The organism is Streptomyces sp. NPDC030021 (genome assembly GCF_055574035.1).
This window is the reverse complement of record NZ_JBVIAH010000004.1, coordinates 56,273-168,968: the sequence shown is the minus strand read 5'-3', so window position 1 is coordinate 168,968 and position 112,696 is coordinate 56,273. Positions and strand designations below refer to the sequence as shown.

Below are 112,696 nucleotides of genomic sequence, written 5' to 3'. Positions count from 1 at the left end.
GGTGGTGCCCGACCTGATCCGCGTCACCCGCGCCGAAACCGAATGGCGGGGCGTGCGCTACCCGGCCGGCACCTCGGTGCTGGTGCCCGCCGCGTTCCATCAGCGCGACCCCGAACGGGTACCGGCCGCGCACGTGTTCGTGCCCGGCCGGTGGAAGAACCCGGGCGCGGACCAGGACATCCGGATGGCGCCGTTCAGTCACGGCGGCGGCCGCTGCCCGGGCGACCAGCTCGGCCTGATGGCCACCGCCGCGCTCTGCGCCGAGGTGCTGCGCGGCCATCGGGTCACAGGCACCCGGCCGGTGCTGGACCCGGTGGGACCGCTGCCGGCCACGCTCGATCCGCAGGGCATCCGGCTCAGGCTCACCCGCCGCTGAGGGCGCCCCGGCGCCCGGCCCGGCGAGGTCCCCGTTGGCACCCGGCCTTGTCCGACTCCGACTCCGACTCCGACCCTGACCTTGTCCGACTCCGATCTGTCCCCGCCCGACCCCGCCCGACCCCGCCCGTCCCCGCCCGACCCGGTCCGACCCGGCCCGTCCCCGCCCGACCCCGTCCGTCACCGAGCCCGTGCCGAACCCCACGAGGATCACATGCCCGACGCCGCGACCTCCGCGTCCACCGCCCCGGACATCGACCTGCTCGACGCCCCGTGCCGCGCCCTCGCCGAGGCCGCCGACGCGGTCGGTGAGGCCGCCCGCTACGCCTCCGGCCTGGCGTTCGGCGCCCGGCTGCCCGCGGCCGCCCTCGCTCGGGGCGGCCGTATCCGGCTCGGCTGGCGCACCCTGCTGCGTACGCTCACCGACCCGACGGGCCTCGGCTGGGCCCCGCGCGGCCGGGGGATGGCCCGCGCCGGGCGGCTCGCCGGAATCCTGGCGGGCCGGGAGAGCCTCGCGATCAGCATCGCCGTCTGCGGGCTGAAGGCCCGGATCCGGGCCGCGAGCACGGGCCGCCCCGAACTCTTCGACGACCCCGGCGCGGCCGCGGTCCTGGGCGCCGTCGGAGCGGGCCGCCAGGGCGAGGCCGTCCGGCTGTTCCGCGCCATCATGCGCGAGCGCGGCGCCGAGCACGCCTTCGCGCTGCTGGCCCCGTCCTTCGCCGACATCCTCGCCTGGCACGCACTGACGGACGCGAACCCCTTCAACGACCACGCCGGCTGGCAGGTCGCCACCGGCCGGGCCGAGGCCGCCGAACCGGTCCTCGGGCTCGGCGCCGCCTTCTGGGCCTTCTGCGACCGAGGTCCGGCCCAGCCCGAAGGGCCGGCCACGGCGGGAGCCGCGCCCACCCCCGGCCCGGCCCGACGCCGGGTCACGGTCCGGCCGCCCCGTCCGGCGCCGCTGCCGCCGGACGGCAGCCTCAGCGGCCACGCGGCCGCGCTGCGCACGCACGCGGTCCGGCTGCGGCTCGCGGCCATGGCGCCGGGGTGGCAAGGCCAGGAGACCGAGGCCCTGCGGGCCGAGGTCACCAGGCTCGCGGCGCGTTGCGCCACGGCGGCGGGCGGGCTCGCGCTGGCCGCCGCCCAGCTACAGGACCAGTGACAGCAGCAGCACGAGGCCCAGGCCGACCACCGAGATGATGGTCTCCATCACCGACCACGTCTTCAGGGTCTGACCGACGGTCATCCCGAAGTACTCCTTGACGAGCCAGAAGCCGGCGTCGTTGACATGGCTGAAGAACAGCGAGCCGGCCCCGATGGCCAGGACCAGCAGTGCGGTCCCGGTGGTGGACATGTCCGCCGCGAGCGGGGCCACCAGCCCGGCCGCCGAAATGGTGGCCACCGTCGCCGACCCGGTGGCCAGACGGATGGCCACGGCGATCAGCCAGGCCAGCAACAGGGTCGGCACGGCCCAGTTCTCGGACACGTCCAGGATCATCTGACCCACCCCGACGTCGATCAGCGTCTGCTTGAAGCCACCGCCCGCGCCTACGATCAGCAGGATGCCCGCGATCGGGGCCAGGGACCTGTCCACCGTGGCCGAGATCCGGTCCCGGGTGAAGCCGGCCGCCCGGCCGAGCGTGAACATGCCCACCAGGACGGCGGCGAGCAGCGCGATCATCGGGGATCCCGCGACATCGGTCACGCGCTGCACCGGGTCGGCGGGGTCGTCGACAACGATGCCGACGAGGGCCTTGACGAGCATCAGCGCCACCGGGAGCAGCACGGTGAACACCGTGGCCCCGAACCGGGGGCGGTGTTCCGACTCGGCCGAGGGGCGCTCCGTGACCATGTGCTCCGGCGCCGGGATGTCCACCCACCGCGCCGCGTAACGGGAGAACAGCGGCCCGGCGATGATCACCGTCGGGACCGCCACGAGCACCCCGAGCCCAAGGGTGACCCCGAGGTTCGCGTGGAGCGCGTCGATGGCGACGAGGGGTCCGGGGTGCGGCGGGACCAGCCCGTGCATCACCGACAGGCCGGCCAGCGCCGGGATGCCGATCCGCATCAGGGAGTAGTTTCCCCGCTTGGCGACCAGCAGCACCACCGGGATCAGCAGCACGATGCCGACCTCGAAGAAGAGCGGCAGCCCGATCACCGAGGCGATCAGCACCATCGCCCACGGCATGGCCCGGCCCTTGGCGCGGGCGAGGAACGTGTCCACGATCTCGTCCGCGCCGCCCGAGTCCGCCAGCAGTTTGCCGAGGATCGCGCCGAGCGCGATCAGTACGCCCACGCCCGCGACCGTGGCGCCGAGTCCGGCGGTGAAGGCGGCGATCGTCTTGGCCAACGGTGCGCCGGCGAAGACCCCGAGGACCAGCGAGCCGATCGTCAGGGCCAGAAAGGCGTGCAGTTTGAAGCGGGTGATGAGCAGGACTATGACGGCTATGCCCGCGAGGACGGCTATCCCCAGCTGGGTGTTCCCGGCCGAGGTGATCGGTCCGGTGGCGGCCGCTGCCAGAGTCTCGACGCTGAGACCGGTCACGGTGGGGATTCCTCAGTTCTCGTGTGCGGGGAGCTGACGCAGGGCGGCCAGCGCCCGCTCGGTGATGTCTTCCGGAGACCCGGACACGTCGACGACGACGCCGAGTTCGCCGTCCTGGAGCGGCTCCAGCGTGGCGAACTGCGAGTCCAGCAGGGCGGTGGGCATGAAATGGCCCTTGCGCTCCGCCATGCGCTTCTCGATCAGCGGACGCTCACCGGCGAGGTGGACGAAGACGGCCCCCAGGGCAGCGGCGCGCAGCCGGTCGCGGTAGGCGCGCTTGAGGCAGGAGGCGGCGATCACACCGCCGCGCAGGCCGGCGCGGTTGCGGATCCACTCGCCGATGGCGTCCAGCCACGGCCACCGGTCCGCGTCGTCCAGCGGGATGCCGGCCGACATCTTGGCGACGTTGGCCGCCGGGTGGAAGGCGTCGCCCTCCGCGTACGGAATACCGAAGGCCTCGGCGAGCAGTTGCCCCACGGTCGTCTTGCCCGTACCGGCCACGCCCATCACCACAATGACGCGCTGGGTGCTCACGCCTACCTCGCTGTCCTCGTCGACCTCGGTTCGTGTGGCACCACTGAAGCGTATTAAGTACTACGTATTCAAGCTTCAGGTTGGAAACGTCACATCTTTTGTCGTTGGAAGCGTCACCGTACGCTTACGCCATGACCACCGAAGGCAGTCCCGGCCAGGGGCCCGGGCTCCACACCCACGTGCTGGACACCCTCGGCCTCGCGATCACGGCGGGGGAGCACCTCCCGGGGAGCGTCCTGCGCACCGACGAGATCGCCGAACGCTTCGACGCCTCCCGCACCGTCGTACGGGAGGTCGTCCGCGTCCTGGAGTCGATGCACCTGGTCGAGTCCCGCCGCCGGGTCGGGGTCACCGTGCGCCCCACCGACGAGTGGAACGTCTACGACCCGCGCGTGATCCGCTGGCGGCTGGCCGGCACCGACCGGCCCCGGCAACTGCGGTCCCTCACCGTGCTGCGCTCCGCGATCGAGCCGGTCGCGGCCGGGCTCGCCGCGACGCTGGCCACACCGGAGCAGTGCGCCGAACTCACCGAGGCGGCCCTCGGTATGGTCCGCACCTCGCGCGGCCATCAGCTGGAGGGCTACCTGCGGCACGACGTCGCCTTCCACCGCGTCGTGCTGAACGCCTCCGGCAACGAGATGTTCGCCCGCCTCGGGGATGTGGTCGCCGAGGTCCTGACCGGCCGTACCGAGCACGCGGTGATGTTCCACGACCCCGACCCCGCCGCCGTCACCCTGCACGTCCAGGTCGCCGAAGCGGTCCGCGAGGGCGACGCGGCGCGTGCCGAGGCACTGACCCGCCGGATCGCGGTGGGCGCGCTGGAGGAACTGGACGTCCTCGCGCCCTGAGCGCCGTACCGCGGCCCGGAGGAGGCGGCCGCGGCACGGAGAATCGCTACGGCCGCTTCCGGGAGCCGGGCGGCCGGCCCTCAGACATCGAGCGCGGCGAGTTCGAGCGCGCCGAGACGCTCCGGTTCCGCCACGATGTCGATCTCGGTGATCAGGCCGTCCTCGATCGTGAAACCGAGCACCAGGAACAGGCGTCCCAGCGGGGCCATCGCCAGTCCGACCGTTCCGTCGACCAGGGCCGGCGCCGTGGACCGGGCCCGCTGCATCGCCGCCATCGCACCCGTGGCGACGGTGACGGCGCCGCGGATGAGGAGCGGGGCGGGGGTGGGTCCGACGGCCTTGTCGGCCCGGAGCACCACGTCGGGGTGGAGCAGGGTGACGAGCGCGTCGAAGTTCCCGCCGCGGGTGGCGGCGAGGAAGGCGTCCACGACCCGGCGCTGCAGGGTCAGATCGGCCTCGGGCACCAGCGGGGCCCCCTTGACCCGGCGCCGCGCGCGGCTGGCGAGCTGACGGGTCGCCGCCGGGGATTTCTCGATCATCGGGGCGATCTCGTCGAAGGGCACGGCGAACAGGTCGTGCAGCACGAACGCGAGCCGCTCGGCCGGTGCCAGCTGGTCGAGCACCACCAGCAGCGCCAGCCCGACCGAGTCGGCCAGCAGGGCTTCCTGCTCGGGGTCGACGGTGTCCGCACGGCTGACGGCAGGGTCGGAGGGATACGCCTCCATGGGGTCCTCGCGCCGGGATTCACGCGAGCGCAGCATGTTCAGGCAGACGCGCGACACGACCGTCGTCAGCCAGCCGCCGAGGTTCTCGACATCGCTGACGTCGGACCGGTTCAGGCGCAGCCAGGCCTCCTGGACGGCGTCATCCGCCTCGGCGAGTGAGCCGAGCATGCGGTAGGACACCGCTCGCAGATGAGAGCGGTGCTCTTCGAAGCGTTCTGTCAGCCCTGCGTTCCCGTCCACCGGACCCCCATATCGATTGCTCACACCGGACCATCAACATAGATCACGAGGAAAAGGCCCTGGTGAGGGGGGAGTTGACGGCGGCCCCCGGCCGGGACCGGCCAGGCCGGACGACTGCTGGATAATGGCCCCCGAACAGCAGAAGCGAGTGGAGACGCCGGATCCGCAGTGTGGTCCGGCAGGAGAGGGAGCCCCCGATGGACGTGCAGCACTTCGAGCGGATCACCGCATTCATCGAGGCGCGGCTCACCCCGCTGTTCGACGAGGCGACGGGCAGCGAACACGGATTCGCCATGGACGACACCTCCCGCGCCCTGCGCGCGCTGCGCAACTCCGTCCTGGAGGCCTCCGCCATCAAGGGCCTCATCGAGAAGCGGGAATCCGCCGAACCGGCCATGCGCCGCGTCATCGACCAGTCGGTGGAGCACAACTGGGACGTACTGCGCGGCATCGCCCGCCAGTGGGAGGACCACGCCGACTTCCGCCACGAGTTCAAGCACCACGCGTGGGAGCTCGACCACCACCACGCCGCCGCGGAGGCCTGAGCTCACCGCGCGCGGCGGCGGCCGCGCGCAGGAGCTCTGCCGTGGCGGCCTGCTGGGCCGGTGACGGCGACAGGACCCCGTTCTCGGTCATCAGGGAGTGGAACTGCTGCCGCTCGTACGGAACCCCGGGCGGCAGCGCCGCGATGTGCCAGTGCAGGTGGGCGTTGCCCTGCCGGCTCCCCAGCGCGTACAGGTAGGTCCGCTCGCTGTCGAAGACGTCTTCGACGGCGAGCGCGACCCCCCGTACGACGAGCATCAGCCGTGTGTAGGCCGCCGGGTCCAGATCGCGCACGGCGTGCTCGATGTGCGCCTTGGGCGCCACCAGGACCTTTCCGGGGAGCGTGGGCCAGCGGTCGAGGAAGGCCACGTGGTGTTCGTCCTCGAAGACGGTCTCGTGCGCGTAGTCGGGATGCCCGGCGAGGAAGGCGCAGACGAAGCACGGTCCGCCGCGCGTCCGTTCGACGTAGGCCTCGAGATCCATCGGTTCACGGTCCAGCGGTTCACGGTCCATCGGCATCGGTGTCGGCATCGGCGCATTGTCCCACCCGGCACCCCGCCCGTCACGGAGCGGACGGGAGGTCCCTGAGGCGGCCGGTCACCACCAGGCCGCCGTCCGGGGTGCGCCGTGCGAGGGCGCCGGTGCGGAAGTAGCCCTCGGGGGTGAAGGAACGCGCATTGCGGCCGGGCGCCCGGTAGTAGCCCCGCAGGGTGCGGGGACCGCGGGCGAGGAGCTCGCCGGTCTCCCCGTCGGGCAGGTCCTTGCCGTCGGCGCCGACCACGCGGATCTCGTCGTCGGGCGAGAGCGGTCGGCCCTGCGTGGTGAGTACGGTCTCGTCCGGATCGGCGGGCCGGGTGAGGGTGAACAGCCCCTCGGCCGTGCCGAAGACCTGCTGCAGGCGGCAGCCCAGCCCGGGACCCACCCGTGCGGCGGTCGCCCGGTCCAAGGGCCCGCCGCCGATCTGCACCAGACGAAGACTGCTCGGGTCGGCCCGGACCGAGGGAAGCAGGTCGAGCCAGCGCCGGGCGACGGCAGGCTCCAGCGACGTGACGGTGACCCGCTCGCGCTCGACGGCCGAGAGGCATGCGGCGGCCCCCGGGTCCTCGGCCAGGACGACGGTGCCACCGACCGAAAGGGTGCCGACGATGCCGGGGCAGCCGAACGCGAAGTCGGACCCGGCGGGGAGCGCGGCCAGGTACACGTCGTCCTCGGTGAGCGACACCAGCTCCGCGGCGGCCCGGACCTGGTAGGCGTAGTCGTTGTGGGTACGCGGAACGAGCGCGGGCTCCGCGGTGGCACTGCCGGAGACGAGGAAGAACGCCACCTGGTCCGCGCTCTGGGCGAGCGGCCGCTCGGGCGGGGAGTCGAGGGAGCCCAGGGGGTAGTACTGGCAGCCCGCCGGATCGACGGTGAAGCCGCCGTACGGGGACGATTCGCCCGGCGCCTCGAAGCTGAACACCCGCCGCAGGAAGGGTCCTTGGGCGGCGATGTCCGCGGCCATCGCCGTGAGGTCGAAACCCTGGTGGGCCGGGGGACCGACGTAGCCGACGGCCTGGCCGACCCGCACGAGGTGGGACACCTCGGACGCGCGGTACGTCATCGGGCAGAGCACGGGGACCGCGCCGGTGCGCATCAGCGCGAACACGGTGACGACGAACTCGGGAACGTTCGGCAGCTGGACGACGACCCGCTGCCCGGGCCGCAGGCCGCGCAGCCGGAACCCCGCGGCCATCCGGTCCACGCGCCGGTTCAGGTTCGCGAACGTGACGCGGGTGCCGCCGTGCACGAGCGCGGTCCGCGGTCCGTACTGCCGGGCCCGGTCGCGCAGCAGGTCGTCCAGCGTGTTGCCGCGCCAGTGCCCGGCGGCCCGGTAACGGTCGGCGAACTCGGCGGGCCACGGCGTACAGCCGTCGAGCATGGATGTCATTCGCTTCCCCGGGGAGTCACCTTGCCGTCCTGACCCGGGCCAGCCAAGCCTTCAACAGGCCCGTAGGCAAGGCGCTTTCCCGACCACGGTCGCGCCCTGCCCTCGGCGGAACGTCCAACCGGCGTCACCGGAAGAGACGGTCACAGCACTAGGCGGGGCCCGCCGACTTGCGGGGCGTGGTCTGCTGGACCGCCCAGCCGTTGCCGTCGGGGTCGGAGAAGTAGACGAAGGAGCCCCACGGCAGGTCCTGGATCTCCGTCACCTCCACCCCCCGGCCGCGCAGGTCCTCGTACGTCTCCTCGATGTCGGTGACGACGACCTGCATGTTGTCCAGCGACCCCGGGGTCATCCGGGTCAGCCCCTTGCCGATCGCGATCGAGCAGGCCGAGCCCGGCGGGGTCAGCTGGACGAAGCGGATGTCCTCGCTGACGGTGACGTCGTGGTCGGCGTTGAAGCCGAGCTTCTCGTAGAAGGCCTTGGCCCGGTCCACGTCGGTGACGGGGACGGCGACGAGCTCCAGTTTGATGTCCATCACAGCATCATGCTCCCGACACCGGTGCCTCGCCGCCCGACACCGCGAACTGGGTGCGGTACAGCTCCTCGTACCGCCCGCCCGCCGCCAGCAGCTCGGTGTGCGTGCCCCGTTCCGCGATCCGGCCGTCCTCGACCACCAGGATCAGGTCCGCCGCCTGTACGGTCGACAGCCGGTGCGCGATCACCACCGCCGTCCGGCCCGCCAGGGCCTCGCCCAGGGCCTCCTGCACCGCGGCCTCCGAGGTGGAGTCCAGGTGCGCGGTGGCCTCGTCGAGGATCACCACCCGCTGCCGGGCCAGCAGCAGCCGCGCGATGGTCAGCCGCTGCCGTTCCCCGCCCGAGAGCCGGTAGCCGCGCTCCCCGACCACCGTGTCCAGTCCGTCCGGCAGCGAGGCGACGAGCCCGTCCAGCCGCGAGCGCCGCAGGGCCTCCCAGATGTCCTCCTCGGAGGCCGCCGGGCGGGCCAGCAGCAGGTTGGCGCGTACCGACTCGTGGAAGAGGTGCCCGTCCTGGGTGACCATGCCGAGCGTCTCGCGGATCGAGTCGGCCGTGAGGTCCCGTACGTCGATCCCGCCGAGCCGGACCGCGCCCGCGTCGGCGTCGTACAGCCGCGGCAGCAACTGCGCGATGGTCGACTTGCCGGCGCCGGACGAGCCGACCAGGGCGATCATCTGACCCGGCTCGGCCCGGAAGGACACCTCGTGCAGCACCTGCGTACCGCCCCGGGCATCCAGGGTGGCGACCTCCTCCAGGGAGGCGAGCGAGACCTTGTCGGCGGCCGGGTAGCCGAAGGAGACCCGGTCGAACTCCACGGCCACCGGCCCCTGCGGCACCCGGCGGGCGTCCGGCTTCTGCGCGATGAGCGGCTCCAGGTCGAGGATCTCGAAGACCCGCTCGAAGCTCACCATCGCGCTCATCACCTCGACGCGGGCGCCGGCCAGTGCGGTCAGCGGGGCGTACAGGCGGGTCAGGAGGAGGGCGAGGGCGACGACGGAACCGGCGTCGAGGGAACCGCGCAGGGCGTAGAACCCGCCCAGCCCGTACACGAGCGCGAGGGCCAGCGCCGAGACCAGGGTGAGGGCCGTGATGAAGGCCGACTGGGCCATCGCCGTACGGATCCCGATGTCCCGCACCCGCGCCGCCCGGGCCGCGAACTCCGCGGACTCGTCGGCGGGCCGCCCGAAGAGCTTGACCAGCGTCGCGCCGGGGGCGGAGAACCGCTCGGTCATCTGGGTGCCCATCGCGGCGTTCAGCGCGGAGGCCTCCCGCTGCATCGCCGCCATCCGGGCTCCCATCCGGCGGGCCGGCAGCACGAACACCGGCAGCAGCACGAGCGCCAGCAGGGTGATCTGCCAGGAGATGCTGAGCATCACGGTGAGGGTCAGCACCAGGGTGACGGTATTGGCGACCACCCCCGACAGGGTGTTGCTGAAGGCCCGCTGGGCGCCGATCACATCGTTGTTGAGGCGGCTGACCAGGGCTCCCGTCCGGGTCCGGGTGAAGAAGGCGACCGGCATCCGCTGGACGTGGTCGAAGACCGCCGTCCGCAGATCCAGGATCAGCCCCTCGCCGAGGGTGGCGGAGAGTCTGCGGGTCAGCAGTCCGAGCCCGGCCTCCGCGACCGCGATCAGCGCGATGAGCAGAGCCAGCCGGGTGACCGCGGAGCTGTCGCGGCCGTCCACGATGGCCGTGACGACCCGGCTGGCGAGCACCGGGGTGGCCACCGCGAGCAGTGCGGTCACCACGCTCAGCAGAAGGAAGAGGGTGAGCCCGCGGCGGTGCGGGCGGGCGAAGGAGGCGACGCGGCGCAGACCGGCGCGGGAGAGCGTACGACGGTCCTGCTGGGCGTTGATCGCGCTGTGCAGCGATGTCCAGGCGGTGACTTCCATGTCCATGACCCGAACGCTAGGACCTCAACCAAACCTCAGGTCAAGCATCCGGTCCGGGATCGCCCGCACGGGGCGCCAACTCCCGCCCGCACGAGCGATTTTGCCGACCCCCGTCCGTTGTCGGTGCCCGGTGGCATCATCGGTCCATGACGCAGGGATCCGAGTCCGTACGCTTCGGCAAACGAACCACCGACACCGTCCTGCTCCGCTTCGAGCAGTGGGCCCGGGACACCCCCGGGGCCCGCGCGCTCATCGCCGGCCCGGACGGCCTCACCTACGGGGAACTGGACGCGCGCGCCGACCGGCTGGCGCACCGTCTGCTCGCCTCCGGCCCGCTGCCGCCCGGCGCCCTCGTCGCCGTGGGCACCGCCCGGCAGACCGAACTGGTCGTCGCCCTCCTCGCCGTCCTCAAGGCCGGCGGGTCCTACACCGTCATCGACGTGGAGAGCCCGCGCTCCGGGCGCCGGCAACTGGCCGCGGCCGAGCCCCTCGTCCTGCTCACCGATGCCGCCCAGCACGCCGCCCTCGACAACGGCGGCGGCCCTCGGGTGATCAGGCTCGACGCGGACGCCACGGCGATCGGCTGGCCGCGCACCGAACAGCCGACGGACCGGCCTGCGCACGCGCCCGCAGACCTGCCCGCAGACGCGCCTGCGGATCCGCCCGCGGACCGGCTTCCCGGGGCCGTCACCCCGCCGCCCGGCCGCACCGCCGCGGTCCTGTTCACCGGGTCGGCCGAGCCGCGCGCGGTCCCCGTGAGCCACGGGCTGCTCCTCGCCGCCCAGGAGGCCTGGGCCGAGGTGGCCCGGCCGACCCCGCAGGACCGGCACCTGTTCACGGTCGGTCCGGACGTCACCGCCTTCGCCGCGGGCTGGACCCGGGCCCTGTGCTCGGGCGGCGCCCTCGTGCTCTCCCCGCGTTCCGCCCGGCAGCCCGGGGACATCCGCGCGGCCGTCGGGACCGAGCGCGTCACCGTGCTGCACACCGACCCGGCCGGCGCCGCCCGACTGCTGATCGAGGACGCCGAACAGGCAACCCTCACCCCGGCCGCCCATCTCGGCGCCGACCCGGCCTGCCGGTCCCTGCGGCTGCTCGCCGTCTCGGGCGACCGGCTCTACCTCGACGAGCAGGCGACCCTGCAGATCCGGCTGCGCCCCGGCGCGCGCGTGCTCAACGTCTACGGCCCCGCGGAGTGCGCGGGCATCGGTACTTGGTTCGAACTGCCGCAACTGCCGCACCCGTTGGACGATCCGGAACAGATCTCCCTGCTCGGCACCGCGTTCCCCGGCTTCCGGGCCGAGGTACACGGCGGGGAGATCCGACTCGTCCCGCCGGACGGCGCCGACGCGGTCCCGACCGGCGACCTCGGCCTGCTCCGCGAGGACGGGCTGCTGCAGTACGGCGGCCGGATCCGGGACCGGATCACCCTGCCCGGCGGCCGCATGCTCGACCCGTACCCCGTCGAATCCGCCATCCGCAGCCACGAGGGCATCGGCGCGGTCATCCTGAAGGGGGTCGACGGCTCCCGCGGCCCGCGGCGGCTCGTCGCGTACGTGGCCCCGCCACCCGGCGGACCGAGCGTCCCCGGCAGGGTCTCGCTGCCGGACATCGAGGAGCTGCGCGACCACCTGGCGGGCAAGGTGCTCCGCGAGGAGTCCCCGCGCACCGTCATCCGGCTGCGCACCCTGCCCCGCACCACGGCGGGCCAGGAGGACCGGGACGCCCTGCCGCTGCCCATCCTGCCCGCCGCGGTACGTACCGCAGGAAGCAAGTCCGGCAAGTACGGGGCCGCCGCAGGCAAGAGCGAAACCCCGGCGGGCTGCGCGGCCGGCTGCGGGGGAGTCGGACTGGGCTTCGTCGCCATGATCCTGACGAACTTCCTCTGGCCCGGATCGACCGACCTCACCGGCGTGCCGCAGCCCTGGGCGTTCCTGTTCTCCCTGCTGTACCTGTTCGAGTGCGCCGCCTTCGGCGTCGGGGTGGTGTTCCTCTTCGGCGGCCGTGCCCGGATGCTGCGCCAGCGCCGCAGCCCTTCCCTCACCGTCGCCGCCCATCTGGCCGTGTCCTACCTGCTGTTGTCCTGGTGGCCGCAGGACAACCTCTACCGGCTGGCCGCCAAACAGGACTGGCCGCGCCAGGCCGCCCTCGTCTACGCCTTCAACATCCCGCTGATGATCGCGGGCGTCGTCGTCGCGGCCTACGTCGTCAGCAAGCCGGCCGACCCCTTCGACTTCCACGACCCCGTCGACGACTGGCCGGACCGCTGACGTGAGCTCTGGGGCTCAGGTCAGGCCGCGCGCGCTCGCCCCGGCAGGATCCGGAAGAGAAGGCCGGCCCGTCCACGGCACGGACCCACCGGCTCGATCGGTCAGACCGGCGACGCCGCCACCACGCTCGATCCCCGGCCGTCCGCGATCAGGGGCAAGCCACCCGGACATGAAGATCACGATCTGCGGTCGGAGGACCGAGGCGGGCCGAACATCGCCCCGACCGCCAGGGCCTCGTCCCGCACCAGCGACTCGGCCGCGTCCAGCACCTCCCTGCTGCGCGCGGCCACCAGCACACCCAGCCAGGGAGCCGGTTCGAACGCCCCGGTCGGGATCGCGGGGACGAACACCGCCCCGAGCTCCGCGCAGCCCCGGGCCAGCGCCGCGCACAACTCGTCCAGCTGGGCCTCGGGCAGCCGTGCGCCCAGCTCCACCCGGTCGGCGATCCGTACGAGGTGCCCCGCGCCCCGCAGCGCGTCGAGCCGGGCCGCCACCATGAAGGCGATGGACGGCCCGGTCAGCCGCAGGTTCGTCTCGGTCGGCGCGAGCCGCCCCGTCCCGTCGGCGACGAAGTCCACGTCGAACCAGCCCCGGTAACCGGATTCCGCCAGCTCCCGGCCCACCGCCGTACCGAAGGCGGTGAGGGACTTCTCCGCCCACGCGGGCACCACTCCGGGGCCCACCGTGGCACCCCGGTAGCAGCCGTCCGCCACATCCATCACCGCCCCGCCCACCTCGTGCGCGTGGCCCGCGTCGTCGACGAAGCCGTCGTACGTCAGATCCCGCGGCCCCTCGTCGGCCCCGGACGCCGGACCGCCGCCGACGTACTCCTCCACCAGCAGCGGCCCGCGCGGCAGCCGTCGCAGCACGGCCCGCGCCCCGCCCGCGGCTCGGACCCGCTCGGGGGTGACCACCGTGGTGCCCGAACCCCCGACACCGTGCTCCGATTTCAGAACGGTGCTCTCGCCCGCCCTGGTCCTGGCCGCCAGCATCCGGGCCGCCGCCCACCGCCCGTCGGCCCGCCACTGCCGGGGGAGCACGATCCCGGGATGTCCGCCGTCCGCCAGGATCCGCCCGAAGAGGGCGTGCGCCGCGGACTTCGACTCGTAGCGCAGCTCCCCGGGCCGCCACGGCCGGCCCGACAGCCGCCCGAACGGCCGGGTGCGCCCCCACGGTACGAGGGGCAGCCCGGCCCCGGTGAGCAGCGCGGCCAGCGCCGGCCGGGCGCGTACGGCCTCGGCGAGGCCGGGATCCGCGTCCAGCAGGCCGTCGTACACCTCGACGTCGGTCCACCCCAGTTGGCGGCAGACCAGCTCGGTCCACCCCCGCGGCACCGGCCGCGGCAGTACCAGCGCGGCCGGGTAGGGACTGTAGAAGGCGGCGAGGCACGCGTAGTGGTGTGCGGGCCGCTGCTCCGGGTCCAGGGTGGCGTCGGCGAACTGCGCGTTGAACTCGCCGACATTGCCCAGGTGCACGGCCCGCCCGCCACCGGTCCAGGCCCGCGCCCAGCCGGCGAGCGGGACGGGAGCCGCCTCGAACCGGATCAGGGCCGGACCGTCGGCTTCCGCGTCCGGTGCGGCCGCCGCCACCGCCGCCACCGCCGCCGTCACCGCCGTCACTGCGGCCACCGCCCCCATCGCCCGGTAGAACCCGGCCGCGTGCGGATCGGAGTCGATCACCAGCCGGCGCACCCCCAGGTCCACGGCCCGCCGCAGCACGTCCCGGTACAGCAGCCGGCCCACACCCCGGCCGATGGCGGACGGCTCCACGAAGAGCAGCCCGAGCGCCGCCAGCGGGGGAGTCCCCTCCAGCGAGGCGACCCCGAGCACCTCTCCCTGCCCGTTTTCGGCCACGACGATACGGCGGGCCGCCACGTCGCCGGACCGGATCCGCAGTTCCGGCGCGCACGCGGCCAGGAAGGCGGCGTCGTACCCCCAGTGCGCCTTGGACCGCATCACCAGCCCGGTCAGGTCCTCCGCCTCGGCCGGCCGCGCTGCCCTGACCTTTACCAACTGCTGACCTCCCCATGGTCCGGGTCAAGGCCGTGCGATAGATTCGGCCTCCCCACGGCACATACTTTCCCACCCACGCGGAGACAGGCTTCTCAATGAGCGACATCATCAACGGACTTGGCCGCACCAGCGCCTACGGCGCCCTCGGCCTGGTGCTGCTGATCCTCGGCATCGTCCTCGTGGACGTGCTGACGCCCGGGAAGCTTCCCAAGCAGATCTGGGAGGAGCGCAACCGCAACGCGGCCCTCTTCCTCAGCTCCGCGCTCCTCGGCATCGGCGGCATCGTCTTCACCTCGATCTGGACGACCTACGCGGACTTCGGCAAGGGCCTGCTGTCCACCGCGGCCTTCGGCGTGCTCGGCCTGATCCTGATGGCGGTGGCCTTCCTCGTGCTCGACCTGGTGACCCCCGGCAAGCTCGGCGCCATCGTCGTGGACCCGGAACCCCACCCGGCGGTCTGGGTCTCGGCCGCCTGCAACCTCGCCGTGGCCGCGATCGTCGCCGCCTCGATCGCCTGACGCGGAGCGCCCGTACGTGACGAGAGCGCCGCTCCCCGGAGGGAGCGGCGCTCTCGCCGTCATCGGGATCCGCGATCCGCTCAGGCGAGGCCCAGCGCGAACACCGCGAACCCCGCCGCCAGCAGCCCGGCCAGGGTCCGGCGCAGCGCGCTCGCCCGGCGTCCCTCCCGCGGCGGGACCTCGAACCGCCGCGCGTAGCGGGCGAGAGCGACCAACAGCGCCGCGAACACCGGCATCCACGCCAGCCGTGCCCCGATCCAGCCCAGGCTGTCCGGCGCCGTCGTGAGCCCCGCCAGTTCACCCACGAACGAGCCCGGCACCGCCGCGGCCAGCATCGCCGTCTGGTGCCAGCACAGGATCGTCATCGCGGACAGGTTGATGACGACCACCGGGGCCCACAGGGCGGGCCGCGCCAGCAGCTTCGCCAGCCGGTCGCGCAGCAGCATCGCCGCGCCCGACTGCGCCGAGGCCAGGGCCAGCACCAGCAGCGACGGAGGGTGCGAGTTGGTGCGCGCCGCACCCGGTACACCCACCATCGACGCCGGATAGTGGAAGACCGCCAGCAGCGCGGCGAACAGCAGCGTCCCGCCCGCCAGCAACAGCCAGGCCCCGCGCCGCCCGATCCGCCGCTCGCCCCAGGAGACGCCCAGCTGGTACGCGAACAGCCAGCCCGGCAGGATGTTCACCAGGGCGAGCCACGACGGCACGGAGTCGGCGAGCGGCCCGTACCGCAGGAAGTCCACCACGGCGACGGAACCGAGCAGCGGGGCGGCCGCCCAGCCGCCGAGGCGCCGTGCCGCCCGCACGCAGTACGGGGTCAGCGCGGTGACCACCACGTACACCCCGACGAACCACAGCGGTTGGACCACCAGCGTCGCCCCGGTCCGCAGCGACGCCTCCGGCACCCCGGCCGCGTACAGCACGGGCGCGGCCAGCGCCCACACCGCGGTCACCCCGAGCACCGGCCGCCCCAGCCGGACGACGCGGCCCTTCAGCCAGGCGCCCGCCGACCCGGTGCGGCGCCCGAAGGAGAGCGCCGAGGCATACCCGCCGACGAGGAAGAAGATGCCCAGCATCTGGAGCGCCCAGCTCGCCGGGGCCAGTCCGCCGAACACGGACAGCGGACTGGCGTTGTGCAGGCCGCCGTCGGAGTCGAGGGTGAAGCCGCCGAGCAGCCAGTGGCCGGTGGGTACGGCCAGCAGCGCCAGGGCGCGCAGCCCGTCGACCGCCCGGTCGCGGTGGGCGGGGGTCCGGCCGTCGATCCGCGCGGCGGCCTTGCGCAGCGGGGCCAGGGTGGCGGAGGCGCTCATCGGGCCTCTCCCTTCGCGATGGCGGCGAAGGCCGCCAGGGACTGGGTGCCGGGCATGAAGTAGCCGGTGTGGCCCTGTACGTCGGCCGCCGGCACCCGGCGGGCGCCGAAGGCCGCGGAGGTGGGGTCGGCGCCGTGGCCGATCCCGGCGAACTCGACGTTCGGGATGTCGGCGATCCAGTCGGAGGGACCGCGGGCCGCCCAGACGCGGGCCCCGGTGTGCAGGGCGGCCGCGGTGTCGGCGCGCATTCCGGGGGAGCCGAAGGCCACGAGGTCGGCGGCGTCGGTGTGCCGGACCGCGAGCCCGCACACCACCGAGCCGTAGCTGTGGCAGAACAGCACCGGGTCGGGCGCGCCGACCGCGTCGAGCCCCGCAGTGAAACGGGCCAGCCGGGCCGCTCCGGCCCGGGCGAGGCGGCCGTCGGCCGCGTCCAGGCCGACGCCCACCGGGGTGGTGTAACCGATCCACGCGATGACGGCGGTGGACCCGCCGGCTCCGGTCCCTGTCGCGGTCCCTGTCGCGGTTCCTGGCGCGGTTCCGGTTCCGGTCGCCTCGCGCAGGGCGCGGGCCATTCCGGCCGGGCCGGTGTGGGGCTTGCGCGGGGCGTCGTAGGTGGCGGCGTCGTTGTCCGAACCCGGCACGATCACCGAGACGTGCTCCGCACGCTCCAGATCCCCGAACACCTCGGCCACCTGGCCCCGGCCGCGCGGGTCGAAGGCCAGGATCTGCCGGTCCGGCGCGGCGAGGGAGGCGTAGCGCGCCTCACCCGTGGCGGCCGCGGCGATCCGGTTGGCCTCGTACCGCAGGGGGAGCGGTGCCCCCTCCAGGTTGCCCACCACCAGCGCGTGGGACCGCAGCAGTTCCCGGCGAGCCGCGTCGTCCAGCCCGGCGAAGAAGGCGGCCACCTCGCGCGGCTCGGCGGCCGCCGGATCGGGCAGCGGCCGGCCGGATGCCGTGTCGGCCCGCCAGGCGGCGGTGCCCGGCGGCGGTCCGGTGACCGCTGCCTGGCTGTCGCCCGAGGCCCACCCGGCGGTCCCCCCGACAAGGGCCACCGCCAGCGCGGCCGTGACCATCGTCCTTCCGAAGCGGCGCATGCCCCTTCTCCTCTCCTCGTGACGAGGTGGAAGGTAGGTAGGGGGTACCCGCGCTCACGTCCGACCGTGGAGCCAAGTCGGATGTCATACCCCGGTAGGGGGTGGAGGAGACGGCGCCCTCGTCCGCCCCCGACGGGTCCGCCCGCGCGCCCCGGCGTTGCTCCATGGGTGCGATCCGCGTCAGCCGTCTGCCCGAGCCCGCCCGTGTGTCGGCGTCACCGAGGCCCATGCCCCGACTAGTTATGGCGATAGTCCGACTAATTGCGGCAAAGGGAGTGCAGACGATGCCCCACCGGGAACATCAGCGTGCGGCCGAGCCGGGACAGCGCCCGCGCCGGGTGGCCACCGCCGGCCTCGCCTGCGCCCTGGCCGCCGGATCCGTCGTCCTCCTCGGGACCGGAGACGTCAGCGCACGGGCGGTGACCTGCTTCGGCGTCCCCGCCACCCTCGTCGTCGCCACCCCCGGCGCCACCACCGACGGAACCCCGGGCGACGACGTCATCGTCGGCACTCCCGGCCCGGACACGATCCACGGCCAGGGCGGCAACGACCTGATCTGCGGGCTCGGGGGCGACGACATCCTGATCGGCGGACTCGGAAACGACACCGTCGACGGCTCCGCGGGCGCCGACCAGCTGCGCGGTGACAGCTTCAGCCCCACCGGCAACGCCTCGGGCGGCGGCAACGACCGCCTCCTCGGAGGCGACGGGGACGACCAGTTCACCGGCGACAGCTACGCGCCCGGAGGCAACGCCACGGGCGGCGGAAACGATCAGCTGATCGGCGGCCCCGGCAACGACCGGATGACGGGGGACAGCAGAGGACTGAGCGCGGTGGGCGGCGGAGCCGACCGGATCGACGGCGGCCCCGGCGACGACGCCCTGCTCGGTGACTCCGGCGCCTTCGCCGGCAACGCCACGGGCGCCGGGAGCGACGTACTGCTCGGAGGGCCCGGGGCCGAGACCATGACCGGGGACAGCGAGGCAGCCCAGAACGCCATCGGCAGCGGCGGCAACGACCTGCTGGACCTCGGCGCCGACGGCGGGGTCTCGGCGATCGGCGACCACACCGTCACCAACCCGGCGGGCGGCAGCGCGACCGGCGCAGGGAACGACCGGATCATCGGCGGCGCCTCCGACGAGTTCCTCGTCGGCGACAGCGGCCCGGCCGACGCGCGCCGCACCGCCGCGGGCAACGACACCATCAGCGGTGGCGCCGGGAACGACCGCGTCTTCGGCGACAACGTCGACCTCACCGGTACGGCGAGCGCGGGAACGGCGGGTGGCGCCGATTTCCTCGACGGAGGCGAGGGCATCGACACCCTCGAGGCGGGCCCCGTCGGCGACTTCCTCACCGGGGGCCCGGACGGCCCGGACGGCCCGGACGCCTGCGACGGCGAAGGCGGAACCGACTTCGCCACCGCCTGCGAATCCCTGGCCGGCCTGCCCTAGCCCGTGTCGTCAAAGTGGCGTCGCGGGCCCGACGGGACTTTGACGGCACTCCTCGTGCTGTGGCCGGGAAGGTTTGCCGGGTTGCGGCGTCCGGTGCATGGGGTCTCCCCAGGCCCGCAGGGCCTAGGGGAAGCATCGCAAGACGGAGGGCCGCGGCTCGTACTGGACGTACTTGCGCGGTCCGACAACCTGGGGGTCCCCCCGGACGGAGTCTGGGGGATGAGGTGCCGTGCCGGGCGTCGCAACCCGGTGAACCTTGCCGGTCACAGCACTAGCCGGTGTCCGAGGTGGTGGCCGGTTTGCCCGGGGACCGGCGAACTCAGCCGGAGTCGCCCGGCCGCACCAGCCCCGCCTCGTACGCGAAGATCACGGCCTGAGCCCGGTCCCGCAGGTCCAGCTTGGCCAGCACCCGCCCGATGTGCGTCTTCACCGTCTGCTCCGCCAGCACCAGGTGCCCCGCGATCTCCTGGTTCGACAGCCCGCGCGCGATGAGCTCCAACACCTCGGTCTCGCGCGGGGTGAGCCCCTTCAGCCGCAGCGCGGGGTCCTTGCGCGGAGCCGGGCGCTGCTGGACGAAGTCCGCGATCAGCCGTCGGGTCACCGAGGGCGCCAGCAGCGCCTCGCCCGAGGCGACCACCCGGACCGCCGCGATCAGATCGGCCGGCGGGGCGTCCTTGAGCAGGAACCCGGAGGCTCCCGCGCGCAGCGCCTCGTACACGTAGTCGTCGATGTCGAAGGTGGTCAGCATCAGCACCTTCGGCCGGTGCACCACCCCGGGCGGGGGATCGAGGATCTCCCGGGCGGCCGTGAGCCCGTCCATCTCCGGCATCCGCACGTCCATCAGCACCACATCGGGGTGCGTGGAGCGCGACACCTGCACCCCCTGCCGCCCGTCGGGGGCCTCGCCCACCACGTCGATGTCGGCCTGCGCCGACAGCAGGGCGGCGAACCCGGCCCGCACCATGGCCTGGTCGTCGACGATGATCACGCGGATGGTCACATCGAGTCCTCGGTCGGATCGTTCAAGGGCAGCCGGGCGGCGACCCGGAAACCGCCGTCGGGCAGCGGGCCCGTGTCGAGCGTGCCGCCGGTCAACCGTACGCGCTCGCGCATACCCACCAGACCGTGGCCCGTGCCCGAACTCTCCAGTGCCACCACGGTGTCCCGCGCCGGGCCGTTGACCACGAGCACGAGGACCTCGTCCTCGTCCACCGTCACCGAGACCCGGGTGGGGGCGCCGGGCGCGTGCCGCACCACATTGGCCAGGGCCTCCTGCACGATCCGGTACGCCGACAGGTCCACCGCCGGCGGCGCCGCCCCGGCCGCCCCGGCCGCCCCGGCCGCCAGCGACAGCTCCACCGGCTGCCCGGCCCGTACGGTCGCCTCCACCAGCTGCTGGAGCCGGTCGATCCCCGGCTGTGGGGCCCGCTCGCCGTCGGCGCCGTCCGCCCCGCCCGCGCCGTCGCCGCGCAGCACGGTCAACAGCCGCCGCATCTCGCCCAGCGACTCCCGTGCGCTCGCCGCGATCGCCGCGAACTCCTCCCGTACGGGCTCCGACATGCCCGGAACCCGGTACGGCGCCGAATCGGCCTGCACGGTGATCACCGACATGTGGTGGGCCACCACATCGTGCAACTCACGTGCGATCCGCGCCCGTTCCTCCAGCAGGGTCCGCCGCGACCGCTCCGCCTCGCTGATGCTCTCCTGCTCGGCGACCCGCTGCTGCGCGTCGCCGAGCCCCCGCAGCGCGCCCGTCAGGACCAGCATGACGCCGCTGAGCACGAAGAGCAGGGCGTTGGTGTTCATCACGCCCGCGGGCTCGGAGAAGCCCAGCACCGTACCGACGACGCCGGTCACCAGCCACACCCCGACCAGGGTCCGGACGGACTCGCGCAGTCCCAGGCAGGCCATCAGCACCAGGTAGCCGACGATGGTCATCGGCGGCCACGGCCAGGAATGCCCGGCCACCTTGTCGGCGCCGATCAGCAGCACCGCGGCGACGGTGTCGGCGGTCAGGACGACGATCCAGGCGTGCAGCGGCCGGGTCAGCGCGAGGAGCAGCGGCACGGTCTGCGCCACCGCCAGCGCGCCCGCCCAGCCGCCGCCCGCCCCGTAGTCGTTGGACAGCACCGCGATCGTCACCGGCAGCAGGGTGACGACGAAGATGCCGACGACGACGAACGGCAGCGCCCGCTGCCACCGCCGGGGCGCCTGCCCGAACAAGGGCTGAGCCGCCCCGGCGGGCGTGCGCAGCACCACGGCGAGCCGCGTCAGCGCGCCGGGCACCCGGGTACCGGCCGCCGAGGAGGTACGGATCCGTTCGCGGGTGCGGCTGCGCAGCCGGGTGCGGGGTTCGTCGCTCATGATCGGACCAGCCTATGCTCCGGAAGGACGGGAGGGCTCGGAAGGCTCGGAGGCGGGTGGGGCTAGGCTGCTTGCCTGTCGATCAAGGGGGATGCGGGCATGGGTGGCGCGGCGGCGTTGGAGAAACTGGTGCCGGTGCTGCTGGCGTTCGGCGGCGGGGTGCTGCTCGCCCGCCGGAAGATCGTTCCGGCCGAGGCCTCGAAGGTCTTCTCCGACTACGCCTTCCTCTTCGCCGTCCCCTGCTACCTCTTCGGCAACATCTACGCCAGCGACCTCGGGGCCCTGTTCAACTGGCGGGCCATCGGCGGCTATGCCGGGGCCGCGGCCCTCGCCGTGGTGGCCGTGGCCGTGGCGGCGGTCGCCCACGGCCTGCGCGAGCCCCGCGACGTGGCGCTGCGCGTGATGGCGGGAGTCCAGGTGAACACCGCCTACTTCGCCGTCCCCGTCTTCATCACCGTGTTCGGGACGGCGGCGCCGATCTTCCCGATCCTGCTGTTCCAGGTCTGCGTACTGTCCCTGGTCGTCATCGCCCTCATGGAACTGGGCCGCGTGGGCCCGGCGGCCGGCGGTCCGGGCCGCCGCCTCTCCCGCGCCGTCGGCGCCTCGCTCGCGACCCCGCTGGTCCTCGCCTGCAACGCGGGGATCCTGCTCAACCTGCTCTCTGTACGGGTCCCGGCGGTCGTCCTGGACGGCGCCGCGTTCGTCGGGGACAGCGCCTCCCCGGTGGCCCTGTTCGCCCTCGGCCTCCACCTGGGCGGCGTCGGCCTCGACCTGCGGGGCACCACCCGCGAGGAACTCGCCCTCATAGGCTTCAAGTGCCTGGCGTTCCCGCTGCTGACCTGGGCGGTGTGCGGGCTGCTCTTCGGTGTGCGGGGCGAGTGGCTCGCGTACCTCGTCCTGATCGCGGCGATGCCGACCCCGCAGAACCTGTTCATCTTCGCCCAGCGCTACGACGTCGGCGTCGACCTCTCCGCCTCGATCGTGATCAAGAGTTCGCTCGTGTCGCTCCTGCTGCTGCCCCTGTGGCTGCAGACCGTGGTCGTATGAACGCCCATGCTTCCGGCCCTCGACAGCGCCGAGCGCCGTCACCATAGGGTGGAAGCGGTGGACGGCCGCGAGTTCCCTGCGGGCCACCGACCTCGGCCACGGGCCCAAGGCCCTGCAGCTCTCCGATCCGGCGGCCGAAGCGGCCCCGGCGGCAGGCCCTCGCCCGGTCCGCTTCCTGCGCGGCACCTGCACGGCCGGCAGGCCCACGCCGCAGCCATGGGCGGAGAATGCGGCCGGCCATCTTGACTACCGGGTTTCCGTCGAGACGGGGTCGAGGAAGAAAAGGCACTGGTCCGCGTTGAATTCGCCCACCTCGGCGACGAAGCGGAACGTATCGCCTGCGCCGACGGTGGCGGGGATCTTCTTGCCGGTCAGTTTCAGGTCGAAGATGTTGACGTCCTCGTACTTGAAGGCCGGACCGCCCCCCGTTTTCGGTCCCTTGTCGCCTGGGCCCAGGAGGAAGTCGTAGCGGGTGTCGTAGTCACCGTGGGGCGCCATGTTCACGATCGACCCGTCGAACGCGACCGTCCGACCCTTGTGCCTGGTCGCGAAGTCCAGGTTCGCGTTGTCGCACGAGTCCGGCTTCAGCAGCAGCGCCGCGAACTCCGCGTTGTTCTGAGGCGTGATCACCTCAGTGGCGGCCGACTCGGTCGCAGTCGCAGTCGCAGTCGACGTAGCGGAAGGCTTGTCGCTCGCAAGGGCCGTCGACCTGTCTGACTCGTCCTTCTTCTTGCCCCCGCCGCCGAGTGCAGAGGCGGTACCGATGACGATGGTCAGGATCACGAGGACGGCGGCCACCGTGCCGATCAGGATCCAGGGCTGAGCCTTCTTCGGCCGACGGAAGTCGAGGGTGGAGCGCAGCGCGCCGTGAGCCTGTTCCACGAGCTCCCAGCCGTCCTTCTGCAACTTCGAGATCACCAAGCCGTTGGTGCCGCGAACTGTCTTCACGGTCTTGTACTCGTACTTGATCTCGTCAGCCATGCGGCTCCGTGTCCCCCTCGATGGACTCTTCGTACCAGACGCCTCGCGAGCATAGGGGACTCCGCGAGGTACTCGGCATCACCGATGTCACCCTCGGCCCCGAGCTCGCGATTCCGACCAAGGAGCACTCGGCCGGAGGCAAGCCGTGGGCACGCCGGACCAGGACATCTGCAGCAGCAGAACGCCCCTGGCGGCGATCTCATCGATGGAGGTCATCAGCGACCGCGCGGCCCCGTTCCGGCCCGTGGTCGGGACGGGGTCCGGCTCACGCAGCCGGCCGGTGAGCGGCAGAGGCGGCGGGGCATGAGCATCGCAACGCCCTCGGGCGTCGCCAGGGCCGACGCGGACCCGGATGTCCCGGGCACCGTGGATGCACGACCACTGCGGCCGGTAGAAGCACCAGGACGCCGGCTCCTGGCAGAGAATACTCGGGTCGGTGAACCTCCCGCGCCGGGCCCGCGTCTTCTCTCTCGATCGCCACTACACGCACGGGAGAAGAAGCCGTTGAACGACAAGGACGTTGAGCAGACCGACAGCCGGGGTTACGGCCCAGGGCCCTGGTGGGCGGAACTCGGGACGTGGGGGGCTGTCGGATTGATCGTCTTCGGGGTTCTCGCAGCGGCGTGGGTCTTCCTCCGGCTGCCCGGCACCCCGGAGAACCTGGCGACCGGCTACTACCAGGCCGCCAAGGTCCTCGCCATCGGCCTGGTACTCACAGGCAGCGCCCTGCTGGGCCGTACTCGCCAAGATGCCCGGCGAGCAACGTCAGACGGCGCGGCTTCCTGAATCCCGCATGGCCTCGCACGTCATTGGCCGAACTCCGTTCACCCCGCTTCTTCCTCGGACACTGCATCACCTGTTCCAGGCCTCCGCCGGCCGGTCGAGGCGCTGCGGGTAGCGAGGGCCGGAACGCTGCGGGCCGGGCCGGCCGATCCGGCGGCACGGGCCGACCGCACCGCACCGCACCGCGCGGTCGCGGCCCGCGTTCTGCGCCTCGACCGTGGCGGGCGGCACGTCGGACAAGACCGCCACCATCGGGCGCTGCCAGGAGCGGGCGCGGGCGATCAGGCCGGCCGTGACGTGGCCGTGCGTGTCGGTGGATGCCGGTGGAGTTCCCCGTCACACCGGCGGATCGGCCGGGGGGCAGCGGGTCCGAGTTCAGGTGCTGGACGGGGACGAGCCGTTGGAGTTCAGCAGAGTGACACCGAGATGGGTCAACGTATGAAGGGCAGCCTTTCGCTCCCGGGTGAGGGCGGTCAGCCCGGCGCCGCGCAGCGTGGTGGCGTGCTCGCTCGCGCTGGCCGGTGAAATGCCTGCCCTTTGGGCAAGCTGCGTAGTGGTGCACGCCGGATGGTCGGCTATCGCGCACAACACGATCGCCCTGGTACGGCCGAGGAGCGCGGACAGAACCGGTGGTACAGGAGAACCGATCTGGCGTGAATCGGTGGGGGGAGCCCACAGGCCGGCCGCCTTCACCGGGTTGTTCAGCGCCGGATACACCATGACGACCGTGTCGGACCGGGGGCCGGCGAACAACTGGGGAACCGGACCGCAGAACACCGATGGGGCCAGCACGAGGGGACGACCCGCCAAGTGGAAGTCGGCCTCCGGGTGGACCAGCGGCCGGTAGCCCGGGATCTCCAGCACGGGCGACCTCCACACGGCCATCGGGCGCAGGCTGTCCAGCAAGGCCCCCACCCCGCCCTCCACCATGAGCCGCCCCCGACGAGCCACTTCCCCGACCAGGTGCTGGTGGATTCGCCCCCAGTACGGGGCCACCGCGACGCGGTGGCAGTCCTGCAGCGAGGCGACCAGCCTTCGCACGGCCCGCGGGTCGGCATTCATCGCTTCGGTCAGCCACGGCGCCCGCCACCTGTCCATGCGCGGAAGCACGGCGAACTCCGCGCGCAGCCGACGGTCCGGCGCACTGCTCAGGCGCTCTACCCCCTCGTCCATACAGCCTGTCGCGCCCACCAGAGTGAACAGGTCCACCAGCCCCCCGGCAGGTCGGCTGAGAAACCGCGCCGTGTCCGGCCCATCGCTGGTGACCAGCGGGCCGGTGCGCACACGCCAGCCGCCGAACAGCGCTTTGCCGTCACGCCGCTGCAGGTTCCACAAGCTCAGCTGCGTCTCCGCGAGCGGACCCAGGACAGTGACCCTTACCAGCGCCAGATCCTCTGCAGCGAAGTGAAACCGCAGCACGCCTACCTCCTCGCCTGCCCCTGCAGGCGATGCTCCCCACCACCCTCGTTTCGGGACAGACCGAAACGAGTCGACTCCTCTTCCGGGCCGGGTGAATCCTGCTCAGCAGCGGAGCCCAGCCCAGGGCACCCCGCCTCTCGTTGCCCGAACCCGGAGGGACGAACTATGCAGATCGGCCGACGCTTTGCCACAACCCTGTTCACAGCCGCACTCGTCGGGGGCGCGCTCATGGCCGCGCCGACTGCCCAGGCTCGGATGCCCGAGTCGGCAGCATCATGCTTCGACTCCTCGACCAGCTACTCCAAGCCGGCCGAAGACACGGACCTCCCGGCCGGTCGGCTCTTCTCCACCTCGAACGCCTGCACCGACATCAACATCAGGCCCAACACGAACCGATACGTCAAGGTCTGCTTCGAGACCCAGGGACGGCTGGAGTGCCAGCCGAACTACACGCTCGCCTACGGGGGCCAGTGGAACACGATCGCGACGAACGTACGGGATGGCGCCCTGTTCGCCTTCTCCTTCCGCTCCGACGCGTTGTCCACCGGCCGCTGGGCCGCCTGACCCTCCTGCACCGCACACCCTGCCCCGCGGCTACCGCTCAGATACCGACACGAAATGAGGCTCATCCATGAACAGCAAGCGGGGACCCCGTCGTCAGCGGGTGGGGGTGCTTCCAACGGTACGGCGACCGGTTCTTCGTGTACGCCCCTAACAACGGCGAGTGCGTTGCGGACGGGGGGCGCTGCTCATGAGCCAGTCATCGATGAGGTCGCGCCCGGTGATGTCGGGGGAGTGCTCCGCGTACCGCTCGCGGTCGGGGCGGCGGGACGGGCCGTGGGGCCCTGCCCGATTCCGCCGCCTCGCCGGGGGCGCCTTCTCCGGCAGCATCGACAGACGGGATCTCGGCCATATCAGAGGGGGCGACATGTTGGCTGAGGAATACGGGTACGCGATATCACCCAGACCGGCAGCACAGGTGCCGGGAGTGGCCCGCAAGGCGCAGAACGCGCTGGAGCCGGGATACCCGAGCAGGATCGCCCAGGGTTTCGCGGGCGGGATCGTCGTGACGGTGGTGCTGACCGTGATCTTCCACTTGCCTTTCGCGATCGCGGGGGTATTCGGTGTGATCGGTTTCATCGGCCTGTGGCCCACCGAGCTGGCGGCCCGGAGGAAGCACGCACTGAAGACGCTTGAGCAGGAACCGTGGCAGGTGTGGCCGTGCCGGCTGGACGGGGAAGCCAGTCAGGACAACCAGGCGCTGGTCGGGGCCCGGGTCCAGCTGCTGGCACCGGACCGCACCCCGGTCGCCGCGTTCCGCGGGGCGATGTCCTCCGAGGACTGGCTGTCGGTGCGCGACGGGCGGGGCGTGGTCTGGTTCTGCGGGGACCTGCGGGTCGGCGGCTGGATCGCGCTGCCCGCCCGACCTGCGTCCTCCCTGTTCCGGGCCGTCCCGGCGCCGGACATCCTCGGCGCCGGGGCGCCGACGACCGGCGCGCTGGTCGGGCTGGAGGAGGCCGCGATCGCGGTGGCCACCAGCGAAACCGTGTGGGCGTGGATCAGCGAGTCGTAGCCGCTCGAAGGCCAAGGAGCGCGGGGGCGAAATCCCCGGCCACCGCGCGCGACGCCGGCTACGCGGTCCGGACGACGGCGCGGGCGGCGACGCCGGAGTCGAGTGCGAGGCCGACCGGAGCGGGACCGTCCGGCATGCGTCGATGCGCTGGGTGGTGCCGTCGGCCCCGGTGCCCGTCCACGCCGTGGGCGGGCCGGTTCGCGAGGCCGAACCGGCCCCGGCGCACGTTCTCCTCCGACGCGCACTTCACCACCGACCCCCGCACATCGAAGGTCACCATTCTCGATGGAGGCCTGTGCCTTCGGCTGTCACCCGGCTCCCGGGCGCCGACGGCATTGTCCACGGCAGGCGGACATCCCGCGGCAGCGGGCCGGATCGACGTAAGGGCCCGGCTGGGTGCCATCGCGCCCGGCCAGGCCGCCTCCCTGTGGCTGTCCGACCCGGCGAAGAATTCCGAGATCCGCTTCGATGTCGTCGGCGGGGATCTCCTGCGGAGTTCCGCACGTACCCCGTGCGTTGGTCGGCCCAACGCCACTGCCAGGCCCGTCACCCTCGCCTGACTGCGACCATGGCTCCCATGAGTTTGCGGACACGCCTCAGGGCAGAACCTGGACGACGGCCCGCCCCGGCAGGCCGCCTTCCCGAGCCGACGTACCGGGCCAGAGCGTCAAAGCCCTTCTGGAAGGCTGTACCGCCCTTGCCGGCCGGACGCCGGGCCTTCCCGTAGCTGGGCGGTGTCGAAATGGGCGTCCAGGTCGTGGCCGTAGAGCTCGGCCAGGGCTTCCTGCGTAATGAGCTGTGTCATGGGTGCATCCTCTCTCCGTCGTGCGGGTGGCGATCGGCTTGTGCGGGGTGTTGCGCCGGTCGGCGTGTTCTGCGGCCGGGAGTGCGGGGTATGGGTGAGTCGGCCGTGTCCTGCGGCGATGGTGCGCCGGCCCTCGTAGCTGCTGGTCGTCGTGGTGCAGCGATGGTGATCAGGAAGCGGTGTCGGCGAGGATCGCACGGCGGGCGTTGATCGCGGCGGTGAACAGACTCTCGTCCAGCATCGTCTCGCCGTCCGTGTGGAGTCGTTGACCGGTATACGGGTACGCCTGTCGATCAGTGCCGTCAGCGACGGCAGCGCGGGCGCCTCGTCTCCCACGTGCAGTTGCCACCGACCGGGAAAGCAGAAGCGGCCGGGACCTGAGGCAGGTGGTCGGTCATGCGGCGGTGGGACTGGATGACGGCCCGGCAGATCTTGGAGCCAGAGACGAGCTCGTGGACTACGGGGGAGGAGTCGAGCCAGGATTGCGGGACGGTCGCCGGGTCGGGGTGCCGGTCGAGGCCGTCGTCGGCCAGTAGCCTCCGCACACCGCCCTCCTCCTTCTCATCATCCTCGGCCGGGGCGGCCGCCGCCGCGTGCAGGAACCAGCCGGGGCCGTCGAGAGGCCGCGCGGGAACAGCCGGGCCGGTCGGCGCGGTTGCATCGATCGGGGGACCGGCGCCGCACGGACGGGGAGCACGGAGACCACAAGGTCGTCCGCCCCACCAGGATCCGGCCCCCAGGGTCGCGGTACGCCCGCCGCGCACTCGGACCAAGACGTATTTCTGCAGGAGGATTGTTTCGTGACTGACCGGCCCTTGACGCTCATGGCTGTGCACGCCCACCCCGACGACGAGGCCACCGGAACCGGAGGGGTCCTCGCGCGGTACGCGGCGGAAGGCCTCCGCACGGTTCTCGTGACGTGTACCGACGGCCGTTGCGGTGACGGACCGGGGGGTGTCAAGCCGGGCGATCCCGGGCACGATCCGGCGACCGTCGCCTTGATGCGCCGTCAAGAACTAGAGGCGAGCTGTGACGTCCTGAAGATCAGCGATCTGGAGATGCTGGACTACGCCGACTCCGGGATGATGGGCTGGCCGAGCAACGACGCCCCCGGATCCTTCTGGCAGACCCCCGTGGAGGAAGGCGCCGCCCGGCTTGCTGAACTCATGCGGCACTACCGGCCCGATGTGGTCGTCACCTACGACGAGAACGGGTTCTACGGCCACCCCGACCACATCCAGGCCCACCGCATCACGATGGCGGCGCTGGAGATGACCGCGCTGACACCGAAGGTGTACTGGACGACGATGCCCCGCTCGGGGATGCGGCGGTTCGGGGAGATCATGCGCGAGTTCCATGAGGACATGCCGGAGCCGGATCCCGCCGAGGCCGCCGCGATGGCCGAGATCGGCCTCCCCGACGATGAGATCACCACGTGGGTGGACACCACCGCATTCAGCGGTCAGAAGTTCGACGCGCTGGCCGCACACGCCAGTCAGGGCGAGAACATCTTCTTCCTCAAGATGGGCAAGGAGAGGTTCGGTGAGTTGATGGGCATGGAGACCTTCGTACGTGTCAAGGACGCCACCGGCGCGGCCGTACCCGAGAACGATCTCTTCGCCGGACTGCGCTGATCCGCCCGTCCGACCAGGGTCTGGGAAAGCCCATCGGCCGCGCCGCGCGATCGAGCGGGCCTGGGAGCTCCCGGCCGCCGGCGGCTCCCTGCGGGAGCGGCCGGCGGCCATCGCTCCCGACGCGGCCGCGCCGACCGCCGTAACCGCCTGGCCTGTACCACCGCCGAGGCCACGGTCGCCGCGGCCCGGGTCCTATCCCGCAGCCCGGAGCGCCGGCGCGAAGCCCGGTCGAGGCTGACGATCCTGATGCGGCGCCGCGGCGCCGCGGCCCGCGCCGAGGGCGTCGGCGGAGGCCGGGGATGTACCCCTGGCCTCTGCCGACGGCTCGCCACTGGTGTCGGACCCCCGTGCCTCGCTGCGGGCCCTGTCTGTCGCCGAACTCACGCCCGACCAGTGGCGGCCCGCCGACCTGTCCACCGCACCCCGCACCCCGCATCGCCCGGCAGGCAGCGGACCGGTGGAGGGCCGCGTGGCCTCCAACGAGACCGTCGAGCGCCTCGTTGCCCCGCCGGCCGATACCGCCGCTTCGAACCCCTCGACTGTCCGCGGTCAAAAGTCGGGGGACCGCACCGGCAACGCCGTGCCACCATGTGCCGCATGACAACGCACCGAAAGGCCCGTGCCGCGTAGACGGCCACGGCAGCTGCGCGCTGCCCAGCGACGACCACACCGCACCCGGCAGTCGAGCCCGTCCATCGACGGCCTGTCCGGCAGGGCGGTGGGGGAGATACGCCGCCTCGAACGCACCCGGAACTACCTGGAGGCGGGGGACATCGCACTCGCGCTCGACCGCTGGCAGCAGTTCGTCCGCTTCCCGGACGTTCGGGCGTGGGACATCTGTGAGGGGAGCAGTTTGCACTGGTACTGCTGCGGTAGTCCGCTGGAAGGCCGCGTGCTCCTCAACGCGGTGATGCAGGCCCTGTCCCCCCGAAGCGCCCGCGAACTGCGGAAGCTCGTCAGCCGGTACGACGCCGACGCCCTGGCCATCGCTCCTGTTCTGACTCTTGCGGGCCGAGGCTGACACGGAGGCCGGTACGTGCGCGCATCGCGCGTCGGCGCAGTCCTCGGTACGGCCGCCCTGTTCGTCGGCGTGGCGCTCACGGCCGGGGCTGCAACCGCCGGCGCCGATAGGACGGGCGACCTCGCGACCAGCATCGATGTCTCCGTGTCGACGACCGGGGTCTCGGGCCTCACCGCGATGTCGGCGGACGGGTCGTACACGATCAACATCATCAGCCCCCGGGTCGGCCACGAGATGGGCTTCGCCCGGTGGAACGCGGACCGCAGCCCGCACCCGACATCCCGGGCGACGCGCGGGTCTCGGGCAGAGGGGCGTGGCTGTTCGAGCTCGGCCTGCCGGGGCGGGCGTGTCAGCACGAAAGGACGGATTTGCCCGTGCCGATACCGGGAAGGGCCGGGCCCGCCTGGTTCCGTCCGGGAGGCGAAGCAGAACCACGAGGCGTAGTTCCCCTGCGCCGACCGCCGGTCCCAGGCGGCTACGACCGGCACCGGGCACGACGTCCGGTGATGCGATCAAGGCGGCACCGAGGTGCGATGGAACAGCCCGCGCAGGCCATCGCGCGGCCTGCGGCTCCCGGAGCGGCGGTGATCCCCGTGACCGTACACGCCCTGGCCGCCGCCGCCGCCACGCCGGCGCAGGCCGTCGTCCCCGGCCCGTCCGAGCCGTGCACGTCCGGCTGGGTGTGCGGCTGGACCGGCCCCGACTACACGGGCGTGGCGAGTTTTGTCTCGCAGGACATGCCGCGGTATCCGGAGACAACCGCATACGTCGGATTCAACGGCGGTGAGTCGGTGTGGAACAGCGCCAGGACGTGGCGCCGGAACGGCCAGGTCTGGGGCCGGTGCGTCACCGTGTACAACAGCACCGAGTACCGGGGGCGGAGTCGGACCATCCGCCCGGACCAGGGCATCGCCCGGATGCCCGCGTCGTTCGGGAACATCCGTTCCAACCGGTTCCACGCATGCCGGCTGTCCTGACCGTCCCGAACACGTGGTGTGGTGTCGCCGACCGACGGCGCGGAATGCGCGGCGCACGCTCCTGCGCTGCGGGTTGCGGGCAGGCACGGCGCAGGGGGAGCATGCCGTGCCCGTCCGCAGTCCGCCGTCTGCGGAGGGGGTTAGGGGACGACGATGGAGAACGAGGCGTCTTCGTAGACGCCGGGCTTCCCGGTGATGACGAGGAAGGTGTCGGTGCGGGTCCCGCACGAGGGGTGCGGCCACATCGAGATCCGGACGTCGTATTCGAAGCTGATGTACTGCAGGGTGGCGGTGGGGACGAGCTTGCGGATGTCGAGGTCCTTGTCCTCCAGCTCGACGCAGTAGTGGCCCGCCGCGGGCTTGGTGACGGCCTCGATGCCCTTGGACCGGTTCACGCTGCCGTTGGCGTTGACCACGGCTGCGGCCTGCGCGTAGGGGGCGGTCACCTTCGCGGAGCCCGGGGGAGCGGCCACCGCTGTCCCCGCCCATGTTCCGCCCGCGAGGAGTCCGAGGGCGACGCTGGTCCATACGGCTGCGCGGGTCCTCTTGCTCATGGACATGTGCTGTTTTCCCCTCTGTGGAGTGTGCCCGCGGCCTCCCCGGACCGCCGGCACACTCGAAGCTAGGGGCTCCGCCACGGCCTGCATGGCCCCCACATGGTGAAACCACCGGTTGAGGGGGCGCGGGAGGCGCTCCTCTCGGACCGCGGCGCGCCTTCGGCGCGTGGGCTGCGGGCTTCCACGGGCGGGGGTTTGCTCCTCGCCCGGGGACGGACTGCGGGTGTGCAGCGACGTTTCGCCGGTGGACCGTGCGCCTCGGGAGGGTGGACCCGCCTCCGCGAGGCTTTCCCTGGCCGAGTTGCAGCGGATGCAACCGCGCTCCTCACCCAGCAGCTCACCCGCCGCCACCGCCCCGCCGAGGCCGCCCGGTACGCCGCCGACGCGCTCGCCCGCCACACCCGCGAGCTCGCCACCGTGCTCGCCGCCGCCCTCGACCGGGGCATCCCGGCCGAAACCCCGTCGGCAGGCCGGTACCTGGTCTCGATGCTGCGCAGCCACGCCGCCGATCTCGACAGCCCGCCCCGGACCACCACCGACGGCGTACTCGACCTCTCCGCCGCCCGCCGCGCCCGCCGCGCCCGCCGCGCCCGCCTCACCCGCCGGACCCAGCGATGAGCTCCGACACCACCCTCACCGTGGCCACCGCCACCGCACCCCCCTGATCGCGCAGGCAGCGCGCTTCGCCCCCGGCCGCAGCGCACGGGCCCGATCCGACCGCGCACGGTTCCGCCTTCGCCTGCGCCGTGCCGCGCGAGATCGAGGACCAGGCCGTGGTGCGCCCGCCGACCCGAGCCCCCCGAGCCCCCCCGGGGTCCCGCTACGACCGGCCTCGCTTCGCCTCGCCGCAGGCGCAGCTGCCTGCCCCGCAGGCGGGGAGGCCTGTCGCCTGCCTCGGGGCCGCACCCCGTCAGGCGTCTCGGCCCTGTCCCTTGAGCCTGCCCCCGGCACGGGCGGGCGTGCCGCGGCGCGCGTCCTGGACTTTCTGTCCAGTCTGGATTTATAGTCCAGATATGGGGAATGTTGAAGACCCGCAAGATGCTCGTGTGCGGCTGTGGGCGCCGGTGGCCCAGGCTGTTGCGCTGCTGCTCGGCCCGTACGCGGAGGTCGTCCTGCATGATCCGGACACCGACCGGGTCCTCGGGATCTGGAATCCGATGACCTCCCGCGGCGTGGGAGACCCCTCGCTGCTGGGTGAGCTGGATGATCTCGAACCGTCGGCACAGGACGTGTTCGGGCCGTACGAGAAGCTGCTCGTCGACGGCCGCCGGCTCACATCGGTCAGCGCGGTCCTGCGCGATCCGCAGGACCGGCCGTCGGCGGTGCTGTGCATCAATCTCGACCGCACTCCGCTGGAACAGGCCGCCGCGGTCCTGTCCGCCTTCGGCGCCCCCACGGTGCAGCGCCCGGAGCCGTTGTTCGAGCAGGACTGGTCCGAGCGCATCCAGCACATCATCGGCGGCTACGTCCGCGAGACGGGGCGCCCCGTCGAGCGCATGACCCGCCAGGACCGCCTGGCCGTTCTCGGCCGCCTGGAGGAGGCCCGGGTGTTCGCGGTCCGCCGCGCAGCCCCCGTCGTCGCCGGCGCCCTGCGGGTGTCCCGTTCCACTGTCTACGGCCTGCTCGCCGAACTCAGATCACCGAACACGAAGGACCGACCATGACAAGGCTGCCCGACTTCCGGCTGGAAACGTACTTCTCCCGCTGGGAGTTCACCGCCCGCCACCACCTGACCGCCTCCGACGTCCAGACCATGACGCTGGGCGAGCTCCTCTCCCTGGCCGACGACAAGGACCGTGAGGCCTTCGAGAACCTGCCCCTGGGATACACCGAGACCTTCGGCGACCCGGCCCTGCGCGAGGTGATCGCCCAGATGTACGAGAACGCCGGCGCGGACGACGTGATCTGCTTCGCGGGAGCCGAGGAAGCCCTCTACCTCGCGATGAACGTCCTGCTCGACGCCGGTGACCACGCCGTGGTGGTGACCCCGAACTATCAGGCCGCCGAGACCGTGCCGATGGCGCTGTGCGAGGTCACCGGCGTGGCCCTCGACCCGGACCGCAACTGGGCCCTGGACCTCGACGAAGTGGCGGCGGCGCTCCGGCCGAACACCCGCGTCGTGTCGGTGAACTTCCCCAACAACCCCACCGGAAAAGTCATCGACGCGGCCGACTTCACAGCGCTCGCCCGCCTGTGCGACGAGCGTGGCATCCACCTCTTCAGCGACGAGGTCTACCGCGGCCTGGAACGCGACGCCGCCCGCATCCTGCCGCAGGCCGCCGACCTGTCCGAGCGCGCCCTGTCCCTGAACGTGACGTCCAAATCCCTGGGACTGCCCGGGCTGCGCATCGGCTGGATCACCTGCCGCGACCGTGAACTGCTCTCGCGCCTGGAGCGCGCCAAGCACTACACCACCATCTGCAACTCCGCCCCCAGCGAGGTCCTGGCCCGCATCGCGCTCAAGGCCCGCGAGCCGATCCTGCGGCGCAACCGGGCGCTCATCGCGGCCAACCTGCCGGCGTTCGAGTCGTTCTTCTCCGAGTTCGCGGACGACTTCGACTGGCAGGCCCCCGACGGTGGGTGTGTCGCCTATCCCCGCTACCTCGGCCCCGACGGGGTGGAGGAATTCTGCACCCGCCTGGTGGAGGAAGCCGGCGTCCTGCTGCTGCCCGCCAGCATCTACCGCTCCGAACTCACCGCCACCCCGCCCGACCGGTTCCGCATCGGCATCGGCCGGCACCGCCCAGAAGAAGGCCTGGCAGCCTTCGCGCAGTGGATGCGGACACGCCGATGACGACGACCCTGCCCGTCTTCGACACAGGCGCCATCGAGACGGCCGCCACCTCCCGGATGGTTCTGGACACCGTCCGTGACGCTCTCATCGCCCACGCCGAAGGCCGCACCAGCGTCCCGCCGCCCCTGCACATGGACTTCCCCCAGGCCAACGGGGACTGCCACGTGAAAGCCGGCTGGATCACCGGCGCCACCGATTTCACCGTCAAGATAGCGACCGGCTTCTACGGCCGCCCCGGCGCCGGCATGCCGTCCCACCACCACGGCCTGGTCTGCGTCATCAGCGCCGACACCGGGCAGATACGGGCCATCCTCAACGACCGCGGCCTGCTCACCGCCTGGCGCACCGCCGCCGCGGGCGCACTGGTCACCCATGCCATGGCCCGGCCCACCGCCCTCACCCTGGGCCTCTTCGGCACCGGCGAACAGGCCCTCCTCCAGGCCGTCTGGCTGGCCAAACTCCGCCCCATCAGCCAGATACTCGTCCACGGCCGCAACCTGCACAACGCCGCAGCCCTGTGCGAGGAACTCCACAAGAACGGCCTGCCGGCCCGGCCCGCTTCCGCACGGCAGACCGCCGGCGCCGACATGATCATCACCACCACACCGGCGACAGCACCCGTCCTCGACGCCGCCGACGTGCCCGAGGGCACCCACGTGACCGGCATCGGCACGGACATGCCCCACAAGAACGAACTGCCACCGGCGCTCTTCCACCGCGCCCAGCTCATCGCAACCGACGACCGTTCCCAGTGCCTCCACCATGGCGACTTCGGCCACGCCGTCCGCGCCGGCGCCACCGCGCCGGACAGCGACATCGCCGCCGGCCTGCTCCTGAAAACGCCCGCCGACCGCTCCGAAACGGCAATCACGGTCGCCGACCTCACCGGTGTGGGCGCCCTCGACGCGGCACTCGCCTCGGCCGTCCTCAATCAGCTCCTACGGTAACCACCGCAGCCGGACAGGCGGAGCATCGCCGACACCGCTCACACCCCCCACTGCCAGGACCCTGCCATGGACGCCAGCACCGACACCGAAACGGCCCCCTCCCCAGCCGGCCCGACGCCCGTCCCGCAGCAGCCCGCCACCCACGCACGGGCGGACTCGCACCCTTGCGTCTGGAAGCTCCCGCACCATCCCGCGTCCGCCGGCACAGCGCGCCGCATCACCAGCACCGTTCTCGATGGATGGGACGTGGACGACGAAACCATCGACCAAGCACTGCTCGTCGTCTCCGAACTCGTCACCAACGCCGTCGAACACGCCCTGCCCCCCGTCGCCCTCCACCTCCAGCGCCCTGGAAACGACGGCGCACTGCGCATCGAAGTCGGCGACGGCGGCCCCGCCGACGACGAGGGCACCTGGACCACCAGCTGCGCACCGGAAGAACACGGTCGCGGCGTGAGCATCATCGCCCTGCTGGCAAGCGCCCACGGCACCCGCGTCCTGGCACACACCGTCACCTACTGGGCAGTCCTCCCCGCCGCCGGCTGAACACGGACCGATCCCTCCGAGGCCGGCGGCCTCCGCCCGCCCCTGGACGCCGACGGGGAGATCGCGGCGTGGCACGGCCATGTCCGGCCGAAGCCGCCGTTCTCTCTGCAAGGAGCCTGAATGAATGACCGTGCACCCGGCCTCGCCACCGACGAGCTGCCCACAAGTGCAGTTCGGCTGGTGTCCGGTTCCCCGACGTCGATCGCCGCGTTCGTCGCCCGTCTGGAAGCGGGCGAGCCCCGCAGGATCACGACGTGGAGAGAGGCCAACGAGGACACGTCGACGGCCGATGAGGACAAGTGGGCCGACGGATCGGGTGCGGCGCGATCGCGATCGCCCTATCTGGCCGACGCCTTGTCCGGCTGGTTCGCCAACGGAGGCGGCGCCTGCTGGATCGTGGGCGCCGGACAAGACGGCTCGGTCGCGGGATACGAGGCGGCCCTGGCTTCCCTGGACCCTGAGGTGAACATCGTGGTCACCCCGGACCTGTGGGAGGGCGGGGATGACGGCGCGGCGATCGCGAGGGTTCTCGCCCGCCACTGCGCGACGGCTCCCAACCGGATGGCCCTCCTGCACACCGCCAAGGACGCCGACGCCGCCGCGCTGCCGAAGCTGCTCGGTCTGAACGAGGAGGAGGCGCAGCACACCACGGTCTACTACCCCTGGCTGTCGGTGCGCGGCGTCAGCCAGGGGGAGTCCCGGCTGATACCGCCTTGCGGGCACATCGCGGGTACCTGGGCACGGACCGACGCCGAACGCGGTGATCACACGGCGCCGGCCCATGTTGCTCTCCGCGGGGGTACGCGGCTGCAGCGCAGACTCACCGCTGCCGAGCAGGGCGCGCTGAACCACATGGGCGTGAACTGCCTGCGGGCCTTCCCGGGCCAGGGAACGCTGATCTGGGGCGCCCGTACCCTCTCCCAGGACAGTGACTGGCGCTATCTGAACGTCCGGCGCCTCGCCGGCCACCTCACGGCGTCGATCAGCAGCGAAACCCGCTGGGCCGCCTCCGAGCGAAACGACGAGACGCTGCGAGCCACCGTCCGCGCGAACGTCACGTCCTTCCTCACGAGTCAGTGGCGCACCGGCGCACTCCTCGGAAAGACCCCGGAGGATGCCTTCCACGTGATCTGCGACGAGAGCAACAACCCGCCAGACACGGCGCAGGGCAACCTCTCCATCCAGGTCGGCTTCGCTGCCCTGCGGCCCGCAGAGTTCATCAGCATCCTCATCGTTCAGCAGCCTGCCGCCGAATAGACCCGGCGGTCGGCACCCAGCACAACGCGGCCCGCCGCCGGGGCCAGACCAGCCTTGAGTGCGGCAAGGCGTACGCGGCACGGACCGCGTGGTGAGGCGCGGGTTCGTCGCCCCGACCGGGACGGCGCAGGTGGACAGGGGAATGGAGAGTGCGGCCGCTGCCCGACAAAAGCGCGCAGCGCCGGGGGGTCGAGGGTCTGCGCCTCGTCACCACCTGGCGCTGCGCGTCACGGCGAACGGCCGGTGCGGCAACGGCTCCCGCCGACGATCAGATCAATGCGGCGCGCCGGCCGGTTCCTTTTCCTTGTGCTTGCTCGGGATCGGGTGGAAGTCGCTGTTCGTCACGCAGCCGAGGTTCCGGTAGATCCTGTCGTTCGTCTGCGGGTCGTTGCCGACGAAGTGGTACTGGCAGGCCCCCTCGATGAACCTGCCTTCGATGCCGCCGGGGAAGTCGATCTCCTTGTTCCACAGGTAGGGCGACTGGATGCCGGTCTGCCGCGCGGTGGCATTGACGTCGATCCCGCCGGGAGCCTGGATCGCGTAGACCCAGCCGTCGTTCCCGCCCCCCGTGGCGAACTCCTGCGCCACCCACCGCTCACAACTGGTGCTCACGTGCGCGGCGTTCTGCTGCCCGGCGCCCCCGGTGATCCACTGCGCCAGCGGGGTGAGTTCCGTGCCCCGCGGGGCGAAGCCGCTGGCGAAGATCGCTTGGGGGTCCCGCGTGTCGCCCCGCCACAGCGTGTTCCCGTCGTGCCGCCAGTACCAGGCCTCCCGCACCGCGGCGAGGTCCACCTCCGGTCGGATCCCGGGGTCCGTAGTGGTCTGCGTCCACTCCGACGCGCGGTAGGCGCCGGTCGGGCCGCAGGGGCCGGTGTCACGGATCTGCTGCGGGGTACCTGGGTACGGGTCCGCCGCGGCGCTGGCGGGTGAGCCGAACCCCAACGAGACGGTGGCCAGGACGGTGGCGGAAGCGATCCGGAATGCGGTCTTCAACACGGGTGGCACAACCTCTTCACTCGGTGCACAGGACTCAGTGTTATTAGCCGGAATTCGGACGAAACCGACCTTTGTCCGCAACCATCACCCGGTGGCATCGCGAGACCCACCCACCCGGCCCAGGGTGCCGGCCCGGCGAACCCTCCCGTTCGCAACGCCAGGTGTGGCCACACAGCCCGCCCGGCACTCCGCCCCCTACCGGCCCGTCGGACTCTCCCCGGGGGCCGAGCAGGAGAAGCAAGACCAAATTCGCCGCTGAGTGCTGTCGGCTCAGATGGTTCCTTGACGCGAACCTCTCCTTCGAGCGGGCCGGCTGAGACTCCCGGGGCAGGTCACGGCGGTTGCGGTCACGGGCTCGGTGACCGCAACCGCCGTGTCCGTCACCGGCCTGCACGGCCTGCACGGCCTGACCGCCTTCGCCCGCCGACTGGGCACGCGCGGCCATCGCGTTCTTCGCGGAGGCATACCGTCCGCCGCCCTGGTCGTCGCGCCGGCACCAAGGGCGGGACGCGCCGGTTCCGGCTGGAGGACCCGCACCTGCTCCTGACCGACGACGCCGAGGACCGCCTGTCCGGCTGGTCCAACGACGAGGACGCCGACGCGCTCGACGCCCTGTCGGCAGGCACATGCGGACTGACCGTCAAGCACCTGGCCGCACCCGGCGCACCGCCGCTCGCCGTACCGGGCGAGGCGCGGGTGATCGACCGGTTGCGGGCGGGACCGGGCGGCCCGCGTCTGACGCCGGCCTGGCCGGCCGGCCTGCGCGGCACCGCCGCGTCACACCCGGCGGGCGGGATCCGCTGCACCGACCTGTCCCACCGCGCGGCCACACGGCGCTCCGCGGTCGGGCGGACTGCCACGACGACGGACGACGAGAAGAGCGCCCTGCACACGACGGTGGCCGGCCCGGCGGCCGGGTCGTAGATCAGGCTGGGGCAACCCCGTCACGGGTGCAAGGCCGTCACGGACCGGATCGACACGGCCGTGCGGGCCCGCCGGCAGCCCGTGGTGCGCGGCCGCCGCCGCAAGGAGGCCGCCACGAGCGCGGGCACGGGCACGGGCATCACAGTGGCGACCTGGCCCGGTTCGGCTACAGCGCCCCCATCGGCACGGCCGACGACGGCCGCATGCGCCGCCCCAGAGTCCACCTCCCCCGGGATACGCGCAGCGCCTGTTCGACGCCCATGACGCGGGAGCCGGCGACCAGGAGATGAGTTGAATTCCCTGTACTTCTGAGCCGAAGTACGACAGCTGACACAGAATCGGGCTTGTTGTCACCCGGCAAGCGGCTGTTGTGGGCAGGGTTGCATTTTCGGGGCGGTGCCCGGGTCGGTTGCCGACCCGGGCACCCGGTTCACGCCTCTACTCCATGAACTGGAAGGTCCATGCCTGGCGCCCGTTGCTGACGTCGAGTGGCCTCAGGGCGATACGGGGCGGGAAGATCCGCAGCAGGCTGAGGTCCAGGGCCAGCTCCTCGCCGTCGACGGGGCCTCCGGGGACGACGACGTGGAAGGTGTGCGGCCGGTCGCTCTGGTAGAGCGCCCACTCGCGGGGCTCGGGGTATCCGACGACCGGCTTGTTCGTCTCGGGGTCGCCGTCGTAGGAGACATAGGTCTCGCTGCGGAGATTGCGGATCGTGTAGTTGCCGTTGCTGAGTCTCTCCAGCTGCCATTCCTGCTCGCCGGGGTTGCCGGTGGGCGGCAGCAGGACAACGGGTGTCTTGGGTTCCGACGCCCCGTCCAGCAGCGTGAGCAGTTGCTCGGGAGGGAGGGTGATCGTGTAGGTGCCGTTCGGTACGGGTGCCATGGCCGACTCCACTTCTGACGTGCGGCGCCCGCGCGGGCCGCCGCTGATCTTTTGAGCCAGGCGAATTCCTTCCCCGCCAATGTGCGACAGAGGGTCGGAAAGGCTCTGCGTCACCCTTCAGGAGTACAGCTACTGGTGGAGAGGCAGTACTTCGACTGTGCGCTATTCCTCAGCTTGTAGCTGATCGAGCACGGCTGGGAAGAGCTCTCCGAGGTCGATGTGGCAATGGTCCAGATCAGGAGGATCCACTTCGCTCTCTACCGGCTGAACACCGGCCCTTTGAAGGACACCATCGTGTCCGTCCTCAAGGACACCGAGGACGGCGAAGCCGCGATCAACACCCTTCTCACCGCCCTGGGTATCGGCCCCGACGCAGTGACGTACCGGGGAAATGTACGAAGCGACGAGGCCCGGTGACTGCCTGCAGGACATCCGAATCACCCAGCCTTGGGATCGGTACTGCTGCGGGCACAGCAGTACCGTTTCGGAGGTGTCCACGTAGCGGCGGACTGTCTGGCGGTTCCTCCGAAGCCGCGTTCGCGGGCTTCGGGGCGTCGGTAAGACTCGTGCAACCAGGTACACCCGTTTGAGTTCGCCCAGGTCGGCGGTGCCCTATTGATCGGTGGGGAGGCGTCCGACGGCGTCTTCGAGGTCGGCGTCGGTGGCGAGTTTCGTCGATGAGATCGGTCAACGGCGCACCCGATAGCGCAGGTGAAGCACCCGGTTGCCCTGAATCACCACGTCAGGATCCTCCAACAGGTGCTGCGCGTGGACCGACCCGAAGTAGCGCTTGCCGGACCCGAACACGACGGGTACGACGTCCATGCGCACCTCGTCGATCAGGCCCGCGGCAAGCACCTGGCCACCGAGGTCGCCAGCGGCGACCTCGACCATGCGGTCACCCGCAAGCTCCTGCGCCTTGGCCACGGCTGCCTCGATGCCGTTGACGAAGTGAAACGGCGTCTCGGGGTCCCAGCCCTCGGGCTCCGGCCGGTGCGTCACGACGACCACGTGGTCGATCCCGCCCGGCGGCTTCCCGTCCCAGCCGTCCGTCAGGTCGAAGACGTGGCGGCCGACGATCGTGACTCCGATCTGGTCCCAGTACGGCCGGGTGTAGTCGTAGGACGTCTGCGACACCTTCAGCTCGCCGCTCTCGTCCAACGGGACGTCACCGCTGGACAACCAGTCGAACAGCGGTCCGGGCTGGTCGTTCTCGTCCGCGACGAAGCCGTCCACCGACACCGAGCTGTACATGACCACCTTGCCCACGGGGCTCTCCTCTGCTTTGGGTGGCCCAAATTAGCGTGTCGTGAGCTGTCGCTCTTGTAAGAAATCAATCGGCCGGCAGCGGCCGGCCGTCCAGCGCGTGGCCGGGATGTTCGCGCAGGAACCGCCGCCGGACTTCGACGTACCGGGTCGGCGTGAGCCCGGTGAACGCCCGGAACTCGTGGCCGAAGTGGGCCTGGTCGAAGTGGGCCTGCGCCACCGGCGAGGTCGCCCCAGTCGACCGGTCCGGCGGGGTTGATCGCGAACACGGTGGCGGCGAAGCGGTAGGTGCAGGCCAGCCGCATCGGCGCGAGGCCGATGAGTTCCTTGAGCCGCTGTGCCGGATGAGTGCTGCTGACACCGGCTGCCACGCCTCAGGTCGCCGATCGCCGATCGCCGCCGCCCCGCTGGTCGCCGCGATGACGCTGCCCGTATGGCGGACCAGCCTCAGGCCGGCGGTCTCGCACAGCCGTCGCATCAGCTCCTCCTCGAGCAGCGTCAGCACCTCTTCCGACGGATCGTCAGGCACGTACGGCATGTGCGTAAGCGTTGTGGGTGCGCCAACCTGCGCCGGGTCGACGAATTCCTGAGCGATCCCCCCTGCCGAGTGATTGTCGGCGGAGGGTGCCCCTCCCGGCCCGTCGTGCTCACCGTGCCTGGGTCCAGTCGCCCGCCTCCGTGCCCCGGATCCTCCGGTTCAGTCGGCACCGGACCGGGTGCGGTCTCGGTGGGGCGCACGAACGTCCAGGCGGCCGCCCCGGCCCATGGTCGGGGCGGTCGCGTGTCCCCGCCATACCGAATGTGGCGAACTGCCATAATCCGTCCCGTTCTGTCAGCCCGGTCGGGAGGATTGCTGTGACTATCTGTCAAACCGTGAGGGGGGTGGGCGCGCAGGAGGCCTTCCCGTCGTCGGCGCCGCCTGGTCTTCGAGTGCGTCGCTCGTGGCGGGGTGGGCTGCTGCGGGCGCTGGTGGCAGGTCTCGTCCTAGTGGCCGGCCTGGCCCTGCCCATGGTGGCCCCGCAGCCCGCCCAGGCCGTGCCGCCCGGCACCTACGCCTACGTCGCCAACTTCCAAAATGACACGGTGTCGGTGATCGACACAGCGACGAACACGGTGGCGGTCACGGTTCCCGTCGGCGATGCGCCGTGGGGAGTGGCGGTTTCGCCGGATGGCACCCGCGCCTACGTCACGAACCGCACCGATGCCACGGTGTCCGTGATCAACACCGCGACCGACACGGTCGTCGCCACCGTCCCCGTCGGCCTTGAGCCCCTGGGGGTGGCGGTGTCGCCGGACGGCACCCGCGCCTACGTCACCAACTTCGGCGCCGACACGGTGTCCGTGATCAACACCGCGACGAACACGGTCGTCGCCACCATCCCCGTCGGCGATGCTCCCATCGGGGTGGCGGTGTCGCCGAACGGCACCCGCGCCTACGTCACCAATTCCGACGCCGACACGGTGTCCGTGATCAACACCGCCACCAACACCGTCGTCGCCACCATCCCCGTCGGCGACTACCCGTTCGGGGTGGCGGTGTCGCCGGACAGCACCCGCGCCTACATCACCAACTACAGCGCCGACACGGTGTCCGTGATCAACACCGCCACCAACACCGTCGTCGCCACCATCCCCGTCGGCGATGCCCCCCAAGGGGTGGCTGTGTCGCGGGACGGCACCCGCGCCTACGTCATCAACGCCGACGCCGACACGGTGTCCGTGATCGACACCGCCACCAACACCGTCGTAACCACCGTCCCCGTCGGCGATGCGCCTCGAGAGGTGGCGGTGTCGCCGGACGGCACCCGCGCCTACGTCACCAACGCCAACGACGACACGGTGTCCGTGATCGACACCGCCACCAACACCGTCGTAACCACCGTCCCCGTCGGCGACCTCCCGTTCGGGGTGGCGATCGGGGTCGTGCCCCGGCCGGCGCCGGCGCTGACGCTGATCAAGCTCACCGCGGGCGGGACGTTCACCCGGGGCGGGCAGGGCGCCTACACCCTCACCGTCACCAACACCGGCGACCTGCCCACCGACGGCAGCACCGTCACCCTCACCGACACCCTTCCCGCCGCCCTGACCCCGGTCAGCTTCTCCGGCACCGGATGGACCTGCACCCTCACCCCGCTGTCCTGCACCCGCAGCGACATCCTCGCCCCCGGCGCCGGCTACCCGCCCCTCACCCTCACCGTCCGGATCGCCCCCCACGCGCCGAAGCAGGTCACCAACACCGCCACCGTCACCGGCGGCGGCACCACCGCCACCGGCACCGCCACCGCAACCACCACCATCGACAGGAAGCAGCAACCCAAGCCCCGGCCCCCGCACCACGGGAAGCCCGGCCACGGCAAACCCGGCAAGCCCGGTCACGGCAAACCCAACCATGGCAAGCCCGGCCACGGCCGCCCCAACCTCGGCCACCGCCCCGGACCCCGATAACCACACACCTGCATGACGAACGCCCCGGCGCCCACCACCCGCCCTCCGGGCCACGGGCGCCGGGGCACCCCCACACCACACGACCCCGCACCACGGCCCGCCGCCCAAAGCCTCCACCGACCGTTCGCACCCGACCGGACCACCGATCAGAGCGCTTCGTGACTCACTTGCCACAACGGCCGAACTCGCGCTGACCTGCACGTTCTCTTGACAACCCCTGATAAGAGAGGGAACCGCGGGCACTCCATGGGGAAGTCGGTCAGCGCAGGAGCTACCCGCGTACCACCTTCGGCCCGTCCAGGCGATCGCGGAGGTGAACGACGGCTTGGTGCGGCTGGCCGCGCCGTACCAGGCGTTCAGCGAGGGCGACGGCAGCATCCACAGTTCCGGAGCGAAGGAGATCACCCTGGCGAGGACGGATACCGCGATGAGTAGGGCGTGGGGGGCCGGCCACGGTCGCGAGGGCCGCAGCGGTGAGGCGCCGAGTGCGATCCAGGGTGACCTGGCCCCTGGCGCCCGGGCGCCCGGGCCCGGGCCCGTCACCCCGGCCCGGCTCCGGCTCCGGCGGGCGGCGTCATGGCGGGCGGTGCCCCCGGCCGGGCGCCGGCCGGGGATACGGTCAGGCGGAGGTGAAGAGCAGGGCGGCGTTGTGGCCGCCGAAGCCGAAGGCGTTCGCCAGTGCGGCGGTCACCGGCATCCGGCGGGGGCCGCCCGCGACCACGTCCAGGCCGACCTCCGGGTCCGGGGACTGCAGGTTGCGGGTCGCCGGGACCACCCCCTCGTACACCGACCGCACCGCTGCGATGGCCCCCACCGCGCCCGCCGCCCCGAACAGGTGCCCCGTCATGGACTTGGTCGCCGTCACCGCGGCGTGCGTACCCATCGCCTCGGCGATCGACCGCGCCTCCACCAGGTCACCTGCCTGCGTCGACGTCGCATGCGCGTACACGAGCGCGACGTCCGCGGGGGAGAGCCCGGCCGACGCCAGCGCCGTCCGTATCGCGCGTACCTGTCCCGGCGCATGGGCGGCGGTGATGTGGTGGGCGTCCGAGGTCACCCCCGCCCCCGCCAGCCGCGCGTACACCCGTGCCCCGCGCGCGGCCGCGAACTCCGCCCGCTCCAGGACCACCAGCCCCGCGCCCTCGCCGATGACGAAGCCGTCGCGGCCGGTGTCGAAGGGACGGGAGGCCGCCGCCGGGTCGTCGTTGCGCGTCGAGTGGGCCTTGGCCTGCGCGAACCCGGCCAGCGGCAGCGGGTGCACACAGGCCTCCGTACCTCCGGCCACCACCAGGTCGGCCCGTCCGAGCCGGATCAGGTCCAGAGCGAGCGACAGGGCTTCCCCGCCGGAAGCGCAGGCGCTGACCGGAGTGTGGGCGCCGCCGCGTGCGCCGAGCTCGATGGACACCCAGGCCGCCGGGCCGTTGGCCATCAGCATCGGAACGGTGTGCGGGGAGACCTTACGCACGCCGGAGGCCTCCAGGACGTCGTCCTGCCCGAGCAGGGTCAGCGCCCCGCCGGTCCCGGTGCCGATGACCACGGCGAGCCGCTCCGGATCCACCTGCGGCCGCCCCGCGTCCGCCCACGCCTCACGGGCGGCCACCAGAGCGAGCTGCTCACAGCGGTCCAGGCGCCGCGCCTGCACCCGGTCCAGCACCTCGGCCGGATCCTGCCGCACCCGCCCGGCGATGCGTACGGGGAGGGACGCGGCCCACTCCTCCTCGATGGCGCGGATGCCGTTCTCGCCGCGCAGCATCGCCTGCCAGGTGGTCTCCGCGTCGCCGCCGAGCGGGGTGGTGGCCCCCAGGCCGGTGACGGCAACTCCGGTGATGCCCGTACCCATGACGGTTCCCCCTTGTAGTGATCTCACAGTCGGTCGGACTGGCTGTGTCACCACTGTGTCAAGCGCGGGCTTGACTCGTGAGCGGGATGATCAATCGATTCATGATCATGAATTTGTAGGGTTCGGTCATGGCGATCAGCGCACAAGGACCGCGCTCGTCTGAGGTGCACGGGCGCGAGTTCCGGCCCGCGGCACGGCGGACCGTGAGGTTCGGGTGCGTGTACACATGGATGGAAATGGAGCCGGAGAGGTCCAAGTGGCGGATGCGGAGCTCTTTGCCGTTGGAAGCGGACTCCAGCTTGCCGAACACGCTGTTGTCGCGGAGCTGGTGCCAGGGCAGGTTCAGCGAGCCCGGTCGTCCACCGGACGCCGGGTGTTGCCGAGGGCGATGACGGCGAGCCGCTTTACCGGGTCGAACCCGACGAGGGCGGTGCTCGACCGCACGGCTCAGGCGGATCGCCTCGGCGAGCTCCGCGGGGCCGCGTTCCAGCTGGGCCCGTACGAAGGCCACCAGGTCGGCCGCCGTCGAATGCGGGCCTCCCGCTCCCGCCAGGCCGGCGAGGTGCCACGGTGCGGCGGCGCGCCCGCGGTGCGCGCGGCCCTGCGCGGAGCGTTGCGAGCGGGTGCCGTCCACCGTCACGACGGCGTCGGTCATGCCCAAGGGGGCGCAGATCTCACGGGTGATGAGGGTCTCGTACTCCGTGCCCGCACGGTGCGCCGCAGCCGCTGCCACCATCCGGCCTGACCGCGCCAGTTCCGGTACTGGTAGCGGGTGAGGCGGTCTCGGTGTGGCCAGGGCCCAGGACCCGGGTCCGGTCGGCCACGATGCCGGCCAGGTAGTTCGGCGAGGACGTCGTCCTGGGCAGGGTTGGTGGCCTCGACCGCCTGTCGGGCCGCTTCGAGGCTCTCGCAGCGCGCCTGGAGCGAGCCGATCATGGTGAGCAGCATCGTCACGAGTCCCGACCCGCAACAGGGCACGCTCAGCCCTCATCCGGCCCCGGCGGGCGTCGCAGACCGCGGCCTTCGTCCAGCACGCGGCTCTGGAGACGGGACTCGGGGACCCGGGCGCGTACGACGTCCTTCAGCAGCCACAGCGGGATGACCTTCTCCCCGCGGCGTAACTGCCCCCACTGGGTGCGCTGGTACGTGAAGCGCTGCTCCAGGTCGCGCAAGGTCATTCCGGCCGTCAGGCGCCGCAGCCATCTCGCGAGGTCGTGAGCCTGCGGCGTCTCCCCTTGGAGCGGCCGCCTCGGGTGGCCTGCCCCCTGCTGGGGCGCACGGTCAGCTGCGAGCAGGTATGTGCAGGGCGAAGCGGCGGACGGCATCCGTGAAGGCATCCGGATCGTCGAAGTTCGCGAGGTGTCTCGCCCGCGGGATCAGTTCGATGCGGGCGTGCGGATGAGCCCGGACGAAGTCCGTCTCGCCGGACCGGAAGACGGTGTCCTTCTCGCCGTTCAGGATGAGCACGGGAGCCGACACATGGCGCATCGCATCCGCGTCAAAGCGGCCCAGTACCTCGCCCCATGCGGCCGGCAGAGTGTGGAAGGCGTAGCCGGCGCGGATGGTGGCGTTCACCACCTCGGGAGAGTAGAGCCGACGCAGCAGCCTGTCGTTCCAGCGGGTCAACCAGTCCGCCGGTATACGAGGGACAAGCCCGGCGATCCACCGATACGGCGTCGCCCACGGACCACTCGTCGAGGCGCTGGCCCCCGCGAGAACCAGCCCCCGCAGCTGCTCCGGGCAGCGTCGCGCGAACTCCAGCGAGGCGTATCCGCCGAGCGAGTGCCCGACGACCAGAGCGGGTCCGCGGTCGAGTGAGTCCACCGCAGAAGAGATGATCTCCGTCGCCGCGTCCAGACTCCAGGGCTGAGCAGAGCGCGCGCCGTGGCCCGGTAGGTCAACGGCGGCCACTCGAAAGTCTTCCTGGAGCGCGGTGAGCTGTGGGCTCCATTGACCCGCGCTGAACCGCGTCCCGTGTACGAAGACGATGGGTGGTACATCCGTAGCCGCCATGAGTCCCCCAGATCCGCGTCTCCGGACCGACTCTACTGGCGGGCGGTCCGCCTCTGAGACCGGGAAATGCAACTGGCGATTGCCGCGTCGTACGGAGCGTTGCACCGCCCCGTCCGGGTGACAGAACGAGTGCGCGTCCGTGAGATCGATGACGGCGGGGGCCCAGCGGCCTGGCACTCGCGGGCGCGGCCACCGTGGTCTCGCACACCGCCGCCCGGCGCTCCACCGGGCCGCGCCAGCCGCGTAGGGGGGCAGAAGGCTCAGTCTTGGGCGTTCGCCTTGTGTGGGTGGGGTGTTGCGGGAGCAGGGTAGGAGCGGCCCGGTCGGCCGTGGTGCCTGCCTCTGGCGGAGGTCGGCGTCTCCTCCCCCAACTACCGGTCGTCAGGCCGATGCCCATGCCTGGCGCGAGTCGGACCCGCCAGCCTTGGCGGCCGTAGCGACGGTGATCGCGGACGGCGGACGGCGCCCACCTGGGCACCGGGCTGATCGTACGTCCCCTCCTGCGCGGAACACCGGCGGGTACGGGCCCGTGCCGAGCACACCGCGGCTGCCCTTGAGCCCCACCCCGGCCTGCCCGGAACGCACCTTCCGCAACACCCTTCAGCACCTCGGTGTCCGCCCGTACGCACCCCGGGCGGAATCGGCTCGTTGACCCGGCATGGAACTGCCGACCATCGCGGCGCCGGGCGTCGGTGAACGCGCCGACGCCGTGGCCGATGCCGCCTGCCACCTCTACGACACCATCGCCACCTGGGGGACCGGCGCGCCCGGCGGATGGAGCCGGACCGCCGCCGAGGACGCCGCCGAGGCGATCGAGACCACCGCGTACGCGCTCGCCTCCGTCGACCCGGGCGCCGAGGTGGTCCTCGCGCCCGTCCATGCGGCCCTCGCCGACCTGCGCCGCCGGCTCGGCCTCGCGCCCGCCGACGCGCTGGGCGGCGACGACGGGCTTCCGGTGACACCGCGCACGGTCGGCAACCCGCGCCGGACCCGCTGGGTGCGGGTGCTCACCGCCGCGCCTTCGCCCCGGCAACCGCCTTCTCGTACAACTTCCTGATGTCCGCGCCGAAGTAGGAACTGTACGAGGTGTCGGCCTTGTCCCCGCCGGTCTTCCAGCCGCCGATGACCCCCACCACGTCACCGGTCCCGGTGCGCGCGTCGTAGTGGGTCAGGAACGGACCGCCGCTGGTCCCGCCGGGATAGCCGGTGCAGTTGATCCGCAGGAACGATCCCGGGATCCGCGCATCGGCACTGGTGAACTTCGTCGTCCGGTTGACGCACACGCGCGGCCGGGCGGCGGAGGCGGGGTAGCCGATCAACGTGACCCGCGCGTGCGCGTAACCGGCACCGGTCACCAGCCGGTTCCCGCCGACCACCGCCTCGACCGGGAAGCCGCGGGAGTCCGGACCCACCTGGGCGAAGGCCACGTCGAAGGCGGCCGCTCGGTCGACGCCCTGGGAGAGGTAGCGCGGGTCGATCCAGATCTTGGAGCGTCCGCCCGCGTCCCGCAGGACCGGGAACATGCCGTACGGCTGCGGCTTCGCCCGCGTGTACTGCGGTACGAAGGCCACCTGCTGGGTGTCGGAGCCGAGCAGGCAGTGCGCCGCGGTGAGCACCAGGTTACGGCCGGGGGAGGAGACCACGCTCGCGGTGCAGAAGTAGGCCCCGCCACCCTTGACGAGGTACATCCGGCCGGCGACCGGGATGCCGTCGAAGTTCTGCCCGATGCCGGGGGTGAGGGCCGGCAGCCGTGGAACGGCCGGGCGCGCCGGGGCCGGAAGCGGAGCCGGAGTCGGGGTCGGGGGCGGGGGCGGAGCCGATGGCGCGCGGGTGGGCGTGGGAACGGCACCAGGTGTGCGTGTGGCAGTGGGTGTGGGTGTGGGCGTGGCGGCCGGGGTCGCGGACGGCACCGGGAGCCCTGTCACGACGGGGGTCGGCGTGGCGACCGGGATCTCCGCGGCGGGCTCGGCGGGCTCGGCGGGCACGGCCGGTTCGGCCGGTTGGACGGGTTCGGCCGGCTCCGGCGGTTCGGGCAGCTCGGGCGGTGCGGGATCCACGAGTTCGGGCGGCACGGGCGGCAACGGGGCGGCGGAGGCCATCCGTTCGGCGGTCCAGAAGGACTGCGCCTCGCGCGCCGACCAGCGGCCGACGGCCACCGGTGCGGCGATGCTCCCGGCCGCGGCCGCGGCCGCGGCCACGGACAGCGGCGGCCCTGCCGGCGCCAGCAGGGCGGCCGCCACCACGGCCATCGTCAACGTACGTCGCATGCCGGACACTCCCTAAAGAGCCTGGGGGAAACGGAAGAGCCGGTCCGGGTCGTAGACACGCCGGACCTCCTGCAGGCGCGCGAGGTTCGGGCCGTAGTAGGCCTCGCGCCAGCCCGTGAGCTTGGGGTCGGTGTAGTTCTGGTAGGCGCGGCCGCTCGCCCAGGGGCGCAGGTCCTGCCAGAGCCCGTCGAGCCAGCCCTCGTGCCGGGCCACCTCGGCGGCCGGTGCGGATTCGGGCCAGTAGACGAGGTACTGGGCGAGGAAGGCGCTGTCGCGGTGCACGAAGGCGGTGGAGCCGGCCGGGACGCGGTTCAGCGCACCGCCGCAGACCCCGTCGAACTGGACCACGCCCAGGCCGCCCCGGGGCACGCTCGTCCCGTACCGCCGCAGGGCGTCCAGGACCGCGCCGATCGCCGCGTCCGGCAGCCCGCCGCCCGCCCAGAAGTCGGAGCGCGCGGCGTACGAGTCCCGGCCGAGCCGTCCCTGCGGGTCCCGGCCCGGCAGCGTGCCCGGCAGCCGGCACTGCGCGGGGCTCAGCTCCAGGCAGCCCGACATGGCCCGGACGGTGTCCTCGTGGCTGCGTACGGCGATCCAGCTGTCCCGCGGCGCCCCGCCGACCAGGTCGGACAGCCGGGTCAACTGCCGCTCCAGCTCCTGGCGCCCGTCGAGGCACACCACCCGCACCGCCGGTGGTGCCGCCCCGGCCCCGGCGCTCACCTCGACGGTGAACTCCACCTGGCTCCAGAACGGGTCCGGCAGCCCGGCCAGCCAGCGCTGCCAGCCGCGCAGCACGGCCGCGGAGTCGCCGCCGGGCCAGTGGAGTTCGGCGTAGGCGCACGCGCCGACCGGGTGTGTGCGGAAGCGGAATTCGGTGACCACGCCGAAGTTGCCGCCGCCACCGCCGCGCAGCGCCCAGAAGAGCTCCGGTTCCCGGTCGGCTGAGACCTCGCGGACGATCCCGTCGGGGGTGACCACCCGGGCCCCGGTGAGCCGGTCGGCGGTGGTCCCGTACGCCCGCGAGGCCAGGCCCAGGCCGCCGCCGAGGGTGAGTCCGGCGATGCCGACGGAGGGGCACAGGCCGGTCGGGACGGATCGGCCGTGCCCGGCGAGGGCCGCGTGCACGTCCCCGAGCCGGGCCCCCGCGCCGATCCGTACGTCGCCATCGCCATCGCGATCGCCGCCGTCGCCGCCCTCGACCGACACCGCGGCCATGGCGCCGGTGTCGACGACCAGCCCGGCGGATCGCGTGGACCAGCCCGCGTAGCTGTGCCCGCCGCCGCGCGGAACCACGGGCGCGGCCGAGCGGCGGGCGAAGTCCAGGCAGACGGCCACGTCCCCGGCGTGCGAGGGATAGGCCACCGCGGCCGGGGCGACGGGGTCGTACCGGGGCTGGAACAGCCGGCGGGCCTCCGGGTAGTCCCGGTCCCCGGGGAGCACCAGGCGCCCGTCGATCCCGCGTGCCAGCGCGCCGTAGTCCGGGGTCCGGGCCGCCGCCCCGACGGTGGCGAGGACGGCCGCGGCCGCGCTGCCCAGGACTTGGCGGCGATTGAGGCTCATACCTCCTTCCTGCCACCGCCCGGGCCGATACTCGTGCAGGCGGGTCCCACACGCACCGGGGTGCCCCCTGAACGGCGCACAGCCGAAACGGTCCGATTTGTCCTATGGCCGTACCGCGATCCGTGATCCGCGCCCCGCGATCGGCGCCCCCCGAATTCGTTCCGCGACCCGCGAACGGCCGCCGTACGCTGCCCCCATGGCCCTCGTGGATCTCAGCGCGCACGCCGATGCGTTCAACGCCGACCCGTACCCCTTCTACGACGCGCTGCGCACCGCAGGCCCCGTCCACCGGCTGGTGCTGGGCGGCGAACTCACCTGGCTGGTCGTCGGCCACGAGGAGGCCCGGCAGGCCCTCACCCATCCTGGGCTGTCGAAGAACTGGCTCGGCTCCGAGCTGTTCACGAGCACCACGCCCGTCCCGGCCGTCGCCACCAGCATGCTGGACACCGATCCGCCCCATCACACCCGGCTGCGCCGCCTGGTGGCCCGGGAGTTCACCGCCCGCCGCGTGGAGTCCCTGCGCCCGCGCGTCCAGCAGATCACCGACGAGCTGCTCGACGCGATGGCGGCCCAGACCGACCGCCGGGCCGACCTGATCGCGTCCTTCGCCGTGCCGCTGCCGATGACCGTCATCTGCGAACTCCTCGGCGTCCCCGGCCTGGACCGGCAGCGCTTCCGCTACTGGTCGGGCGAGATCGTCGCCCCGCTCGACGGCGTCGGCGCGGACCCCCGGGCCGTGGAGGAGATGACCGCGTACCTCCTCGAACTCGTCGCGGTCAAGGCCTAGGATCCCGGCGACGACCTGCTCAGCGCCCTGATCCGGACCCGCGACGAGGACGGCGGCCGGCTCTCCCCGGACGAGCTGATCGGGATGGCCTTCCTGCTGCTGGTCGCGGGCCACGAGACCACCGTCAACCTGATCGGCAACGGCGTACGAGCCCTGCTCGCGCACCCCGCCCAGCTCGCCGAGCTGCGCGCCGACCCGGACGGGCTGATCGACGGGGCGGTGGAGGAAATACTCCGCTACGACGGCCCGGTCCAGCACGCCACGTACCGCTTCGCCGCCGCGGACCTGGAGCTGGGCGGCGTCACCATCACGGCCGGCTCCTCCGTCCTGGTCGCCCTCGCCGCGGCGGACCGCGATCCGGCGCGCTTCGCGCAGCCCGGGCCGGACGTCTTCGACATCCGCCGCACCGGCCCGGGCCACCTCGCCTTCGGTCACGGCATCCACTTCTGCCTCGGCGCCCCGCTCGCCCGCATGGAGGGACGCATCGCGGTCCGGGCCCTGCTGGAGCGCTTCCCGGACCTCGCCGGGGACCCGGACGCGGGCTCGCCCGACTGGCTCCCGGGCCCTTTGATGCGGGGCGTGACGCGGCTGCCGCTGCGCTGGTGAGCGCCGGGCGCACCCCGCTCTGAGGGGTGCCGGCGCGCCGTGCCAGGTCCTCCGCGCGGACGATGCCGTCGTAGCCGGTCACGTCCCACCGCCACGTGCCGACGGGCGCGTGGCCGCAGCGGCGGTACCCGGCCGACGGACCCTGCACTCGCCCTTGCTCAGCCGGTGGCGGGTCCTTGGGCTACCCCTTGCGTGCCAGCAGGAAGCCCTGGGGGGACCTCTCGTCGGGGCCCGGCTCGCGGACCAGGCGGGCCACCTCGGTCAGTCCGGCCCCGGCCAGCAGGGCCGCGATCAGCTCGGGCGGTGTCCGGTACACGTCGAGGTCGACCGGATGCCCGTACGCATGGTCCAGCCGGGTCCGGTCGTCGCCCGCCTTGAAGGCGATCAGGAGGTGGCCGCCCGGCGCCAGCACGCGGGAGAACTCCGCGAACAGCGCGGGCAGTCCGGAGGGCGGGGTGTGCACGGTGGAGTACCAGGCCAGCACCCCGCCGAGGACCCCGTCGGCCACGTCCAGGGCGAACATCGACCCCACCTCGAAGCGCAGCCCCGGATACGTCCGGCGGGCCACCGCCACCATCGCCGGGGACAGGTCGACGCCGAAGATCCTTACGCCCAGCCCGTTCAGATGCGCCGTCACCCGGCCCGGGCCGCAGCCCAGGTCGGCCACCGCCCGGCCCCCGCCGCCCGCGTCGTCGCGCACGTACTCGGCGAAGGCCGCCAACATGGCCCGGTCCAGCGGCTTTCCGGCCAGTTCGGCGGTGAGCAGCCGCGCATAGTCGACGGCGACGGCGTCGTAGGACGCCCGTACGGAGCTGAGGTACGAGGTCTCTGTCATGCCCCTGAACAGTAGCCTCCAGAGTCCCTCCGAGGGGAAACCGGCCGAGTGCTCCCGCTCACCCCCCGACCAGCGGATTGGGCAGTTCCGCCCACTGATCGCCCGGAACCCCGGGACTCAGCCGCATCAGGGTGAGCGCCTTGGTGGGCAGCGGCCCGGTCAGCAGCGCCTCGGTGTCCGCGGTGGCCGGCAGGGCGGTCACCTCCGTGAGGGCCTCTGCGAAGGCCCCGGCCGATCCCGCCGTGGCCCCGAGCGCCCCCGTCAGCAAGGACCCGAAGAGCTTGCGCCGCAGCACGGTCACGTCGTCGGTGACCAGCCTGCCGGACAGGGGCGGCACCGGCAGGCCGTGCCGGGCCAGCCGGGCCGGGCTGATCCGGATGTCGGCGAGGTCGCGGTAGACCAGCCGCAGCGGGGCGCCGGTGGGGGAGAGGACGACGAGGAGGTTCTGGCCGTGGGCCTCCAGGGCCACCCCGAGCTCCAGCACCCGCAGGCACACCGAGAGCGCGAGCCGCGCGAACCCGGCCCGCCAGGCCGCCGAGCGCGCCGGGCCGAAGGAGGCCAGGGCCGCCACCGGGAGCACCCGCTCACCGGCGGCGGCGTCCGCGTACACCTCCGGCGGCTCGCGCAGCACGGCCGCCAGGTCCGGACTGTGCGCGGTCGTGGCGCCCAGCGTGCGGGTGATGTGCAGCCGGCCGTCGAGCCGCTCGGACAGGCGCTGGGCGAAGGCCGAGACGGCCGCCGCCGTCTCGATGGAGTAGACCGAGATGTCCCGCACGGACGAGGTCAGCCGGGCGCTCAGCGCGGTCTTCACGTGCGCCCCGCCGTCGGTGGGGGCCAGGGTGCGCAGGGCCATCAGCGGGTGCGCCGCGAAACCGGGCCGCACCCGTTCGTGCTTCAGGACGTGCGCCGCCTGCCACGGGTGCACCGGGACCAGGACCCGTCCCGCGTCCCGCAGCTCCTCCGGCCAGTCGCCTGTGACCAGGCATTCCCCGGCCCGTACGGCGACCAGCCCGAGCTCCACCACCGGCCGGTGCTCGGGCGCGTACGCCAGCTGCTCGGCCACCGAGAAACCGGGCCGGGAACGACAGTTCGGGTGGTAAGGATGCCCGTCGACCACCCGCTGCTCCCATTCCCAGGTGGTCAGCGGGGCGGGGTCCTCCCCGGCGGGCGGCTGACCGGCCCGGGAGAGCGCGAGGGAGGCCGTACAGGCGTCCAGCTCGGCGGCGAACTGCTCCCCGTGCGGCACTTTGAGGGCCGTCACCAGCCGCGCGGCCTGCCGGTAGGGCCTGCCGTCGAGCAGCAGCTCGCTCACGTAGGGCCCGGTCGCGTACGGATCCGGCAGCGGACCCTCCAGCCGGGCGCCCCCGGCCAGCAGCAGCGCCAGGCCGTCGGGCCCGTGCTCGCGGCCGACGACCCAGGGCAGGGGCTCGAAGGCCAGGGCCCGCCACAGCCGGGTCAGCACGGCCGCCCGGGCACCGCCGAGCGCGGTGGCGTACGAGGGTCCGAGCGACGGGCGTACGCCGGCCAGTTCGGCCGCGACGGCCTCTTCGGCCGGGGAAGGGGGAAGATGCATGCTGAGGCTCCGGCATCGGAATATCGCTTTACGGGATGATCAAGTAATGATTGCGGATACTGAAGATCACGACTGGTGGTTACGCCCTGCGAACCTCCGGCGCACCGGATGGACCGAATGGAATCAGTGGACCTCAACGCCGCCGCCGACGCGTACGCCGCCACCCCGCTCCTGAACTGCCTGCTCAGAGAGGCGGCCGAGCTGGCCGAGGGGCATGATGCGGGCGCGGGAACAGATTTGCGCGTCCACCGGCTGCGCGGCAGCGGGCGGCTGCTCCGGGTGCGCGGCGGGCGCCGGCCCGAACGCCCCGAACTGCGCACGGCGGACGGCTGGCACCCGCTGAGCCACACCGAACTGGCCAAACTCGTCTCCGACGAACTGGGCCGGTTCACCGGAGTCGCCAACGACGAGCTCCCCGTCGAGATCACCGACAGCCGCGACGCGATCGCCGCGCTGCTGGCCGCCCGGGCCACCGCCGAACCCCCGGCGGACCCGTACCTCCTCTCCGAGCAGTCCCTGGTCATGGGCCACCCCCACCACCCCGCCCCCAAGGCCCGCGGCGGGGCGCCGGCCGGGAGCTGGCTGCCGTACGCGCCGGAGGCCCACGCCCGTTTCCCGCTGGTCTTCCTGGGGCTGCGCGAGGACCAGACCGCCGAGGAGGGCGGCCCGGCCGCCTCCGCCGCGATCGACGCCCTCGCCGACGCCCTCGACGGGCCGCGCGCTCCCGCCGGATACCGGCTGCTGCCCGCCCACCCCTGGCAGCTCGACCTCGTCGGCGAGATGCCGGCGGTGCGCGAGGCCTTCGCCGACGGGCGGCTGCTGCGGCTCGGTGCGACCCGGCGGCCGGCCTGGCCGACCGCCTCGATCCGGACCCTGTACGTACCGGACGCGACGGCCGACCTCTTCGTGAAGTTCAGCCTCGACGTCCGGATCACCAACGACGTGCGCCGGCTGTGGCGCCACGACCTGCTGAAGCTGCGCCGCACCGATGCGGCCGTCGAGGCCGGGTTCGCCGCCCTGCACCGGACCGGCCCGGCCGCGGCCTGGCTCCCCGACCGCGGCTACCGCACCGCCGCCTTCGCCTTCGAGGAGCTCGCCGTCCTGGTCCGCGACGGCCTGCACGCGCACACCGTGCCCGGGGCCACGCCGCTGCTGGCCGCCGCGCTCGCCGAGGGCTATCCCGGCAGCCCGCCGGCCGGGACCACCGACCCGGTCCGCTGGTGGCGGGCGTACCTGCGCCAGGTCGTGCCGCCGGTGCTGGAACTGTTCGCCCGGCACGGCCTCGTGCTGGAGGCCCACCTCCAGAACACCCTGGTCGCCGTCGACGCGGACGGCCTGCCGGTGCAGGCCCTCTTCCGGGACGCGGAGGGGGTCAAGCTTCCGGCCGACCTGCCGCGGGCCGATGCCTGGCAGCGCCTGGTCTACTGCCTGGTCGTCAACAACCTGACGGAGATCGCGGGCGCGCTGTCCGGACGGTATCCGGACATCGCGCCGCTCCTGTGGCCGGCCGCACGGGAGGAGTTCCTGCGCTACGACGCCGCCCGCGGGCTCCCCGAGATCGCGGAACTGCTGGCCGCCGCGACCCTGCCCGGCAAGACCAACCTGCTGCTGCGCTGGACACGGGCGGACGGCGCGGACGCCCGCTACCTGCCCCTGCCGAACCCGCTGCGCGGCTAGGCAATCGTCGCGGGGCCACGGCTCGGGAGGTGTGCGTGCACGCCGATACGCGGAGCGTTCACCCTTCGATGGAACGCCTTCCGCGCGGCGCGGGCCGGTCGACGGGGCAGTCGACGGGCCCGGACCTAGCGGCGGAAGTGGGCGCGGTGTTCGTGGAGGAAGGCGTCGAGGGTGCGGGGCGGGCGGCCCAGGATGTCGCTGACGGTGGTGGTGGGGGCTTCGGGCCGGGTGACGGAGAGTTGCTGGATCTCCGTCACGTGGTCGGCGAGCCAGGCGGGCATGTGGGCGTTGCGGATGAGGTGGTCGCGCAGTTCGTCCGGGGTGAGGTCGACGTAGCGGATCCGATGGCCGGTCAGGGCGGTCAGCCGTGAGGCGAGTTCGGGGTAGGAGACGGCTTCGGGTCCGGTCAGCGTGTAGGTGCCGCCGGCGATGTCGGGCCGGGTGAGGGCGGCGGCGGCGACGTCGCCGATGTCGCGGCAGTCGATGTAGTTGCAGGGCGCGCCGCCCGTCGTGCCGAGGATGACGCCCTGGGCGACGGAGGGAGCCAGGCGCAGGAGGTTCTGCGTGAACGCGTAGGGGCGCAGGATGGTGTGGGCGAGGCCGACGGCGCGCAGGTGTTCCTCGACGGCGTGGTGTCCGCGGGAGACGGCGACCGGTGAGTCGGGTTCGGCGGCGGGTGCGGAAATCTTGACGATGTGTCCGATGCCGGCGTGGGCGGCGATGTCGATGACGCGGGTTTCGAGTTCGACCTGTGCGGGGCCGTTGGCCATGGCGAGGAAGAGCTGGCCGGCGCCCTTGAAGGCGGTGTACAGGGAGTGGGGGTCGGTGGCGTCGGCGTACTGGACCTCGACGGGAGGCTGGTGAGCGCCGGCTGTGCCGGGGATCGGCCGGTGCGGGGTACGGGTCAGTGCGCGGACGGGCGTGCCGGACGCGGCGAGGCTGTGGAGCAGGGCGTTCCCGGTCGCTCCGGTCGCTCCCATGACAACGATCATCGTGTGCTCATTCCTTGGTGACTTGACGGTGACGGTGACGGTGACGGTGAGTGCCCGGCGACGGATGTCGCCGGGCCGCCTATGCCGTGGTGGTGCTGCGCCAGCGCAGGGTGACGATGGTGGTGGCGAGGGCCGCGGAGACGGGCAGGTCCACGCGCAGGCGCTCCAGCCACGGGGTTGCGGGGACCGGGGTGTGGGCGGGTAGCCACTGGGCGGTGAACCACCCCAGCAGGGCCGCCGCGCCGACGACGGTGACGACGAGTACGGCGGTCAGGACGCCGCGCGGCGTGGTGAGGGTCCACCGTCGGGGCTGCCCGCCGTGCCGCAGCCAGGTGCCGACCAGGAACGCCACCACGGCGGAGGTGCCGGCGATGGAGGTGCAGGCGGCCACGGCCAGGTCCTGCTGCCCGGTGACGACTCCGGCCGTACCGGCCGTCAGCGCGGGCGCGGCGTACGCGGTCAGCACCTCGCGCCACAGGGTGAACGGCCGAGGCTGCCGAGGCGGCCGGGATGGCCGGGAGACTGCTCGGTCCGGGCCGGTTCTGTGCTTCGGTGACGCGGGCATGCTGGCCTCTTTCTCGGTCGGGTGAGGGAAGCGAAGCGGTGCGTGGGGTGCGGTGGAGGAACCGCGGACCTGTTCCGCCAAGATAATTAGGTGGCTAACTATTACGGCGTAAAAAGGGCCCCTGCCCGTAGAGCGGGGCCGAAACGGTTGTGGGTCGGGTCAGTCCGCCGCCAGGGCCGCACTGCCGCGCACGACGCGGGCGAGCAGATCCAGGAACACCGCACGCTCCTCGGCGGAAAGCCCGCCCACCATCGCCTCCAGCCGCCCGAAATGCTCGGACGCCATGTCGCGCAGGCGCTGCGCCCCGCGCGCGGTCAGGACGGCCACCGTGCCCCGGCCGTCCTCCGTGGACGGGCGGCGGGCGATCAGGCCTTCGCGTTCCAGGCCGTCCAGCAGGCCGGTGACCGTGGCCCTGGAGACGCCGAGGTCGACCGCGAGGCGCGAGGGGGACTTCTCCCCGCCGTGGTCCTCGAGGTCCGCGAGCAGGCGGTAGCGCCCCGTCGACAGGCCGAACCGGGCGAAGTGCGCCTCGGCCGCCCGGCCGACCCGCGCACCCGCCGAGATCAGCCGCACCGCGACCAGCACCGCCTGTGGATCGACCTCCAGGCCGTAGTGCTCGACCTGCCGCCTGGCCTGGTCCAGCGTGGGTGCCTCGCCGTCGTTGCCGTCCCTCGTCATGAAAGTAATATGGCGGCTAATCAGTTTCCTTGTCAAGGCGCCCGGATCCTCGGGAGGGGCGTGGGGGCGGAATCGGCCAATCCGGGCCGCGCGCCCCGATCCGCCTCACGGAAAGGTATAGACCAATGCTACGTTGGTCGGGCAGACCGCGCAGTCCTTGACCACCCGTCAGAGGAGAAGCCATGCCCTCCCCTTCGCGGGGCGGCGGCCAGGCCGCCGTGCCCAAGTACCAGCGGATCGCCGCAGCGCTGCGCCGCGATCTCGACCGCGCCGCGCACACTCCCGGCGGCCGGCTGCCGTCCGAACGCAGCCTCGCCGCCCGCTACCAGGTCAACCGGCAGACCATCAGGGCGGCCCTGCAGTGCCTGCGCGAGGACGGCCTCGTCGTCACCGGCCGCCGCGGCACCCGCCCCGCCGTCCCCGCCCTTGCCGCCGTATCCGTCGTCCCGGCCGCCGCGCCCTCCGCCGGGCCCGCGCCGGCCCGGAGCTGGGTCGCCTTCGTCACCGTCCCGCCCTCGCTCGGCACGCTCCTCGGCGTGGCCGGCGGAGACCGCACCGTGGTCCATCACCACCGCGAACGCGGCCCGGCCGGTGAGACCCTCCGGGACGCCGTCACGTACTTCAGCCCCGGAGCCGTCGCGCGGAGTCCTGAGCTGGCGGCCCTCCGGAACCGGACGGTGGCGACGGCGACCGCCCGCGAGCAGGACCTGACCCCCCTGCACCGCTGGCTCGACCGCGCCGCCGCGGTCGGCCGGGTCGCCGAGACCCTCACCATGACCCGCGTCACCCACCCGCAGTCCACCGCCCCGGCCTGCGGCCTGACTGTGCGCCGCACCCTGCACGACAGCTCCGGCCGGCTGCTGGCCGTCACCGACCTGGCCTTCCCCACCTGGGACCGCCTCACCTTCCACCGCGACCGCCGCGACCGCGCGACCACCGGTTTCCGCATCACGTAACGGCCGGACCCGCGCTGTGGCCTCGGCCACACCCCGGGTGGAGGCGCACCGGGCCCGGCGGCCGGAGAGGCCGCCGGGCCCGATGCCCCAACTCCCCTCCCGGGGGCGGGCATACCCGACCACGGCCGTCCGCGACCTCCCGCCCCGGCGTGCGGATCCGCCCACCGGGCCCTCGCAGCCCGTAAGTGAGGAGGGTCACCCCGGCGTTTGCGCAGGTGAATGCAGGGCATCGGCGCTGCTGGAGCGGAACCATGTCCTCCGTCCCAGCGGGACGGAGGACACGGCGCACACGGGCAGATCCCGTCCCGCTCCACGGCCCGCCGGTCCGCCGGCGCGCGCCGTACTTGGTACGACCCGTGAGGTGTATGTGTCCACGCTCCAGGCCGAGCACGTCTACAAGGTGTTCGGGAGGCGTCCCGCCGACAGCGCTGCCGCCGTCCGCGCGCTCGAAAGCGGCGCAGGCCGCGACGAGTTGCGCGCCGACGGGACCACCGCCGCCGTGATCGACGCCTCCTTCGACGTCCGGCCCGGCCAGATCTTCGTCGTCATGGGTCTGTCGGGATCGGGCAAGTCCACTCTGCTGCGCATGCTGAACGGCCTGCTGGAACCCACCGCGGGACGCATCCTCTTCGGCGGCCAGGACCTCACCGCGCTGAGCGCGAGTGAGCTGCGCCACGTACGGTCCACGAAGATCTCCATGGTCTTCCAGCACTTCGCGCTGTTCCCGCACCGCAACGTGCTGGAGAACGCCGGCTACGGGCTCGAGGTGCAGGGCGTGCCCCGCCCCGAGCGCGAGCGGCGCGCCGCCGAGGCCCTGGCCCTGTGCGGACTGGAAGGCTGGGAGAAGTCCTGGCCCGACGAGCTCTCGGGCGGCATGCAGCAGCGGGTCGGCCTCGCCCGGGCCCTGGCCACCGACGCCGACCTCCTGCTGATGGACGAGTCCTTCAGCGCGCTGGACCCGCTGATCCGCCGCGACATGCAGGACCAGCTGCTGGAGCTCCAGAAGCGCCTGAAGAAGACCATCGTCTTCATCACCCACGACCTCAACGAGGCCATGCGCCTCGGCGACGGCATCGCCGTCATGCGCGACGGCCGCATCGTCCAGCAGGGCACCGCCGAGGACATCCTCACCCGTCCCGCGGATGACTACGTCGCCTCCTTCATCCAGGACGTGGACCGTTCCCGGGTCCTGACGGCCGACGCCGTCATGGACGATCCGGAGCCGGCCGCCGACGCCTGCGACTGCCCCACCGTCACCGCCGGGACCCCGCTCGCCGACCTGTGCGCCGTCAGCGCCCGAGTCCCGCACGCGGTCGCCGTCACCGGCGCGGACGGCTCCGTCATCGGCTCCGTACCCCAGGACCGCCTCATCGCCTTCATCGGCGACGAGCAGCGGCCCCCGATGTACTGCGCGGAGGTGGCCGCCTGATGCCCCGCCTGCACCTCGGCGCCTGGGTCGACAGCGGAGTCGACTTCCTCCAGAGCCATCTCTCCTGGCTGTTCGAGGCCATCAGTGCCCTCGTCACCGGCCTCTACGACGGCATCGACGCCGTCCTCTCCGCCCCCGCCCCACTGCTCTTCGCGGGCATCCTGGCCGTCGCCGCCTGGTGGCTGCGCGGTCTGCTGGCGGGCCTGCTCGCCTTCGCGGGCTTCGCGCTGGTCGACTCCCTCGGCCTGTGGGATGACGCCATGTCCACCCTGTCCCTGGTCCTGGTCGCCACCCTCGTCACCCTGGCGTTCGCGATCCCGCTCGGCATCTGGGCCTCCAGATCCGACCGGGTCAGCGCCCTGCTGCGGCCGGTCCTGGACTTCATGCAGACCATGCCGGCCATGGTCTACCTGATCCCCGGCATCATCTTCTTCGGGGTGGGCGTGGTGCCCGGCATCATCGCGACCATCATCTTCTCGCTGCCTCCGGGCGTACGGATGACCGAGCTCGGCATCCGCCAGGTCGACGGGGAACTGGTCGAGGCCGCCGAGGCCTTCGGCACCAGCCCGCGCGACACCCTCGTACGCGTCCAGCTCCCGCTGGCCCTGCCCACCGTCATGGCGGGCGTCAACCAGGTCATCATGCTGGGCCTGTCCATGGTCGTCATCGCCGGCATGGTCGGCGGCGGCGGACTCGGCGGCGCCGTCTACAAGGCCATCGGCAACGTCGACATCGGCCTCGGCTTCGAGGCGGGCGTCTCCATCGTCATCCTCGCCATGTACCTGGACCGGATGACCGGCGCGCTCGGCCGCCAGGTCTCCCCGATCGGCCGCCGTACCCTCGCCAAGGCGCGGGCCGCCGCGACCGGCGCGGCCAAGCTGTGGAACCACCGCCCGCAGCCCGCGTACGCGATCGGCGGCGCCGTGGTCCTGGCGCTCGTCGCGGGCGGCCTGAACACCTTCGGCGGCGCCGCCGCCGAGGGGGGCCCGGCCGGGGCCGCGAACATCGGCAAGGGCCGCACCCTCTCCGTCGGCTACATCCCGTGGGACGAGGGCATCGCCTCCACCTTCCTGTGGAAGGAGCTCCTGGAGCGCCGCGGCTACAAGGTCGACGCCCGCCAGCTGGAGGCCGGAGCGCTGTACACCGGTCTGGCCGGCGGCCAGCTCGACTTCCAGACCGACGCCTGGCTGCCCGTCACCCACGCCCAGTACTGGGAGAAGTACGGGAACAAGCTGGAGGACCTCGGCTCCTGGTACGGCCCCACCTCGCTGGAGCTGTCCGTGCCCTCCTACATGAAGGACGTGCGCTCGCTCGCCGACCTCAAGGGCAAGGCGGATCGGTTCAAGGGCCGGATCATCGGCATCGAGCCGAGCGCCGGCGAGATGTCGATCCTCAAGGACAAGGTCCTGAAGGAGTACGGCCTCGACGGCGAGTACAAGGTCGTCGACGGCTCCACGCCCGGCATGCTCGCCGAGCTGAAGCGGGCCTACGAGAAGAAGGAGCCCGTCGCGGTCGTGCTGTGGTCCCCGCACTGGGCGTACTCCTCCTACGAGCTGACCAAGCTGGAGGACCCCAAGGGGGCCTGGGGCAAGGGCGACGGGATCCACACCCTGGCCCGCAAGGGCTTCGCGGAGGACGAGCCGAAGGCCGCCGAGTGGCTGAAGTCCTTCAAGCTCACCGAGGAGCAGCTGACCGGCCTGGAAGCGAAGATCCAGGAGACCGGGAAGGGCAAGGAACAGCAGGCGGTCCGCGCCTGGCTGCAGGACCACCCCGAGATCGACCGGCTCGGCTAGGCCTGGGGCCCAGGCCGTCTCTTCGCGAAGGCGCCGCCGCGCGCAGGACCCGTACCGGCGTACGGTCCCGCGCGCGGCGGCGCCTTTCGTGTGCGCGGGGCGGCTCAGCCGACCAGCACCCGGTCCGGGGTCCGCCGCGGGTCCGGGTCGGTGTCCGGCGTGCGGCGGCGCGGGCGTACCGGCCACCACATGGACCGGCCCAGGAGGGTGGCCAGCGCGGGCACCAGCACGATCGACAGGACGAAGGCGGAGAGCATGATCCCGAGGGCCGTCGCGAAACCGATCTGCTGGGTGGACGGGGCGGGGGTGACGGCCAGGCTCCCGAAGGAGGCGGCCAGCACCAGGCCCGCCGTGGCGATGGCGGGCGCCGTGTGCCGCACGGCGCGGGCCACCGCGGCGCGGGCCGGACCGGGCCGGGCCATCTCCTCCCGGATCCGGTCGCTCATGAGGATGTTGTAGTCGGTGCCCAGTGCGACCACGAACAGGAACAGCACGAGCGGCAGGGTGAAGTCCACCCCGGGCCGGTCCAGCGCGTGCTGGAACACCAGGGTCGAGGCACCGAGGGTGGCGGCGAAGCCGAGCCCGACCGAGGCCAGCAGGATCACCGGTGCCAGCAGGCTGCGCAGCAGGGCGAGCAGGATCAGCGCGATGAGCGCCGCCGCCACCGGGAAGACCACCCGCAGGTCCTTGTCCACCGCCGTCGCGATGTCGGCGAAGACCGCCGCGGTGCCGCCCACGTACGCCTGCGTACCCGCGGGAGCCTGAGCCAGGACCGTGGCCCTGACCGGACCCGTCACCAGGTCACGCGCCTCCTGCCGCTGCGGGTCGGAGGTGAGGAACAGATCGATCCGCGCCGCCCGCCGGTCCTCGCTGAGCACGGTGTCCGCGACCTGGCCCACCCCGCCGACCCCGGCGAGCGCCTTGGACAGCCCGCCGAGGCGTTCGGCGGTCAGTGCGGCGCCGTCGGAAGCGGTCACGAAGACGCTGGTCGGGTCCGACACCCCGGCCGGCAGGGCGCGGGATATCTCGGCCGCGGTGGCCACGGCGGCGGTGCGCTCGCCGCCCCCACCGCTCTGTCCGTAGTCCATGCGCATCCCCACGACCCCGGCGGCCAGCGTGCCGAGCAGCGCCACCGAGGCCAGGACCAGCACGAACGGGCGGCGCGCCACCCGGTCGCCCATCCGCGCGGCGGACCCGGGGCGGGGCTCGCGCTTCAGGGCGCGGGAAGGCCAGAACATCTTGCGGCCGGTGACCGCCAGCAGGGCCGGCATCAGGGTCAGGCTGCCCAGCAGCATCACCAGCACGGACAGCGCGATGGCCGGTCCGAGGACCCGGAACTGGCCGAAGGAGGCGACCCCGAGCGTGGCGAAGGCGGCGACGATGGTCAGGGCCGCGGAGGTGATGGCCGTACCCACCCGCCCGGCGACGTGGGCGGCCGCTTCGCGCCCGGACTGCTCGGGGTGTTCGCGCAGTTGCTCCCGGAAGCGGAAGAGCAGGAACAGGAAGTAGTCGATACCGATGCCCATCAGAACCACACTGATCAGACTCGGGGTGGATTCGGACAGTCCGATCCCGGTCAGCAGCGCGGCGCCGACCACCGCTCCCGCCGCGGCGCCCCCGATGACGCTGACCGCGAGCAGGGGCAGCAGGGCCGCCAGGGCGCTGCGGAAGACGAGGACGTGCAACAGGAGGATGACCGCGAGCATGGCGATGCCGACGACCGTCGAGCGGGTCTTCTCCGCGTCCGTCGTGTCCACCCGGTCGGCGATGCCGCCGGTGAAGCCGGTGCGCAGGCCGTCCTCCGCCAGCGCGTCCCGGGCCGTCTCCCGGAAGGCCCGGTAGGTGTCCTGCACCCCGGGATCGGCGGGGTTCCCCGTCAGTTCGACGGACAGCAGCCGGAAGGAGCGGTCGGGCGCCGTCATGGCCGGACCGACCCGGGGGACCTGCGAGTGGTCCTGTGCGAGCGGCATCGTCTCCTTGGTCCTGGGCATGACGATGCGCTTGCGGGACAACCGCTCGGCCTGCGCGTCGATCCGCTGCTCGTCGGCGGCGGTGAGCGGCGCGTCGTCCGACCGGGCCACCAGCACGGTCAGGAGGTTGGCGTCCGGCTTCGCCCCGAACCGCTCCTCGGCGATCTTCAGAGCGGCCGCCGAGTCGTACTGCGCGGGCAGGAACCCGGCGTTGCCGGTCTGGACGGCGCGGAAGACGAACGCCTGGCCCAGGACGGTCGCCGCCAATCCCAGGACCACCCACAGGGCGATCACCTTCCAGGGACTTCTCGTCGAGAATCCGGTCAGGGCGCGGATCACATTTCCTCCGGTCTGTGCGGTGCCGGCCGGGGGTTCCCGGCCTGACTCCAGACCATCAGGGGCGAGCGGGCGAAACGTCGGGTCCGGGGAGGATCCGCACCCCGGGACCAGGGTCCGGCCGTCCCCGCCGACCAGGACTCCGGTCCTGGTACGGGCCCCGACCGTGGTCGGGTGGCACGGGCGGCGGCCGGTGCCAGAATGGATCACCGGGGGACAGGACGGGCGGCATGGGGGTGGGCATGGGCGCGGGTACGCGTGCGGGAACGGCGACGAATACGGCGACGCATACGACTGCGGCAGCGGGTGCGGGTGCGGGTGCGGACAGGGGCGGCGAGCGGGGGCCGTGGACGCGCAACGACGCGCTCGTGGCGATAGCGGCCGGCGCCACCGACCTCGTCGGCTTCTCCCTGGGAACACTGACCGAGGGCGGGTCCCTCAGTGTGGCCGCGGCCGCCCTGCTGGTCGTCTCGGCGATGACCCTGCTCGCCCGGCGCGACCACCCGCTGCCGGTCCTCGGCGCCGTACTGGCCCTGGGCGCCCTGGTGAACGTGGCCGCCCCGCTGTCCCCGCACTTCACCCTCAGCCTCACGATCGCCCTCTATTCGGTGGTCAGGGTGAGCCGCCCCGCCGTGGTCGCGGTGACGGTGGTCGCGATGGTCCCGCTCGTCTCCGCGGGGCAGCGCGGCTGGCCGCTGCCCTACGGCTGGTGGGGTCTGGCCGGCAACGCGGTGGCCGCCCTCATCACCGTCACCGCGGCCGTGGTGGTCAACCACCGGCAACGGGAGGCCGAGGCCCAGCGGACGCGGCTCGCCGACCGGGCGGTGGCCGAGGAGCGCCGCCGGATCGCGCGCGAACTGCACGACATCGTCGCCCACCACATCACCACCATGCAGCTGATGGCCGGCGGGGCACGGGCCAACCTGGCGTACGACCCCGAGGTGTCCCGGGAGGCGCTGGTCACCCTGGAGGATTCCGGGCGGATGGCGCTGCGCGAGATGCGCCAACTCCTCGACGTGCTACGGGCCGGGGAGGAACCGGAACAGACCCCGCCGGCGCCGCAGCCCGGGGCGGACGATCTCGGCCGGATCATCACCGAGTCCCGGCTGGCCGGAACGGAGACCGAGTTCACCGTCGACGGGCCGGTCCGCCCGCTCCCGCCGACCGTGGGCCTCACCGTCTTCCGGATCGTCCAGGAGGCCCTGACCAACACCCGCAAGCACGCGGGCAGGGCGCGGGCCCACGTACGGCTCACGTACCACGGGGACGAGGTGGGTGTGGAGGTGCGCGACGACGGAGCGGGAGCACAGGCACCGCCCGCACGCCCCGCGGCGCGCTCCGGGTACGGTCTGATCGGTATGCGCGAGCGGGTCGCCCTGCAGGGCGGAACCCTGGAGGCCGCCGCCCTCGCCGGTGGCGGATTCCGGGTGGCGGCCCGGATCCCTCTCCCGGTCCAAGACACCGCCTGAAGAGAGGAATCGCACGGATGATCCGTGTACTCATCGCCGACGACCAGCCGCTGGTCCGGCGCGGCCTGGCCCTGATCCTGGGCCCCGACCCGGAGTTCGAGGTCGTGGGAGAGGCCGAGGACGGAGCCCGGGCCGTGGCCCTCGCCCACGAGGTACGGCCCGACGTGGTCGTCATGGACATCCGGATGCCGGTCATGGACGGGGTCAAGGCCACCGAGGAACTCGCGCGCACGCTCCCCGAGACCCGCGTCCTGGCCCTCAGCACCTTCGACATGGACGAGTACGTGGTCGCCGCACTGCGCGCCGGCGCGTACGGCTTCCTGCCCAAGGACATCTCCCCGGAGGAGCTGATCGCCGCGGTCCGCATCGTCCACACCGGCGAGGCGGCCGTCGCGCCGCGGCTGCTCAGCCGGCTCCTCTCCGCCTACGTACGGACCCCCGCGCGGCCGCGGTCGTGGGCGGCCGAGACCCCCCTCGAACTCACCCCGCGCGAGCTGGAGATCTGGCGGCTCATGGCCACCGGTCGGGGCAACGCCGAGATCGCCGCGGAACTGGACATCAGCATCTCCACGGTCAAGAACCACATCACCGGCATCTTCGGCAAGCTGGGCGTCCGCGACCGGGCGCAAGCGGTGATCGCGGCGTACGAATCGGGCCTGGTGGAGGCCGGTGGCGCGAGCGGTTGATCACCAAGTGCCCCCAAGAGGACCGGATTCCTCCTGCAGACCGCACCTCTGACCAGCCAGAACACTGGACGATTCGCCCGTGCGCACACGGGCCCGTCCATGGCACAGTGCGATCAGCCCAACCGCACGAGAGGGAGCCTTCATGCGCGATCAGCACGCCACGCCGCTCACGGCCGCCCCCGAGTGCCTGCCGGACCCCCGCCCGCTGCCCTGCTGTCCGGTGTGCGCGGAGGCACCGGAACGCATCTCCTGGCGCCAGCGCCCGGGGCGGCCGGTGATCCTGGTCTTCGACCCCTGCGGCCACCGCTGGTCCTCCCCGGCCCCACCGGTCCTGGCGGTCACCCCACCGCTCCCGCGGCCCTGACGGCCTCGGTACCGCAACGGTGCCCGCCGTGACGGTCGGTAGTTCTCGACGGTCCGTGTCGATGCCGTCCGGCAACGGCACCCCATCGGTGTGCCCCGACCAGTGCCGGGGCACACCGATGGGGTGATCAGTCGAGGAAGCGGGCGAGAAGCCAGGCTGTCACAGCCCGGGCGACCCCGGAGATCGCGGCGCCGATGAGGGCGATAACGACCTTGGTGCGAGTGAAAAGCTGAAACCACCTAGGGTGGTTCATCAGGGCCTCCGAGAGGTCTCAGGGGCCCGCCGACGCGTGCAACCGGAGGCGGGCCATGCCGCCAACTCGCATGTGCGAACTGGTGATTCGACCATCCCCGCAGCGGGAACTGGAAGCCAGCGTCCACGAGATTGTCCGGGACGGCAGGGCGTTGTCCCGTAGTGGAGCAAGAGATTCCGGCAAGGGAGCATTCGTGGAGAACGGCAGGCGGGTGGGCCGGAGCTGGACCGGCCCGAAGGGACCGGTCGTGGAGATCAACACGGTGGCCGAGCTCCTCCACGACTACGCCGTCGCGGCGGGGCTGTCGATCAAGGCCGTGCACGAAGCGCTCACGCCCGAGATACTCCCGTCCGGGACTCCGGTGCCGAGTCGGCGCCAGATGTACGACCTCATGGACGGCAGGGATCTCACCCGCGCGATCGCGCATGCGGTCATCGACATCTGCTCGGGCCTGGACGGGGACCCCCGGCTCGACGAGGAACGGCGCCAGGAGGTCGACGCCCTCTTTGAACAGGCCGGAACGGCGCCGACCCCCATCCGGGCCGGGGTGGCGACGTACGGAGAACTGCTTGAGGCGAAGAACCGGCTCCTCGCCCTCCACGACGACCTGGACAACGCGCGGCAGGCGTTGCAGAAGAGCAGCGAGGCACGGAATCAGGCGCAGACGATCATGTCGACGCTGCTGCTGGTACTCGCCCATCAGTCGACCACGATCGGCCGCCTGACCGCCGAACGCGACCGGCTGCTGGCTCAGGTCGAGGCCCAACCGCAGGAGCGGCCTCAGCTGGAGGACGTCGAGCGGCGGCTGGCCCGGGTCCGGGGGAACGAGGACCGGGCCCGTGTGACCCTGCACCAGGCCGAACGGGATCGGGACACCGCGATCGTGGTCGCCGAGGAGGCAGGACTCCTGGTTCGCAAGCTTCAGCAGGAGGTCACCCTGTCGCGGGCTACGGCCCAGGCCCCGGACCGGACGACGTGGGAGGCAGCCCCGCAGCCGACGACCGAAATCGCCGTGCACGAGGTCGACCCGGCCCAGACCGAAATGACCCTCGACAGGGCCGAGCTCCTGCTGGAACAAGGCCGCGAAGCCGTCGAAGAAGCCGGCCGCGCCATCGGACTCGACGCGACACCGGAACCTCACACGATCCCGGGCCAGATCATCCGATCACGCCCCGAACCGCCCCAGGTGTTCTCCGGGACAACCCCGGACAACCACGTGACCAGCACGAACACTCCGCTACGGACCATCGCCCAAGCACGCCAAGCGACCTTTCAACAGCTGGGGGCAGCACTCGGGCTGAAGAACCTCGAACGCGACTTCATCTTCTCGACGGTTGCTGCCGTCTTCGCCGCCGTCGTACTGGGGGTGATGGGAGGACTGGCCGCCGACCCTGGCCCGACCATCTGGAACTGGGTCGTCTTTGCCCTGCTCAGCTTCTTTTTCGTGGTCTCCTCGTGCCTTTGGTGCTTGGACTGGTCGGAAGAGGATGCGCGGCACAGCTTTCGGTTCGGCTCACCGATCATGGGCATCGTGATCGGCCTCGCCATCCAGTCGGCCAGCCACGGTGGTGCCGGTATCGCTTTCGCCGCCGTGGTGGGGATGCTGTAGCCGGGCGGACCCCGCCCTGCTCGACCTTGCGAGGACCCGAATCTGGAACCGGCCGTCCACATGAGCGGCCACGACGAGCCGAGTGCCGGCGGCGTCGGTGGGGTTGCTCACAGTGATCCATCTTGCCAGCGGCGCGCGGGAGAGCGCGGAGCCGCGCGTGACGCCGCGTCAAGGCACTCCCATGTACGGGCACGCGTCTTCCACGACTCGACGAGTTTCCGCACGCGGACGCTGCCGGCCTCGTCCGCTGCCCGAAGCGTTCGCGGTCAGTGCAGCGAGGACTGAGGCAGGGTGGGCTTGGGGACGCTAGTGTCCGCGGGGGTGTATCCGGCGTCGGGACGGAACCTGGGGGGCTTGGGTGGATCGGGGGCGTCTGGCCGGAGTGACCGGTGCGGGTGGGCCAGGTTCGGGGTATGCCGTGGGCGGGCGGCTGGTGCTGACCGCGGCCCACGTTGCCGGATCCGCCGGCACCCGGGTCGAGGTCTTCCACCCGGGTGGCCACGGTACTTCGGGTGGGACGGTGGTGTGGTGCGGCACCCCGGGTGGGCGGGACGACGCCGCACTCGTCGCGGTCGACGAGGACCAGTGGTGGAAGCCGCCGACCGCACCGCTGCGATGGGGACGTACGGTATCGGACCGGCCCGGTACTGGCTGCGAGACCTGGGGCCTGCCGGATGTCGCCCAGCGTGCGGGCAGGGCGGTGGAGGCCCAGCACCTGAGCGGAAGACTCGATCCGGCCACCGGGTTCGTGGGCAACCAGTACGTGATGGACCTCCTCCCGCACCCCCCGCACTGGTCACCCGATGGAACCTCGCCGTGGGGCGGCCTGTCGGGCGCGGCGGTGTTCGCCAACGGGTTGCTGGTCGGTGTGGTGGCCTCCGACCGCGCGTACTCCGGTGGCGGGCAGCTGAACGTCGTGCCCGCCTACGTCCTTCACCACGACCCCGCCTTCCGGAGCGCCCTCGCCGAGCACGGCGCCGACACGGGCGACGGACTGGAGGCGGTGGAGTTCCAGCACCTCGCCGACCGTAGCCAGGGCCCCGGCCGCAGCACGAGGCTGGGCTCGCCGGCGACCCTGCTGGATGCCCGGCACCGGACCGTGCCCTTCCACGGCCGCGAAGCATTGCTGGAAGCGCTGAGCGCGTGGTGCGCGCCGGACGGGTTCGGGGCTTGGCTGCTGCACGGGCCGGGCGGGCAGGGCAAGACCCGCCTTGCCCACCAGCTCGCCGCCCGACTGACCGCCGGGCGCTGGGCTGTGCTGTGGCCGAAGGCGTCCGCCGCCCCGGACCAGCTGGCAGAGTTGCGGCACGCTGCCAGGCCGCTCCTGGTCGTCCTCGACTACGCCGAGACCCGCACTGAACAGCTCGCCGCCATCGTCGTAGCCGCCGCCGAGCACCCTGGAACCACCCCGTTCAAACTTCTGCTCCTCGCCCGTACCGACGGCGACTGGTGGCGCCAGGCCGTCACCGCCACCATGCTTGCCGAAGACCGCCTCGCAACCGCTCCCACCCACCTGCTCGGCCCACTGGAGAATGACCCCGTCCAGCGAGCCGACGGCTACCTCGACGCCGCCCGCGCGCTGGCCGCCGCCCTGCCACTGGTCGACGGCCTGACCGGACACGACTGGCTCGCAGCCGCGGACTCGCTGCTGCCGCCGCCGCAGCTGGACCAGGATGCCTACGGCAATGCGCTCACCCTCCACATGACCGCCCTTGCAGATCTACTGGACTCCGCCGAGCCCCCGAACACCGGCCTGGCGGGGCCCGTTCCCAGTGGAGCCGTGCGCGAGAGGGCACAGGTGGAGGACCGGCTCTTGCGCAACGAGAGTCTCTACTGGAGGTGGAGCGCTGCTGCCATCGGCCTCACCCCGAGCCTGAGCGACGCGACGCTGGAGACGGCGCTGGCCGCCGCCCACTTGGTCGGCGCCGCCGACATCGAACAAGCCGACCGGCTGTGGCGACAGCTCCCCGCCCTGGCGGACCAGCGGCGCGATCGCCGCAACCAGGTCACTTACTGGCTCTCCACCCTCTACCCGGCCGGCACCCCCGGACAGCCGTGGGGCGCGCTGCAGCCCGACCGGCTCGCCGAACGCCACATCGGCCGCACCCTCGACGCCAACCCCTATCTCGCCGACCAACTCCTCGCCGGCGCGGACCAGGCTCAGACCGAGCGGCTCATGACCGTCTACAGCCGCGCTGCCGCCCACCCCGTCTTCGCGGACCGCCTCGACACCCAGCTCACCGCGCTCTGCACTCTCCGTTACAAGGAGTTGTCCCAGCACATCATCAGTACCGCCACCCGCACCGACCACCCCACTCCCCTTGTCGCAGCCCTCGACGCCACGATTTCCGACCCCACAACCCCCCTCCACGACCTTCTCACCATCAACGGCCAAATCCCGCCGCTCAGTCGGCGCCTGGCCGCCACCGCTGTCCTCCTGACCCAGATCCTGGTTGGCCACTACCGTGCGCTGGCGGAAGCGAACCCCGACACCTACCTGCCCGCCCTCGCTTCGTCCCTGAACAATCTGGCCGTCTGCCTGGGCCAGGTCGGGCGCAGGGAGGAAGGCCTGACCGCCATCCAGGAGGCCATCGGCCTCCGCCGTGCCATGGCGGAGGCGGACCCTGACGCTTACCTCCCCGACCTCGCCTCTTCCCTGAACAACCTGTCCGTCCGGCTGAGTGCGATGGGACGCAGGGAAGACGGACTCGTCGCCATCCAGGAGACCGTTCACCACTACCGCACGCTGGCGGAAGTGAACCCCAGCACCTACTTGCCCGACCTCGCGGCCTGCCTGAACAACCTGTTGAACCGGCTGAGCGACGTGGGGCGCCGGGAGGAAGGCCTCACCGCCATCCAAGAGGCCATCGGCATCCGCCGTCCGCTTGCGGAGGCGAACCCCGACGCCTACCTCCCCGACCTCGCTACCTCCCTGAACAACCTGTCCAACCGCCTGAGTGACATGGGGCGCAGGGAGGACGGGCTGGCCGCCGTCCAGGAAGCCACCGGGATCCGCCGAGTGCTGGCGGAGGCGAACCCTGACGCTTACCTGCCCGACCTCGCCTCTTCCCTGAACAACCTGTCCATCCGGCTGAGTGAGACGGGCCGTAGGGGAGAAGGGCTCGCGACCATCGAGGAGGCCGTGCGCCATTACCACGCACTGGCGCAGGCCGACCCCGCCGCTTACCAGTCCGATCTCGCCTCGGCCCTGAACAACATGGCCGTCGATCTGGGCCGGGCAGGGCGCAGGGAGGAAGCCCTGGCCGCCATCCAGGAGACTGTCGACCAGTACCGAGCGCTGGCGAAGGCGAATCCCGACGTCTACTTGCCCGACCTCGCGAGGGCCCTGAACAACCTGTCCAACCGGCTGAGCGATGTCGGCCGCAGGGATGAGGGCCTGGCGACGGTCCAGGAAGCGACCGGGATCCGCCGGGCACTGGCAGAGGCGAACCCCAGCGCCTACCTGCCCGATCTCGCTGCCTGCCTGAACAACCTGTCCGTCCGGCTGGGTGACGTGGGGCGCGGGGACGACGGGCTGGTCGCCGTCCAGGAAACCGTCGGCCACTATCGAGTGCTGGTGAAGGCGAACCCCGGCACCTACCTGCCCGACCTCGCCACGGCCCTGAACAATCTGTCCATCCGGCTGGGTGACGTGGGGCGCAAGGAGGAAGCCTTGGCCGCTGTCCAGGAAGCCATCGGCATCCGCCGCACGCTGGCGGAGGCGAATCCGAGCGCCTATCTGCCCGATCTCGCCTCTTCGCTGAACAACCTGGCCGTCCGGCTGGGTGAGGTCGGGCGCAGAGACGAAGGACTGGCGGCCATCCAGGAGGGGGCCGGCCACTATCGAGCGCTGGTGAAGACCAACCCCGACGCGCATCTGTCCGACCTCGCCACTGCCCTGCACAATCTGGCTGTTCGGCTCGGTGTCCTGGGGCGCAGGGAAGACGGGCTGGTCGCCATCCAGGAGTGCACCGGTATCCGTCTCGTACTCGCCGAGGCCAATCCCAGGGCGTTCGCGGCCGATCTGCGGAAATCGCTGCAGGTGGCAGCTTGGCTGCGCGGACTCTCGCGCTAGTCCGGCGGAGGATCAGGGGCTTCGGCGAGTCTCGATCGGGTGGCGGCCCGAGTCGTCGCTGACGGTGGCTCGGTAGCTGTCGGCATGCAGGAGGCCCTGTTCGGTCCGGGCGTGGTGAAGGTGCGGGGTGAGGGTGTCCGGGGCGGCGTGGAGGAGGTAGTTCGGGTCGGTGAGCAGTTGGTCCAGCGCGTCGTTGCCTGCCGCGGCGGCGTGGTCGGCGGCGTGGCGCAGGAGGTAGGGACGTGCGTTGGCCCAATCGGGGGTGTCGCCTTCGGCGGTGGGGACATCGGCGGTGAGGGCCTGGTGGAGGGCGACGGGATCGGTGTGGGCTTTGGTGTGGTTGGTCAGGGCTTGGTGAAAGTAGCGGTAGAGCAGGCTGTGGTCTGTGTCGGGGGTGGTGCGGAGGTAGAACGCGGCCTTGGTGAGCGCGCGGCGGGTGTCGGCGAGTGCGTATGTGTTCGCGTGTGGGCCGGCGGGCCGGTGGGCGAGGGCAGCGGTGTGGATGAGGGCGAGCGGCATGCCCTGGCCCCGAGCCTGGCCGAGGACGTTGAGGACGGTGCGGATCCACGGGTCGTTGGCCGCGAGGTTGCCGATGTCGAGGTCGAAGACTTCGGTGATGGTGCACGGCGGGCCGGCAGGGGCTCGATCAGGGGTTGTCAGGAGGTGGTTGGCGTAGAGGTGAGCGACGAGGAATGCGCCGTGGTCACTGTACTGCGCGAGCCGTTCCGCGATGGGACGGACCTCGTCTCGAGGGAAACGCTTGCGTGGGAGCAGACGGCGCAGGTAGGTGTCGAGGTCGTCGGCAAGGACGCGGCGTTCGTGACCGCTTTTGGGGTCGAGGTCGAGCTCGGCGCCGGGATGCTCCGTCAGGTACTGGCGTAGGGCGGGGAGGCTATCCCACCACTTTCTGGTGCCGATCATGACGCGGCAGCCGGACGGTCGTCCTTTCGCGGCGGCCAGGGGCAGCAGAAGGCTGTTGAGCACGGCAGCGGGGTCGACCGCCTCGTCAAGGGCGTCCAGGACCACGAGCACGTCGCCCGCGGTCCGCAGCTCGTGGAGGAGCTCAGCCGTGTCTGGCGGCGGAGTCTCGGGGCGCGTGACATTCGCGCCGCGGCCGAGCTGCTGGTGGTGGAGTTGGTGGTACAGAGAGTCGGTGATCTGCTGGAAGGTGAGCTGGCGGGCGTGAACGGCGAGAACGACATCCGGCTGGCGGGGGTCGAAGTGTTCGACCGACCGGGCGATGCGTTCGCCGAGCTCTTCGAGTTCGGGGTGGAGCAGGCAGACGGCGACGCCGAGAAGGGCGGATTTGCCGCTGCCCTCGCCGCCGGTGACGACCAGCAGGGGCTGTGGGAGGGGCCGGGCGTTGGTGCACCATGTCTGGATGAACTCCAACTGGGAGCGGCGGCCGGAGAAGAGAACGTCCTGGACCGTGGAGGTACCGGCGGCACGAGTGGCGAAGTGCAGCGGGTCAAGGTCGGGAGAGCAACCGAGAGCGAACTCGCGCAGCCTCGGGTCGATCCGCGCCAGCGGGCTGATACGGGGGTTGCGGGTGTGGGCGGGGTTGCGGAAGAACGGCTGCGGTTCACCGTCGGCCTGGATGTGCGGCGTGCGGACGAGGGGCTGGCGGGGACGGTGGGCCGCGCGGTCGGCTCGGGCGACGTGGCGGTCGACGGCCGTGGCGAGAGTCTCCAAGGGCACATGGGTGAGGGTGGGCGTGATGTCGAGGTCGCCGTCCGCGAGTTGATGCAGGACCTCCGCCGTCGCTGTGGTGAAGCGGGCGCCGTAGGTGATGGCGTTGCTGGTGCAGGCACCGATGATCCACACGTTGCGCGGCGCGTCCTGTCGCCGATGGGCGGCGAGGTCGGTGAGCTGCTGCTGAACGAGAGCCTGTCCGGCCTCGCACACATCCAGCAGGAACAACACGGGCCGGCCGCTGTTCTCGGCTGATTCCAGGAGCCTTCCGAAGCTGACGCAGGTGTCGGACAGCAGGTCCTCGCGAGCCTGCCCACCGGACGCGGCCAGGTACAGGCTTCCATTCCCAGCCTGGATGCCGTGGCCCGCGAAGTGCACCACGAGTGGTTCGCCGGGGTCGGCCTGCCGGCGCAGCTCCCGCCACCGGCTCATGAACTCGCTCTCGTCGCCCTCCAACAGCGGTGCTCCGTCTGTTACGGCACCGGCCCGCGCAACCGCCGAGGCCAACTCCCTCACCGCTTCCGCAACCGTCGGCAGCGGCGTGAAGCCCTGGACCCCGTCTGCCTGGTCCTCCTCGCTCACGAACGGCTCGGGAAAGTCCCCGACCCCTGCCACCAGCGCTCTCACCATCGGATCCCCCTGCCAGGCTGACCGGGCCCCGCCAGGCCCGCGCGTTCCCTGCCATCCGCCACGCCGCGCCGGCCCGGTCCGGCCCGGCCCGGTACGCGAAGGCTTGTCAGGAAATGTACGGAGCGACGGCCGCCGCCAGGAGCCCGTTCGCGAGATAGCCGCCGAGTCCGTGAAACCCGAGCCCGTTGTCGCACACCTCGTCCTGGTCGACGGGGAACACCTCCGACAGCTTCGGCGGGACTGCCACCACATCGCCGACATCGGCGATGTTCACCCAATGCTTCACTCCAGCGGGCCGTGCCCCACGGCCCGCACGCAGTGCGGGATCCAGCCGGCGAACCAGCGACGGGACCCGCAGCGGCGAGCCCACCGTCACCAGGAGTTCCACTGTCAGCTCCGGAAAAGCGTGGAGCGTCTCGTACGCGATGTACGACCCCAGCGAATGCGCGATCACCACCGACGGTGCCTCACGCCGGATGACCCCCGCCACCCGTTCGCGTACCCGCCGCCGCCGCTCCGGCCAGGAGGTGTAGGCCTCCACCTCACGCAGGTTCGTGACGACGGTGCGCTCAAGGCGGCGGATCAGCTGTTCCCTCACCGCCGTTTCAAGGCGGCCGCCGCGTTCGTCGACCAGCCAACCGAGCATCTGCCGCAACGGCACCAGCCCCACGTTCTGCGGATCCTCGGGTACCGGGGCCCCCGCAGCGACCAGCCACTGTGCGGCCTCCGCGCGCTGCCCGTCGCTGAGATCCTCCAAGACCGTCTCCCGGGCCGACTGCGCCTGCTCCGGCAACTCCTGCCGGAGCAGGTCCGCGTAGTAGGCCATCACTATCTCCGGGATCTCGACCGATAGCATTGCGAGGCTCTCGGCGAGCTTCGGGCGGCAGTCCGCCGTCCGACGCAGGCCCGCTTCCTCCGGCGTCGCGCCGCGTACGTAGTTGAAAATCCCGTGCACCAGCACGATCCCCGCCATCGATACATCCCCCAGTCCCCCGGTGTGCCTCTGGCCACTGCGCACCTACCCATCCCACCCTGTTCGCCACACCACGGACTTGCCGCACGGGACACCTTGGGCGGGCCGCAGGACGGCAGGGCGTGGACGGCCGACGAGATCGTGAGGGTGCGGGAGCCGCCGAGGGCGAGGTCACTCGTTCCCGCACCACTCCTGGAAGCCGTCGAAATCGGGCGACGGGTTCCCGTACACGGCTGATACCAGGCGGAACAGCGGGTCGCCGGTCGCCGCGAACGCCCTCTCCGCCGCGGGTGCGAGGGTCTCGGCCGTCGCCTCGGGACTCAGGCACTGGAGCCCGTCCGGGTCGAACCAGAGGACGGCGGGAAGAGGAAGCACGTGCTTGAGCGCCTCCTCGTCCGCCATCGGCAGGTGCATGCCCACCTCACGGATGAGTTCCCGGGCCCGCTCACTGTCGGGCGCGGCGCGTTGGGCGTGGAGTGCGAGCGTGACGTGACACGGTCCGTGGTAGTGGTACGGGAGGTGGCGAAGCGCGTACATCAGGATCTCCTGGGCATCCGCCAGGCCGTACCGCACACGGAACAGCGCTTCGTTGACGACCAGCCAGGGGTCTCCCGGGTTGAGGGACAGCGCCTCGTGGAGTGCCGCGCGTGTTGCTGTGGCGTCTTCGGCAACGACGGCAGCGCTGCCCCTTTCCCAGGCGTCGGCGGCACGTTGCCTGCCCTCTTGCAGGGCGGTGGCGCCTTCGCGGACCAGGGTGACTGTTTCCACGTCCAGATCGTCTCGACCGGATTCAGCGATGATGCCAAGGGCTTCCTCGGGTTCGCCGCAACTCGCGTAGGCGGCTGCGGCGATCTCGTCGAGAGTCTCCCGATAGGGGAAGCGCTGTTTCATCGCCTCGTAGGCCTGGATCGTCCTGTACGGCGCTCCGAGTTGGTATGCAAGTGCTGCGAGGCTCAGGTAGTAGCCGCAGTAGTTGGGTTCGACGCGCACGGCCTGCTCGTGCAGGACGAGTGCCTCCACGGAATCACCGAGCAGCGCATGGACGAGCGCGGCGCCCACCAGGGCATGTGTGTGGCCCGGCCGGTACTCCAGCGCCTCCAGGTAGTGACGCAACGCCTCCTCAGGACGGCCCTGCCGTTCGGCGAGGTTGCCCGCCGCGTGGGCCGCGTCGGCGGGTGTGAGCTCACGTGCCGGCAGGAACCACTGGATCGCGTCCTGAACCTCGAACCATCCGTTGTGGGACTGCTCCAGCCAGGAATCGGGCACGGCCGTCCCGAAGTAGCGCCGCACCTCGGTGAGGCGCCGCTCTTGCGAGGCCGCGTACTTGGCGATCTCCTTCTGGTTGCGGAAGATCTTGGCAACGTGGAGGGTCAGGCCGGACACGGTGTTGGTCAGGGGGTGAACGATCTTCTCGGCGCCTTGGCCGACGACCGGCCCGATCCGGTACCGGGCTCCTCTCATCGCAACGATTTTGCCCTCGTACTCGTGGGGGCGGCATTCCGCCAGATCCAGCGGACTCCCGTCCGCGGCTGCCGTCACAGAGCCTCCTGCCACTCTCCGCTGTATAGCTTCAGGTAGATGGGGCTGCCGATCAGCGCGTCCTGTGTGCGGCTCAGCAGTACGAACACCGTGTCGAATGCGAGTTCCCCGTACCCCTGCGAGAGGAATGCGCTGGTCTCCGAGGACACGGCGTACCTGCCGTCCACCGCTTCACTGAAGTACCGCAGCGAGCAGTCCAGCTGGAGTCCTGGTCGTGACCGGGACTCCAGCCTCACCACGTCGACGGCCGGATCGGAGATGTGGCGCCCGTTGAGCGGCCGGGCCCGGAAGACCCCGGCGTGGTGGAGGTACCGGGCGCCGGCCGGGGGATCCCCATCCTCAAGTTCTGCGATGGCTCCCTGCCGGGCCAGTCCCGTGAGCACGTGACGTAGCTGCCGCATGAGCTCGGCCCGGTCCAGGGAACCGCCGTGCAGCAGATGCGGCCGTCCGAACGTCGTGCCGTTCCCGAACAGCGCCGTGACCGCAGGATGCGCAGGGCCGGTATCGCCTGACGAAGCGGCCATCGTCGCGTACAGCCGCTCCACCTTCGAGTGGGACACGTAGCAGAAGTAGTCCCGCGACGAGACCACGGAAGGGCCCTGCGGTGTCCCGCGGTCACCACCGGCGCATGCCGGGCGGTCGCCACTGCCGGGACGCGGTAGTTCGGCACCCCCATGGGCGCCGTTCCGCTTGTCGTCCACTTCCAGCCACATGCGGCGGAACTCCGAGACGTCACCGTGGAGTGCCCTCACCACGGGCTCCAGCGACTGCCAACGGGGAACCCGTTCGCCCCGGAGGATCTCGCCCACGGTCGCATGGCTCACCGCGTGCCCGGCGCGCCGCGCGATCTCCCGGGTCGACGGTTTCGTATTCTCGCGGTGCAGAAGCTCGATGTTGCGGTGCAGTACGTCCATTGCGCTGACCCCGGCTTCGGTGTCGTCCATGGCCCTCATCCTGTATGCCGGGTAACCCGCTCGTTACCGCTTCCGGACTATTCCTGCGTTACCCGCGCCTGCCGCGCCAGAACCCCGGAACGCGCAGTGCGGCATAGGCGCGCAGGATCGCGGCCCGCTCCGCCGGGACACTGCCTTTCAGCGCCAGGACCAGGCCCAGTACCCACACGACGAGGGCCACCACCGCGACCGCGCTCGCCGCGATCAGACCCCATCCCACAGCCCCCGGCGCAACGATTTCCTGAAACATGAGAGCCCCCTTTGGCTACATCGCCCGAATCCGAGGATTCCAGGGAAGTCCGCCCCGCGGACGATGCGCTGACGACCCCTTCCACTCCCTTCCACACCCTTCCGCTCTCTTCCACCTGCTCACCTGTGAATGGCCGTCGGTCGGTCCAGTTGTCGGGAAGCGCCAGTCGCGCTTGCGGAGCACCGGACGCCGGGCACGACCGACGCGGCGGGCCTTACCGGCACCACTTCGACGACAGGACCTGGTTCGGCCGGGGCCCGGCCATCGAGGTGCATCGGGAGTACGACGAGCAGGCCGCGCGGACCGCCGACCATGTGGACCCGGGCCGGGTCCAGTGAGGGATCCTCCACCCGCAGGTCGGCGAGCTGCCACGCGCCGGCGTGCGTCCGGCCGCGGAACGCGGTCCGGCCAGGGCGCGCATGGTGCTGGACGCGCCGTCGGCCGCCAGGACCCAGCGGGTGGGCACCGGGCCGAGGGCGTCCGACCGTACGGTGGCGCCGTCGGCGTCCTCGTCCACGGACCGGACGGCGGTCGAGCGGTGCACGCGCACCCCCGCGTGTTCGGCCTCCGCGGCGAGCAGCAGTGCCGCGCTCAGCCCGACCGGTCCCGCCCCCACCACTGCCACGTCGACGTCGTCGCCCACCATGCTCCGCACTCTATCCAGGTCCCATCGTCGCCTGAAGGATGCTCAAAGATGCGTGGGGAAAGTCGATTTCGAGCATCATCTTTCACCGAGGCCTACCGGAGCGCTATCTTGCCAGGAGCATGCCAAGGAGCTGTGTCCGTGTCCCGGACCGCACGAGGAGCTGCCCCATGAGACTGCCCAGCATCCGCAGGAGCCAGGGTCGGCAAGGCCCTTCAGGCAGCCGAGTGCACGCGGCGCGGCGGCGGCGAGGGCGGCGCACCCCGGCCGTCGCCCTGCTCGCCGCCGCCCTCGCCGTGGCAGGTCTGGCCGCCGCCGGACCGGTCGCTTTACCCGCCTTACCCGCCTCGGCCGCCTCGGCCGCCCCCGCCGGAGCCACGGCGACGGCGGGCGACGTCACCGGTTTCACCCGGTCCGGGAACACCTTCACCGTCACGGCCTCCGGCGGAGCCAAGGCCCGCGTGGTCGTCGCCCGCGCCGACATCTTCCGCCTCTGGCTCTCGCCCGACGGGTCCTTCACCGACGACCCGGCCGGCACCGACCTCGCGCCCACCACCGACTTCGGTCCGGTGACCGCGAGTTCCTCGGATGCCGGCGCGTACTACCGGATCACCACCGGATCCCTCTCCATCCGGGTCAACAAGAAGCCCCTTCAGTTCTCCGTCTACCGCGCCGACGACACCACCCCCGTCTGGCAGGAGACCCGGCCCACCAACTGGACCGGCAACCGGACCACCCAGTACCTGGCCCGGGGCACGGACGAGCAGTTCTACGGCACCGGCCTGCGCCTGGGCGAGTGGGCGCTGCGCGGCAAGACCGTACCGATCGCCGTCGACAACAAGTGGCGCGAGAACGACAACGCCAGCCCCGCCCCCTTCTACATGTCCACCAACGGCTACGGCGCCATGCGCAACACCTGGGCCCCGGGCTCCTACGGCTTCGACGCGCCCACCACCCTCACCCACGACGAGAAGCGCTTCGACGCCTGGTACTTCACCGGCGACTCCCTCAAGTCCGTGCTCGACGCGTACACCGACGTCAGCGGGAAGCCGTTCATGGCGCCGATGTGGGGCTTCGAGCTCGGCAACGCCGACTGTTTCAACGCCTCCAACCCCGACTACCAGGGCGATCACAACCGGCTCCGCCACCAGACCACCCCCGACGTCGTCGGCTACGCCGCAGACGCCCGGGCCGCGGACATGCCCTCGGGCTGGTTCCTGCCCAACGACGGCTACGGCTGCGGCTACACCGCGCCCCTCAAGCCGACGGTGGACGCCCTGAAGGCCAAGGGCTTCCAGACGGGCCTGTGGACCTCCACCGGCCTCGGCTCCATCGCCGACGAGGTGGGCACGGCCGGCAGCCGGGGCGTGAAGACCGACGTGGCCTGGATCGGCAGCGGCTACAAGTACGCCTTCGACGGTGTACGGCAAGCCGTGGACGGGATCGAGAAGAACTCCGACGCCCGCCGCTTCGTCTGGACCGTCGACGGCTGGGCGGGCACCCAGCGCAACGCCGTCGTCTGGACCGGCGACACGTACGGCACCTGGGACGACATGCGCTGGCACGTCCCCGCCATCACCGGAGCGGGTCTCTCCGGCCTCAACTACGCGGCCGGCGACGTCGACGGCATCTTCGGCGGCAGCCCGCAGACATACACCCGGGACCTGCAGTGGAAAGCCTTCACCCCGGCCTTCATGACCATGTCCGGCTGGGGCGCGACCGGCCCGTCCGCCGGCTACCACGACAAGCAGCCCTGGCGCTTCGCCGAGCCGTACCTGTCGATCAACCGCAAGTACCTGCAGCTCAAGATGCGGTTGATGCCGTACCTGTACACGATGAGCCGCGTCGCCCACGAGAGCGGCGTACCCAGCACCCGCGCCATGGTCCTGGAGTATCCCGACGACCCGGTGGCCCGCGGCAACCTCACCAGCGGCCAGTTCATGGCCGGGGACTCCCTCCTCGTCGCGCCCGTCGTCTCCGACACCTCGGTCCGCGACGGCATCTACCTCCCCGCCGGCACCTGGACCGATTACTGGACGGGCCGTACGTACGCGGGCCCGGGGTGGCTGAACGGGTACCAGGCACCCCTCGACACCCTGCCGCTCTTCGCCAAGGGCGGAGCCGTCGTACCGATGTGGCCGCAGATGAACTACAGCGGCGAGAAGCCCGTCTCCACCCTCACCTACGACATCCACCCGCGCGGCACCTCCTCCTTCACCCTCTACGAGGACGACGGCCGCACCCGCGCGTACCGGTCCGGCGCCTACGCCCGCCTGCGGGTCGACGTCACCGCCCCGACGGCCGGCTCCGGCACGGTCACCGTCTCCGTGGGCGCCGCCACCGGCGACTACACCGGCAAACCGGCCTCCCGCGGCTACGAGTTCACCCTGCACGTGGCCACCGCACCCGCCACCGTCACCCTGGACGGGACCCCCGTGCCGGGCCTGGCCTCCAAGGCCGCCTACGACTCCGCCGCGTCCGGCTGGTACTTCGACCCGGCGGACCGCTCCGGAATCCTGTGGATCAAAACGCCCGGCACGGCACGCGCGTTCAGCGTCTCGGCCACCGGCACCAGCGTCCCCGCGGCGGCGGCCCTGCCCTCGTCCGCCCCGATCGACCGGTCGGCCTGGTCCCTGGTCCACGCCGACAGCCAGGAGACCGCCGCCGAGAACGGCGCGGCCGTGCGCGCCTTCGACGGGAACCCGGCCACCCTGTGGCACTCGGCCTGGTCCTCGGCGAAGCCCGCCCCGCTCCCGCACGAGATCCAGATCGACCTCGGCGCCCGCTACGCGGTGGACGGCCTCGGCTACCTGCCCCGCCAGGACGGCGGCGTCAACGGCCGGATCGGCGGCTACGAGGTCTGCGTATCCGACACCACCGCCGAGTGGGGGCCACCGGTGGCGAGCGGCACCTTCGCCGACACCGCGGCCGCCAAGACGGCGGCCCTCGCCCCGAAGAGCGGCCGCTACCTCCGCCTGAAAGCACTGACCGAGGCGGGCGGCCGCGGCCCCTGGACCAGTGCCGCCGAGATCACCCTCACCGGCCGGCCCGCCCCCTAGCCCTCCAGACCGCCGAGCACGGCCCGGCACTCCCGCCGGGCCGGCTCGCTCAGCAGTCCGCGCAACCGTGAGAACAGGGCGCGGAGTTCGCCGCCCCACGCCTCGCGGAAGGCGGGATCGATCCGCGCGAGGTCGAGCTCGTTGGCCGCCGACAACTCGGCGAGGTCCCGCCGGAGTTCCAGGGCGGGGGAGTGCACGCGGCCGGTGAACCGGTCCCGGAAGGCCGCCTCCTCGCGGGCGAGCGTCGGATACGAAGCCGCGCGGTCGCAGGCGGCGTACCCGTAGACGATCGCCTCGGCCTCGTCACCGATGACCGCGGCCAGTTCGGCCCGCCGGGCGAGCGGCAGCAGGGCGGTGGGAAAACCGTCCGTACCGTAGAACGCGTGGCACAGGCCCGCCCGCCGGAGCGCGGGCCGCGCCCCCCAGGACGCGAGCAGCCCCTGTACGCGCCCGAGGTGTGCGAGGAGGGTCCCGCCCGGGTGGGCGATCTCCTGCGCACCGAGCTCCCGCAGCCATGCGGCGGCGTGATCCGACACCGGCGTGTCCCTCCGGTCGACGTGGACGGGCCGGACGGGTCGACACCCGGCCCCGCCCGTGCCTGGGTTCCGGACCCCGTGGCACGGGCAGGGACGGGTTGCCGCCCGGGCCCTGCATTGATCTTGATCCCAACCAAAACCCAAGTCAATCCTCCGATTTACTCCCCACCTCCAAGCGATACCTTGGGTCTCATGACCCTCGATGATCTTCGTGTGTTCGTGGCCGTCTGCCGTGCCGGCAGCCTCAGTGCCGTGGCCCGCGACCTCGGCTGCACCCAGTCGGCCGTCAGCCAGCACGTCCGCCGCCTGGAGAAGCAGACCGGCACGAGCCTCCTGGAGCGTCACGCCCGTGGCGTCGTACCCACCGAGGCCGGCCGCATCCTCCAGGCGGCAGCCGCCGACGGCATCGCCGGACTCGACGGCGCCCTGCGCCGCGTGGACGACCTCGTCCGGGGCGGCGGCGGCACGGTCCGCGTCACCACCGGCGCGACGACCGTGCGGCACTTCATGTCCGAGGCCGTCGTCACCTTCCGCCGCCGCCACCCCGAGGTGAGCCTGGAGTTCCAGACCGAGAACTCCAGCCGCAGCTGCTTCGACGCCCTCGCCGCCGACGACCTCGACCTCGCCTGGATCACCATCGGCGGCCCGGTCCGCGGCATCGAGCTGCGCCCCGTCATGGAACTGCCCTGGGTGCTCGCCGTCGGCGCGGACGACCCCCTCGCCGCCCGCGCCCGCATCGACCCCGCCGACCTCGCGGGCATCCGCCACATCCGGCTGCCCGAGAACTCCGCCTCCCGCGCCCACCTCGACGCCGCCTTCGCCGAATCCGGCGTCCGGGTGAGCTCCGACACCAGCGTGGCCGACTGGGACACCGCCCTGCTGCTCGCCGAACTAGGCCTCGGACACGCCGTCGTGCCCGCGCTGCCCGGCTGGCAGGTCCCCGGCTCCGACGGCCCCCTGCGCCTCGTGCCGATCCCCGCCCTGCCGCCGCTCGCGGTCGGCTGGGCCGTCCGCCGCTGGGCCGCCCTCGCCCCGCCCGCCCTCGTCTTCGCCGACGAGGTCGCCCGCAGCTGCCGGGCGCGCGCCGCCGGGCAGCAATGACGCCGCCACCAGTCCAACGGCCGCCAGCACGGCCAGCGCCACCAGCGGCGAGCCGTGCGGCCCGGCGCTCGCGGCGACCGCGATCCCGAGGGCCGGGCCGACGTTCATGGCCGTCTGCTTGAGCCCCCCGACGACCCCGGCGTACCCGGCCGGGGCCTCGCCGACCACGGCCCCGGTGGCCGTGACCATGACGGTGGTGAACCCGGCGCCGAGCACCCCGAAGGCCACCGCGGACGCGGAGCCCAGCCCGGCGATCCCGGCGACGACCAGCCCCGTACCGGCCAGCGCGGTCCGGCGCGCACCGAACCGGCGCAGCGCCAGGCCCGCCACCGGCGCCCCCGCCACCATCAGTGCGGTCAGCGGCAGCACCCGCACGCCGGTGGCGAGCGGGTCCAGCCCCTCGACGTCCTGGAGATGGAACGTGGCCGTGAACAGCGCCCCGAACATGCCCGCGGAGACGATCAGCAGCAGCCCCATCGAGGCCGTCACCGCCGTGGACCGGGCCACCGCGCGCGGTACGAACGGCTGCGCGGCCCGCCGCTCGCGGCGTACGAACAGGGCCGCGAGCCCGGCGGCGGCCCCGAAGCCGATCACGGTGGGCGCGGCGGTCCACCCGTACCCGGGCACGCCGACCAGCGCGTGCACGAACACCGCGAGGGCGGTGGCGAGCAGGGCGGCGCCGGTGAGCGCCGGCCGCCCGCGCTCCGTCCGCGGCGGCGCGGGGGCCCGTACGGCGAGCGTCAGCGCGGCGATCACCAGGGCCACCGGCACATTGATCACGAACACCGCGCGCCAGTCCCACCGCGCCACCAGCACACCCCCGAGCAGTGGACCGGCCGCCGCGGCCAATCCGATCGCGCTGGTCCGCACGGCGACCGGAGTGGCGAGCCGGTCGGGCGGGTAGGCGAGCCGCAGCAGCGCCAGCGTCGCGGGCTGCAGCAGGGCGCCGAACACGCCCTGCGCGGCGCGCAGCGCGATCACCCAGCCCACACCGGGCGCGAACACGATGCCGGCCGAGGCCGCGGCGAAGCCGAGGACGCCGACGCAGAGCAGCCTTGGGTGCCCGTACCGGTCGCCGAGGCGCCCGGCCACGACCAGGAACGCGGCCACGGCCAGCAGATAGGCGGTACTGGTCCACTGGACCTGCGCCACGCTCGCCCCGAGGTCGCGCCGAAGACTCGGCTGCGCCACGGTCAGTACGGTGCCGTCCAGGGCGACGAGCATGGCTCCCGCCACGCTGACGAGCAGTGATATCCGCTGCCTCATACGGGCTCCGGACCGAGGTGCGCGTCGACGGCGGCGCCGACGAGCCGTTCGACGCCGTCGGCCGGCGCGCCGCCGAGGGCCAGAGGCAGGCTGCCCCAGCGCCACAACTGCGCCACGCCGTGCAGGTTGGCCCACAACGCGGCGGCGGTGACGGAGGGTTCGGCCGCCCCGCACCGGCGGACGAGCGTCACGAGGAGATCGAACATCGGGAGGGTCGTGTCCCGCAGGCGCGGTCCCTCGGAGGGACCCTGGCCCGTACTGTCCAGCAGGTCATGCCGGAACATCAGCGCGAACATCCCCGCGTGTTCCAGCGCGTAGCCGACGTACGCGCACCCGAGGGTCCGCACCCGCTGTCGCGGGGTCAGCTCCGGCGCGCCGGCCGTCGCCGCGATGCGCACCCCGAGATCCTCGAACCCGCGCCGCGCGATCGCCGACAGCAGGGACTGGTGGGTGGGGAAGTACCGGCGCGGCGCCCCGTGCGAGACACCCGCCCGGCGGGCGATCTCCCGCAGCCCGAGAGCGCCGGCGCCCTCGCTCATGACGAGTTCCACGCCTACGTCGATCAGCCGCTCCCGGAGCGGTCTCTCCTGGTCCATGATCACTGTCTACCAGGGTGCGTAGACAGTGTCTACTCGCTCGCCCATGGAGCCGGGGTGCTCTTCGGCGAGGCCTGCGGCGCGGCGACGAGCGGGAGTTGGGAATCGTTGGGCCCGGGGGATGTGTCGGGGCTGCGAGGTGTCGCTCTAGACTTCAGGGTCAACGTTTCGCAAAGCCATGTACGGCGCGGGGGAGCTCCGTACGCGACGATGGGGTAGCCAGTGCTTCTGAAAACGTTCGGCTGGTCGTTCGCGGTCACCGCGCTCGGCCTGATCGCAGCGGTGTTATACGGGGGGTCCGGCGCAACCGCAGGCTGGCGGCGGCCGAGGCGAGGGGCGCGGGCTCCGACGAGAAGGCCGAGGTCTCCTCCGGCGTCTGAGCCCGCCCGTCCGCCGGCACCGCGTCCACGGCCGGCGGCACCGCGCCCGGCCCCGGAGGCCCTGTTCCGTGGTGCGGGGGATGATGGAGTGGCCGGGGAGGTGGGTCAAGTCTGATCCCGCGGCCCGGTGGAGGAGGTGCACGTGCCATGACGGAGCACGACGGCGGTCCGTCGGCGCAGAAACTGGAGGAGGGCCGGCTGCTAAAGGAGCTGGAGGCCATCCACCGCACGCGCCACGAGACCCTGTTGCACGGGTCCGACGACGCCCTGGTCACCCACACGAAGCGGATGAACGAGCTGGAGCACGAGTACGTACGCCGCCACCCGCAGCGGGCCCAGACCGCGGGCCGCACCCGCTCGGGAGCCCGCGCCCGCAACACCGGCGACTAGAACCGGCGACCAGGCCCCGGCGGTGACCAGGCCCCGGCGGTGACCGGGCCCGGCGGTGACCGGGCCCGGCGGTGACCGGGCCCGGATCCGGCCTGCCGGACGGTCAGGAGACGGGGTCGAGGAAGGCACCGAAGGCGGTCGGCAGGCGCTTCCACGCCTCCCGCCCGGCGGCGAATTCGGCCTCGGTCAGCAGACACGAGTCGAGGAGCCCCGCCAGCCCTTCGCGGTCGAGGCCGGGCGAGGTGAAGACCAGGTGCTGGCAGCAGTCGCCGTGCTCCGGGTGCCAGCCCAGCGCGGCGGCCGCCCTGCGCACGGGAGGCACCATCTCCCACGCGGCGTCCGGCAGCGAGGCCAGCCATGGGCCGCTGGTCTCCACGCGGAGCGCGCCGCCCGCGGCGTCCCAGGCCAGCAGGGTGTCGGGGCGGTCGGCGAGCCAGAAGCGGCCCCGGCTGCGGGCGGCCCCGGCCGCGAGGTCCTCCAGAGCCTCGTAGAGCCGCTCCGGGTGGAAGGGGCGGTGGCGGTGCCAGACGAGGGTGGAGACCCCGGCCTCGTCCGCCTCCTGCGGCAGCAGCGCGCAGGCCGGATGCTGTGCGGCGGCCGCCGCCTCGGTGTCGAATCCGGCGAAGGCCGCGCGCGCCAGTTCGCCGGACCCCGTCTCCACCCGGCGGGCGGTCGGGTGCAGCTGGGCCAGCAGGGCGCGGTCCTCGTCGTCCGCTTCCGCGCTGTCGACGAGCGCGAGGACGGGTGCGTACTCCAGCTGCCGGGCCCAGGTGTCCCCGACGGTCCGCCGGTCGGTGGGGGCCGCGGCGAGCCCCGCCTCCGCCAGGTCGTCCCCGTTGGCGAGGTACGCCAGGACGAGGGCGGGGTCGACTGCGGTGATCACATTGGTGAGGTCCAGGGCTTCGCCGCCGTGCGCGGCCACGACCTCGGCCATGGCGCGCGGTTCGACGGAGTCCCACAGTTCGACGACGGCGAGCCGGGTCAGTCCGTCCGCAGCGAGGCGCCACAGCTCCGGGAGCATGTCCTCGCGCAGCGCGCAGCACGCGCAGTCGTTCACGAGCGGGGCCTCGCCCCGGGACAGCTCGCCCGAGGCGTCTCGCACCAGGCGCCGTACGGTTCCGCCGGCCGCCGTGGCCAGGTCGTGGTGCAGGGCCACGCTGCCCGGTACGGCGGCCAGCAGCTCCCGCACCGCACTGCGGCGGGCGTCCGCGTGGAGCCCGCCGACGATGACGACGGGCAGGGTCACGGCCTGCTCCCGTAGCGGCGCTGGAAGCGCTCGACACGGCCGGCGGTGTCCAGGACGCGGGCGGTGCCGGTGTAGAAGGGGTGGCTCTGCGAGGAGATCTCGACGTCGATGACGGGGTAGGTGTGGCCGTCCTCCCACTCGACCGTCCTGTCGCTCGTGGCGGTGGACCGGGTGAGGAAGGCGAAGTCGGCGGCCTTGTCGCGGAAGACGACGGGGCCGTAGGCGGGGTGGATTGCGGGCTTCACGGTGCGCTCCTTGACGAGGGGAGGGGAGGGGGCGGGGTCAGCGTTCTTCGCGGAAGTCGACGTGCCGGCGGACGACCGGGTCGAACTTGCGCAGCACCATGCGGTCGGGGTTGCTGCGACGGTTCTTGCGGGTGACATAGGTGTGGCCGGTGCCGGCGGTGGAGCGGAGCTTGATGATCGGGCGTACTTCGTTGCGTGCCATGAAGGCAGTATACGGAAATGGTTCCCATTTTCAATAGAGGTGGGATCGAGAGCCTTCTTTGCCTCGAATGAGACAATCTTGTATCGTTCGAGGCGAAGGAGGCTCAGCCGTGATGAACGAAGAAGAACTGCTGGACGGCGCCGCCCGCGTCCTCGCCGGGGATCACAGCGCCTCGATGGTGCAGATCGCCGCCGGCATCGGCACCAGCCGCGCCACGCTGAGCCGCCGCTACGCGACCCGTGAGGCCCTGCTCAAGGCCGTCGCCGTCCGGGCGATCGAGGTCGTCGACGGGTGCCTGGCCCCGCTCGACCTGACGCAGAGCGCCGACGCGGCCGCCTTCGACACCGCCATCGAGGAACTGGTCATCGCCCTGATGCCCGCCGCGCACCTCTACGGCTTCACCTCGCGCGACGCCACCGTCCTCGCGGACCCGGAGTTCCGGGCCGGCGTCGACCGGCAGGACCAGCAGGCCGTGGCCTTCATCGCCCTCGGCCAGCGGCTGGGCCGGCTGCGCGCGGACCTGCCGCCGTACTGGATCTGGTACTCGCTCTGGGGCCTGCTCGACGCCGCAGCCGAGGGCGTGCGCGACGGCCACTTCGCCCCGCGCCAGATCGGCCGGCTCGTGCTGACCTCCTTCCTCGGCGGGACGCGGCCGCCCGGGCAGCCCCCCGCCGGCGCTCCCGCGCCCTGAAGCTCCTCTCCACCCGTGCGCACCGTGCGCACCTCTGAACGGAACCTCATGCACACCCCCGCGCCGGCTCCCCGCAGGTGGATCGTCCTGGCGATCCTCTCCGGCAGCCTCCTGCTCATCTCCATGGACACCACGATCCTCAACGTGGCCTTCCCCTCGCTCGTCGGCGACCTCCAGCCGGGCGCCGTACAGCAGCTGTGGATCATCGACGTCTACGCGCTCGCCCTGTCCGGACTGCTGGTCACCGCGGGTGCGCTCGGTGACCGCTGGGGGCGCAAGCGGCTGCTCATGGCGGGCTTCGGCATCTTCTCGCTCGCCTCGCTCATCGCCGTGTTCTCCACCGAGGCCTGGCACGTGATAGCGGCCCGCGCCCTGCTCGGCATCGGCGGCGCGGCCATCATGCCCTCCACCGTGTCGATCCTGCGCACCGTCTTCACCGATGCCAAGGAGCGTGCCTTCGCGCTCGCCGTCTGGGCGGCCGTCTTCGGCGGCGGCATGGCCTTCGGGCCGGTCGTCGGCGGACTCCTGGTCCAGGACTACGGCTGGCACTCCGCCTTCCTCCTCAACCTCCCCGTCGTCGCCGTCATCGTCGCGGCCGGCCTGCGCTACCTCCCCGAATCGCGCTCCCCGCGCAGCAGCGGCGGGTGGGACTGGTGGGGCGTCGGCCAGTCCGTCGTCGGCATGCTCGCCCTCGCGGGCGGAATCAAGCAGCTCGGCAAGAGCGGAATCGGCGACCCGCTGCCCTGGGGCCTGCTCCTGATCGCCGTCGTCGCGCTGACCGTCTTCGTACGCCGCCAGCTGCGCCTGGACAACCCGCTGCTGCAGGTAGGGCTGTTCGCCAAGCCCGCCTTCAGCGTCGCGGCCACCGCGATCTTCCTGCCCATGGTGGGCATGGGCGCGATCCTGTTCCTCGTCACCCAGTGGTTCCAGTACGGCGAGGGCTACACCCCGCTGGAGGCCGGGGTGCGCCTGCTGCCGGCCCCGCTCGCGCTCATCGCCGCCTCGATGGCGGCCCCGTCGCTGATGCACCGCTTCGCCATCCGCCACGTCCTCGGTGCCGGGCTGGTCGTCCTGGCCGCCGGCATGGCACTGCCCTGGACCTTCCAGCAGTTCACCGACCTCGGCTACCCGGCCTTCGCCGCTGCCCTGACCGTGATGGGCCTGGGTGCCGGCCTCGCCACCACCGTGGCCTCGGTGACCCTGGTCTCCGCCGCGCCCGCCGCCGAGGTCTCCAGTGCCGCCGCCATCGAGGAGACCTGCTACGAACTCGGATCGGCCATGGGCGTCGCCGTCCTCGGCTCCACCGCGGCGGCGCTCTACCGCGGCAACCTGCCCGCCCTGGAGCTGGACGGCCCGAGCACCGCCGCCGTACAGGGCTCCGTCGGCGAGGCCGCGCACACCGCCGAACGCATCGGCGGCGCCGTCGGCCAGGCCCTGCTCGACACCGCCTCGCACGCCTACACCCTGGCGATCACACCGGCCTTCCTGCTGGCCGCCGTACTCGCGGTCGCCGCGGCGGCCACGACCTGGACGCTCATTCCGCGGGACCTGCAGCCCACCGAGAACCACTGATCCGGGCGGGCCGCAGCGCGGGTGCGGCGGGCGCCGGGCCCAGCGTGGTGGTGCCGGGCGCCGCCCGGTGCCCCAGGCCCGTGCGGTACGCGTCCATCGCCGCCTCGACCCGGCCCGTACGCCGCAGCAGATCGCCCAGCAGCCGGCACAGGTCGGCGAGATCGCCCGACGCCCCACTGCGCTCCAGCAGCGCCAGGGCCTGTACGTAGTGCTCCTCGGCCGACTCCGGCTCGCCGCGCTCCTCGGCCATCAGGCCGAGGAGCCGGTGCGCGCCGCCCGCGTGCACGGCGCCATGGCTGTCCCCCAGCTCCAGCAGCGCCGAGAGCAGCCCGGCGGCCTCCTCGTACCGGCCGAGCTGGCGCAGTACGTCGGCCAGCTCCACCTCCACCTGCGCCGTGTAGAGCCCGGCGCGACGGGCCGACAGCATGTCCCGGGCGATGCGCAACTCCCGCTCGGCCGAGGCCAGTTCGCCGTTCTGCGCCTGTACGTAGCCGCGCATCCAGTGGCAGTGCGCCAGATCGGTCCGCAGTCGCAGCTGCCCGTAGATCTCCTGGGCCTTCGCCAGTGAGGCGTCGGCGTCGGCCACCCGCCCCCCGGCCAGGAAGGTCCGGGCCACCTGCCGGTGCATGCCCGCCACCAGCGCCGGATCACTGACCTGCGGAGCCAGCGCGAGCGCGAGCTCGGCGGCGCGGGCGGCGCGGGCATGGGCTCCCATGTCGAGGTACGGCCCGATGATCGCGGCGTTGAGCAGCACCAGCGCCTCGGGATCGGCCAGCCCGCTCGCGCCCAGTTCGTCGATGGTGGATTCGAGCAGGTAGCAGGCGTAGCGCAGCTCACCGGCGAGCAGGTGCGCGACGGCCCGGCCGCGGATCGGCCGGGCCCGGCGGGGGAGCGGCTCGTCCGCGAGGAGGCGTTCCGCCGCCTCGAAGTGGCTGATCGCCTCCGGCAGTTCACCGGACTCCAGCGCGCAGTCGCCGAGCCCGAGCCGGGCCTCCGCCTGCTCGGGGGCCAGCCCGAGCTGCTCGGCCTCGGCGAGCAGCCGCCGGTAGCGCGCGGCGGCCTCGTCGGCCGCGCCCGTGGCGAGGGTCTGCTGGGCGTCGGTGAGGGCGAGCCGCAGCTCGGTGGCCAGGTGGGCGGGGCGGCCGGTGGTGAGCTCCTCGTACGAGGTGCCCAGGCGGGCGGCGAGGAAGCGCAGCGCGGTCTCGGAGGGCCGGACCTTGCCCGACTCCAGTGTGGAGATATAGGCCGAGGTGTAGGAGGGCTCCGCCAACTGCCTCTGGGTCAGACCGAGTTCACCGCGCATGCGCTGCACCCTGCGGCCGATCCGGGCCGGTTCGTCCATGAAGTCCCCCTGGTCGCTCGAACTCCCCAGTATTCAGCGGGAGCAGGCATTGCGCACGTCCCGTGCGCCACCTAGTTTAAGCAACCGATTCACCACGCTTAACAAACTACTTAACTTCCGTTCCCGGGGGAGTACTTCATGGATCCAGTCAGAGGTTCGGACGGGCGTCCGAGCAGGCGTGCGGCCGCACGCCCGGTGTGGCGCGCGGCCGTCGCGACGATCTGCGCGACCGCCGCGCTGGTGGCCGCCGGACCCGCCGGCGCGGCCGGCGCGGCCGCAGCCCCGGCGGGGCCCCGGATCGAGGTCGAGATACCCGGTCCGGAGCACGGTGGTGACGCCGGATCGGGCCACGCCCGCGTACCGGCCGCCGGCAGCCCCGCCAAGGCCTCGGGCCGGCTGTCCCCGGCCGAGCGGTCGGCCGACGGCCAGGTCACCAAGATGATCGACAACGGCTCCACCGCCGACCGCCTCGACGTCGTGGTCATCGGTGACGGGTACACCGCCGCCGAACTGGCCCGGTTCCACACCGACGCCGCGCAGAAATGGGCCGAGGTGACCGCCGTCGAGCCCTACACCACGTACCGGAACCTCTTCAACGTCTGGACGGTCGACGCCGTCTCGCACGACTCCGGCGTCTCCGGCGACCCCGACCCGGCCACCGTCCGCGACACTGCCCTCGGCTCGTACTTCTGGTGCGAGAACATCGAGCGGCTGCTCTGCGTCGACCAGCCCAAGGTGGACACGTACGTCGCGAAGGCGCCCGCCGCCGACCTCGTCATCGTCCTGGCCAACAGCGTCAAGTACGGCGGAGCGGGCTACAACGAGCCCAGCGCCACCCTCGGCTACGAGGGGATATCGACGGCCTCCGCGGGCCACCCGAAGTCCGGCCAGGTCGCCATCCACGAGACTGGCCACTCCCTCGGCAAGCTCGCCGACGAGTACTTCTACCCGGGCGTCCCGGAGTACGAGAAGTACACCGGCCCCGAGCCCGGCGAGTCCAACAGCTCGGCCCTGCCGGCCGACCGCATGGCCGCGCAGCGGGCCAAGTGGTACCGCTGGCTCGGCGAGGAATCACCCGACGGCGGCACGGTCGGCGCGTACGAGGGCGGCAACTACTTCGTGACCGGGCTGTACCGGCCCACCGACAACTCCCTCATGCGGGTCCTGGGCAAGCCCTTCAACCTGCCCGGCGTCGAATCGATGATCGCCGGGTTCTACCAGCACGCGCGGATCGTCACCCCGCTCACCCCGACCGACCGCACCCTGCGGCTGCGCCACAAGGCGAAGGCCTCCGTACCGAAACTGGCCGGCGTGGACGGCCGACAGCTCGTGGTCCGCTGGTACCTCGACGGCCGGGAACTGAAGCGCTTCGAGGGCCGCACCGAGGTGTCGGTGGCGGAACTGTGGCTCTTCGACTTCCGCACGCACCGCCTGACGGTCACGGCCGAGGACCGCACCCCGTCGGTGCGCGACCCGAAGGTGGTGCGCACCCTGCGGTCCTCGGTCGACTGGAACGTCCGGCTCTGATCGCTCTCCCGCAGGGTGATCATCCGTCAGGCTCCGTTGTCAGAGGCTCCTCCTAGGGTGGACACATCACTCGGGGAGCCTCTGAGAAGGAGCACAGACATGTCCGCCAACAAGATCCGGCACAAGGTGAACCACGTCGCGCTGGTGGTGGACTGTTCGGGTTCCATGCGTCAGCACCAGGGTCAGCTGATCCGCGTCGTCGACGAGTTCGTGGCGGGCCTGAAGGCCGAGTCGGACAGTCTCGGTCATGAGACCCGGATCAGCCTCTACTCCTTCGACCACAAGGTGGAGAACCTGGTCTGGGACATGGACGTGAAGCATCTGCCGTCCATGAGGGGTCTGTACAAGGTGAACAACGGCGCGACCGCCCTCATCGAAGCCTCGCTGAAGTCACTGGACGACCTGGGCCACATCTGGGAGGAGTACGGCGAGCACAGCTTCCTCCAGATCGTGGTGACGGACGGCGAGGAGAACGCCTCCGGCGGCGACCGGCGGCACGACGGCGACATGGCCATCCTCGGCCCCTGGCTCGACAAAATCGCGGCGAAGATGGGAGCGCTTCCGGGCCACTGGACGTCCGCGATCCTCGTTCCGAACTCCCTGGCGAAGCGGACCGCCCAGAACTACGGCTTTCCGGCCGGAAACATCGCCATATGGGATGCGGATTCCCAGGAGGGCGTCGAGGAGGCGATCGGCACCGTCCGCGCCGCCGCCACCAGCTTCCTGCGCGGCCGTGAGAAGGGGGTGCGGGGTACGAAGAACCTGTTCGCGGTCGGCCAGGACCTCTCGGTCGACGACGTACGGGCGAACCTCGAACCCGTCCCGGCCGACAAGTACCGGCTCCTGAAGGTCGACGAGGAGGTCGGGATCCGGTCCTTCGTCGACTCCCATCCGGGCGTGACGTACGAACGCGGGGCGTGCTACTACCAGCTGGGCACCAGGGTCCAGGTCCAGCCCGACAAGGAAGTCATCGTGGTCGAGAAGAGCACCGACCGCGCGTACACGGGCGACGCGGCACGCAGTCTCCTGTTCGGCACGGGCATCCAGGGGACCGTCTCCGTGAAGGCGGGGCGCAATCCCGAGCTGGAGGTGTACGTGCAGAGCCGTTCCGTGAACCGGAAGCTCAAGCCCAGGACGCGTCTGCTCATCATGCTCTGAACGAGCCCGACCGTCACCGGGCCGGGCCTCACAGGTCCGCGACGGCGAGGACCGCCTCCATGGCCTCATGGGGGAGACGGGGAATGGACCGGGACGGGAAGGCACGGCGGGCTCTGCACAGCGGATCATCCTGTGCTTCCCGGCTGTTCGACGCTCAGAGCGGCAGCTGTTCGACCACGCTCGTGCCGCTGCCCTCCTGGGACTCCCAGGTCCACGTCTCCTCCAGGCGCAGGCGACCGTCGGGGAGCTCCGTCAGGAGCGAGGTGCAATGCCCGGACGCGGTCGTGCCGTCGAGGCGGAGCTGGACGTAGCGGAAGTCGATGGTGCGGCCGGCCCGGGTGCCGACGAGGTAGCCCATGGCCACGTCGCCGCCCCGGTATTCGGCCCAGACCCGGTCGTCCTGCTCGTGGTACTCGAACCGGGTCTGGCGGCCGACCTGGCCGGGGGACTGGTCGGCCACGGGGGCGAAGACGAGGCCGTCGAGCGAGCGTGCCACGGGTGACTCCTGGAGGAAGGCGATCCGGGGCACCAGCTTAGAACTCCTCACGAAACGATCTTCAAGGTGGCCGGATCACTCCGGGACCGGTGATCCGCCGGCCGGGGCGGGGCGGGCAGCACACATCACCTGATCACCGAGGCCCGGCCCGGTGGACGGCCTCAGGCCGGCTTGCGCCACACCGAGATGTGCTTCGCGGAGTCCTGGGTGAACGGCGCCCCGTCCCAGTCCGCGACGCGACGTTCCCTCTCGAGCCCGGCGATCCGTGCCATCAGGTCGAGTTCGGCCGGCCAGGCGTAGCGGTGCCGGGAGTTGTCACGGCGGTAGCGGCCGTCGTCGCCGTCGCGGGTGAAGTGGTGCGAGACGAGGATCTGCTCGACGAGGTCGAAGGTGTCGAAGCCGAGATGCTGTTCAGAGACGTCGAACGGCACCGCGACCTGGCCCGGCGGCAGGAACCGCAGCGGCGGCACGCCCAGCTCGATGACGAATCGGCCGCCGGGCTCCAGATGACGTGCGGCGTTGCGGAAGCACTCGACCTGCTCGTCCTGCGTGAGCAGGTTCGTGATGGTGTTGTAGACGAGATAGACCAGGGTGAACCCGCCGGGAACGACGGTGGTGGCCATGTCCCCGATGACCACCGGGAGCGTGTCCCCGTCGATCTTGCGCCGCAGCACCGCTGCCATGTGCTCGGACAGTTCGATGCCCACCACCGGCACGCCGCGTTCCCGGAGCGGGACGCCCACTCGTCCGGTCCCGATGGCGAACTCCAGTGCCCGGCCGTCTCCGGCGAGCTCGGCGAGGAAGGCGAGAGTCGGTCCGAGAACGGCGGCCGAGGACGTCTCGGTCTCCTCGGCGTCGTAGCGGTCGGCGGTCGCACGGGTCCACAGTTCACTGCTCGTCACGGGCGGCCACTTTGCCGGGTACCGAGGGGCGCTGTCGACGCATTTGCCTTCCACCCGCTCCGATCACAGTGGTGCGGTCGTCCTCCTCGGCGCGGCGGGCACCGCCCACAGCCCGTCGCCGCCCCTTGGATCCATGATCCCCGCGGTCCGAGCCGGCATCGGCACCGGCCGGTGGCCGCGGCGACGGGGGTCGCGGCGGCCACCGGCCGGTGGGGGTGCGTGGGGGAGGCGTGGGGAAGGCGTACGGGCTACATGGGGTCCATGCCCCGGTCGTCCATACGGCCCTCCTGCTCGCTCTGCTCCTGGAGGCGGCGGGCCTTCTCCTTCAGCCGGCGGCGCTCCTCCGGGTCGGTGGACCGCTCGGCCGCGTCGTTCAGCTCCTTGGCCTTGGCGCGCATCTGCTGGGACCGGCCGCGGGACTCACCTGAAACGCTCATGATCGCTCCTTGGATCTGTGGGGGAGAGCGGGCGGATTCAGCGAACCAGTCCTGCCGTGCCCTCGCATCTCGAAGCGTCTCCGAGTGTGAGCCGCTCCCCGCCGACGACGGACGGGGGCGGTCAGTCCGTGTCCGACCCGAGGGCGGTGGTGAGGGTGAACAGGGCCCCGTCCGGGTCGCGGAGCGTCACCCACCGCTCCACGGCGTTCGAGCTGATGTCCGAGACGGCCCGCCCGCCCAGCGAGACGGCGGCCTCCACCGCCGGACGGAGCTTCGGCACCCGGAAGTGGACGTGCCAGCGGGGCCGGGTGTGCGGCGAGTAGGAGGCGACCTCCACGGGGCCGCTGTTCAGGCGGGCGACGGGTTCGCCGTCCTGCCGCAGCACGACCTGGTCCTCCTCGTACGAGACCTCGCAGCAGCCGGCCCGGCCGGTCGCCCACTCCAGCACCGCGCCGTAGAACATCGCCGCGTCCAGCGCGTTCCTGGTGCGCAGTTCCAGCCAGGCGGGTGACGGGCCCCTGCCCACCCGCCAGTCCGCCTCCACATTGCCCTCCCAGATCCCGAAGACGGCGCCGTCCGGGTCGGCGACGAGCGCGGCGCGGCCGCCGGACTCGAAGGACACCGGGCCGACCGCGATCGTGCCCGTCCGCTCCCGGATCCGGTCCACCGCCACATCGGCGTCGTCGACGGCGAAGTACGGGGTCCAGGCCGCCGCGACCCCCAGGTCCCCGGCCAGCGCCCCGATGCCCGCGACCGGGACCCGGCCCTGGAAGGCCACCGAGAACGCCTCGCCGAGACGGGTCGGGCGGAACCTCCAGCCCACGACCGCACCGTAGAAATGCTGGGCCGTACCGAGGTCGCGCGTCATGAGGCTCACCCAGCACGGGGCCCCGAAGACTTCCTTCGTCGAAATCTCCACCGTTCGCTCCGTCCCTGGTGAGCCACCGCTGCCCCTCCCATTCTGGTGCTTTTCATGACGATCTTCGCGCTCCACCGCGGCGAATGCGTACAGAAGGTGTCCGAGAATCACGCTCCGTGGCGATCCCCTCCGGTGGCACGCGGCGATAGCCTCGGTCCCGGACGCGCCCGCAGCCCCGGAAGGCAGGTCTCCCATGGCCGGATCCCAGATTCCCGTGATCGATCTCGGGCCGTGGCGGTCCGGCGGACCCGGGGCGCGCGCCCGTACGGCCGCCCGCGTCGACGAGGCCCTGCGCGCGGCCGGCTTCCTGCTCGTGACCGGGCACGGCGTGGACCCCTCGCTGCCCGCGCGGATCCGGGAGGCGGCGGGTGAGTTCTTCCGGCTGCCCGCGAGCGCGAAGGAGCCGTACGCCGTCACCGTCGGCGGCCGGGGCTGGCTCGGCCCCGGAGCGGAGGCCAACAGCTACGCCGAGGGCACGGCCTCGCCGCCCGACCTCAAGGAATCGTGGTCCTTCGCGGCCGAGGACCCCACCGGGATCCCCTCCGTGGACGCCGAATGGTTCGCGCCCAACGCCTGGCCCGCCGAAGTGCCGGAGCTGAGGCCGCTGGTGACGGAGTACCTGCGCCTGATGCGGGTGCTCTCCGACGAACTGCTGGAACTCCTCGCCGTCGCGCTGGGCCTGGCCGAGGACCACTTCACCCGCCACACCTCGCACCCCACCTGGGGGTTCAACCTCAACTGGTACCCGGGCACCGAGGTCGTCGGCCCGCCGCTGCCCGGCCAGTTCCGCATCGGCGCGCACACCGACTTCGGTACGGTCACGGTCCTCGACCGGCAGCTGGGCGCGGGCGGGCTCCAGATCCACACCGACGCCGACGGCTGGCAGGACGCGCCCTTCGACTCCGCGGCGCTCACCGTCAACATCGGCGACCTGATGGCCCGCTGGACGGGCGACCGCTGGCGCGCGGGCCGCCACCGCGTACTGCCGCCGCCCGCCGACAAACCCGCCGAGGAGCTGATCTCCCTCGTCTACTTCTACGAATGCGATCCGCACACCCGGGTGGAGTCACTGCCCGCCCCCGTCGGCCGCGTGGTGCACGACCCCGTCGACTCCCACACGTACCTGCGGGGCAAACTCGACGCCATCAGCGTGGCTACGACTCAGGAGTGACCCCGCGCCGTCACCTCCCTCCGGGGGCTGACGGCGGATCCGCCTCACAGGCTGACGATCCGCCAGAACCGCCCGCATAGCGTGACGTTCATGAAGAACCGCAGAACCGCCGCCGCCCTGACCCTGGCCGCGATCCTCCTGCCCCTCCCGCTCGCCACCGCCGGCATCTCGGTCGCCGCGGACACCTCCGTCAGCGCCGGCCCGGTGGGGACCGACGACCGCCGCACCACGGTGGAACTCCCGCGCCCCACCGGCCGTTTCGCGGTCGGCCGGGAGGACCTGCACCTGGTGGACCGCAGCCGCACCGACCCCTGGGCCGGTTCCGGTCCGCGCGAGCTGATGGTCACCATGCGCTACCCGGCGCGGCACGACACCGGCCGGACCACCCGCTACCTCACCTCCGAGGAAGCCCGCCTGTTGCTCGTCGACCGCGGGCTGGACCAGGTGATCCCGGTCGAGACCCTGACCGGCACCCGGACCCACGGCCGGACGGGCGCCCGCCCGGCCGCCGGCCGGTACCCGCTGATCGTGCTCTCCCCGGGCTTCACCGTCCACCGGTCCACGCTCACCGCGCTCGCCGAGGACCTGGCCTCCCGCGGCTACGTCGTCGCCGCGGTGGACCACGCGTACGAGAGCGTGGGGACCGCCTTCCCCGGCGGGCGCGTGCTCACGTGCCTGGCCTGCGAGAAGGTCAAGGACGAGGCCGGCTACCGGACCGTCAGTGACACCCGGGCCCGTGACGTGTCCTTCCTCCTGGACCGTCTCACCGGACGCAACCCCGCCTGGCGCCACGCCGGACTCATCGACAAGAGCCGCATCGCGATGGCCGGCCACTCCATCGGCGGGGCCTCGACCGCCGCCGCGATGGCGGCCGACGGCAGGATCCGGGCCGGGATCAACATGGACGGCGGCTTCTCCACCCCGGTCCCCGCGGCCGGACTCGGCGGGCGCCCCTTCATGCTGCTCGGCGCGCAGGAGCGCGGCCCCGGCGGCAATGCCGGCTGGGACCGCGACTGGCCGCTGCTCGACGGCTGGAAGCGCTGGATCACCTTCGCCGGCTCCGGCCACTTCACCTTCACCGACTTCCCGGAGATCGGCCAGCAGCTGAGCCTGCCCGACGAGGAGGCCCCGCTGCCCGGCGCCCGCTCCGTCGAACTGACCCGCCGCTACGTCACCGCCTTCTTCGACCAGCACCTGGGCGGCCGCCCGCAGCCCGTGCTCGACGGCCCGTCCCCCGATGCGCCGGAGGTCCGCTTCCACACCCCCTGACCCGGTGGGCGAGGGACCCGTCAGACCACCGTCACCGGGTGGCGGACCACCGCGTCGAAGAGGTAGCCTTGCGTGTTGTGGACCGACCGGTCGGGCTGCGTCCGACCGGTCGCGTCGGTCGCCCGCGCCAGCAGTGAGGTCGCACCCGTGGCCCGCGGGGTCCACGGCACCGACCAGCGCACCCAGCCGCCCCGGCGCGGAGTGTCGTGCAGCCGGGCCCGCCGCCAGCGGACGCCGCCGTCCGTGCTGACGTCGATCCGGGTGACCGGTGCCGCCGCAGACCAGGAACGGCCGGTCAGCAGCCGGGTCCGGTGCACGGGAACGGTGGCCCCCAGCTCCAGCTCGAAGGCGCTCTTGAGGGTCTGCCGGGTCAGCGGGGCACTGCCCTGCGCCGGGTGCTCGGGCCCGAACAGCCGGTACATGTCCGTGTTCCAGGGCGAGTACAGGGGCTCCCCGCTCACCTCGATGTCCCCGACCCACTTGATCGACGCGATCCCGACCCAGTCCGGAACCACGAGGCGGACCGGCCCGCCGTGGTCGGGCGGCAGCGGCTGCCCGTTCATCTCGTAGGCCAGCAGGACGTCGTCCAGCGCCTTGGAGACCGGCAGCGGGCGCCGCACCCGGCCCAGGTTCACCCCGTTCGCCACCACCTCGTCGTCCAGCCCGCGCGGCAGGACGTCCACGGCGCCCCGGGTCACGCCCGCCAGGCGCAGTACGTCCGACAGCCGCGCGCCGCGCCAGCGCGCGACGCCGATCGCGCCCAGGGTCCAGGCGGTGCCGGTGACCGGCTGGCCCTGCTGGGTGGTGTAGAAGTTCCGGCCGTTGCCCGCGCACTCGATGAACAGCGTCCGCTCCACCGGCCGCAGGGCCCGCAGCTGCTCGTACGACAGCTCCAGCGGGCCGTCCGCCAGCCCGTCGCCCCACACCTTCAGCCGCCACCCGGCGGCATCGATCCGCGGGGTGGAGGTGTGATTGCGGACGAAGAACCGGTCGATCGGGGTGAGCGGGCCCGTGCCGCGCAGCGCCGCGAAGTTCGTCTCCGCGTTCGTACCGCGCAGGGTGAACAGCTCGGGCGGCAGCGGCTTGACGGTGCGGGGCACCGGATCGGCGACGGGCAGGCCCGGCGCGGCCGAGGCCGTGCCGCCGCCCGCGGCCACACCCAGCGATCCGGCGGCGGCCCCCACCGCGAACAGCTTCAGCAGATCACGGCGGTCCACTCCGGCGGAGCGGGCGCGGCCGCGCCCCCACTGCCGCAGGCGCGTGCGGTCGTACCGGCTCTCGTCCGACAGATCGAGGGGCATGGCGGGAGCACTCCTTGGTCGCGGTTCCCACGGACCGTAGGGGCCCGGGGCGGGCTGCGGGAACCTTCCCACGGTGATGTCCACGAACCCGCAACACCGCCGCAACGGCCGATTACCGCTGGTCGGCGGAATTTCGGCAGGATGTGGGCATGACCGAGATCCTTACCCCCCGACTCCTCCTCCGCCGCTGGACCGACGACGACCTCGTCCCCCTTTCGGAGATCAACGCCGACCCGGAGGTGATGCGCTGGATCGGCGAGGGCGAGACCCTCGATCTGGACGAGACGGCCGGGGAGATCGAGCGCTGGGAGGAGGAGTGGGACGAGGAGGGCTTCGGGCTCTTCGCCGTCGAGCTCCTCGGCTCCGGCGAGCTCATCGGTGCCGTCGGCCTCTCGGTCCTTGAGAACCTGCCGGACGCCCGGGCGGACGTGCAGATCAGCTGGCGGCTCGGCCGCCAGTACTGGGGCCAGGGCTATGCCTCCGAGGCCGCCCACGCCACCTTGGAGTTCGCACTCCAGGACCGCGGCCTGGACCGGGTCGTCGCGATCAACCGGATGAGCAACACCGATTCCGAGAACGTGATCCGCAAACTGGGCATGGTGATGGAACGCGACACCACCGACCCCCGCTACGGGACCTCCGTACGGGTCCACGGCATCGACCTCACCGAGTACGAGGCCTGAGAGGCCTGAGGGCCGTCCCACGATTCCCGCGCGGCCGCATCATCCGATCGGCCGACCCCGGGGTCCTCCGGACCGCCCGCACGCTCCGTCCGCCGGTCGGACCCGCCGGGGGCTCCGGCGCGGCGAGCATGGACCGGGGGAGCGGGAGGACGTACCCGGCCCTCCCCGCCCGGAGCCGAGAGGGACACCATGAACGCGCACGACCGACTCCTCCTCGACGGGGCCCGCCGCGGCGACGCGGCGGCGGTGGGCGCGGCGCTCGCCGCGGGCGCCGCCGTGGAGGCCCGCGACGAGGAGCTCCGCACGCCGCTGCTGCTCGCCGCGCTCGGCGACCACGCGGCCGTGGCCGAACTGCTGGTCGCCGCCGGAGCCGACCCGAACGCCCCGGACTCCCGGGAGGACAGTCCCTGGCTGGTCACCGGCGTCACCGGCAGCGTACGGATGATGCGTCTGCTGCTGCCCGCCGGACCCGACCTGAAGCAGCGCAACCGGTTCGGCGGGATCTCCCTCATCCCGGCCGCCGAGCGCGGGCACACCGCGTACGTGCGCGCCGTGCTCGACGCGACGGACACCGACGTCGACCACGTCAACCGGCTCGGCTGGACCGCCCTGCTGGAGGCGGTGATCCTCGGCGACGGCGGCCCGCGCCACGAGGAGATCGTCGCGGTCCTGCTCGGGGCGGGCGCGGATCCGCTGCTGCCCGACCACGAGGGGGTGACCCCGTACGAGCACGCCGTCCGCCGGGGCTTCGACGGCATGGCGCGGACCCTGAAGGCGGTGGCCGACGCGGCGGAAGCCGGGACCGGCCGATGAACCGCCGTACGGGTACGCGTACCCGTACCCGTACCCGTGGCGCCCTCGCGGCGATGGCCGCGACCTTGCTGCTCGGGGCCTGCACCCAGCACACGGTGCCCGCGCCGCCGAGCCCGGCGCCCTCCGCCGCCTCCCCGCTGCCCGCCACGGCCCCCGCCCCGCAGGGGCTGCTGCTGACCGCGGACTTCGGGGCCGACACCGTGACCTTCGCGGATCCGGCACGCGGCGCGGTCGCCTCGGTCACCGTGGGCAGGGCCCCGTACGGACTGGCCGTGGGCACCGACGGCCGGGCGTGGGTCGCCACCGCCGAGGGCGTGGCCGTCGTCGACACGCGCACCCGCGTACGGCTGGCCCTGATCCCGTACCGCACCGCAACCGGCCCGGTCACCGACGGCGAGTACCGCGGCGGCGGCATGGGCATCGCGCTCTCGCCCGACGGCACGCATGCCTACGCCGGGGTCAACGTCCCCGGCACCGGCGGGGTCCTGGAGGTCCTCGACACGGCGAAGAGCGAGGTCACCGCCGTCGTACCGGTGGGCCGGCGGCCCTTCGACGTGGACGTGTCACCGGACGGCACCGAGGTCTACGTCACCGGCCACGACTCCTTCGACGTCACCGTCGTCGCGGCCGGCGCACTGCGGCCCCGCCGGATCGAGGTCGCCCCCTACGGAACCGAGGGCGGGCTCGCCTCCTGGCTCAAGCCGCACTACGCCGTCGTACGCCCCTCCGACGGAAAGCTGCTGCTCCCCTTCGAGGGCGAGCGGCTCGCCGTGGTCGACCCGCGGACCGGGCAGACCCGGATCGAGCCGATGACCGCCGACACCCACCAGCACGGCGCCGCCGTCACGGCCGACGGCCGGCTCCTGGTGGTCGGCACGGGCGCGGTGCGGCCGGGCGACGGCAGGGGCCCCTCGCTGACCGTCCGTTCCCCGGACGGCGCCGAGCGGGTGTTCCCGCTCCAGGGCCCGCACGAGGACGTGGCCGTCTCCCGCGACGGCCGGACCGCCTACGTCACGGGCGGCCACACCCGGGACGGCTACTGGAACGGCATCACGGTCGTCGACCTCGACACCGGAGCCGCCCGCCGACTCGCGGCGGGCGCCCGGCCCGTGGGCATCGCCGTCCTCTGAGCCGTCCTCTGAGCCGTGTTCCGAGCCGCCCGCCGAGCAGGCGTCTCAGGCCGGAGCCTGGGCCCCGCCGCCCGCGCGGATCGCCGCGAGGGCGGCGGCGTGCAGGGCGTCCGGGGCGCCCTGGTGGGTCCGGGGGCTCCCGGTGAGCGTGTACCACTCGTCGGCGTCCTTGTACTGGACCTCGAAGCGGACCAGGCCCCCGGCCGTCACCGTGGTGCGCAGCGTGAGGGGACCGGTGATCACGCCGACCTCGTCGGTCATGGCGCCGCCCGGCCCGGCGAGCACCCCGTCCTGCCACCGGTGCGGCTGCGTCATGAGGCGCAGGTGTCCAGCATCGTGGTGAGCATCTTCTTCTCCGGTTCGGTGACGGTCAGTCCGTACGTGGATTTCACGGTGGTCCAGGCCCGTCCGTACTGGCACCAGCTCGCCTTGTCCGGCGGCTGCCACAGGTCCGGGCTCTGGTCACCCTTGGAGCGGTTCGAGGCCGCGGTCACGGCCAGCAGCTGAGGATGGATCAGATCATTGGCGAAGGCCTTGCGCCGCGCGGAGTCCCAGCCGGCCGCGCCCGAGCGCCAGCCCTCGGCGAGCGGCACCATGTGGTCGATGTCCATCTTCCCCGCGTCCGTGACGACCACCCCGTCGTAGAGGCTCTTCCAGTTGCCGGACACGGCCTTGCACTCGGCGTCCTGGGTGACCCCGGTGCCGTCGCGCTTCAGGACCACCTCACGCGTGTCGCACTTGTTCCCCTGCTGCGCCCAGTGCGTGAACTTGTCCCTGCTGTAGCCCGCCATCGTGCCCACCGGCGCCACCTTGAGCGCCGCCAACTGGGTCCGCGCCACAGCAGTGGTGACCATACCGGGCAGTACGTCCCCACCGGCCGGTTTGGCGTCGCCGCCCGGTGAGTCCGGTGACTTCGGTGACTTCGGCGCCGCGGCGGACGGCGAACCCGCGGGCGCGGACGCCTTCGGATCCCCGCCGTCCGGCGCTGCCGGATCGGAGCACCCGGTGGCGGCGGCCAGCAGCAGCGCCACCAGCACCGCACCCGGCACACGTATCTGACGTCCCATAACCCCACCCCGAGCCGGTACCGCTCCGCACGCTGTCCCGGAGACACTACCCAGAACCGGACAATCAACCTACCAAGGGCCCTCCGGCGGGCGTTGTCAGTGGCTCTCGCTAGTCTCCCGGAATACCGCAGCTCAGGGGGGTCGGCTCCCCCCTGTCAGGCTGCGCGGAACCGGACAGGACAGGCGGAGGGGCACGGTCTGATGGCATGGCTGGCGGCGGGCGAGGGGTACGAGATCGCCCTGGTGGAAGGACGGGTGGCGGCGAGGTCCGCCACCGGGCGGACGGCGGGGCGGCAGTTGAAGACACTGCCCAAGGCCCTGAAGGACCATCCCGAGGTGGACCGGCTGCGCAGGCTGGCCGAATGGCTCGACCGGCACGAGGCGGCCTGCGCCGCACAGGTCGACAGCTGGATGGTCTCCTCGCTGCCCGTGCCGACCGAACTGCTCGCCCGGGTCTGGCCGGACGAGGCCTGGCAGAACGCCCTGCGCGATGTGGCCGTCGTCGGCGACGACCCGGACGAGGTGGGCTTCCTGCGGGACGCCACCGCCTCGGGTGAGCTGAAGGTGGTCAACCTCGACGGCGAGACCGTCCGGCTCTCCCCGCGCACGGTGACCCTGCCGCACCCGGTGCTGCTGCCCGACCTGGACGACGTACGCGACTTCGCGGCCGAGCTGGGCATCGTGCAGCGGGTCGAGCAGATCCACCGGGCCACCTGGCACAAGCCGGCCGAGATCGCCGCCACCGCCACCGAGGTCCGCGACTACGCGGGCGGGGTCTTCCCCACCCGCTTCAGCCTCGCGGCCCGCGCCACGAGCCTCGGCTACCGGGTCTCCGGCGGCTACGCCACCTGCAAGGTCCGGGACTCGGGCACCGGGACGGAGGCCGCCGTGTGGATCGGCGAACCCTACTACGAGGACGAGATGACCACCGGCGCGCTGAGCTGGCACGACGAGGACGGCCGGGCGGTACGCCTGACCGAGGTCGGACCGGTGGCCTGGTCCGAAGGCATGCGGATGGCCGCGGCGCTCTACGCCGGGCGCAAGATCGAGGAGGGCGGGGACGCGTGAGCACCCACCAGGAAGACACCGAGATGATCAACGCCGAACTGCTGCTGAAGGCCGGTGCCGTACTGCCGCGGGACACCACCGGCGCCGGTACCGACGTCGTGGAACTGACCGCACGCTCCTACCGCCACCCCGGCCTCGGCGACGACCGCGTCGTCGTCCGGCTCGCCCCCGGCGAACTGGGCGCGGCCGAGGACCTCGCCGCCGGCTTCCTGGGACTCGTACGGGACGAGGGCGAGCCGCCCGTCGTCGGCCTGAGCCGGCGACAGGCGCTCGGCTTCCCCGAATGGGTCCTCGTGCACCACGCCGAGGACGGCCACCACGCCCTCGCCGTCGTCCCCGAACTGGACCGGATCGCCCGGCAGGCCAAGACCAAGCCCAAGGCCGCCCTCGACGCCTGCCTCGAACTGGCCGGCCGCCTCGCCGCGTCCGTCCCGCACTTCCTGCCCCTCTTCCACGAGCAGGCCGCACGCCTCTTCCTCGCCGTCGAGAACACCACCTACGCCGCACAGCTGTTCGGGCGGGCCCGTGACGCCGAGGCCCAGCACGGGCTGGGCATCGACGAGGACCGCCTCGACGCCGTCTTCCTCGAATTCGCCCTCGTCGGCGCCCTGCCGGTGAAGGTGCTCACCGGCTACGGCAAGGCCCTGGCCGGCCGCGTCACCCCCGCCGAGGCCTACGAGCGCTTCCGCCGCCTGTGCGTACGCCGCACCGCCGGCGGGCTGCCGCCCTCCGCCCAGGCCGCCGCCGAACTGCGCCGCCTCGCCCGCGCCGCGGGCCTGACCGGCACCGAACCCGAGCAGGACTACCTCGCCGAACTGCTGCCCCTGCCCGCCACCCTGCGCGCGGCGCTCGGCTGGTGGAAGGCACACCGCGGCGCCCTCGTGGCGCTCGCACGCCGCGTTCCCGCCGCCCGCGGCACGCTCCTCGGACTCACCCCGCCCAGCGGCGACGGCGGCGAGTTCACCACCCTGTGGCTGGAGATCCTGGAGGAGTCCGGCGCCACCGCCGGCCTCGTCGACGGGGACCTGCCCGCCGAGCAGCGCTGCGCCGACGGCACGGCCGGCTGGCTGGAGCGCTTCCACGCAGCCCGCCACTCCGGCTGGGGCCGGCGCCCCACGCTCCCGCTCCTCCTCGACCTCGTCGAGCGCTGCGCCGCCCGGCTGCGCACCGAACTCGCCCGGCCCGAACGGGAAGCGGGCCTGCGGATCGGCGTCGAGGACACCGACCTCCTCGACCTGCTGCTCGCCCTGGACGTCCCGGTCACCGACCCCGAGGCCGCCCCCGAGGGCCGGCGCCACCGGTACGACCACCTGAACCTGTCCGAGTGGGCCGACGGCGAGCAGCGCCGCGACCTGCTCGCCCTCGCCGCCGACCAGCGCTTCCACCCCGCCTTCCGCCGCGCGCTGAGCAACCTGAGCGACGGCTGCGCCGATGTCGTCCGGTGCGTCGCCGCCTCGCCCGGCGGCCGCCCGCTGCTGGCCGAGTGGATGCGCGACGTCGCTCTCGCCTCCACCGCCGCCGGTCTGCCCGGGGTTCCCGAGGCCATCGCGCGGCTGCGGTGGCTGCCCACCGAAGCCCTGGAACTCGCCCCGGAGGAAGTGGCCGCCGCCGCGGCCGCGGACCTCGCCGAAACCCTCGCCCGGACCCTGCGCGGCGGCCTCTTCGAAGAACTGGCCTGGCCCTCCTGGGAGGAGGCCCTCGCCGAACTGAGCCCCGGCCAGGGCCGGGAGGCCCTGACCGTGGTGGAGGCCTGGCCGTACCTGATCGTCGCCAACCAGACCCAGGTCCGGGTCATCGACGCCGACTCCACCGTCCTCACGCACGACCTGCGCGTGCCGACCGGGACCTCGTACAACCACGGCTTCCACTACGTCGACGGTGAACTGCTCGTCTTCTGGTCCTCCTGGAGCACCAACGGGACCCAGGGCTACTGGCACCACTCGCCCGGCACCGTCCTCACCCTGGACACCGACCGCAGCCACTGGTCGCTGCGCACCGACCACCTCTCCCTGCCGCTCCCCGGCGGCGGGCGCGCCACCGGCGGCGGAGTCCTGCACCGCGGCGACACGAAGCTGCCGGACGAGCGGCCCCTGCTGTCCGACGGCACCTCGTACTGGGTGTGGCAGCGCCGCGACGAGCAGACCGGCCACGGCTGGCTCGAGTACGACCCCGCCGGCGGGACCTGCGGACGGTACTCGCTGCCCGCGTTCTTCACCGACGCGCTGCGTGCCGACGGGGACGCCGCCCTGCGCACCGGGCACTCCGCCTGGCTGCGGCCCGCGCCCACCGTGGACGGCTCGGTCCTCGGCGAGCCCGCCGACGGCCTGCTCGGCTGGCGCACCGTGCGCCTCCCCGGCAACGGCTGGCAGGGCACCGACACCGGCGGCCGCACCGTCGCCGTGCCCGAGGGTCGCGAGGTGCCCGTCGCCGCCCTCACCTTCCCCGGCGACGACCGGCCCCGCGCCCTGTCCCAGCACTGGCAGGAACTGAGCATCACCGACCCGGACGGTGTGGTCACCGCCAAGTCGCGCGACGGCCACCGCCGCCGCTCCGCCTTCGGCACGGGCAGCGTGGACCTTCCGCCGCTGTCGCACTGGTACGCCCTGCGCCCCCGCGACACCGAGGGCTCGGCCGTCCTGCGCGCCGCCGACCGGGAGACCGTGGCCGCACTGCTCAAGACGGCCGCCGCGGCCGACCAGGCCGCCGACCTGCCCGACCTGGTCAGCACGGCCCTGCCGCAGATCACCGCCCCCAAGATCATCGGCGGCATCGTCGAAGTCCTCCGCTTCACCCTCACCCAGCAGAAGGCCCTGGACGAGATCGCCGCCCGGCTCCACCCCGACAACACCCCCGTCGAGGAACGCGAGCAGGGTCCCGGCGACCGGCTGCTCGCCGACGGGCTCAGCGGTCTCATCGGCTCCGGGTACTACCGCTGGGGCGGCGAGAGCGACGCCGCCCACTACACGCTGACCGAACTCGCCGCCGCCCGCACCCGGACCGACGCGGCCCCCGCGCCCGGCCTGCTGCACTTCGACACGCCCGCGCTGCCGTACTGGTCCTTCACATGGACCCCGCTGCTTGACCAGCCCGCGGCCGTCGCCTACCGGGCCGTCACCGTCGTGCCCACCGAGGAGCAGCGGGAAGGGCTGCTCACCCTGCTCGGCACGGTCGACGCCCTCGGCCTGTCCTCGGCCGAAGGCTCCGCGGACCGCTGGCGCCGGGTCCTGCTCCGCCTCGACCGGCAGCACCTGCTCACCCCGGACGGCGAACGCAACGTCCACCACCGCAGCCTGCTGCCGCTGGGCGGCGGAGCCGTCCTCGCCCTGACCGAGCACAGCGAATCCGTTCCCGAGGGCCACGAGTTCGGTGCCCTGCTGTACGACCCCACGGGCCGGTTCACCGTCCCCGGCCCCTACACCGTGCGCGGCGACGCCCCGCTCGGCGACCGTGAACGCGGCGCCGGCTGGCTGACCGCGTTCCTCGGCGCGGCCGCCGAGCACGGGCCCGCGCCCTTCCGCCCCGAAGCCGCGGAGGAGTTCTCCCGGCTCACCGGAGTCTCCGGCTCCCTCGCCCGCCTGGTGGTCGCCGGACTCCCGGGCGTCGACAGCTACGAACGCAGCTTCCTGACCCCCGAACTCCGCACCGCCCTCGGGGTCAAGGCCACCGACGCCGCATACGCCCGCGACGAGCTCAAGAACCTCGGCACCGAGCTGCGGCGCGCCGTCGTCGGGGCCCTGCTCCCCGCCGATCCGGCGAAGCTGTGGAGCGAGGGACCCGACGTCGCCGCCGCCGCGGAGCTCTGGAACCGGCGCGTGGGCCGCCGTACCCCCGTCCCCGACTGGCTGGCCACCGAAGCCGCGCGCGCCGTGGGCGGCACCTGGCCCGCGCACCGCGCCCTGGCCGCGCTGCTCGACCCGGCCGCCTCGCGCGAGCTCTCCGTCGACGTCGCCTGGACGGTGAAGGGCGACCACGTGGAGCCCGCCGAGCCGGTCACCGACCCCTTCACCGCGTCCGTCCTGACCGGAACCCTGGCCATGGCCTCCTGGCTGGCCCACCGGCTGCCCGCGGGCGATTCCGTACGAGCGGCCCTGCCGCCCGTACTGACCGCCGTACGGCAGCGGCTCGCCGCACCCGAACTGCTCCTGGAGATCGGGCACTACACCAGCCTGCCCGACTTCCGGAAGGCGGCCGGCACGCCGACCGAGACCGGCGAGGGCTACGAGCGGTACGGAGCCGTCGTCATGGCCACCCACGACGACCAGCCCAAGCCCGCACTGCGCCCGGCACTGCTCGACTCCACGGGCTCCGACCCCTACCTGCCGGTGCTGCGCGGCGACGACCAGCGGCCCTCCGCCGCCGAGGCCGCGCTGCGCGCCGTCCACGACCCGCGGTTCGCCGCGCTGCTCGCCGACCCCGGCGCCCCGGCGGCCGGCGCCGTGGCCGCGGACGGCACCTGGTGGCCGCAGGACCCCGGCCGCTCCGTTCCGGAGCTGGTGGAGGAGGCGAGCGCCCGGCACGGCCTGGGCGCCGACGCGGCCACCCTCTACCTCATGCTGCTCGCGATGCCCGACCCCACCGACCGCAACACCGCGCGCTGGACCGGCTGGAAGCCGGCCCGCCTCAAGGCCGCCCGCGCCGAACTGGCCGCCACCGACCTGGTGGTGACGGCCGGCCGCAGCCGGGCCGGGCGCTCGCTGTTCCTGCCGGGCGGCTGGGCCGACATGCCCTCCCCGACGCTGCCGGTGGAGCAGTGGAAGCTCCCGATGTACGGCCTGAGCGCCGGCGGCCGGCCCCCGCTGGGCGTGCTGGTCCCGGCCGAACCGGCCGCGGAGCTCTACCGCAGGGCCTGGCAGCGGGTCCAGGAGGGCGACCTGCCGCGCTTCGAGGAACTCAAGGTGAAGCGCACCCGCGCCCGCCGCCGCTGAACCGGCCGTCCCGGGCCGCCGCAGGCCGCCCGGGACCCCCGTACGGCGGGGGGGGGCGTCCCCACAGGGCGGAAGAACCCACAACCACAACCCCCCCCAACCCCCCCAAAGACACAAGGAAACCACAAAAAAAAACAAACCCCCCCCCCACAAAAGTTATGCCCCAC

The 112,696-nt window shown here is 72.4% G+C and carries 100 protein-coding genes and 3 pseudogenes (1 of these 103 only partly in view); 49 read left to right on the top strand and 54 right to left on the bottom strand.

Annotated features, from left to right (window positions below; genetic code table 11):
• On the top strand, positions 1–376 hold the 3' portion of the coding sequence (locus ACZ4YL_RS09630; protein ID WP_468115075.1) for a cytochrome P450. The gene continues 986 nt to the left of window position 1, outside the view; the window shows 376 of its 1,362 coding nt (coding positions 987–1,362); its start codon lies off the left edge, out of view; its stop codon occupies positions 374–376.
• Between the two features lie 213 nt (positions 377–589).
• Complete coding sequence (locus tag ACZ4YL_RS09625) at positions 590–1,534, top strand: hypothetical protein (RefSeq protein ID WP_468115074.1); 945 nt, start codon at positions 590–592, stop codon at positions 1,532–1,534.
• Here the strand turns inward: ACZ4YL_RS09625 and ACZ4YL_RS09620 are convergent.
• Both ACZ4YL_RS09620 and ACZ4YL_RS09615 read right to left on the bottom strand, forming a co-directional pair.
• Positions 1,520–2,917, bottom strand: coding sequence for a GntT/GntP/DsdX family permease (locus ACZ4YL_RS09620; protein WP_468115072.1), 1,398 nt, complete (start codon positions 2,915–2,917; stop codon positions 1,520–1,522). The two genes, ACZ4YL_RS09625 and ACZ4YL_RS09620, sit on opposite strands and share 15 nt — an antisense overlap.
• Before the next feature lie 12 nt (positions 2,918–2,929).
• Positions 2,930–3,451 carry a gluconokinase gene (locus ACZ4YL_RS09615; protein WP_468115071.1) on the bottom strand — a complete coding sequence of 174 codons (522 nt, stop codon included), beginning with the start codon at positions 3,449–3,451 and terminating at the stop codon, positions 2,930–2,932.
• A 131-nt stretch (positions 3,452–3,582) separates the two neighbouring features.
• On the opposite strand from ACZ4YL_RS09615, the gene ACZ4YL_RS09610 reads away from it, so the two are divergent.
• Positions 3,583–4,299, top strand: a complete 717-nt coding sequence (locus ACZ4YL_RS09610) for a FadR/GntR family transcriptional regulator (RefSeq protein ID WP_468115070.1) — start codon at positions 3,583–3,585, stop codon at positions 4,297–4,299.
• A gap of 80 nt (positions 4,300–4,379) precedes the next feature.
• Here the strand turns inward: ACZ4YL_RS09610 and ACZ4YL_RS09605 are convergent, their stop codons facing one another.
• The gene (locus ACZ4YL_RS09605) at positions 4,380–5,264 is read right to left on the bottom strand and encodes a sigma-70 family RNA polymerase sigma factor (protein ID WP_468115068.1); all 885 of its coding nucleotides are present in this window, start codon (positions 5,262–5,264) and stop codon (positions 4,380–4,382) included.
• 197 nt (positions 5,265–5,461) lie between these two features.
• Between ACZ4YL_RS09605 and ACZ4YL_RS09600 the strand changes: the two genes are divergently transcribed.
• The gene (locus tag ACZ4YL_RS09600) at positions 5,462–5,809 is read left to right on the top strand and encodes a hypothetical protein (RefSeq protein WP_052872935.1); all 348 of its coding nucleotides are present in this window, start codon (positions 5,462–5,464) and stop codon (positions 5,807–5,809) included.
• Here the strand turns inward: ACZ4YL_RS09600 and ACZ4YL_RS09595 are convergent.
• The 4 genes from ACZ4YL_RS09595 to ACZ4YL_RS09580 form a co-directional block, all read right to left on the bottom strand.
• Positions 5,757–6,338: an HIT family protein gene (locus tag ACZ4YL_RS09595; RefSeq protein ID WP_468115066.1), complete on the bottom strand. Its 582-nt coding sequence runs from the start codon at positions 6,336–6,338 to the stop codon at positions 5,757–5,759. The two genes, ACZ4YL_RS09600 and ACZ4YL_RS09595, sit on opposite strands and share 53 nt — an antisense overlap.
• 31 nt (positions 6,339–6,369) lie before the next feature.
• Entirely contained in the window at positions 6,370–7,734 is a 1,365-nt protein-coding gene (locus tag ACZ4YL_RS09590; RefSeq protein WP_468115065.1) for a (2,3-dihydroxybenzoyl)adenylate synthase, read from the bottom strand.
• A 148-nt stretch (positions 7,735–7,882) separates the two neighbouring features.
• A complete protein-coding gene (locus tag ACZ4YL_RS09585; protein WP_468115063.1) occupies positions 7,883–8,266 on the bottom strand; it encodes a VOC family protein in 384 nt (127 codons plus the stop codon).
• 7 nt (positions 8,267–8,273) lie between these two features.
• Entirely contained in the window at positions 8,274–10,163 is a 1,890-nt protein-coding gene (locus ACZ4YL_RS09580) for an ABC transporter ATP-binding protein (protein WP_468115061.1), read from the bottom strand.
• 140 nt (positions 10,164–10,303) lie between these two features.
• On the opposite strand from ACZ4YL_RS09580, the gene ACZ4YL_RS09575 reads away from it, so the two are divergent.
• Entirely contained in the window at positions 10,304–12,424 is a 2,121-nt protein-coding gene (locus tag ACZ4YL_RS09575) for an AMP-binding protein (RefSeq protein WP_468115060.1), read from the top strand.
• A gap of 176 nt (positions 12,425–12,600) precedes the next feature.
• Here ACZ4YL_RS09575 and ACZ4YL_RS09570 read toward each other — a convergent pair whose 3' ends face one another.
• Positions 12,601–14,436 (bottom strand): GNAT family N-acetyltransferase, encoded by a 1,836-nt coding sequence (locus tag ACZ4YL_RS09570; RefSeq protein ID WP_468115059.1) that lies wholly within the window; start codon positions 14,434–14,436, stop codon positions 12,601–12,603.
• A 95-nt stretch (positions 14,437–14,531) separates the two neighbouring features.
• On the opposite strand from ACZ4YL_RS09570, the gene ACZ4YL_RS09565 reads away from it, so the two are divergent.
• On the top strand, positions 14,532–14,954 hold the full coding sequence (locus tag ACZ4YL_RS09565) for a DUF350 domain-containing protein (RefSeq protein WP_030717969.1): 423 nt from the start codon (positions 14,532–14,534) through the stop codon (positions 14,952–14,954).
• A gap of 80 nt (positions 14,955–15,034) precedes the next feature.
• Here the strand turns inward: ACZ4YL_RS09565 and ACZ4YL_RS09560 are convergent, their stop codons facing one another.
• Positions 15,035–16,264, bottom strand: a complete 1,230-nt coding sequence (locus tag ACZ4YL_RS09560; RefSeq protein WP_468115057.1) for an acyltransferase family protein — start codon at positions 16,262–16,264, stop codon at positions 15,035–15,037.
• A complete protein-coding gene (locus ACZ4YL_RS09555) occupies positions 16,261–17,358 on the bottom strand; it encodes an alpha/beta hydrolase (RefSeq protein ID WP_468115056.1) in 1,098 nt (365 codons plus the stop codon). The genes ACZ4YL_RS09560 and ACZ4YL_RS09555 overlap by 4 nt, the downstream gene beginning before the upstream one ends.
• Positions 17,359–17,642: 284 nt before the next feature.
• Between ACZ4YL_RS09555 and ACZ4YL_RS09550 the strand changes: the two genes are divergently transcribed.
• Positions 17,643–18,809 carry a calcium-binding protein gene (locus ACZ4YL_RS09550; RefSeq protein ID WP_468115055.1) on the top strand — a complete coding sequence of 389 codons (1,167 nt, stop codon included), beginning with the start codon at positions 17,643–17,645 and terminating at the stop codon, positions 18,807–18,809.
• A 319-nt stretch (positions 18,810–19,128) separates the two neighbouring features.
• Here ACZ4YL_RS09550 and ACZ4YL_RS09545 read toward each other — a convergent pair whose 3' ends face one another.
• On the bottom strand, positions 19,129–19,809 hold the full coding sequence (locus ACZ4YL_RS09545; RefSeq protein WP_030384870.1) for a response regulator: 681 nt from the start codon (positions 19,807–19,809) through the stop codon (positions 19,129–19,131).
• On the bottom strand, positions 19,806–21,173 hold the full coding sequence (locus tag ACZ4YL_RS09540) for a sensor histidine kinase (RefSeq protein WP_468115052.1): 1,368 nt from the start codon (positions 21,171–21,173) through the stop codon (positions 19,806–19,808). Before ACZ4YL_RS09540 ends, ACZ4YL_RS09545 begins: the two co-directional genes overlap by 4 nt.
• Before the next feature lie 99 nt (positions 21,174–21,272).
• On the opposite strand from ACZ4YL_RS09540, the gene ACZ4YL_RS09535 reads away from it, so the two are divergent.
• Entirely contained in the window at positions 21,273–22,220 is a 948-nt protein-coding gene (locus ACZ4YL_RS09535; RefSeq protein WP_468115051.1) for an AEC family transporter, read from the top strand.
• Positions 22,221–22,466: 246 nt separating this feature from the next.
• On the opposite strand, the gene ACZ4YL_RS09530 is transcribed toward ACZ4YL_RS09535, so the two are convergent.
• Positions 22,467–23,201 carry a DUF4839 domain-containing protein gene (locus tag ACZ4YL_RS09530; RefSeq protein ID WP_468115049.1) on the bottom strand — a complete coding sequence of 245 codons (735 nt, stop codon included), beginning with the start codon at positions 23,199–23,201 and terminating at the stop codon, positions 22,467–22,469.
• 504 nt (positions 23,202–23,705) lie between these two features.
• On the opposite strand from ACZ4YL_RS09530, the gene ACZ4YL_RS09525 reads away from it, so the two are divergent.
• The gene (locus tag ACZ4YL_RS09525) at positions 23,706–23,987 is read left to right on the top strand and encodes a hypothetical protein (RefSeq protein ID WP_468115048.1); all 282 of its coding nucleotides are present in this window, start codon (positions 23,706–23,708) and stop codon (positions 23,985–23,987) included.
• Between the two features lie 66 nt (positions 23,988–24,053).
• Here ACZ4YL_RS09525 and ACZ4YL_RS09520 read toward each other — a convergent pair whose 3' ends face one another.
• Both ACZ4YL_RS09520 and ACZ4YL_RS09515 read right to left on the bottom strand, forming a co-directional pair.
• Positions 24,054–24,224: a hypothetical protein gene (locus ACZ4YL_RS09520; protein ID WP_468115046.1), complete on the bottom strand. Its 171-nt coding sequence runs from the start codon at positions 24,222–24,224 to the stop codon at positions 24,054–24,056.
• Between the two features lie 135 nt (positions 24,225–24,359).
• Complete coding sequence (locus ACZ4YL_RS09515) at positions 24,360–25,403, bottom strand: winged helix-turn-helix domain-containing protein (RefSeq protein WP_468115045.1); 1,044 nt, start codon at positions 25,401–25,403, stop codon at positions 24,360–24,362.
• A 228-nt stretch (positions 25,404–25,631) separates the two neighbouring features.
• Here ACZ4YL_RS09515 and ACZ4YL_RS09510 point away from each other — a divergent pair, with 228 nt between their 5' ends.
• Both ACZ4YL_RS09510 and ACZ4YL_RS09505 read left to right on the top strand, forming a co-directional pair.
• On the top strand, positions 25,632–25,967 hold the full coding sequence (locus ACZ4YL_RS09510; RefSeq protein WP_468115044.1) for a hypothetical protein: 336 nt from the start codon (positions 25,632–25,634) through the stop codon (positions 25,965–25,967).
• Positions 25,968–26,331: 364 nt separating this feature from the next.
• Positions 26,332–26,976: a hypothetical protein gene (locus tag ACZ4YL_RS09505; protein WP_468115043.1), complete on the top strand. Its 645-nt coding sequence runs from the start codon at positions 26,332–26,334 to the stop codon at positions 26,974–26,976.
• A gap of 667 nt (positions 26,977–27,643) precedes the next feature.
• On the opposite strand, the gene ACZ4YL_RS09500 is transcribed toward ACZ4YL_RS09505, so the two are convergent.
• A complete protein-coding gene (locus ACZ4YL_RS09500) occupies positions 27,644–27,781 on the bottom strand; it encodes a hypothetical protein (protein WP_468115042.1) in 138 nt (45 codons plus the stop codon).
• Positions 27,782–28,083: 302 nt separating this feature from the next.
• Entirely contained in the window at positions 28,084–28,326 is a 243-nt protein-coding gene (locus ACZ4YL_RS09495) for a hypothetical protein (RefSeq protein WP_468115041.1), read from the bottom strand.
• 255 nt (positions 28,327–28,581) lie between these two features.
• Here ACZ4YL_RS09495 and ACZ4YL_RS09490 point away from each other — a divergent pair, with 255 nt between their 5' ends.
• The 3 genes from ACZ4YL_RS09490 (at position 28,582) to ACZ4YL_RS09480 (ending at position 31,413) form a co-directional block, all read left to right on the top strand.
• Positions 28,582–29,415: a PIG-L family deacetylase gene (locus ACZ4YL_RS09490; RefSeq protein WP_468115039.1), complete on the top strand. Its 834-nt coding sequence runs from the start codon at positions 28,582–28,584 to the stop codon at positions 29,413–29,415.
• 718 nt (positions 29,416–30,133) lie between these two features.
• Positions 30,134–30,436: a hypothetical protein gene (locus ACZ4YL_RS09485; RefSeq protein WP_468115037.1), complete on the top strand. Its 303-nt coding sequence runs from the start codon at positions 30,134–30,136 to the stop codon at positions 30,434–30,436.
• Positions 30,437–30,969: 533 nt separating this feature from the next.
• A complete protein-coding gene (locus ACZ4YL_RS09480; protein WP_468115036.1) occupies positions 30,970–31,413 on the top strand; it encodes a peptidase inhibitor family I36 protein in 444 nt (147 codons plus the stop codon).
• Between the two features lie 140 nt (positions 31,414–31,553).
• Here ACZ4YL_RS09480 and ACZ4YL_RS09475 read toward each other — a convergent pair whose 3' ends face one another.
• A complete protein-coding gene (locus ACZ4YL_RS09475; RefSeq protein WP_468115034.1) occupies positions 31,554–31,967 on the bottom strand; it encodes a hypothetical protein in 414 nt (137 codons plus the stop codon).
• A 228-nt stretch (positions 31,968–32,195) separates the two neighbouring features.
• Between ACZ4YL_RS09475 and ACZ4YL_RS09470 the strand changes: the two genes are divergently transcribed.
• From ACZ4YL_RS09470 to ACZ4YL_RS09445, 6 genes are all read left to right on the top strand, one after another.
• Entirely contained in the window at positions 32,196–32,588 is a 393-nt protein-coding gene (locus ACZ4YL_RS09470; protein ID WP_468115032.1) for a hypothetical protein, read from the top strand.
• A gap of 395 nt (positions 32,589–32,983) precedes the next feature.
• Positions 32,984–33,634: a helix-turn-helix transcriptional regulator gene (locus ACZ4YL_RS09465; RefSeq protein ID WP_468115031.1), complete on the top strand. Its 651-nt coding sequence runs from the start codon at positions 32,984–32,986 to the stop codon at positions 33,632–33,634.
• Positions 33,631–34,764: an aminotransferase class I/II-fold pyridoxal phosphate-dependent enzyme gene (locus ACZ4YL_RS09460; RefSeq protein ID WP_468115030.1), complete on the top strand. Its 1,134-nt coding sequence runs from the start codon at positions 33,631–33,633 to the stop codon at positions 34,762–34,764. The genes ACZ4YL_RS09465 and ACZ4YL_RS09460 overlap by 4 nt, the downstream gene beginning before the upstream one ends.
• Positions 34,761–35,711 carry an ornithine cyclodeaminase family protein gene (locus ACZ4YL_RS09455; protein ID WP_468115028.1) on the top strand — a complete coding sequence of 317 codons (951 nt, stop codon included), beginning with the start codon at positions 34,761–34,763 and terminating at the stop codon, positions 35,709–35,711. Before ACZ4YL_RS09460 ends, ACZ4YL_RS09455 begins: the two co-directional genes overlap by 4 nt.
• A gap of 66 nt (positions 35,712–35,777) precedes the next feature.
• Positions 35,778–36,257 carry an ATP-binding protein gene (locus ACZ4YL_RS09450; RefSeq protein WP_468115027.1) on the top strand — a complete coding sequence of 160 codons (480 nt, stop codon included), beginning with the start codon at positions 35,778–35,780 and terminating at the stop codon, positions 36,255–36,257.
• A 120-nt stretch (positions 36,258–36,377) separates the two neighbouring features.
• Complete coding sequence (locus ACZ4YL_RS09445; protein WP_468115025.1) at positions 36,378–37,514, top strand: phage tail sheath family protein; 1,137 nt, start codon at positions 36,378–36,380, stop codon at positions 37,512–37,514.
• 273 nt (positions 37,515–37,787) lie between these two features.
• Here the strand turns inward: ACZ4YL_RS09445 and ACZ4YL_RS09440 are convergent, their stop codons facing one another.
• Complete coding sequence (locus ACZ4YL_RS09440) at positions 37,788–38,510, bottom strand: scabin-related ADP-ribosyltransferase (protein ID WP_468115023.1); 723 nt, start codon at positions 38,508–38,510, stop codon at positions 37,788–37,790.
• A 696-nt stretch (positions 38,511–39,206) separates the two neighbouring features.
• Between ACZ4YL_RS09440 and ACZ4YL_RS09435 the strand changes: the two genes are divergently transcribed.
• Positions 39,207–39,434, top strand: a complete 228-nt coding sequence (locus ACZ4YL_RS09435; protein ID WP_468115022.1) for a hypothetical protein — start codon at positions 39,207–39,209, stop codon at positions 39,432–39,434.
• A 438-nt stretch (positions 39,435–39,872) separates the two neighbouring features.
• Here ACZ4YL_RS09435 and ACZ4YL_RS09430 read toward each other — a convergent pair whose 3' ends face one another.
• Positions 39,873–40,316 (bottom strand): hypothetical protein, encoded by a 444-nt coding sequence (locus ACZ4YL_RS09430; protein WP_468115020.1) that lies wholly within the window; start codon positions 40,314–40,316, stop codon positions 39,873–39,875.
• A 225-nt stretch (positions 40,317–40,541) separates the two neighbouring features.
• Here ACZ4YL_RS09430 and ACZ4YL_RS09425 point away from each other — a divergent pair, with 225 nt between their 5' ends.
• Positions 40,542–40,733, top strand: a complete 192-nt coding sequence (locus tag ACZ4YL_RS09425; protein WP_468115019.1) for a hypothetical protein — start codon at positions 40,542–40,544, stop codon at positions 40,731–40,733.
• Between the two features lie 270 nt (positions 40,734–41,003).
• Here ACZ4YL_RS09425 and ACZ4YL_RS09420 read toward each other — a convergent pair whose 3' ends face one another.
• Together ACZ4YL_RS09420 and ACZ4YL_RS09415 are read right to left on the bottom strand one after the other, a co-directional pair.
• Positions 41,004–41,585, bottom strand: a complete 582-nt coding sequence (locus ACZ4YL_RS09420; RefSeq protein ID WP_468115018.1) for a dihydrofolate reductase family protein — start codon at positions 41,583–41,585, stop codon at positions 41,004–41,006.
• A gap of 64 nt (positions 41,586–41,649) precedes the next feature.
• Positions 41,650–42,120 carry a hypothetical protein gene (locus ACZ4YL_RS09415; RefSeq protein WP_468115016.1) on the bottom strand — a complete coding sequence of 157 codons (471 nt, stop codon included), beginning with the start codon at positions 42,118–42,120 and terminating at the stop codon, positions 41,650–41,652.
• Positions 42,121–42,551: 431 nt separating this feature from the next.
• Between ACZ4YL_RS09415 and ACZ4YL_RS09410 the strand changes: the two genes are divergently transcribed.
• Positions 42,552–44,027, top strand: a complete 1,476-nt coding sequence (locus tag ACZ4YL_RS09410; protein ID WP_468115624.1) for a YVTN family beta-propeller repeat protein — start codon at positions 42,552–42,554, stop codon at positions 44,025–44,027.
• 619 nt (positions 44,028–44,646) lie between these two features.
• On the opposite strand, the gene ACZ4YL_RS09405 is transcribed toward ACZ4YL_RS09410, so the two are convergent.
• From ACZ4YL_RS09405 to ACZ4YL_RS09390, 4 genes are all read right to left on the bottom strand, one after another.
• Positions 44,647–45,867, bottom strand: coding sequence for a beta-ketoacyl-[acyl-carrier-protein] synthase family protein (locus tag ACZ4YL_RS09405; RefSeq protein ID WP_468115014.1), 1,221 nt, complete (start codon positions 45,865–45,867; stop codon positions 44,647–44,649).
• 58 nt (positions 45,868–45,925) lie between these two features.
• Entirely contained in the window at positions 45,926–46,603 is a 678-nt protein-coding gene (locus tag ACZ4YL_RS09400; RefSeq protein ID WP_468115012.1) for a serine hydrolase, read from the bottom strand.
• Positions 46,604–46,847: 244 nt separating this feature from the next.
• Positions 46,848–47,045: a hypothetical protein gene (locus tag ACZ4YL_RS09395; RefSeq protein ID WP_468115011.1), complete on the bottom strand. Its 198-nt coding sequence runs from the start codon at positions 47,043–47,045 to the stop codon at positions 46,848–46,850.
• A gap of 103 nt (positions 47,046–47,148) precedes the next feature.
• Complete coding sequence (locus ACZ4YL_RS09390) at positions 47,149–47,880, bottom strand: alpha/beta fold hydrolase (protein ID WP_468115009.1); 732 nt, start codon at positions 47,878–47,880, stop codon at positions 47,149–47,151.
• Positions 47,881–48,235: 355 nt separating this feature from the next.
• On the opposite strand from ACZ4YL_RS09390, the pseudogene ACZ4YL_RS09385 reads away from it, so the two are divergent.
• Positions 48,236–48,438: pseudogene (locus ACZ4YL_RS09385) on the top strand (IS5/IS1182 family transposase); the annotation flags it as partial.
• 100 nt (positions 48,439–48,538) lie between these two features.
• Positions 48,539–48,937 carry a hypothetical protein gene (locus tag ACZ4YL_RS09380; protein ID WP_468115007.1) on the top strand — a complete coding sequence of 133 codons (399 nt, stop codon included), beginning with the start codon at positions 48,539–48,541 and terminating at the stop codon, positions 48,935–48,937.
• On the opposite strand, the gene ACZ4YL_RS09375 is transcribed toward ACZ4YL_RS09380, so the two are convergent.
• The gene (locus tag ACZ4YL_RS09375) at positions 48,888–50,147 is read right to left on the bottom strand and encodes a trypsin-like serine peptidase (RefSeq protein WP_468115005.1); all 1,260 of its coding nucleotides are present in this window, start codon (positions 50,145–50,147) and stop codon (positions 48,888–48,890) included. The genes ACZ4YL_RS09380 and ACZ4YL_RS09375 overlap by 50 nt on opposite strands.
• Before the next feature lie 12 nt (positions 50,148–50,159).
• Positions 50,160–51,704, bottom strand: a complete 1,545-nt coding sequence (locus ACZ4YL_RS09370) for an FAD-binding oxidoreductase (protein WP_468115004.1) — start codon at positions 51,702–51,704, stop codon at positions 50,160–50,162.
• A gap of 196 nt (positions 51,705–51,900) precedes the next feature.
• Here ACZ4YL_RS09370 and ACZ4YL_RS09365 point away from each other — a divergent pair.
• Positions 51,901–53,097 (top strand): annotated as a pseudogene (locus tag ACZ4YL_RS09365) (cytochrome P450 family protein).
• 181 nt (positions 53,098–53,278) lie between these two features.
• Here ACZ4YL_RS09365 and ACZ4YL_RS09360 read toward each other — a convergent pair.
• Positions 53,279–53,932, bottom strand: a complete 654-nt coding sequence (locus ACZ4YL_RS09360) for a class I SAM-dependent DNA methyltransferase (protein ID WP_468115002.1) — start codon at positions 53,930–53,932, stop codon at positions 53,279–53,281.
• Between the two features lie 58 nt (positions 53,933–53,990).
• Positions 53,991–55,505 (bottom strand): IucA/IucC family protein, encoded by a 1,515-nt coding sequence (locus tag ACZ4YL_RS09355; RefSeq protein WP_468115000.1) that lies wholly within the window; start codon positions 55,503–55,505, stop codon positions 53,991–53,993.
• A 108-nt stretch (positions 55,506–55,613) separates the two neighbouring features.
• Here ACZ4YL_RS09355 and ACZ4YL_RS09350 point away from each other — a divergent pair, with 108 nt between their 5' ends.
• A complete protein-coding gene (locus ACZ4YL_RS09350) occupies positions 55,614–57,182 on the top strand; it encodes an IucA/IucC family protein (RefSeq protein ID WP_468114998.1) in 1,569 nt (522 codons plus the stop codon).
• A 125-nt stretch (positions 57,183–57,307) separates the two neighbouring features.
• Here ACZ4YL_RS09350 and ACZ4YL_RS09345 read toward each other — a convergent pair whose 3' ends face one another.
• From ACZ4YL_RS09345 to ACZ4YL_RS09335, 3 genes are all read right to left on the bottom strand, one after another.
• On the bottom strand, positions 57,308–58,174 hold the full coding sequence (locus ACZ4YL_RS09345; RefSeq protein WP_468114996.1) for an NmrA family NAD(P)-binding protein: 867 nt from the start codon (positions 58,172–58,174) through the stop codon (positions 57,308–57,310).
• A gap of 79 nt (positions 58,175–58,253) precedes the next feature.
• Positions 58,254–58,640 (bottom strand): hypothetical protein, encoded by a 387-nt coding sequence (locus ACZ4YL_RS09340; RefSeq protein ID WP_468114994.1) that lies wholly within the window; start codon positions 58,638–58,640, stop codon positions 58,254–58,256.
• A 258-nt stretch (positions 58,641–58,898) separates the two neighbouring features.
• The gene (locus ACZ4YL_RS09335) at positions 58,899–59,417 is read right to left on the bottom strand and encodes a MarR family winged helix-turn-helix transcriptional regulator (RefSeq protein WP_468114992.1); all 519 of its coding nucleotides are present in this window, start codon (positions 59,415–59,417) and stop codon (positions 58,899–58,901) included.
• Between the two features lie 182 nt (positions 59,418–59,599).
• Between ACZ4YL_RS09335 and ACZ4YL_RS09330 the strand changes: the two genes are divergently transcribed.
• From ACZ4YL_RS09330 to ACZ4YL_RS09320, 3 genes are all read left to right on the top strand, one after another.
• Positions 59,600–60,373 (top strand): GntR family transcriptional regulator, encoded by a 774-nt coding sequence (locus tag ACZ4YL_RS09330; protein ID WP_468114990.1) that lies wholly within the window; start codon positions 59,600–59,602, stop codon positions 60,371–60,373.
• 367 nt (positions 60,374–60,740) lie between these two features.
• Complete coding sequence (locus ACZ4YL_RS09325; RefSeq protein ID WP_351162064.1) at positions 60,741–61,802, top strand: quaternary amine ABC transporter ATP-binding protein; 1,062 nt, start codon at positions 60,741–60,743, stop codon at positions 61,800–61,802.
• Positions 61,802–63,595 carry an ABC transporter permease/substrate binding protein gene (locus tag ACZ4YL_RS09320; RefSeq protein WP_468114988.1) on the top strand — a complete coding sequence of 598 codons (1,794 nt, stop codon included), beginning with the start codon at positions 61,802–61,804 and terminating at the stop codon, positions 63,593–63,595. Before ACZ4YL_RS09325 ends, ACZ4YL_RS09320 begins: the two co-directional genes overlap by 1 nt.
• 104 nt (positions 63,596–63,699) lie before the next feature.
• Here ACZ4YL_RS09320 and ACZ4YL_RS09315 read toward each other — a convergent pair whose 3' ends face one another.
• Positions 63,700–65,904 carry an MMPL family transporter gene (locus ACZ4YL_RS09315; RefSeq protein WP_468114987.1) on the bottom strand — a complete coding sequence of 735 codons (2,205 nt, stop codon included), beginning with the start codon at positions 65,902–65,904 and terminating at the stop codon, positions 63,700–63,702.
• Between the two features lie 365 nt (positions 65,905–66,269).
• On the opposite strand from ACZ4YL_RS09315, the gene ACZ4YL_RS09310 reads away from it, so the two are divergent.
• From ACZ4YL_RS09310 to ACZ4YL_RS09290, 5 genes are all read left to right on the top strand, one after another.
• Positions 66,270–67,370, top strand: a complete 1,101-nt coding sequence (locus ACZ4YL_RS09310; protein WP_468114985.1) for a sensor histidine kinase — start codon at positions 66,270–66,272, stop codon at positions 67,368–67,370.
• A 17-nt stretch (positions 67,371–67,387) separates the two neighbouring features.
• Positions 67,388–68,056, top strand: a complete 669-nt coding sequence (locus ACZ4YL_RS09305; RefSeq protein WP_373040304.1) for a response regulator — start codon at positions 67,388–67,390, stop codon at positions 68,054–68,056.
• Positions 68,057–68,198: 142 nt separating this feature from the next.
• Positions 68,199–68,420 (top strand): hypothetical protein, encoded by a 222-nt coding sequence (locus tag ACZ4YL_RS09300; protein ID WP_468114983.1) that lies wholly within the window; start codon positions 68,199–68,201, stop codon positions 68,418–68,420.
• 500 nt (positions 68,421–68,920) lie between these two features.
• Complete coding sequence (locus ACZ4YL_RS09295) at positions 68,921–70,282, top strand: hypothetical protein (RefSeq protein WP_468114982.1); 1,362 nt, start codon at positions 68,921–68,923, stop codon at positions 70,280–70,282.
• Positions 70,283–70,700: 418 nt separating this feature from the next.
• Positions 70,701–74,357, top strand: coding sequence for a tetratricopeptide repeat protein (locus ACZ4YL_RS09290; RefSeq protein WP_468114981.1), 3,657 nt, complete (start codon positions 70,701–70,703; stop codon positions 74,355–74,357).
• 12 nt (positions 74,358–74,369) lie between these two features.
• On the opposite strand, the gene ACZ4YL_RS09285 is transcribed toward ACZ4YL_RS09290, so the two are convergent.
• The 6 genes from ACZ4YL_RS09285 to ACZ4YL_RS09260 all read right to left on the bottom strand — a co-directional run bounded on the left by ACZ4YL_RS09285 (position 74,370) and on the right by ACZ4YL_RS09260 (position 81,040).
• A complete protein-coding gene (locus ACZ4YL_RS09285) occupies positions 74,370–76,679 on the bottom strand; it encodes a P-loop domain-containing protein (RefSeq protein WP_468114979.1) in 2,310 nt (769 codons plus the stop codon).
• Positions 76,680–76,785: 106 nt separating this feature from the next.
• The gene (locus ACZ4YL_RS09280; protein ID WP_468114977.1) at positions 76,786–77,652 is read right to left on the bottom strand and encodes a hypothetical protein; all 867 of its coding nucleotides are present in this window, start codon (positions 77,650–77,652) and stop codon (positions 76,786–76,788) included.
• Positions 77,653–77,823: 171 nt separating this feature from the next.
• The gene (locus ACZ4YL_RS09275; protein WP_468114976.1) at positions 77,824–79,113 is read right to left on the bottom strand and encodes a tetratricopeptide repeat protein; all 1,290 of its coding nucleotides are present in this window, start codon (positions 79,111–79,113) and stop codon (positions 77,824–77,826) included.
• Between the two features lie 74 nt (positions 79,114–79,187).
• Entirely contained in the window at positions 79,188–80,135 is a 948-nt protein-coding gene (locus tag ACZ4YL_RS09270; RefSeq protein ID WP_468114974.1) for a hypothetical protein, read from the bottom strand.
• A gap of 58 nt (positions 80,136–80,193) precedes the next feature.
• Positions 80,194–80,394 (bottom strand): hypothetical protein, encoded by a 201-nt coding sequence (locus ACZ4YL_RS09265; protein ID WP_468114972.1) that lies wholly within the window; start codon positions 80,392–80,394, stop codon positions 80,194–80,196.
• Positions 80,395–80,608: 214 nt separating this feature from the next.
• A complete protein-coding gene (locus ACZ4YL_RS09260) occupies positions 80,609–81,040 on the bottom strand; it encodes an FAD-dependent monooxygenase (protein WP_468114971.1) in 432 nt (143 codons plus the stop codon).
• A 167-nt stretch (positions 81,041–81,207) separates the two neighbouring features.
• Here ACZ4YL_RS09260 and ACZ4YL_RS09255 point away from each other — a divergent pair, with 167 nt between their 5' ends.
• Complete coding sequence (locus ACZ4YL_RS09255; RefSeq protein WP_468114970.1) at positions 81,208–84,096, top strand: TIM-barrel domain-containing protein; 2,889 nt, start codon at positions 81,208–81,210, stop codon at positions 84,094–84,096.
• Here ACZ4YL_RS09255 and ACZ4YL_RS09250 read toward each other — a convergent pair.
• Complete coding sequence (locus ACZ4YL_RS09250; protein ID WP_468114968.1) at positions 84,093–84,632, bottom strand: DUF6817 domain-containing protein; 540 nt, start codon at positions 84,630–84,632, stop codon at positions 84,093–84,095. The two genes, ACZ4YL_RS09255 and ACZ4YL_RS09250, sit on opposite strands and share 4 nt — an antisense overlap.
• Positions 84,633–84,824: 192 nt before the next feature.
• On the opposite strand from ACZ4YL_RS09250, the gene ACZ4YL_RS09245 reads away from it, so the two are divergent.
• Entirely contained in the window at positions 84,825–85,733 is a 909-nt protein-coding gene (locus ACZ4YL_RS09245) for a LysR family transcriptional regulator (protein ID WP_468114967.1), read from the top strand.
• Here ACZ4YL_RS09245 and ACZ4YL_RS09240 read toward each other — a convergent pair.
• Together ACZ4YL_RS09240 and ACZ4YL_RS09235 are read right to left on the bottom strand one after the other, a co-directional pair.
• Positions 85,698–86,999: pseudogene (locus tag ACZ4YL_RS09240) on the bottom strand (MFS transporter); the annotation flags it as partial. The gene ACZ4YL_RS09245 and the pseudogene ACZ4YL_RS09240 overlap by 36 nt on opposite strands.
• The gene (locus tag ACZ4YL_RS09235) at positions 86,996–87,595 is read right to left on the bottom strand and encodes a TetR/AcrR family transcriptional regulator (protein ID WP_468114965.1); all 600 of its coding nucleotides are present in this window, start codon (positions 87,593–87,595) and stop codon (positions 86,996–86,998) included. The gene ACZ4YL_RS09235 and the pseudogene ACZ4YL_RS09240, both read right to left, overlap by 4 nt.
• Positions 87,596–88,122: 527 nt before the next feature.
• Here ACZ4YL_RS09235 and ACZ4YL_RS09230 point away from each other — a divergent pair.
• Positions 88,123–88,365 (top strand): DUF6158 family protein, encoded by a 243-nt coding sequence (locus tag ACZ4YL_RS09230; RefSeq protein ID WP_468114964.1) that lies wholly within the window; start codon positions 88,123–88,125, stop codon positions 88,363–88,365.
• A gap of 103 nt (positions 88,366–88,468) precedes the next feature.
• Here ACZ4YL_RS09230 and ACZ4YL_RS09225 read toward each other — a convergent pair whose 3' ends face one another.
• Genes ACZ4YL_RS09225 through rpmG form a run of 3 tightly spaced genes read right to left on the bottom strand, consistent with a single transcriptional unit; the run spans position 88,469 to position 90,058 of the window.
• The gene (locus ACZ4YL_RS09225; RefSeq protein ID WP_468114962.1) at positions 88,469–89,611 is read right to left on the bottom strand and encodes a CobW family GTP-binding protein; all 1,143 of its coding nucleotides are present in this window, start codon (positions 89,609–89,611) and stop codon (positions 88,469–88,471) included.
• Positions 89,608–89,856 (bottom strand): type B 50S ribosomal protein L31, encoded by a 249-nt coding sequence (locus ACZ4YL_RS09220; RefSeq protein WP_468114960.1) that lies wholly within the window; start codon positions 89,854–89,856, stop codon positions 89,608–89,610. Before ACZ4YL_RS09220 ends, ACZ4YL_RS09225 begins: the two co-directional genes overlap by 4 nt.
• Positions 89,857–89,893: 37 nt before the next feature.
• Complete coding sequence (gene rpmG / locus ACZ4YL_RS09215) at positions 89,894–90,058, bottom strand: 50S ribosomal protein L33 (RefSeq protein WP_382543629.1); 165 nt, start codon at positions 90,056–90,058, stop codon at positions 89,894–89,896.
• A gap of 112 nt (positions 90,059–90,170) precedes the next feature.
• Between rpmG and ACZ4YL_RS09210 the strand changes: the two genes are divergently transcribed.
• Positions 90,171–90,749, top strand: a complete 579-nt coding sequence (locus tag ACZ4YL_RS09210) for a TetR/AcrR family transcriptional regulator (RefSeq protein ID WP_468114959.1) — start codon at positions 90,171–90,173, stop codon at positions 90,747–90,749.
• Positions 90,750–90,797: 48 nt separating this feature from the next.
• On the top strand, positions 90,798–92,321 hold the full coding sequence (locus ACZ4YL_RS09205; RefSeq protein WP_468114958.1) for an MFS transporter: 1,524 nt from the start codon (positions 90,798–90,800) through the stop codon (positions 92,319–92,321).
• On the opposite strand, the gene ACZ4YL_RS09200 is transcribed toward ACZ4YL_RS09205, so the two are convergent.
• Entirely contained in the window at positions 92,284–93,663 is a 1,380-nt protein-coding gene (locus ACZ4YL_RS09200; protein WP_468114957.1) for a tetratricopeptide repeat protein, read from the bottom strand. The two genes, ACZ4YL_RS09205 and ACZ4YL_RS09200, sit on opposite strands and share 38 nt — an antisense overlap.
• 138 nt (positions 93,664–93,801) lie before the next feature.
• Here ACZ4YL_RS09200 and ACZ4YL_RS09195 point away from each other — a divergent pair, with 138 nt between their 5' ends.
• Positions 93,802–95,190: a M64 family metallopeptidase gene (locus ACZ4YL_RS09195; protein WP_468114956.1), complete on the top strand. Its 1,389-nt coding sequence runs from the start codon at positions 93,802–93,804 to the stop codon at positions 95,188–95,190.
• Between the two features lie 99 nt (positions 95,191–95,289).
• Positions 95,290–96,348, top strand: coding sequence for a vWA domain-containing protein (locus tag ACZ4YL_RS09190; protein WP_468114954.1), 1,059 nt, complete (start codon positions 95,290–95,292; stop codon positions 96,346–96,348).
• A 154-nt stretch (positions 96,349–96,502) separates the two neighbouring features.
• Here ACZ4YL_RS09190 and ACZ4YL_RS09185 read toward each other — a convergent pair whose 3' ends face one another.
• The 4 genes from ACZ4YL_RS09185 to ACZ4YL_RS09170 all read right to left on the bottom strand — a co-directional run bounded on the left by ACZ4YL_RS09185 (position 96,503) and on the right by ACZ4YL_RS09170 (position 99,051).
• Positions 96,503–96,844, bottom strand: a complete 342-nt coding sequence (locus ACZ4YL_RS09185; RefSeq protein WP_189744741.1) for an avidin-fold protein — start codon at positions 96,842–96,844, stop codon at positions 96,503–96,505.
• Positions 96,845–97,005: 161 nt separating this feature from the next.
• Positions 97,006–97,746 carry a class I SAM-dependent DNA methyltransferase gene (locus ACZ4YL_RS09180; protein WP_468114952.1) on the bottom strand — a complete coding sequence of 247 codons (741 nt, stop codon included), beginning with the start codon at positions 97,744–97,746 and terminating at the stop codon, positions 97,006–97,008.
• Positions 97,747–97,994: 248 nt separating this feature from the next.
• A complete protein-coding gene (locus ACZ4YL_RS09175; protein WP_030718106.1) occupies positions 97,995–98,183 on the bottom strand; it encodes a DUF6381 family protein in 189 nt (62 codons plus the stop codon).
• Positions 98,184–98,304: 121 nt separating this feature from the next.
• Complete coding sequence (locus ACZ4YL_RS09170; RefSeq protein ID WP_468115622.1) at positions 98,305–99,051, bottom strand: VOC family protein; 747 nt, start codon at positions 99,049–99,051, stop codon at positions 98,305–98,307.
• Between the two features lie 244 nt (positions 99,052–99,295).
• Between ACZ4YL_RS09170 and ACZ4YL_RS09165 the strand changes: the two genes are divergently transcribed.
• Together ACZ4YL_RS09165 and ACZ4YL_RS09160 are read left to right on the top strand one after the other, a co-directional pair.
• Entirely contained in the window at positions 99,296–100,273 is a 978-nt protein-coding gene (locus tag ACZ4YL_RS09165; protein WP_468114950.1) for an isopenicillin N synthase family dioxygenase, read from the top strand.
• A 90-nt stretch (positions 100,274–100,363) separates the two neighbouring features.
• On the top strand, positions 100,364–101,542 hold the full coding sequence (locus ACZ4YL_RS09160; protein WP_468114948.1) for an alpha/beta hydrolase family protein: 1,179 nt from the start codon (positions 100,364–100,366) through the stop codon (positions 101,540–101,542).
• A 20-nt stretch (positions 101,543–101,562) separates the two neighbouring features.
• Here ACZ4YL_RS09160 and ACZ4YL_RS09155 read toward each other — a convergent pair whose 3' ends face one another.
• Entirely contained in the window at positions 101,563–102,843 is a 1,281-nt protein-coding gene (locus ACZ4YL_RS09155) for a sulfite oxidase (RefSeq protein WP_468114946.1), read from the bottom strand.
• Positions 102,844–102,992: 149 nt separating this feature from the next.
• On the opposite strand from ACZ4YL_RS09155, the gene ACZ4YL_RS09150 reads away from it, so the two are divergent.
• The 3 genes from ACZ4YL_RS09150 (at position 102,993) to ACZ4YL_RS09140 (ending at position 105,469) form a co-directional block, all read left to right on the top strand.
• Entirely contained in the window at positions 102,993–103,526 is a 534-nt protein-coding gene (locus tag ACZ4YL_RS09150; RefSeq protein ID WP_468114945.1) for a GNAT family N-acetyltransferase, read from the top strand.
• Positions 103,527–103,715: 189 nt separating this feature from the next.
• On the top strand, positions 103,716–104,339 hold the full coding sequence (locus ACZ4YL_RS09145; RefSeq protein ID WP_468114943.1) for an ankyrin repeat domain-containing protein: 624 nt from the start codon (positions 103,716–103,718) through the stop codon (positions 104,337–104,339).
• Positions 104,336–105,469 carry a YncE family protein gene (locus ACZ4YL_RS09140; protein ID WP_468114941.1) on the top strand — a complete coding sequence of 378 codons (1,134 nt, stop codon included), beginning with the start codon at positions 104,336–104,338 and terminating at the stop codon, positions 105,467–105,469. The genes ACZ4YL_RS09145 and ACZ4YL_RS09140 overlap by 4 nt, the downstream gene beginning before the upstream one ends.
• A gap of 45 nt (positions 105,470–105,514) precedes the next feature.
• Here ACZ4YL_RS09140 and ACZ4YL_RS09135 read toward each other — a convergent pair whose 3' ends face one another.
• On the bottom strand, positions 105,515–105,784 hold the full coding sequence (locus ACZ4YL_RS09135) for a hypothetical protein (protein ID WP_468114939.1): 270 nt from the start codon (positions 105,782–105,784) through the stop codon (positions 105,515–105,517).
• Positions 105,781–106,536: an HNH endonuclease family protein gene (locus ACZ4YL_RS09130; RefSeq protein ID WP_468114937.1), complete on the bottom strand. Its 756-nt coding sequence runs from the start codon at positions 106,534–106,536 to the stop codon at positions 105,781–105,783. The genes ACZ4YL_RS09135 and ACZ4YL_RS09130 overlap by 4 nt, the downstream gene beginning before the upstream one ends.
• A 201-nt stretch (positions 106,537–106,737) precedes the next feature.
• Between ACZ4YL_RS09130 and ACZ4YL_RS09125 the strand changes: the two genes are divergently transcribed.
• Together ACZ4YL_RS09125 and ACZ4YL_RS09120 are read left to right on the top strand one after the other, a co-directional pair.
• Positions 106,738–107,604 carry a DUF4132 domain-containing protein gene (locus tag ACZ4YL_RS09125; RefSeq protein WP_468114935.1) on the top strand — a complete coding sequence of 289 codons (867 nt, stop codon included), beginning with the start codon at positions 106,738–106,740 and terminating at the stop codon, positions 107,602–107,604.
• Between the two features lie 23 nt (positions 107,605–107,627).
• On the top strand, positions 107,628–112,529 hold the full coding sequence (locus tag ACZ4YL_RS09120; RefSeq protein WP_468115620.1) for a DNA-binding protein: 4,902 nt from the start codon (positions 107,628–107,630) through the stop codon (positions 112,527–112,529).
• Positions 112,530–112,696: the final 167 nt, after the last annotated feature.

What these genes read in the sequence shown, in the direction of transcription:
- ACZ4YL_RS09600 (WP_052872935.1), top strand. Translation starts at nt 5,462, where the DNA reads ATGGACGTGCAGCACTTCGAGCGGATCACCGCATTCATCGAGGCGCGG.
- ACZ4YL_RS09575 (WP_468115060.1), top strand. Translation starts at nt 10,304, where the DNA reads ATGACGCAGGGATCCGAGTCCGTACGCTTCGGCAAACGAACCACCGAC.
- ACZ4YL_RS09145 (WP_468114943.1), top strand. Translation starts at nt 103,716, where the DNA reads ATGAACGCGCACGACCGACTCCTCCTCGACGGGGCCCGCCGCGGCGAC.
- ACZ4YL_RS09535 (WP_468115051.1), top strand. Translation starts at nt 21,273, where the DNA reads ATGGGTGGCGCGGCGGCGTTGGAGAAACTGGTGCCGGTGCTGCTGGCG.
- ACZ4YL_RS09415 (WP_468115016.1), bottom strand. Translation starts at nt 42,120, where the DNA reads ATGCCGTACGTGCCTGACGATCCGTCGGAAGAGGTGCTGACGCTGCTC.
- ACZ4YL_RS09475 (WP_468115034.1), bottom strand. Translation starts at nt 31,967, where the DNA reads ATGAGCAAGAGGACCCGCGCAGCCGTATGGACCAGCGTCGCCCTCGGA.
- ACZ4YL_RS09125 (WP_468114935.1), top strand. Translation starts at nt 106,738, where the DNA reads ATGGCATGGCTGGCGGCGGGCGAGGGGTACGAGATCGCCCTGGTGGAA.
- ACZ4YL_RS09130 (WP_468114937.1), bottom strand. Translation starts at nt 106,536, where the DNA reads ATGGGACGTCAGATACGTGTGCCGGGTGCGGTGCTGGTGGCGCTGCTG.
- ACZ4YL_RS09230 (WP_468114964.1), top strand. Translation starts at nt 88,123, where the DNA reads ATGACGGAGCACGACGGCGGTCCGTCGGCGCAGAAACTGGAGGAGGGC.
- ACZ4YL_RS09595 (WP_468115066.1), bottom strand. Translation starts at nt 6,338, where the DNA reads ATGCCGACACCGATGCCGATGGACCGTGAACCGCTGGACCGTGAACCG.
- ACZ4YL_RS09505 (WP_468115043.1), top strand. Translation starts at nt 26,332, where the DNA reads ATGTTGGCTGAGGAATACGGGTACGCGATATCACCCAGACCGGCAGCA.
- ACZ4YL_RS09330 (WP_468114990.1), top strand. Translation starts at nt 59,600, where the DNA reads ATGCCCTCCCCTTCGCGGGGCGGCGGCCAGGCCGCCGTGCCCAAGTAC.
- ACZ4YL_RS09190 (WP_468114954.1), top strand. Translation starts at nt 95,290, where the DNA reads ATGTCCGCCAACAAGATCCGGCACAAGGTGAACCACGTCGCGCTGGTG.
- ACZ4YL_RS09460 (WP_468115030.1), top strand. Translation starts at nt 33,631, where the DNA reads ATGACAAGGCTGCCCGACTTCCGGCTGGAAACGTACTTCTCCCGCTGG.
- ACZ4YL_RS09480 (WP_468115036.1), top strand. Translation starts at nt 30,970, where the DNA reads ATGGAACAGCCCGCGCAGGCCATCGCGCGGCCTGCGGCTCCCGGAGCG.
- ACZ4YL_RS09360 (WP_468115002.1), bottom strand. Translation starts at nt 53,932, where the DNA reads ATGACAGAGACCTCGTACCTCAGCTCCGTACGGGCGTCCTACGACGCC.
- ACZ4YL_RS09270 (WP_468114974.1), bottom strand. Translation starts at nt 80,135, where the DNA reads ATGGACGACACCGAAGCCGGGGTCAGCGCAATGGACGTACTGCACCGC.
- ACZ4YL_RS09625 (WP_468115074.1), top strand. Translation starts at nt 590, where the DNA reads ATGCCCGACGCCGCGACCTCCGCGTCCACCGCCCCGGACATCGACCTG.
- ACZ4YL_RS09155 (WP_468114946.1), bottom strand. Translation starts at nt 102,843, where the DNA reads ATGCCCCTCGATCTGTCGGACGAGAGCCGGTACGACCGCACGCGCCTG.
- ACZ4YL_RS09255 (WP_468114970.1), top strand. Translation starts at nt 81,208, where the DNA reads ATGAGACTGCCCAGCATCCGCAGGAGCCAGGGTCGGCAAGGCCCTTCA.
- ACZ4YL_RS09285 (WP_468114979.1), bottom strand. Translation starts at nt 76,679, where the DNA reads ATGGTGAGAGCGCTGGTGGCAGGGGTCGGGGACTTTCCCGAGCCGTTC.
- ACZ4YL_RS09430 (WP_468115020.1), bottom strand. Translation starts at nt 40,316, where the DNA reads ATGGCACCCGTACCGAACGGCACCTACACGATCACCCTCCCTCCCGAG.
- ACZ4YL_RS09585 (WP_468115063.1), bottom strand. Translation starts at nt 8,266, where the DNA reads ATGGACATCAAACTGGAGCTCGTCGCCGTCCCCGTCACCGACGTGGAC.
- ACZ4YL_RS09245 (WP_468114967.1), top strand. Translation starts at nt 84,825, where the DNA reads ATGACCCTCGATGATCTTCGTGTGTTCGTGGCCGTCTGCCGTGCCGGC.
- ACZ4YL_RS09555 (WP_468115056.1), bottom strand. Translation starts at nt 17,358, where the DNA reads ATGCGCCGCTTCGGAAGGACGATGGTCACGGCCGCGCTGGCGGTGGCC.
- ACZ4YL_RS09210 (WP_468114959.1), top strand. Translation starts at nt 90,171, where the DNA reads ATGAACGAAGAAGAACTGCTGGACGGCGCCGCCCGCGTCCTCGCCGGG.
- ACZ4YL_RS09170 (WP_468115622.1), bottom strand. Translation starts at nt 99,051, where the DNA reads ATGACGCGCGACCTCGGTACGGCCCAGCATTTCTACGGTGCGGTCGTG.
- rpmG (WP_382543629.1), bottom strand. Translation starts at nt 90,058, where the DNA reads ATGGCACGCAACGAAGTACGCCCGATCATCAAGCTCCGCTCCACCGCC.
- ACZ4YL_RS09135 (WP_468114939.1), bottom strand. Translation starts at nt 105,784, where the DNA reads ATGACGCAGCCGCACCGGTGGCAGGACGGGGTGCTCGCCGGGCCGGGC.
- ACZ4YL_RS09345 (WP_468114996.1), bottom strand. Translation starts at nt 58,174, where the DNA reads ATGATCGTTGTCATGGGAGCGACCGGAGCGACCGGGAACGCCCTGCTC.
- ACZ4YL_RS09530 (WP_468115049.1), bottom strand. Translation starts at nt 23,201, where the DNA reads ATGGCTGACGAGATCAAGTACGAGTACAAGACCGTGAAGACAGTTCGC.
- ACZ4YL_RS09320 (WP_468114988.1), top strand. Translation starts at nt 61,802, where the DNA reads ATGCCCCGCCTGCACCTCGGCGCCTGGGTCGACAGCGGAGTCGACTTC.
- ACZ4YL_RS09355 (WP_468115000.1), bottom strand. Translation starts at nt 55,505, where the DNA reads ATGCATCTTCCCCCTTCCCCGGCCGAAGAGGCCGTCGCGGCCGAACTG.
- ACZ4YL_RS09395 (WP_468115011.1), bottom strand. Translation starts at nt 47,045, where the DNA reads ATGACCTTGCGCGACCTGGAGCAGCGCTTCACGTACCAGCGCACCCAG.
- ACZ4YL_RS09335 (WP_468114992.1), bottom strand. Translation starts at nt 59,417, where the DNA reads ATGACGAGGGACGGCAACGACGGCGAGGCACCCACGCTGGACCAGGCC.
- ACZ4YL_RS09305 (WP_373040304.1), top strand. Translation starts at nt 67,388, where the DNA reads ATGATCCGTGTACTCATCGCCGACGACCAGCCGCTGGTCCGGCGCGGC.
- ACZ4YL_RS09610 (WP_468115070.1), top strand. Translation starts at nt 3,583, where the DNA reads ATGACCACCGAAGGCAGTCCCGGCCAGGGGCCCGGGCTCCACACCCAC.
- ACZ4YL_RS09565 (WP_030717969.1), top strand. Translation starts at nt 14,532, where the DNA reads ATGAGCGACATCATCAACGGACTTGGCCGCACCAGCGCCTACGGCGCC.
- ACZ4YL_RS09175 (WP_030718106.1), bottom strand. Translation starts at nt 98,183, where the DNA reads ATGAGCGTTTCAGGTGAGTCCCGCGGCCGGTCCCAGCAGATGCGCGCC.
- ACZ4YL_RS09375 (WP_468115005.1), bottom strand. Translation starts at nt 50,147, where the DNA reads ATGCGACGTACGTTGACGATGGCCGTGGTGGCGGCCGCCCTGCTGGCG.
- ACZ4YL_RS09550 (WP_468115055.1), top strand. Translation starts at nt 17,643, where the DNA reads ATGCCCCACCGGGAACATCAGCGTGCGGCCGAGCCGGGACAGCGCCCG.
- ACZ4YL_RS09265 (WP_468114972.1), bottom strand. Translation starts at nt 80,394, where the DNA reads ATGTTTCAGGAAATCGTTGCGCCGGGGGCTGTGGGATGGGGTCTGATC.
- ACZ4YL_RS09195 (WP_468114956.1), top strand. Translation starts at nt 93,802, where the DNA reads ATGGATCCAGTCAGAGGTTCGGACGGGCGTCCGAGCAGGCGTGCGGCC.
- ACZ4YL_RS09580 (WP_468115061.1), bottom strand. Translation starts at nt 10,163, where the DNA reads ATGGACATGGAAGTCACCGCCTGGACATCGCTGCACAGCGCGATCAAC.
- ACZ4YL_RS09455 (WP_468115028.1), top strand. Translation starts at nt 34,761, where the DNA reads ATGACGACGACCCTGCCCGTCTTCGACACAGGCGCCATCGAGACGGCC.
- ACZ4YL_RS09200 (WP_468114957.1), bottom strand. Translation starts at nt 93,663, where the DNA reads ATGGACGAACCGGCCCGGATCGGCCGCAGGGTGCAGCGCATGCGCGGT.
- ACZ4YL_RS09510 (WP_468115044.1), top strand. Translation starts at nt 25,632, where the DNA reads ATGGCCGCGCCGACTGCCCAGGCTCGGATGCCCGAGTCGGCAGCATCA.
- ACZ4YL_RS09450 (WP_468115027.1), top strand. Translation starts at nt 35,778, where the DNA reads ATGGACGCCAGCACCGACACCGAAACGGCCCCCTCCCCAGCCGGCCCG.
- ACZ4YL_RS09390 (WP_468115009.1), bottom strand. Translation starts at nt 47,880, where the DNA reads ATGGCGGCTACGGATGTACCACCCATCGTCTTCGTACACGGGACGCGG.
- ACZ4YL_RS09300 (WP_468114983.1), top strand. Translation starts at nt 68,199, where the DNA reads ATGCGCGATCAGCACGCCACGCCGCTCACGGCCGCCCCCGAGTGCCTG.
- ACZ4YL_RS09280 (WP_468114977.1), bottom strand. Translation starts at nt 77,652, where the DNA reads ATGGCGGGGATCGTGCTGGTGCACGGGATTTTCAACTACGTACGCGGC.
- ACZ4YL_RS09400 (WP_468115012.1), bottom strand. Translation starts at nt 46,603, where the DNA reads ATGGTGGCAGCGGCTGCGGCGCACCGTGCGGGCACGGAGTACGAGACC.
- ACZ4YL_RS09445 (WP_468115025.1), top strand. Translation starts at nt 36,378, where the DNA reads ATGAATGACCGTGCACCCGGCCTCGCCACCGACGAGCTGCCCACAAGT.
- ACZ4YL_RS09260 (WP_468114971.1), bottom strand. Translation starts at nt 81,040, where the DNA reads ATGGTGGGCGACGACGTCGACGTGGCAGTGGTGGGGGCGGGACCGGTC.
- ACZ4YL_RS09140 (WP_468114941.1), top strand. Translation starts at nt 104,336, where the DNA reads ATGAACCGCCGTACGGGTACGCGTACCCGTACCCGTACCCGTGGCGCC.
- ACZ4YL_RS09405 (WP_468115014.1), bottom strand. Translation starts at nt 45,867, where the DNA reads ATGGGTACGGGCATCACCGGAGTTGCCGTCACCGGCCTGGGGGCCACC.
- ACZ4YL_RS09235 (WP_468114965.1), bottom strand. Translation starts at nt 87,595, where the DNA reads ATGGACCAGGAGAGACCGCTCCGGGAGCGGCTGATCGACGTAGGCGTG.
- ACZ4YL_RS09120 (WP_468115620.1), top strand. Translation starts at nt 107,628, where the DNA reads ATGATCAACGCCGAACTGCTGCTGAAGGCCGGTGCCGTACTGCCGCGG.
- ACZ4YL_RS09425 (WP_468115019.1), top strand. Translation starts at nt 40,542, where the DNA reads ATGGTCCAGATCAGGAGGATCCACTTCGCTCTCTACCGGCTGAACACC.
- ACZ4YL_RS09590 (WP_468115065.1), bottom strand. Translation starts at nt 7,734, where the DNA reads ATGACATCCATGCTCGACGGCTGTACGCCGTGGCCCGCCGAGTTCGCC.
- ACZ4YL_RS09150 (WP_468114945.1), top strand. Translation starts at nt 102,993, where the DNA reads ATGACCGAGATCCTTACCCCCCGACTCCTCCTCCGCCGCTGGACCGAC.
- ACZ4YL_RS09380 (WP_468115007.1), top strand. Translation starts at nt 48,539, where the DNA reads ATGGAACTGCCGACCATCGCGGCGCCGGGCGTCGGTGAACGCGCCGAC.
- ACZ4YL_RS09465 (WP_468115031.1), top strand. Translation starts at nt 32,984, where the DNA reads ATGGGGAATGTTGAAGACCCGCAAGATGCTCGTGTGCGGCTGTGGGCG.
- ACZ4YL_RS09275 (WP_468114976.1), bottom strand. Translation starts at nt 79,113, where the DNA reads ATGAGAGGAGCCCGGTACCGGATCGGGCCGGTCGTCGGCCAAGGCGCC.
- ACZ4YL_RS09165 (WP_468114950.1), top strand. Translation starts at nt 99,296, where the DNA reads ATGGCCGGATCCCAGATTCCCGTGATCGATCTCGGGCCGTGGCGGTCC.
- ACZ4YL_RS09560 (WP_468115057.1), bottom strand. Translation starts at nt 16,264, where the DNA reads ATGAGCGCCTCCGCCACCCTGGCCCCGCTGCGCAAGGCCGCCGCGCGG.
- ACZ4YL_RS09370 (WP_468115004.1), bottom strand. Translation starts at nt 51,704, where the DNA reads ATGAGCCTCAATCGCCGCCAAGTCCTGGGCAGCGCGGCCGCGGCCGTC.
- ACZ4YL_RS09500 (WP_468115042.1), bottom strand. Translation starts at nt 27,781, where the DNA reads ATGACACAGCTCATTACGCAGGAAGCCCTGGCCGAGCTCTACGGCCAC.
- ACZ4YL_RS09540 (WP_468115052.1), bottom strand. Translation starts at nt 21,173, where the DNA reads ATGAGCGACGAACCCCGCACCCGGCTGCGCAGCCGCACCCGCGAACGG.
- ACZ4YL_RS09350 (WP_468114998.1), top strand. Translation starts at nt 55,614, where the DNA reads ATGGACCGAATGGAATCAGTGGACCTCAACGCCGCCGCCGACGCGTAC.
- ACZ4YL_RS09205 (WP_468114958.1), top strand. Translation starts at nt 90,798, where the DNA reads ATGCACACCCCCGCGCCGGCTCCCCGCAGGTGGATCGTCCTGGCGATC.
- ACZ4YL_RS09160 (WP_468114948.1), top strand. Translation starts at nt 100,364, where the DNA reads ATGAAGAACCGCAGAACCGCCGCCGCCCTGACCCTGGCCGCGATCCTC.